The following is a 115343-nucleotide window of genomic DNA, read 5'->3' as shown; positions in this document are numbered from 1 at the left end:
CCGTGTTCGTCGTCATGACGGCCGTGTCCACCCCCCTGGCCCGGCGCCGGGCCAGGGCCGCCCGCGCCGCCGAGGAAGTCTGTACGCGGGACGACGTAAAGGTGTGACGGGTTCGGGCAGTCGGCCGCCTGGCACAATGGGCCGAGACCGAAACGAGGAGGAACCGGTGGCGACTGCGCCTGGCGAGATGAGTACCGCGCCAGTACGAGGACGATCCACCCGACAGCGGGCCGCCGTAGCGGCGGCGCTGGACGAGGTGGACGAGTTCCGCAGTGCCCAGGAACTCCACGACATGCTCAAGCACCGCGGTGATTCCGTGGGTCTGACCACCGTCTACCGCACCTTGCAGTCCCTCGCGGACGCGGGCGAGGTGGACGTGCTGCGCACCAGTGACGGCGAGTCCGTCTACCGGCGCTGCTCCACCGGGGACCACCACCACCACCTGGTCTGCCGCAAGTGCGGCAAGGCCGTCGAGGTGGAGGGTCCGGCGGTGGAGAAGTGGGCGGAGACCATCGCGGCGGAGCACGGCTTCGTGAACGTCGCCCACACGGTGGAGATCTTCGGCACCTGCGCGGACTGCGCGGCGGCCGCCGCCTAAGCGGTCTCAGAGACGCGTCAGGTTCCGGTCCAGGATGTTCCGGAGCCGGTCGATGTCGGCCGGATCGCGGACTCCCCGCTTGGGCAGGACCGTCATGCCGACCGACTGCTTGTCGGCGCTCAGCATGACGAACAACCCGTCCGTCTCCGTGTACGAGGGTTGCGCCGTCCAGCCGATGCTGGTCTCGGTGTCCGCGGTGGTCACCCGGACCCCGCTGTCGTCCACGGCGGCCCGTATCTCCCCCGTCTTCTCCAGCAGCCCAGCGTAGGCCCGCGCCTGGAGCCGGGGGAAGACCAGCGCCGTCACGGGAACGCTGAGGGCGCCCGCTGCCAGCCCGATCGAGACCGGCCGGACGCCGTCGCCCCACAGGGCGAACAGCACGCTCAGCGCCAGGAACGGCGCCGCGAGAGCCGTGTAGACCCACTTCCTGCGCCGCCCGGCCGGCGTCCTGCTGTTCCGCGCCAGAACCGCCTCGGTGAGATCCGCCGTCGTGGCCCGGTAGACGAGCCGTACGTTCGCGTCCACCGCCGGTACCCCGTTCGTGTCCATGACAGCGGATCCTAGTGGCGGCCCGGACTCAGCCGGTGGCGGCCTCCCCCTGGTTCGGGACGGCACCGCCGAAGCGGCGGTCGCGCTGGGCGTACTCGTAGCAGGCCTGCCACAGGTTGCGGCGGTCGAAGTCGGGCCACAGGACGTCCTGGAACACCATCTCGGCGTACGCGCTCTGCCAGAGCAGGTAGTTGGAGGTGCGCTGCTCGCCGCTCGGGCGCAGGAAGAGGTCCACGTCCGGCATGTCCGGGTAGTAGATGTACTTCGCGAAGGTCTTCTCGTTGACCTTCGACGGGTCCAGCTTCCCCGCCGCGACATCGCGCGCGATCGCCTGGGCCGCGTCCGCGATCTCGGCGCGGCCGCCGTAGTTGACGCAGAAGTAGAGGGTCATCGCGTCGTTGTCGACGGTCTGCTCCTGTGCGACCTGGAGCTCCTGGACGACCGACTTCCACATCTTCGGCATGCGGCCGACCCAGCGGATCCGGATACCCAGCTCGTTCATCTCGTCGCGGCGGCGCCGGATGACGTCGCGGTTGAAGTTCATGAGGAAGCGCACCTCGTCGGGCGAGCGCTTCCAGTTCTCCGTCGAGAAGGCGTACAGGGAGAGGTTCTTGACGCCCATCTCCAGGCAGCCCTTGAGCACGTCGAGTACGACGCCCTCGCCCACCTTGTGGCCCTCGGTGCGCGGCAGTCCGCGCTCCTTGGCCCAGCGGCCGTTGCCGTCCATGACGATCGCGACGTGGTTCGGGACGAGCTCGCCGGGGATCTTCGGCGGGCGCTCACCGGAGGGGTGCGGCTCGGGAACCTTGTACTCGCGGCGAGAGCGTCCCAGAATCCCGCGTCGTGCCATGTGCCCAGCTCCTATTTCTCGACGTACCGCAGCGAGCGTAGCCCGCGCTCCAGATGCCAGTGCAAGTAGGCCGAGACCAGCCCGCTGCCCTCCCGCACGTGACGCGCCTCGCACGCGTCGGCATGTCCCCAGTCGCCCGTCAGCAGGGCGCTGAGCAGGGCGATGGCCTCCGACGAGGGTACGACGCTGCCGGGGACGCGGCAGTCGCCGCATATGACTCCGCCCGCGGCGACGGAGAAGTGCCGGTTGGGGCCGTGGATCCCGCACTTCGCGCAGTCGTCGAAGCTGGGCGCGTAGCCGTTGACGGCGAGGGAGCGCAACAGGAAGGCGTCGAGGATGAGGTTGGGGGCGTGTTCGCCGCGCGAGAGGGTGCGCAGGGCGCCGACGAGCAGCAGGTACTGCTGTACGGCGGGCTCGCCCTCGTGGTCGGTGAACCGCTCGGCGGTCTCCAGCATCGCGGTGCCGGCGGTGTAGCGGGCGTAGTCGGTGGCGATGCCGTTGCCGTACGGAGCGATGATCTGGGTCTGCGTGCAGAGCGGGAGGCTGCGGCCGATCAGTTCGCCGCTGCGCGAGAAGAACTGCACGTCGGCGTGGGAGAAAGGTTCCAGCCCGGCGCCGAACTTGGACTTCGTCCGCCGGACGCCGCGGGCGACGGCCCGGACCCGGCCGTGGCCCCGGGTCAGGAGCGTGATGATGCGGTCCGCCTCACCCAGCTTCTGGGTGCGCAGCACGATGCCGTCGTCGCGGAACAGACTCATGGGCCCATTGTCCCGTACGCCACCGACAGGACCGCCTCCCCGAACGGCAGCGGGCTCCCGAACGGCAGCCGGGCTCCCGAACGGCAGCGTCCCCCGCCGGGCACGAGGCCCGGCGGGGGACACCCCTTGGGAGGATCAGGCGGTCGGTGCGGGGGCGGGCTCGCCCTCGCCCGACTGGGCCGGGACGGCTGCCGTGGACCCGCCGGCCGCCGCCGGGGAGGCGTCCGCAGGGGCGTCGGCCAGCAGGGAGTCGGCCAGCGGGGCGTCGGCCGGCGGGGCGTCGTGCGCACCGTCCTTGCCCAGACCGTTGAAGATCAGGTTCAGGACGATCGCGGCCGTGGCACCGAGCGTCACACCGCTGTTGAGGAGCGAGGAGAGGTCCGCGTCCATGTGGTCCTTGAAGAGCACCGGGACGGTGGCGGGGAGCAGCGCGAAGGCCAGGGAGACACCCACGATGAGCGCGTTCTTCTCCTCCTTGAGGTCGACCTTGGCCAGGGTCTGGATGCCCGCCAGGGCGACCATCGCGAACATCACGGTCGCGGCCCCGCCGAGCACTCCGTGCGGGACGGCGGCGACGATCGCGGCGGCCTTGGGGAGCAGGCCGAGCACGATCATGAAGACACCCGCGGCGACCACGACGAAGCGGCTCTTGACCTTGGTCATGCGGACCAGGCCGACGTTCTCCGCGAAGGCCACGTACGGGAAGGAGTTCAGGACACCGCCGAGGGCGGTCGCGGCGCCGTCGGCACGCAGGGCGCGGGCCACGGTCTCGCTGTCGATCTCCTTGCCGACGATGTCACCGACGGCGTAGGTGTCGCCGGTGGTCTCGACCATGGTGATCAGCATGACGATGAGCATCAGCACGATCGGGAACCACTCGAACTTCGGCGCACCGTAGTAGAACGGCGTGGTGATGCCGATCCAGTCCGAGTTGCTGACGTTGCCGAACTTGGCGTCGCCGAGCAGGAAGGCGACGGCGGTGCCGCCGACGAGGCCGAGCAGGATGGAGATGCTGTTGAGGAAGGGCCTGCCGAGCTTCATCAGGATGAGGATGAAGAGCATCGTGCCGCCGGCGTAGGCGAAGTGCTTCGGGTCACCGAAGTCGGGGCTGCCGAGGCCGCCCGCGGCGTCGTTCAGGCCGACCGGGATCAGCACGATGCCGAGGACGGTGATCACCGTGCCGGTGACGACCGGCGGGAAGAGCCGCATGATCACGCGGAAGGCCTTGGGAGGCAGCCAGGCGAAGGCGAAGGTGGCGATGCCGGCCGTGATGACCGCGCCGTAGATGACGAGGAGGCCCGCCGTCCCGCCGCCCGCTCCGAGACCTATGGCGATCATCGGGGACACCGCCGTGAAGGTGACGCCCTGGATCAGGGGCAGCCGCGCCCCGATCCTGCCGATGCCCCACGCCTGGATGATCGAGGCGATACCGCAGGTGAGGAGGTCGGCATTGATCAGGTAGACCAGCTGCTCGGCGGAGAGCCCGAGGGCGCCACCGACGATGATCGGAACGATCACCGCACCGGCGTAGAACGCGAGTACGTGCTGGAAGCCGTACAGCGCGAGCTTGGGGAGGGGGAGCACCTCGTCGACCGGGTGCGTGCTCTGCTTTCCGGTGGCGGAAAGCGGTGCGGCGACACGTGCCATCTCTGCCTTGCCCTTCAATGAGGTAGGTAACTGAGAGGAAGCTGGAGGAAGCTGGAGGAAGCTGGTTGTCCCTGGCCGAAGTGGGTCGTTAGCCCGTTGATCCGACAGGGAGATCAGTACGTCCACGCGAATCGAAGCTCCGCGGTGTTACCGGCGGCGTCTCCTCGTGTGACCGGAATTGAACGCCTGTGGGGCCGCTCACAGATATCGTCGACTTCTACAAAATGTTGACCGGGGGCGGTGCGGGATCTGGAGGTTCCTCCAGTGGTGGAGACCCCCGGCGTCGACTATGGCCAACGCTTCACAGAATGGCCGCTTCCCGCTGCGCGAACGCGAAGGCCGTATGCGATGACGTGCGGGTTCACACCTCACGAGCCGTTCGGCCACGCAAAGATGAAGCCCCCGCTCCGCCCGTCCACCTGGTGGAAACACTCCGTACGGATGACACGCCTCCGCGGTTCACGGCACGCGGAAGGATCTCCGGATCGGGGCCGCGAGGCCCGATCGTTACCTCGGAATGTGCGGTTTTCGCCCACACCGTGAGACGCGACCGCGGCCGCGCCCGAAAGCGCCGGCGCGGTCACGGCGAGGGGGCGGGGACCGGGGGTCGCGCGGGACCCCGTACGGGAGGGGGCGGACGGGACGGGACCGGCTCCGGGCCGCTACGGCGCCCGGACCGCCGACAGCAGCCGCGCGACCTCGTCCGCGTCCATCCGCAGCGCCGCGCCCACGGTGGCCAGCACCTCGCGCTCCGCGGGGATGTACGGGCCGTCGGCCAAAGCCACGCGCGCGCCCTGCAGCAGGATCGATTCGCGGCCCGGGCCGGCCAGGTGCGGGGCCAGCGGTTCCAGGACCTCGTGCAGTTCGATCGAGAGCGCGGCGCCGTAGCAGTCGGGGCCGTCGTAGAGCCCGAGCCTGCCCTCCTCGGCGGCCAGTCCCTCGACCAGGGACTCCAGCTGCTCCTCGGAGCAGTCCTGGAACCCGGCGGACCGTACGGCGCCCACGGCCGCCTCCAGCGCGCTGCGCGAGGCCGTCCCCCCGGCGGCCAGCACGGCCAGGGTCACGGTGTGCACGGCGTCGCGCAGCAGCGCGGAGAAACGGGTGGTGGTGAGGTGGTCCAGGACCTCGGTGCCGAAGCGCTCGCGGCAGCCCTGGCACTCGACGACGGGACCCGCCTGCCCGCGGGGCAGCAGCGGCACGCCCAGGACGGTGAACCGGCGGCGCCCCGTGCGCCGGCGGTAGTTGCGGTCGCCACCGCAGTCGGGGCAGAAGAACTCCCCGTCACCCACGGTGCTCCAGGTGGTGCGGATACCCCAGACCGTCAGCTTCCGGCCGTCCCCACCCCGAACTGGCAGCACGTCGCACCTCCGTAACCTTCCGGCAACATCGCCGGGTTGGCGTGATGTTAGCCACATCGGTGAGGATGCGTCAGCCGTGTGACAAGACAACATCGCCCGACCCCCGTACTTGGCCGATCTGCGCCCCTGCCCGAATTCGGCCCCGGACCCGGCCCCACCTGCGCGCCCGTCGCCCACGGCCGCCCCCCGGCTTCCCCGCCCTCGGCCGCATGAACGAGAAGTCCCGTCCGGTGACCGGGGCCGGAACGGCGGAACCCCGCCCCTCCGGGAGGAGGAGCGGGGTTCACGGACGAACGGTCAGCGGCCCGCGCGGTTGACGGCGGAGATGACCGCCTTCAGGGAGGCGCGGGTGGTGTTCGCGTCGATGCCGATGCCCCACAGGACGCGGCCGTCGATCGCGCACTCGATGTACGAGGCGGCGACGGCGGAGGCGCCCTCGCTCATCGTGTGCTCGGTGTAGTCCAGCAGGCGGGCGTCGATGCCGATGCCGGCCAGCGCGTCGAAGAAGGCCGAGATCGGACCGTTGCCGGTGCCGTCCAGCACCGCCTCGACGCCGTCCACGACCGCCTCGACGGTCAGCGTGTCGGTGCCGTCCTTGTCGGTGGCGGTCGAGCCGGAGCGCAGCTGGATCCGACCCCACGGGTTCTCGGGGTTGGGCAGGTACTCGTCCTGGAAGACGTTCCAGATCGCGGTCGGGGTGACCTCGCCGCCCTCGGAGTCGGTCTTGGCCTGGATGATCCGCGAGAACTCGATCTGCATGCGGCGCGGCAGGTCCAGCTTGTGGTCGTTCTTCAGGACGTACGCGATGCCGCCCTTGCCGGACTGCGAGTTGACCCGGATGACCGCCTCGTAGGAGCGGCCGACGTCCTTCGGGTCGATCGGCAGGTACGGGACGGCCCACTCGATGTCGTCGACGGTGACGCCCTTGGCGGCCGCGTCGGCCTCCATGGCGTCGAAGCCCTTCTTGATGGCGTCCTGATGGGAGCCGGAGAAGGCGGTGTAGACGAGGTCGCCCGCGTAGGGGTGGCGCGGGTGGACTTCCATCTGGTTGCAGTACTCGCTGGTGCGACGGATCTCGTCGATCTGCGAGAAGTCGATCTGCGGGTCGATGCCCTGGGAGAACAGGTTCATGCCCAGCGTGATCAGGTCGACGTTGCCGGTGCGCTCGCCCTGCCCGAACAGGCAGCCCTCGATGCGGTCGGCGCCGGCCATCAGGGCCAGCTCGGCGGCCGCCACGGCGGTGCCGCGGTCGTTGTGCGGGTGCACGGAGATGCAGATGTGCGCGCGGCGGGTCAGGTTGCGGGCCATCCACTCGAAGCGGTCCGCGTGGGTGGAGGGCGTCGAGCGCTCCACGGTGGCGGGCAGGTTCAGGATGATCTCGCGGCCCTCGGACGGCTGCCACACGTCACAGACGGCCTCGCAGACCTCCAGGGCGAAGTCCAGCTCGGTGTCGGTGAAGATCTCCGGGCTGTACTGGTAGCCGAAGACGGTGTCGGCGCCGAGCAGCTTGTCGGCGTACTCCATGACCAGGCGGGTGCCGTCGACGGCGATCTGCTTGATCTGCTCCTTGGAGCCGCGGAAGACGACCCGGCGGAAGGTGGGCGCGGTCGCGTTGTACAGGTGCACGGTGGCGCGCTTGGCGCCGACCAGGGACTCCACGGTCCGCTCGATCAGGTCCTCGCGGGCCTGGGTCAGTACGGAGATGGTCACGTCGTCCGGGATCGCGCCCTCTTCGATGATGGAGCGCACGAAGTTGAAGTCGGTCTCACCGGAGGACGGGAAGCCGACCTCGATCTCCTTGTAGCCCATGCGCACCAGCAGGTCGAACATCTCGCGCTTGCGGGCGGGGGTCATCGGGTCGATCAGCGACTGGTTGCCGTCGCGCAGGTCCGTGGACAGCCAGCGGGGCGCCTTGGTGACGCGGGCCTCGGGCCAGGTGCGGTCGGGGATGTCCACCTGCTCGTACGAGCCGTACTTGTGGATGGGCATCCCGGAGGGCTTCTGGGTGTGGGTCGCGTTCGTGATGGGCGTGGGGCGACCGACAAAAGTGTGCTGGCTCATGGCGTAGGGCTCCTCGCGTGTAGTTCGCTGGGACGGCCGACGGACGGTCGCAAAACCGCAACACCAAACTCCGCGGGGAGGGGGTCGGCCTACGACTACAGGCCCTCGCCGCGGCAGCTAAGGAGGAGCAGCCCGAAACGCATGATGGGCCGAGCCTAACCGAGCCGCCCCGTAATGCGGGACCTGTTTCAGTATGCAAGACCCGCAGGTCCGTTTTGCACCCTTTGTGAGCTAAGCCTCTTTACCTCTCGCCGGCCCGGCCCGATCTCCGGTGGATCCGTCAATGCGGCGCCAACGCTTTCAGACGAGCGAATGAATCATGGTCGCAGCTAGTGACAGTGACATCACGCACTGCCACATTGCCGGGCATGGATGCCTTCCTCACGCCCCGTCGCCCCGTCTTCTGCACCGTGGTGCCGCCGCACCTCCTGGACGAGATCGCCCGGTCCGGGGACCCCGCCCGGGCCGCCGCCGCGCGGCGGACCCTCGAACTGGACGCCTCCCACCGGGTGCGGCGCCTGATGGCGGTGCTCCCGCCCGCCGGGGGGACTCCGTCCGAGACCTCCGAGCGGACCGTCTACGACGCCGAGCACCGGACCCGGCTGCCCGGGAAGAAGGTCCGCGGCGAGGGCGAGGACGCCGGCCAGGACGCCAGCGTCAACCGCGCCTACGCCGGACTCGGAGCCACCTTCGAGCTCTTCTTCAAGGCCTTCGGCCGCCACTCCATCGACGATGCCGGCCTGCCGCTGGACGCCAGCGTCCACTACGACCGGTTGTACAACAACGCCTTCTGGGACGGCAGCCAGATGGTGTTCGGCGACGGCGACGGCGACCTCTTCCTCGACTTCACCGTGTCCGTGGACGTCATCGGACACGAGCTGGCCCACGGGGTCACCCAGCACACCGCAGACCTGGAGTACTACGGCCAGTCCGGCGCGCTCAACGAGTCCGTGTCCGACGTCTTCGGCTCCCTCATCAAGCAGTACACGCTGGACCAGACCGCCGGGGACGCCGACTGGCTGATCGGCGCCGGGCTCCTCGGCCCCTCCGTGGACAGCGGCTTCGCCCTGCGGTCGATGAAGGCGCCCGGCACGGCGTACGAGGACGACGAGCTGGGCAAGGACCCGCAGCCCGCCACGATGGACGACTACGTCCGCACCTCCCGCGACAACGGCGGGGTGCACATCAACTCCGGCATCCCCAACCACGCCTTCTACCTGGTGGCCACCGAGCTCGGCGGCAAGGCCTGGGAGCGGGCCGGGCGGATCTGGTACGACACCCTGACCGGCGGGGAGCTGGGCCCGAAGGCGGACTTCGCCCGGTTCGCCGCCCTGACGACCGCCGCGGCCGTCACCCGGTACGGCGACGGCGGCGCGGAGCACCAGGCCCTGCAGAAGGCGTGGTCGGCGGTCGGCCTGGGGTAGCGGGCGCGGGGTGGCGGGCGCGGGGTGGCGGGCGCGGGGTGGCGGGCGTGGGCCGACGGGCGCGGGGTAGAAGGGCCGTCATGCGGATTCAGGTGGTGCGGACGGGCGGTTTCGCGGGGATCGAGCGGCGCGGCGAGGTGGACACCTCCGGCCTGCCCGACGAGGAAGAGTGGCAGGACCTGGCGCGGCAGGCCCTGCGGCCCGGCCCGCCGGGGGATCCGGCGGACCGGATCCGGGACGGATTCTCGTACACGATCGCGATCGACGGGCGGACGGTGCTCTGCCAGGACCCCAACCTGTCGGACGCGCAGCGCTCGCTGATCTCGCGCGTCCTCAAAGAGGGTGCCTGACCAGCGCGAAGTTGCTTGGATGGCCGGATGATCACTTCTTCCGACTGCCTGCCCGAGCTCGAGCGCTACTACGACACCGCGCCCCGGGACGGTGGGGCGCGGGCCGAGGACTTCGGCCCGCTGACCCTGTTCGTCCAGGAGAGCGACGGCTGGCCGTACTACGCGCGGCCCGCACTCGGCGCCGCCTCCGCCGCTGGCGTGACGGTGGCCGACGTCGAGCGGGTGCTGGCCCGGCAGCGGGAGCTGAAGGTCCCCGAGGCCTTCGAGTGGGTGGCCGAAACCACCCCCTCCCTGCGCGCCGCCGCGGAGGCCGCCGGGCTGACCGTGCACGCGCATCCGCTGATGGTCCTCGACCCGGCGGCGGAACGGCTCCCCGCGCATCCGGACGTACGCGTACTCGGCGCGGCCGACCCGCTGCTGCGCCCGGCCGTGACGGTCCCGATGCTGGCCTTCGCCGCCCCCGGCACGGCGGTGGGCGCGGCGGGCCCGGCGGAGCTCGCGACCGCGGAGCGGGATCCGGCCTCCGAAGGCCGCCGGATCCGGGTCGCGGGAATGATCGAGTCGGGCCGCACCGCCCTGGCCGCGGCCGTGCGCGACGGCGCGGTCCTATGCTCCGGCCAGTACATCCCGGTCGGCGACATCGCCGAGGTGGTCGGCGTGGGCACCCTCCCGTCGGCCCGCCGCCAGGGCCTGGCCCTCGCGGTGACGGCCGCCCTGGTCGCCGACGCCCTGGAACGCGGAGCCCGCACGGTCTTCCTCTCGGCGGGCGACGAGGACGTGGCCCGCCTCTACGCCCGGCTCGGCTTCCGCCCCGTGGGCACGGCCCTGATCGCCGACCGGCCGCTGTGATCCGCCGGCTCCCGGGGCTGATCGTGCCGCCGGCGCTCGGCCACCCGGGGGCGCGGTCCCGCTGACCCCCGGGCGGTGGCGGGAGCACGGCCCGGGCGGCCTCTCGGACCCGCCGCCGCCTGACCGGGGGCGTCCCGCGCAATTCTGAGCCCGTTGTCTTGCGGGAACGGCAAGGGCGCTTGGCCTGGGCGGCGGTCCGGGCGGAGCATCGGAGGCACGGGCATCCGTACCCGTACCGACCGGAAAGAGGCCGAAATGGCGCACGCGCACGACCACGCCCCGCAGTCCCCCCACGCCCCGGGCTCCCCCGGGACCGACTTCGCGGGCGAGGAGTTCTGGGACTCCCGCTACCGCGAGAGCGACAGGATCTGGAGCGGCGACGCCAACGTCGTACTGGCCCGGGAGACCGCCCCGCTCGCTCCCGGCCGGGCCCTGGACCTCGGCTGCGGAGAGGGCGGCGACGCCGTGTGGCTCGCGCGGCAGGGCTGGTACGTCACCGGGACGGACATCTCCGGGGTCGCCCTGGAGCGGGCCGCGGCCCACGCCGCCGAGGCCGGGGTCGCGGACCGCACCGCCTGGGAGCGGCACGACCTCGCGGAATCCTTCCCGGCGGGCGAGTACGACCTGGTCTCCGCGTGCTTCCTGCACACCTTCGGAGAGTTCCCGCGCGACCGGATCCTGCGCCGGGCCGCCGCGGCCGTGGCCCCCGGCGGGATCCTGCTCGTCGTCGGCCACGCGGGCTGGGCGTCCTGGCAGGAGGACCGCCCGGAGGTGGACTTCCCGACCCCGGACGATGTCCTCGCCCAGCTGGAACTGGAGGCCGGAGCCTGGGAGGTCCTGCTGGCGGAGGAACACGTACGGGCCCAGAACCAGCCTGACGGCCGGCCCGGGACCCGTACGGACAACGCGGTGAAGGTGCGACGGCTCGCTCCTTGACGCGCCCCCCGCACCGGTCGGCCCTGGCGGGCCTTCCGGGCTTCGGGGCGCCGCGCCGGACCCCAACCGCCGAAGGGGCCTCGCCCGACGCGGACGGGACGGGCTAGAAGCCGAGCTTGCGCAGCTGCTTGGGGTCGCGCTGCCAGTCCTTGGCGACCTTCACGTGCAGGTCGAGGAAGACGGGGGTGCCGAGCAGCGCCTCGATGTGCTTGCGCGACTTCATCCCGACCTCCTTCAGACGGGCGCCCTTCGGGCCGATGATGATGCCCTTCTGGCTCGGCCGCTCGATGTAGAGGTTGGCGTGGATGTCCAGCAGCGGACGGTCCGCCGGGCGGTTCTCCCGGGGGATCATCTCCTCGACGACCACGGCGATGGAGTGCGGGAGCTCGTCTCGTACGCCTTCCAGCGCGGCCTCGCGGATCAGCTCCGCGACCATGACCATCTCGGGCTCGTCGGTGAGGTCGCCCTCCGGGTACAGCGGCGGGCTCTTCGGCAGCATCGGCGCGATCAGGTCCGCCAGCAGCTGGACCTGGGTGTCGCCGACCGCCGAGACGGGCACGATCTCGGCCCACTCGAAGCCCAGCTCCTCGGCGAGCTGGTGCACCGCGATGAGCTGCTCGCCCACCACCTTCGACTCGACGAGGTCGGTCTTGGTGATGATGGCGATCTTGGGGGTCTTCTTGATCCCCGCGAGCTCCTTGACGATGAACTTGTCGCCGGGGCCGAGCTTCTGGTCCGCGGGCAGGCAGAAGCCGATCACGTCGACCTCGGACCAGGTCGCGCGCACGACGTCGTTCAGCCGCTCGCCGAGCAGCGTGCGCGGCTTGTGGAGGCCGGGCGTGTCGACCAGGACGAGCTGGGCGTCGGGGCGGTGCACGATGCCGCGGACCGTGTGGCGGGTGGTCTGCGGCCGGTTGGAGGTGATCGCGACCTTGGTACCCACGAGCGCGTTGGTCAGGGTCGACTTCCCCGCGTTGGGACGGCCGACGAAGCATGCGAAGCCCGCACGGTGCGGGCTGGTGGTCTCGGGGGAACGATCGCTCATACGGGCCATTCTCCCCGATGCGGCTCCCAGCGCCGACCAGGCCGCCGCCACGAGGGCCAGAGCGGTCGCCAGCAGGCCGTTCAGGGCGGGGTGCGCGGCGTGTCCGGTGGCGGCCCGGGCGGCCGTGCCGTCGGCCCGGGCCACCACCGTGACCTCGGCCCATTCCAGGGCGGGCGGGTCCGCCCAGTGCGCGGTGAGCCGGACCCGCTGGCCGGGCAGCAGCTCGGCGGGCAGGCCGGTGAGGGGGCGGGAGAGGAGGCCCCGGCCGAGCGCCCCGGAGGCGGTCAGGGTGGCGCGGGGGCGCAGGGTGACGTTGCCGAGGTTGTGGAGCGTGTACGAGATCTCCGCGCCGGCGGCGCCGCGGCGGGCGGTGGCGGTGGCGGTGCGGAGGTCCTCGACGGCCAGGGCGGGGGCGGTGGGACCGGTGACCCGCAGGTAGAGGCGGGCCGCGACGGCCTGCTGAATCCCCAGCCCCTGTCCGGCCGTCCCCGTCGCCGTCGCCGCCGTGCCTGCCGGCCGGTCCTCCAGCGCGACGACGGCGCCGGGGTGGTCCCCGGGTTCGGCCCGGTCGGGGACGGTGAGGGTGAAGCCGACGTGGACCGCCGTCTTCGCCGGGACGGTGATCCGCTCCCGGGCCAGTGCCGTCCAGGCGCCCGTGGCGGTGCGCGGTTCCTCGGGCCCGCGCAGGGCGAAACCGCCGTCGCGGGCGGTGTTGTAGGCGTCGGCGGCGTAGAGGCGGAAGGTGCGGGGGCGGTCGGTGCGGTTGGCGATGGTGACGGAGTCGGTGACGGTCTGGCCGGGCGCGGCGGCGAGGTAGAAGTACGGGCGCTGCCCGAGCGTGTTGGCGGCGGGCAGGACGGACCACTGCCCGTTGTCGGCGGCCCTCGCCGTCCCGGCTCCGCCGAGCAGCCCGATCCCCGCCAGCACGACGGCAACCGCGAACCCGGCGAACGCCCGCAGCACCCGCAGCACCCGCACCGGCGATGCCGACGCCTGCGGCTGGGCCTGGGCGGCCGGGGCCGGGGCCGAGGCCGGGGCCGAGGCCGGGGCGGCGGTCGGGGCCGAGGCCGGGGCGGCGGTCGGGCGGTGGCGCGCAGTGGTGGGGCGCTCCCGGGAGGCTTCTCTCCCCGCCCCGCCCTTCCCCCGTTCCCCGGGGCTCCGCCCCGGACCCGTTGCCGCGTGCGGCGCCGGAGGGGCTGGAGCTGCCCGCACGCGCGAGCCGACGTCGGCCAAAACCCAGCCCCTCCGGCGTTTGAGGAGCGGGGTCTGGGGCGGAGCCCCAGGGTCTTTCAGCCCGTCCGGCGCTTCAGGACCGGGATCCGGGCCGGCCCGGGGAACGGGCGAAGGGCGGGTCGGGGAGACGACCCCGCGCACCGGCACGGACGCGGCGGGGAGGCCGAGGCCGGGGAGCCCGGGGCCAGCGCCAGGACCGGGGCCGGGGCCGGGGCCGGGGCCGGGGCCGGGGCCGGGGCCGGGGCCGGGGCCGGGGCCGGGGCCGGGGGTGGTCATGACAGCGTTAGGGTCAGCAGTGCCGTGTAGGCGCCCGGTGGGGTGTACGGGGGCACCTGGAGGGTGACGGCCGCGTCGATGGTGAAGGTGCCGCCGACGAGGGCGGCGTCACCGGTCGAGGCCAGGACCGCGCCGTCGGGCCCGACCGTGCCCGCGCTGCCCGGCGCACACGCGCTGGGGCTGCCGTGCGCGGCCGCGCACGTCGGGGTCCAGCTCAGGGAGGCGCCCGGGATGCGGAGCCCGCCGGAGCCCGTGAAATCGGTGACCTTGCCGATCAGGGACCACCCGGCCGGCCCGCCGCGGGCGTCCTTGACGGTGACGGTGCCGATCCGGCCGGCCGCCGCGCCGCCGTCCCCGTACGGGACCGCGGCCAGGGTCACGGCGTCGCCCTCCTGGGTCATGCCGAGCTCGCCCGGCTCCACGACCGCCGTGACCGTCTGGCTGCCCGGTGGCAGCGGAACGGCGACGATCACCGTGTACGCGGCCGGGCCGGAGCCCCGTTCCGGAGTCCAGGCGGCGCCCTCGTACGCGACGACGGCGGTGGTCGCCCGGTCCGTGACCGGCAGCTCCGCGAGGACCACGCCGAGCTCGTCGGCCTTGGCGGTGACCCGGTCGGCGGTCTCCGCCGCACCCGCCCGGCCCGCCACGGTGACGTCCGCACCGGGCACGAAGCCCGCTCCGGTGACCTTGACCTTGGCGCCCGGGCCGCCCGCGGCCGTGCCGAGCGCTACGGCGCGCACGTTGGCCGTCGGCAGCGGGCTCGCGGTGATCCGCTGCGCCACCGGGGCCCCGCCCGGGAGCGGCCCCGGCGCCGGCAGCGGCAGCGGCCCCGGAGACGACGAGGCCGGCGGGGACGGGACGGACGGGGACGGCACCGCCGGCGCGGAAGCCGACGCCGACGCCGACTCCGACACGGAAGGCTCCGCGCTCGGATCCGGTCCCGGCGCCGCGCCCCCGGCGACCGCGCACACGGTGTCGAGTTCGAGGAGGTGTCCGGTGTGCAGGGTGTAGCCGCCCGGGGCCAGGGTGATCTCGCCGGGAGCGGTGACGGTGAAGGTGCCCGTCATGGTGACGGCGGGCAGCGCCCCGCCCGCCTCGACGGGGTCATTGCGCTTGGCTCCGACGACCGTGACCTCGCCCTGCTGCGCGCCTGCGAGGACGATCCGCCCGGTCGGGGTGAGGACATCGCCGGGCAGCGCCACGGAGAGGGGGTTCACGGCGGGGGTCCGGGCCACCTGGTAGGTGACGGTGACGGTGTCGCCCACGCGCGGGGTCACGTCGTCCACGGTGACCCGGGCGGTGGTGGGCCCGTCGGCCGGCGGCAGTCCGGCTTCCTGGGGCGGCAGGCAGTGCGTCGGGAACTCGACCTGCCCGGAAGGCGTCTCCCCCTCCGCCGCCGCGGGCGTGCTCAGCGCGCCCCCGGTCGCCGCGGCCAGCACCGCCATGCCGACGGCCGCCGACCATCCTCTGTGCCGCGCCGATGTTCGCGCCGAAGTCCGCACTGACCGCCCCCTGGGATCCCGTACCCCGCCAGGGGGCCATTCACGAGCGGGTGGGGGGATAAGTCAATGCACGGACCCGGCAGGAACTGATGTCCCATCAGGAGATGGCAGGGTGCCGCCGAACGCGGAGCCCGGCGCGGCCGCCCTGAAGGTCCGCCGGTAGGCCGTCGGGCTCACGCCGAGCGCCGCCTGGACGTGCTTGCGCAGGGACTGCGCGGTCCCGAAGCCCGCCTCCCGGGCCACGTGTTCCATCGGCAGTTCGGTCTGCTCCAGCAGGGCCCGGGCGCGCTCCACGCGCTGCCCGGTGATCCATTCGCCCGGGCTGAGTCCCGATTCCTCGCGGAACCTGCGCGTGAAGGTCCGTACCGACATGGCCTCCTGCCGGGCCAGGTCGGTCAGCCGCAGCGGTTCGTGCAGCCGGTCCAGTACCCAGGCGCGGGCCGCGGTGGTGCTCGCCTGCTCCGGCTCGGGCACCGGGCGGTCGATGAACTGCGCCTGCCCGCCGTCGCGGTGCGGCGGTACGACGGTGTACCGGGCGGTCTGGTTGGCGACGGCCGCGCCGTGGTCGCGGCGCACGATGTGCAGGCACAGGTCGATCCCGGCGGCGACTCCGGCGGAGGTGAGCACGTCCCCGTCGTCGGTGTAGAGCACGTCCGGGTCGACCAGGACGGCCGGGAAGGTCTGCTGGAAGTGTCCGGCGGCGGACCAGTGGGTGGTGGCCCGGCGGCCGTCCAGGTATCCGGCGGCGGCGAGCACGTAACCGCCCGTGCAGATGGAGACGAGCCGGGTGCCGGGCCTGATGTGCGCGAGGGCGGCGGCCAGTTCGGGGGTGAGCCGGCCCTCCGAGTGGACCGGGCCCAGTTCGTAGGAGGCGGGGACGACCACGGTGTCGGCCGTGGCCAGCAGTTCGGGGCCGTGCTCGACGTGGATGTCGAAGTCGGCGTCGGTGAGCACCCGGCCGGGGGCGAGCCCGCAGGTGAGGATCTCGTACAGCGGCCGCCCGGTCGCGGGGTCCTTCGCCCGCCCGAAGATCCGGTGCGGGATCCCGAGCTCGAAGGGCAGCAGCCCGGCGAGGGCGAGTACGACAACACGGTGGACACGGTGCACGCGGGGCTCCATGGCCCGATCATATCGAAGCATGTCGGTCAGGCCACTGTCGTACGGACCCCGGGCGGCCGGAAACTGTCGTCGTGACGCAGACAGAACCGGGCCCCGGCCCCGCCTCCGGCCCCTCCCCCGCACCGCCGCCCACCTCCGGCATCGGCACCGGTGCCGATGCCGGCGCCATCGCCGACGCACCGCCGCCGCGGCCGCACCGCGTCCACCGCGCCTGGTTCGTCGCGGCCGTCACCTTCGTGACGATCATCGGCGCCGCCGGCTTCGCCTCGCTCCCCGGTCTGCTCATCGAGCCGCTGCACGAGAAGTTCGGCTGGTCGCGGGGCACGATCGGCCTCGCCGTCTCCGTGAACCTGGCGCTGTACGGGCTCACCGCCCCGTTCGCCGCCGCCCTGATGGACCGCTTCGGCATCCGCCGGGTGGTCGCGATCGCGCTGACCGTCATAGCCGGCGGCTCGATGGGCACGGTATGGATGACCGCCTCCTGGCAACTGATCCTCTACTGGGGCGTCCTGGTCGGGCTCGGCAGCGGCTCGATGGCCCTGGCATTCGCCGCGACGGTGACCAACCGCTGGTTCACCGCCCGGCGCGGCCTGGTCACCGGCATCCTGACCGCCGCCGGGGCCTCCGGCCAGCTGGTGTTCCTGCCGCTGCTGGCCTGGCTGGTCGAGAACCACGGCTGGCGCCCGGCGGCCGTCACCGTCTCGCTGGCGGCGCTGGCCGTCGTGCCCTTCGTCTGGCTGCTGCTGCGCGACCACCCGGCGGACATCGGGACCACCCCCTACGGGGGCCCGTACACGCCCAAGCCCGCGCCCGTCCCCGGCGCCGCCCGCCGCGCCGTGGGCGTCCTGCTCAAAGCGGCCCGGACCGGCCCCTTCTGGCTGCTGGCGGGCACCTTCGCGATCTGCGGGGCCTCCACCAACGGCCTGGTGAAGACCCACTTCGTGCCCGCGGCCCACGACCACGGCATGCCGGTGACGGCGGCGGCCGGACTGCTCGCCGTGATCGGCGTGTTCGACATCATCGGCACGGTGTTCTCCGGCTGGCTGACGGACCGCTTCGAATCGCGCCGCCTCCTGGCCGTGTACTACGCCCTGCGCGGGATCTCCCTGCTCTTCCTCCCGATGCTGCTGGCCCCGACCGTGCGCCCGCCGATGGTGTTCTTCATCGTCTTCTACGGCCTGGACTGGGTCGCGACGGTCCCGCCGACGATCGCGCTGTGCCGCGAGCACTACGGGGAGGACGGCGCCATCGTCTTCGGCTGGGTCCTGGCCTCGCACCAGCTCGGCGCCGCGGTGGTGGCCTTCCTCGGCGGCCTGGCCCGTGACGTCTTCGGCTCGTACGACCCCGTCTGGTACGCCTCGGGCGCCCTGTGCGCGGTGGCAGCCCTGATGGCGATGGTCATCCGCCGCCGGACCACGGCCGACGCCGTCGCCGCCTGACGGCCGCCCCGGTCCGGCCGCCAGGACGGGCCCGTGGACGTCACGGATGGGACGGCTCCGGCGGACGAGCCGGGATGGGGCGGCTCCGGCGGACGAGCCGGTACGGGCGGCGCAGGCCGCGGACGCGGCGGCCGTCTCGCGGCTGCCGGCCCCCGCCGGGTGGGCGGCCCGCTTCGGCCGCACCGAGACGGCGGAGTTCCTGCGCACCCGGGCCGCCGGGCCGGGCGGCGGCCCGGCGGCCTCGGCTCAGGCGCCGGCCGGGGTGCTCGACTTCAGGGTGCCGTCCGGGCCCGCCAGGAGGACCGGGGTGTCCGGGCCGCCGAGGTCGCGGACCGCCGCGCGGTCGGCGTCGGAGGGGGCCTCCGCGGCGCTGACGACGGCCGCCGCCTCCAGGGACTGGGCGCCGCTGGCCACGGCCATCGCGACGGCCGTCTGGAGCGCGCTCAGCTTCAGGGAGTCCAGCGCCACGGTTCCGGCGACGTACGTACGGCCGGTCTCGTCCCGGACCGCCGCCCCCTCGGGCACGCCGTTGCGGGCCCGGGCGCTGCGCGCCAACGTGATGATCTTGGTGTCTTCGGGGTCGATCCCGGTGCTGTCGGTCATAGCCCGAAGCATATGGAGCGCGTCTGCGGGGCCGCACGACGACCCCGCAGACGCGCTCTCCCCTCCACCCCCGGCGTCCCCCCGGGATCTTGGTGGCGCAGGGATAAAACTAAACGCTGCGTAAGCGGCGGCACGGCCCCGAAGGTCCCATGATCGATGACCTTGGACCCCTCCTGGATTCCGCTCCGGAGAACGCGGCGGGGGCTTGCCGACCGGGCCCCCTACGGCCGGTCGAGCCGCAGCCGCTCCGCCCTCGGCAGGCCCGCGACCACCAAGTCGTACGAGTCCTCGACCAGCTCCCGCACCAGCGCGTCGGGCAGGGCCCCCGGCCCGCCCGCGGTCACGGTGTTCCAGTGCCGCTTGTTCATGTGCCAGCCCGGCACGATCGCCTCGTGCTCCGCCCGCAGCGCCACCGCCTGCTCCGGGTCGCACTTGAGGTTGACCCTCAGCGGGTCGGCGTCCAGCGCGCTCAGCGCGAACACCTTCCCCAGCACCTTGAACACCGAGATCTCCGGGGTGAAGGGGAACTCCTCCACCGCCGCGTTGAACCCCAGGCAGAAGTCACGCAGCTCCGCCGGTGTCACTCCGTCTCCCCGCCCTGCTCCTCCACCGGAGCCACCGGCTCCACCAGCACGGTCACGATCTTGTTCCGCCGTCCCGCCGGGGACTCCGCCGTCAGCCTCAGCGGCCGCCCGTCGGGCAGGTCCACCACCGCCGAGGCGCCGGCGATCGGAACCCGGCCCAGTGCCTTGGCGAGCAGCCCGCCGACCGTCTCCACGTCCTCGTCGTCGAAGGAGTCGACCTTGAACAGTTCACCGAGATCCGTGATGTCGAGGCGCGCGGTGACCCGGTAGCGGTCCCCGCCCAGCTCCTCCACCGGCGGGAGTTCCCGGTCGTACTCGTCGGTGATCTCGCCGACGATCTCTTCCAGGATGTCCTCGATGGTGACGATGCCGGCGGTGCCGCCGTACTCGTCGATGACGACCGCCACGTGGTTGCGCACCGACTGCATCTCGCGCAGCAGGTCGCCCGCGTTCTTGGTGTCCGGCACGAACACCGCGGGCCTTATCGCGGTGGAGACGAGGTCGCTCTCCGCGTCCCGGCTGATGTGCGTCTTGCGGACCAGGTCCTTCAGGTACACGATGCCGACGATGTCGTCCTCGTTCTCCCCGGTCACCGGGATCCGCGAGAAGCCGGACCGCAGCGCGAGCGTGGTCGCCTGACGGACCGTCTTGTACCGCTCGATGCAGACCAGGTCGGTGCGCGGCACCATGACCTCGCGCACGAGGGTGTCGCCCAGCTCGAAGACCTGGTGCACCATGCGGCGCTCGTCGTCCTCGATCAGCGATTCCTTCTCCGCGAGGTCGACCATCGCGCGCAGCTCCGCCTCGGAGGCGAAGGGCCCCTTGCGGAAGCCCTTCCCGGGGGTGAGCGCGTTGCCGAGGAGGATCAGCAGTTGCGGGATCGGCCCCATGATCCGGGCGAGCGGTACGAGGACGTAGGAGGCCGCCGTCGCCGTGTTCAGCGGGTGCTGGCGGCCGATGGTGCGCGGGGACACGCCGACCGCCACGTACGACACGAGCACCATCACACCGATGGCCACGAGCAGCGCGGTCCAGTTCTCCCCGAACTCGGCGAGGCAGACGTACGTGACGAGCACGCCCGCCGCCATCTCGCAGGTGACCCGGACCAGCAGGGCGACATTGACGTAGCGGGTGGGGTCGCCCGCAACCTGCGCCAGCTTCGCGCTGCCGCGCCGGCCCTCCCGTACGGCCTGCTCGGCGCGGAAGGCCGAGATCCGGGCGATCCCGGACTCGGCGCACGCGGCGAACCAGGCCACCACGACCAGCAGGACGGCCCCGGTGATGAGCTGGAGATCACCGGTCATGAGACGGTCGGGGCGGGGGACGGGCCGGTCACGCCGTTCTCGTCGCGCCATCCGTCGACGATGGCCGCCTGGAGGCCGAACATCTCGGCCTTCTCGTCCGGCTCCTCGTGGTCGTACCCGAGCAGGTGCAGCACCCCGTGGACGGTCAGGAGCTGGAGCTCCTCGTCCATGGAGTGCCGCGTCGGCGCGTCCTCGCCCTGCTTCTTGGCGACCTCGGGGCAGAGCACGATGTCACCGAGGAGCCCCTGCGGGGGCTCCTCCTCGTCCTTCTTCGGCGGACGCAGCTCGTCCATCGGGAAGGACATGACGTCGGTGGGTCCGGGCAGGTCCATCCACTGGATGTGGAGCTGCTCCATCGCGTCCTCGTCGACGACGATGACGGAGAGCTCCGAGAGCGGGTGGATCCGCATCCGGGCGAGTGCGTAGCGGGCGATGTCGAGGATCGCCCGCTCGTCGACCTCGGTTCCGGACTCGTTGTTGACGTCGATCGACATGGTGCGCTGGTTTCTACTTCCGCTGGAAGCCGTTCCGCGACTGCTTCGCGTCCTGGCTGTCGTCGTACTTCTCGTACGCGTCGACGATACGGCCGACCAGCTTGTGCCGGACGACATCCTCGGACGTGAGCCGCGAGAAGGCGATGTCCGGCACCCCTTCGAGGATGTCCTGCACCTGCCGCAGACCGCTCTTGGCGCCACCCGGAAGGTCGACCTGGGTCACGTCACCGGTGACGACGATCTTCGAGTCGAACCCGAGCCGGGTCAGGAACATCTTCATCTGCTCGGGGGTGGTGTTCTGCGCCTCGTCGAGGACGACAAAAGCCTCATTAAGGGTCCTACCCCTCATGTAGGCCAGCGGCGCCACCTCGATCGTCCCCGCCGCCATCAGCCGCGGGATCGAGTCCGGGTCGATCATGTCGTGCAGGGCGTCGTAGAGCGGCCTCAGGTACGGGTCGATCTTGTCGAAGAGGGTGCCGGGGAGGAAGCCGAGGCGCTCGCCCGCCTCCACCGCAGGGCGGGTCAGGATGATCCGGCTGACCTGCTTGGACTGCAGGGCCTGGACCGCCTTGGCCATGGCGAGGTAGGTCTTGCCGGTACCGGCGGGGCCGATGCCGAAGACGATCGTGTGCTTGTCGATCGCGTCGACGTACCGCTTCTGGTTCAGGGTCTTGGGGCGGATGGTGCGGCCGCGGCTGGAGAGGATGTTCTGGGTGAGCACCTCGGCGGGCGTCTCGTCCGGGCCCCCGCCGTTGCCGCTCGACTTGAGCATGGCGATCGAGCGTTCCACGGCGTCCTCCGTCATCGGCTGCCCGGTGCGGAGCACCAGCATCATCTCGTCGAACAGGCGCTGGATCAGGGCGACTTCCGCCGTCGAGCCGATCGCGCTGACCTGATTGCCCCGAACATGGATGTCGGCCTTCGGGAAGGCCTTCTCGATCACGCGCAACAGGGCGTCGCCCGAGCCGAGGACGGACACCATCGGGTGGGTGGCCGGTACGGAGAAGTGGGCTCGCGCCTGCCCCGGCGCGGGGGTCTTTGCTGTCGGTGTCTGAGTCATGGGCCGGCACTGTGGCCTGCGCATACCTCCCACTGAGGGGCCGCGCCGATCGACGGCCACCGGACTTCCAAGCCTACGTCGCCGCCGCGGCATACCCGAGGGGTTTTACGGGGTCGCGTACGGGACCCCGCACGGGACCCGCCCGGGACGGCGTACGGGACGGCGTACGGGACGGCCCCAACCAGCCCCTCCGGCGCTTGAGGAGCGGGGGTCCGGGGGCCGGCTCCCGGGAACGGCGCCGCACCCGGCCGAACCGCCGGGGCCAGACCGCCCAAGGCAGGGGCGAGGGCGCCCGGAGCGCGGGCCTCCGGGAGCACCGGGCTTCCGGGGTCGGGGGCGCGGCCCTGCACGCCCCGTCCCCCGTTCCCCCGGCCGGCCAGGCCTACACCGAGTGCCGGAAGCCGATCGTCGGGACCGCCCTGCGCCGGCTGGCGGGCTCCGCGGCCCGCGGGACGAGGTCGTCCAGGAAGCCGTACCGCCCCCGCAGGGCCTCCGGGGCGGTGCGCCACCAGTGGGCCACCTCCGGCCAGCCGGGGGCCGACAGGGAGCCGCCGAACTCCTGCACCGACAGCGCGGCCGTCAGACCCGCGAAGGCGAGCCGGTCCGCGAGGGGCCACTCGGCGAGGGTGCCGGTGAGGAACCCCGCCACGTACACATCGCCCGCCCCGGTCGGATCCAGCGCGTCGACCGCGATCGCGGGGACCTCGGCAGTCTCCCCGGTCCGCCCGTCCACCGCGTACGAACCCTCGGAGCCCATCGTCACCACCGCGATCGGCACCTTCTCGGCCAGCGCCCGGGCCGCCGCGCGCGGGCAGTCGGTGCGCGTGTAGGCCATCGCCTCCCCCGCGTTGGGCAGGAAGGCCTCGCAGTGCTCCAGGTCGGCCAGCGCCCCCAGGTCCCACCGCCCGCTGTCGTCCCAGCCGACGTCGGCGAAGACCCGGGCCCCGCGCCGGGCCGCCTCGGCGACCCAGGCCACGCCGCCGCCCGGGCCGAGCGAGGCCACGGCCGCGCGGGCGCGGGGCGGGCACTGGGGGAACGGTCCGGGGCCCGCCGGGGGCGGGGCCTCGTGGCCGTGGGAGACCATCGTGCGCTCGCCCTCGTAGGCCATCGAGACGGTGACGGGGCTGTGCCAGCCGGGCACGGTCCGCGACATCGACAGGTCGATGCCCTCGCCCTGTTCGAGCGCGTCCCAGCAGTACTCCCCGTAGTGGTCGTCCCCGAAGGCGGCGGCCAGGGAGGTGCGCAGGCCGAGCCGGGCGAGGGCGGTGGCCATGTTGGCGACGCCGCCGGGGCTGGAACCCATGCCGCGCGCCCAGGACTCCGTGCCGCGCACGGGGGCCGAGTCGAGGCCGGTGAAGATGATGTCGAGGAAGACCGTGCCGGTCAGGAAGACGTCGCAGCCGGGTTCATGGGGGTCGCGCAGCGGACCGAGCGGGTCCACGGCGGAGTCGAGGCTGTCCCGGCTGCTGCGACTGGTCACGATGTACTCCCCGTTCGGTCGGTGCGCGTTCTGAGCTTGGCGGTTCGTTTCTTCAGCGGTTGCTCCTTCAACGGGCTTCCCGATCGGACTTCCTGATGGGATTCAACCCACGACCGCCGCCGGGCCCTCCCTCCCGGGCCGACCCGGAATACAGTGTGACGCAGATCACCGCCCGAACGCCCTTCTCGCAGGATCGGGCATTTTGATAGATATGAGCCCCGCGGTCTTGCGGAATCTCACGCTCCACCCGCACATCCTGGAACACCCGTGCCCGACCGCACCCCCGCGCCGCCCGCCGCCTGGCCGCTCGTCGCGCTCTTCACCTCTGGTTACGTCGCCCCGTACCTGCTGCCGACCATCGTCGGCCGGCTCGACGCGCACCTCCCGCTGAGCCCCGCGCAGGCCGGACTGATCGGCTCGGTCCTGCTGCTCGGCTCGGCCGCCGCCGGATTCACCCTCGCCTCCCGCATCCCGCGCCTCGGGCCGCGCCCGCCGGCCCGGCTCGGGCTGCTGCTCGCCGTCCTCGGGTACGGCACGGCCGCCGCCACCGCGCAACTGCCCCTCGTCATCGCGGGCGCCGTCCTCGGCGGCTTCGGCTCGGGCACGGCCACCGCCGTGGCCGCCTCCGGGATCGCGGCGCAGCGCGACCCGCACCGGACCTCCGCGCTGGGGCTGCTGTCGGTGTCGGCCACGGCCGGGGCCCTGTACCTGATCCTGCCCCGGCTCGGCGGCGGGCACGGGCTGCCGTTCGCTGCGATCGCCCTGGTCGCGCTGGTGTGCTGGCCGGCGACGGGCCGTCTGCCCGGGGCCGACCGCACGGAGACCGCGGACGCCACGGCCCTCGCCTCCCCCACCGACCCCACCGACCGCACCGACCGCACCGACCGCACCGACCCGGCCGTACGGGCCTCCGGGCCGCTCCCGTACCCGCGCGCCGGGGTGGTGCTCGCCGGGGCCCTGATGCTGTGGTCGCTGGCCCAGAACGCCCTGTGGGGCGTCAGCGGCCGCATCGGGGCGCAGCAGGCGGGCCTGTCCGAGGTCACCCTCGGCATCGTCTTCGCGGCCGCGCTCGGCGCCGGGCTGCTCGGGGTCACCGGCGCCTCCCTGCTCGGGTCCCGGCTCGGGCGGGCGGTCCCGGTGGGCGTGGGCACCGTGGTCATCGCCTGCTGCGTGGTGCTCGCCTCGCAGGCACGGGACCTGGGCGCCTTCGCCGCCGGGGAGATCCTGTGGAACGCGGTCTACCCCGTCGTGCTCTCCTACGCCATCGGCCTCGCCGCCGCCCTCGACCCGCGCGGGCGCTGGGCCGTCCTGGTCGGTTCCGCGTCCTCGCTGGGCGTGGCCTGCGGACCCGTCACCGGGAGCCTGCTCGCCGAGGCGGCGGGATTCCCCGGCATGGGCCTGGTCCTCGGGCTCCTGCTGCTGGCGGTGGCCGGGCCGATGGCCGGAGTCGCCCTGCACGTCGGCGGCCGCCCGCTGACCCCGGGCTCGGTGCGCCGGCGCGGCGGGGCCCCGGCGGCCGTGCTCGCCGCCGGAGCCGGGACGCCGGCCGGATCGGTGCCGCGGGTCGGCGCACAGGAGCTGGAGGTCGTGGAACTCCCCCAGCTCCGCCCCCGCCCGCTGCGCCTGCCGCCGCTCCGGGTGCTGCTGCCCTCCCCCGCGGCGACCCGCCGCGGCCGCGAACGCCCCCGCAGGCGCATCCGCACCGGGGTCTAGGCCGCCGCCGGGGCTGCCGCCGGCCGGGTGGGCCCTGGCGGGGCCCCTACGGGGCAGCCCTGCGGGGCGAGGTCCCCCACCCGCCCTTCCACCGTTCCCCGGGCTCCGCCCGGACCCCTGCCACGTGCGGCGCCGTTCACGGGGGCGGAGCCCCAGGGGGTCCGGGGCGCAGCCCCGGGGAACGGGCGAAGGGCGGGTAGGGGACAGCCCCGCAGGGCCCCCTCCGCGCCCCAGGAGTCCCCGCAACGGGGTTGCCGGGACAAGGAGTCGGCGAGACCGGAAGGTCCCGCACAGGCGGGCCCCCGGTCCGCACCGGGAGCACCCGCTACCCGGCCCGCTTCGGCACGGGTACCCGTACGAGGTCCGCGGCGATCGTCAGCTCGCCCTCGAACCCGGCCGCGCGGGCCTGCCGTTCGAACTCCGACGGGTCGGTGTAGCGCTGCGAGAAGTGCGTCAGCACGAGGTGCCGCACGCCGCCGTCCCGGGCCACCCGGGCGGCCTGTCCGGCGGTGAGGTGCCCGTGGTCGGTGGCCAGTCGGACGTCCTCGTCGAGGAAGGTCGACTCGATGACCAGCATGTCGCAGCCCGCCGCGAGCTCCTCGACGCCCTCGCAGAGCCGGGTGTCCATGACGAAGGCGAACCGCTGTCCGGCGCGCGCCTCGCTGACCTCGTCGAGCGTGACTCCGCCGAGTCTGCCCTCGCGCTGGATCCGCCCCACGTCCGGCCCCTTGATGCCGTGGAGCGCGAGCAGTTCGGGCCGCATCCGGCGCCCGTCGGGCTCGGTGACCCGGTAGCCGAAGGACTCCACCGGGTGCGAGAGCCGTACGGCGTCCAGGGTGTACGCGTCCCCGCGCGCCAGGACCCCGTCCCCGGCCACCGGCTCCTCCGCGAGTTGGACCGTCTCGCGGTAGGCCGTGGCGTACCGCAGCCGGTCGAAGAACTTCTGCCCGGAGGCCGGGTAGTGGGCGGTGACGGGGTGCGGGACCCGGTCCAGGTTGATCCGCTGGATGACCCCGGCGAGACCGAGGCTGTGGTCACCGTGGAAGTGGGTGACGCAGATCCGGTTGATGTCGTGCGCGGCCACCCCGGCGCGGAGCATCTGGCGCTGGGTGCCCTCGCCGGGATCGAAGAGGATGCCCTCGCCGTCCCAGCGCAGCAGGTAGCCGTTGTGGTTGCGGTGGCGGGTGGGCACCTGGCTGGCGGTGCCCAGCACCACGAATTCTCGTGCCGACACGGTTATCCCGGGGGCCATTCGAAGCCACGGCCGCCGAGGACGTGGGCGTGGGCGTGGAAGACGACCTGGCCGGCGCCGGCGCCGGTGTTGAAGACGAGCCGGTAGCCGCGGTCGGCGAGCCCCTCGTCCGCCGCGACCCGGCCGGCCTCGGTCAGGACGTCGGCGGCGATCCCGGGCTCCGCGGCCGCGAGGGAGGCGGCGTCGGGGTAGTGCGCCTTCGGGATGACGAGGACGTGGGTGGGCGCCTGCGGGTTGATGTCGCGGAAGGCGACGGTCGTGTCCGTCTCCCGGACGACCGTGGCGGGGATGGTTCCCGCGACGATCTTACAGAACAGGCAGTCGGCCTGCGGTTCCCCGGCCATGTGCTGAGCCCTTCGTGACGGGTGATCGATTCCGGCATCGTATCCACCACCGCCCACCGCCCACCGCCCACCGGACCCGTCAGGGCCGCTGGCCCGTCAGGCCCAACAGGCCGTCACGACCAGCGGGCCGTCACGACCAACAGGCCGTCACGACCAGCGGGCCGTCACGACCAACAGGCCGTCACGACCAGCGGGCCGTCACGACCAACAGGCCGTCACGACCAGCGCCCCGTCCGCGCCAGCAGCACCGCCGCCGCTGCCGTGCCCGCCGTGGAGGTGCGCAGCACCGAGGGGCCCAGCCGGTACGGGTGCGCCCCGGCCGCGGCGAAGGCGGCGAGCTCGTCCGGGGAGACCCCGCCCTCGGGTCCGACGACCAGGACGACGGAGCCGGCGGCCGGCAGTTCCGCGGTGGCCAGCGCGCCCGAGGGTGCGTCCCGGTCCTCGTGCAGGACCACCGCGAGGTCGGCCTCCGCCAGCAGCGCCGCCACCTGCTTGGTCGACAGCGCCTCCGCGACCTCGGGGAAGCGGACCCGGCGGGACTGCTTGCCGGACTCCCGGGCGGTGGCCCGCCACTTCGCGAGGGATTTGGCGCCCCGGTCGCCGCGCCACTGGGTGATGCAGCGCGAGGCCTGCCAGGGCACGATCGCGTCGACGCCGGTCTCCGTCATGGTCTCGACGGCGACCTCGCCCCGGTCCCCCTTGGGCAGTGCCTGGACGACGGTGATCCGGACGGCCGGCTCCGGCTCCTCGAAGACCCCGGACACGGAGACGACGAGGCGGTCCTTGCCCTCGGCGGCCTTCACGACGGCCTCGGCCCAGCCGCCCCGGCCGTCGGTCAGCACGAGGGCCTCGCCGGGGGCCAGCCGCTTCACGGAAACCGCGTGGCGGCCCTCGGAACCGTCCAGGACGAACTCCGGCCCCGCGGGAACCTTTTCGACCACGAACACCGGGGCGGTCATGACGCACTCCTCATCTGCATTGCCTTCAACGCGTCCTGTGCCGCGCCGAGTTCCGCCGCGAGCACCTCCACCAGTTCCCCGGCCGGCAGGGCCCGCGCCAGCCGGTGCCCCTGGCCCGCCCACAGGGCCATGCCCTGCGGGTCCCCGGCCGCGGCGGCGGCCTTGCGCAGCGGCGCGGTCAGGTGGTGGACCTGCGGGTACGCGGCGGGGGCGTACGGGCCGTGCTCGCGCATGAACCGGTTGACCAGTCCGCGGGCCGGCCGCCCCGAGAAGGCCCGGGTCAGCTCCGTGCGGACGAACAGCGGGTCGGTCAGGGCCTTCTTGTGCAGCGGGTGCGCGCCGGACTCCGGGCAGGCCAGGAAGGCCGTGCCGAGCTGCGCGGCCTCCGCGCCCGCGGCGAGCAGCGCGGCGATCTGCGAGCCGCGCATCAGGCCGCCCGCCGCGATGATCGGCAGGGCCACGGCCTCGCGCACCTGCGCGACGAGCGCGAGCAGACCGACTCCGGCGGTGCCGTCGCCCTGCGGGTCGTCGCGGTGGGTGCCCTGGTGGCCGCCCGCCTCCACGCCCTGGACGCACACGGCGTCGGCGCCGGCCGCCTGGGCGGCTCGGGCCTCCTCGACGGAGGTGACGGTGGCGATCGTGTACGTACCGACCTTGCGCAGGCAGGTGAAGGCCGCGGGCGAGGGCAGGCCGAAGGTGAACGAGACCACGGGTACCGGGTCTTCGATGAGAATGGCCAGTTTGGCGTCGTAGCCGTCGTCGCTGGTGCCGATGATGTCCTCGTCGGCGAGGGAGATCTCGTACCAGGACGCCTCGCTGGCGAGGTGCCCGCGGTAGACCTCCAGGGCGGCCGGGTCCGCGTGGGAGGTCTGCGGCAGGAAGAGGTTGACGCCGAAGGGGCGGCGGGTGAGCGCGCGCAGCCGCTTGATCTCCTGGTACATGCCGTCGGCGGTCTTGTACCCGCCGGCGAGGAAGCCCAGCCCGCCCGCTTCGCACACGGCGGCCGCGAGCGGCGGGCAGGACGCGCCGCCCGCCATGGGCGCCTGCACGATCGGGTACGCGAAGAGACCGTTCGGTGCGGAGGACATGAGCTGCATCGTGCCATGTCCCGCTCACGGGACCGAATCACCGCATTCGCCTGGCATAGTCCCCTTCACCGGGGTGCCCGAATACCGCCGCCGCCCCGCCGCCGCGCAGGCCGCGAGCCCGGTCCGGGGCATCCCCGGACCGGGCTCGCAGGCGTTCTCGTACACCGCCGGGACGCCGCCCTTACGGTGCTCCGCGCGCGGCTCAGCGCCCGTTGAAGGCGTCCTTCAGGCGGCTGAACAGGCCTTGCTGACCCGGCGCGAACTGGCCCATCGGCCGCTCCTCGCCCCGCAGCTTGGCCAGCTGGCGCAGCAGGTCCTCCTGCGCCGGGTCCAGCTTGCCGGGGGTGGTGACCTCGACGTGCACGATCAGGTCGCCGCGCCCGCCACCGCGCAGGTGGGTGACGCCGCGCCCGTGCAGCGGGATCGCCTGCCCGGACCCGGTGCCGGGCCGGATGTCGATCTCCTCCAGGCCGTCCAGCGTCTCCAGCGGGCACTTGGTGCCCAGGGCCGCCGCGGTCATCGGGATGGTGACCGTGCAGTGCAGGTCGTCCCCGCGCCGCTGGAAGGTCGGGTGCGGCAGCTCGTGGATCTCCACGTACAGGTCGCCGGCGGGGCCGCCGCCGGGGCCGACCTCGCCCTCGCCCGCGAGCTGGATCCGGGTGCCGTTCTCGACGCCGGCCGGGATCTTGACGGTGAGGCTGCGGCGGGAGCGGACCCGGCCGTCGCCCGCGCACTCGGGGCACGGGGTCGGGACCACGGTGCCGAAGCCCTGGCACTGCGGGCAGGGGCGCGAGGTCATGACCTGGCCCAGGAAGGACCGGGTGACCTGCGAGACCTCACCGCGGCCGCGGCACATGTCGCAGGTCTGCGCCGAGGTGCCGGGGGCGGCGCCCTCACCGGAGCAGGTGGTGCAGACGACGGCCGTGTCGACCTGGATGTCCTTGGTCGTGCCGAAGGCGGCCTCGTCCAGTTCCAGGTCGAGGCGGATCATGGCGTCCTGGCCCCGGCGGGTCCGCGAGCGCGGTCCGCGCTGCGAGGACTGGCCGAAGAAGGCGTCCATGATGTCGGAGAAGTTGCCGAAGCCACCCGCTCCGAAGCCGCCGGCCCCGCCGCCGCCCGAGGAGGACAGGGGGTCTCCGCCGAGGTCGAAGACCTGCTTCTTCTGCGGGTCCGAGAGGACCTCGTAGGCGGCGTTGATCTCCTTGAAACGCTCTTGCGTCTTGGGATCGGGGTTCACATCCGGGTGCAGCTCGCGTGCGAGCCGCCGGAAGGCCTTCTTGATCTCGTCCTGCGATGCGTCGCGGCGCACGCCGAGAACGGCGTAGTAGTCCGTGGCCACTTACGACTCCGCCAGGATCTGTCCGACGTAACGTGCCACTGCGCGTACCGCTCCCATCGTTCCGGGGTAGTCCATGCGGGTCGGTCCGACCACGCCGAGTTTGGCGACTGCTTCGCCGCCCGAACCGTAGCCGACCGAGACGACGGACGTGGAGTTCAGTCCCTCGTAGGCGTTCTCATGCCCGATCTTTACGGCCATTCCCGACTCACTGGCCTCGCCCAGCAGCTTGAGGAGCACGACCTGCTCCTCCAGCGCTTCGAGCACCGGCCTGATCGTCAGGGGAAAATCGTGTCCGAAGCGGGTGAGGTTGGCGGTGCCGCCGATCATCAGCCGCTCCTCCGCCTCCTCGACCAGCGTTTCGAGGAGGGTGTCGAGGACGGCCTTCACCGTCACCCGGTCCTCGCTCTCGAAGGACTCCGGAAGGTCCTTCACCAGCGGCGGCACGTCCGTGAACCGGCGGCCGACGACACGGCTGTTGAGGCGCGCCCGCAGGTCCGCGAGCGAGGTGTCCGCGAAGGGGGTCTGGCAGTCGACGAGCCGCTGCTCGACCCGGCCGGTGTCCGTGATGAGGACCAGCATCAGGCGGGCCGGGGCCAGCGAGAGCAGTTCCACGTGCCGGACGGTGGACCGGGTGAGCGAGGGGTACTGGACGACGGCGACCTGCCGGGTCAGCTGCGCGAGCAGCCGCACGGTACGGCCGACGACGTCGTCGAGGTCGACCGCCCCGTCGAGGAAGTTCTGGATGGCCCGGCGCTCGGGCGTCGACAGCGGTTTGACCCCCGCCAGCTTGTCGACGAAGAGGCGGTAGCCCTTGTCGGTGGGGATCCGGCCGGCGCTGGTGTGGGGCTGCGCGATGTAGCCCTCGTCCTCCAGCACGGCCATGTCGTTGCGCACGGTCGCGGGCGAGACGCCGAGCCGGTGCCGCTCGGTGAGCGCCTTGGAGCCGACCGGCTCCTCCGTCCCGACGTAGTCCTGGACGATGGCGCGCAGCACTTCGAGTCTGCGTTCGCTGAGCATCGCGCACACCTCCATCGTTTCCGTCGTTCGCGGCTTCGGCAGGCTCTGCCTGCTGGCACTCCGGGCGTTCGAGTGCCAGAGATCCCCCGGTCAGTGTACGGCGGGGTGGTACACCCCTAGCAAGGGCGGCCCGCCAAGGTAGCGTCGCGGCATGGACGTGCGTTGGGAAGAGGCGGGCTGGGAACGGCTCACCGAACGGGCCGGCCGCAAGCGCCTGCCGGTGTGGGATTGCACCGTGGGACTGGTGGTGGGCGAGGATTCGGCCCTTCTGATCGACCCCGGGTCCTCCCTGCGGGAAGGCGCGCTGGTGCGCGCCGAGGCGGAGCGGCTGGCGGGGCGGCGCGTGACCCATCTCGCATTCACACACGGACATTTCGACCACGTGTTGGGCGGGGCGGCCTTCGCCGGGGCGGAGGTCTACGGCCCGGTCGGGCTGGACGCCCTGCTCTCCGCGAGCCGGGAGGAGCTGCGGGCCGACGCGGTCCGGCACGGCCTCGCGGAGACGGAGGCGGCCGAGGCGGCGGACCTGCTGGTGCTCCCCCGGCACCTGGTGTCGGGCGAGTGGAACCTCGACCTGGGCGGGGTACAGGTCCTCCTGGCGAACGTGGGCCCGGGGCACACCCGGCACGATCTGGCCGCCTTCGTCCCCGGCGAGCGCGAGGTGGTCTTCTGCGGCGACCTCGTCGAGGAGTCGGGGGAGCCGCAGGCGGGCCCGGACGCGGCGCCCCGGCAGTGGCCCGCCGCACTGGACCGGCTCCTCGCCCTGGGCGGGGACGACGCTCTGTACGTACCGGGTCACGGAGCGGTGGTCGAGGCGGCCTTCGTGCGTGCCCAACGCGACACACTGGCGGCGCGTTTCGGCGTGTCGGACTCGTGAGGGGACCCGCTCTCCTACCCTCGGCCGGATGCGCGAGTACTCCCCCGACCTAACCCCGCAGTGGAAGCGCCCCAAGCCCGTCCCCGAGGTGCCGGCCGATCCGGACCTGGTGGTCGAAGTGGCGGGTACGGACTTCTGCGGCGCGGTGGTGGCCTGCGAGGCGGGCACGGTGACCCTGGAGGACCGCTTCGGCAAGCGCCGCGCGTTCCCCCTCGAGCCCCGCGGCTTCCTCCTGGACGGCGCCGTGGTGACCCTGACCCGCCCGGCCCGGGGGCCGGCCGCCCCGGCCCGTACCGCCTCGGGCTCCCTCGCCGTGCCCGGAGCCCGGGCGCGGGTGGCCCGGGCGGGCCGGATCTACGTGGAGGGCCGCCACGACGCCGAACTCGTCGAACGGGTCTGGGGCGACGACCTGCGGATCGAGGGCGTCGTGGTGGAGTACCTGGAGGGCATCGACGACCTCCCCTCCGTCGTGGCCGACTTCGCCCCCGCGGCCGACGCCCGGCTGGGCATCCTGGTCGACCACCTGGTCCCGGGCTCCAAGGAGTCCCGCATCGCCGCCGCGGTGACCTCCCCGCACGTCCTGATCGTGGGCCACCCGTACGTGGACGTCTGGCAGGCGGTGAAGCCCTCCGCCCTCGGCATCCGCGCCTGGCCGGTCATCCCGCCCGGCCAGGACTGGAAGACGGGCATCTGCCGCGCCCTGGGCTGGCCGGAGAACACCGGGGCCACCTGGCAGCACATCCTGTCGCGCGTGACCTCGTACAAGGACCTGGAGCCGACCCTGCTGGGCGCGGTGGAGCACTTGATCGACCACGTGACGGCACCCTCCAGCCCCGCCGGCGTTTGAGGCGCGGGGGTCCGGGGGCTGGCCCCCGGCAACGGCGCCGCACGCGGCAAGGGGGGTCCGGGTGGAGCCCGGGGAACGGTGGAAGGGCGGGTCGGGGAAGGCCCCGCAGGGCTCCCCCACCCCGGACGGGGCTAGTCGACCAGGTCGCGGACCACCGCGTCGGCCAGAAGGCGTCCACGCAGCGTCAGAACGGCCCGCCCGGCCGCGTACGGGCCCGCTTCGAGGAGACCGTCGGCCAGGGCGCGCCGCGAGGCGGTGAGACCCGCCGGCGCGAGCAGCGACAGCGGCACCCCGTCCACGAGCCGCAGCTCCAGCAGGATCCGCTCCACCCGCCGGTCCTCCTCCGAGAGGAGCTCCCGCCCGGCCCCGGGCGACCGCCCCTCCGCCAGCGCCGCCGCATACGCGCCCGGGTGCTTCACGTTCCACCACCGCACCCCGCCCACGTGCGAGTGCGCTCCGGGTCCGGCCCCCCACCAGTCGGCCCCGCGCCAGTACAGCTCGTTGTGCAGGCACCGCCCGGCCTCGGAGGTGGCCCAGTTCGAGACCTCGTACCAGGAGTACCCCGCCTCGGCCATCACCGCGTCGAGGATCAGGTACCGGTCCGCGTGGACGTCGTCGTCCGTCATCGGGACCTCGCCACGGCGAATCCGCCGCGCCAGCTGGGTGCCCTCCTCCACGATCAGCGCATAGGCGCTGATGTGATCGGGCCCGGCCCCCAGGGCCGCCGACAGCGACGCCCGCCAGTCCTCGTCCGACTCCCCCGGCGTCCCGTAGATCAGGTCCAGGTTCACGTGCTCGAAGCCCGCCGCCCGCGCCTCCGCGACGCAGGCCTCGGGCCGGCCGGGGGTGTGCGTACGGTCCAGCACCTTCAGGACGTGCTGCTTCGCGCTCTGCATGCCGAAGGAGATCCGGTTGAAGCCGCCCGCGCGCAACTCGGCCAGGTACTCCGGGTTCACCGACTCCGGATTGGCCTCGGTGGTGACCTCTGCGTCCTCGGCCAGCCCGAATTCCTCGCGGATCGCCGCGAGCATCCGTACGAGGTCGCCGGCGGGCAGCAGCGTGGGCGTGCCGCCGCCCACGAACACGGTCCGGACGGCCCGGGGGTCGTCCCCGAGCACCTTCCGCGCCAGCCTGACCTCGTCGATCAGGGTGTCGGCGTAGTTCTCCCGGGAGGCGAGCACACCGCCGGTGCCCCGCAGCTCGGTGGCCGTGTAGGTGTTGAAGTCGCAGTACCCGCAGCGCGTGGCGCAGTACGGGACGTGCAGGTAGAACCCGAGCGGCCGCTCGCCCGCGCCCGCCAAGGCGTGGAGCGGCAGGGAGCCGTCTTCGGGCATGGGTTCACCGTCGGGCAGTGCGGAAGGCATGCGCCCATTGTCCCGCACTGCCCCAAGGTCGTTTACGGTCTCTCGGCGTGCCCCGAACCGCGGCCCGGACCGTGCCCGAACCGCGGCCCCGGACCGCGACCCGGACCGCACTCCGGACCGCGCCCGGCGCTACGCCTCCCGGGACCCCTCGTACATCTCCTCGATGAGGTGCTTGAACTCGCGCTCGACGACCGGCCGCTTCAGCTTGAGGCTCGGGGTGAGGTCCCCGTGCTCCACGTCCAGGTCGCGCGGCAGGAGGCGGAACTTCTTGACCGTCTGCCAGCGCTGGAGGCCCTCGTTGAGGGTCTGGACGTAGGTCTCGATGAGCCGGTTCGTCTCGGGCGCGGCCAGGACCTGGGAGTACGTCTTGCCCTCCAGGCCGCTCTCGGCGGCCCAGACCAGGATCGAGGGCTCGTCGAGGGCGATGAGGGCGGAGCAGAAGTTCCGGTCGGCGCCGTGGACGACGATGCTGGAGACGTAGGGGCAGAGCGCCTTGAACTGTCCCTCGATCTCCGCCGGGGCGACGTACTTGCCGCCCGATGTCTTGATCAGGTCCTTCTTGCGGTCGGTGATGCGCAGGTAGCCGTCCGCGGAGAGCTCGCCGATGTCGCCCGTGTGCAGCCAGCCGTCGGCTTCCAGCACCTCGGCGGTCTTCTCGGGCTGCCCGTGGTAGCCCTGCATGATGCCGGGGCCGCGCAGCAGCACTTCGCCGTCGTCGGCGATGCGGACCTCGGTGCCGGGGAGCGGCTTGCCGACGGTGCCGGTGCGGTAGGCCTCGCCCGGGTTGACGAAGGAGGCGGCGCTGGACTCGGTGAGCCCGTAGCCCTCCAGGATGTGGATGCCCGCGCCGGAGAAGAAGTAGCCGATGTCGGGGGCGAGGGCGGAGGCGCCGGAGACGGCGGCGCGCAGGTTGCCGCCGAAGGCCTCGCGGAGCTTGGAGAAGACGAGCTTGTCGGCGACCTTGTGCTTGGCGGCGAGGCCCAGGGGGGCGCTCGCCCGGCCGGTGCGGCGGAAGTTGTCCTGGGTGACCTTGGCGTACTCGCGGGCCACGCCGACGGACCACTGGAAGATCTTGTACTTGGCCCCGCCGCCGGCCCGGGCCTTGGCCGCGACCCCGTTGTACACCTTCTCGAAGATGCGCGGGACGGCCGCCATGTAGGTCGGCTGGACGATCGGCAGGTTCTCGATGATCTTGTCGATGCGGCCGTCGACGGCGGTCACGTGGCCGACCTCGATCTGGCCGGAGGTCAGCACCTTGCCGAAGACGTGCGCGAGCGGCAGCCAGAGGTACTGGACGTCGTCCTTGGTGATCAGACCGGTGGCCACGGTGGCCTTGGCCATGTACGACCAGTTGTCGTGCGGCAGCCGCACGCCCTTGGGGCGGCCGGTGGTGCCCGAGGTGTAGATGAGGGTGGCGAGCTGGTCGGCGGTGATGGCCGCGATCCGCTCCTTGACCACCTCGGGGTGCTTGGCCAGGTACTCGCGGCCGCGCGCCTCCAGGTCGGCCAGCGAGAGCACCCAGCCCTCGGGGTCCCCGTCGGCCGCGACGGCGTCGGCGGCCTCCACGACCACGACGTGGGCCAGCTCGGGCAGGTCGGCGCGGCGCTCACGGGCCTTGGCCAGCTGCGCGCCGTCCTCGGCGATCAGGATCCGGCTCTCGGAGTCGGAGAGGATGTACGCCGACTCCTCCGCGTTCGTGGTCGGGTAGATGGTGGTCACGGCGCCGCCGGCGCACATCACGCCGAGGTCCGCGAGGATCCACTCGACCCGGGTGTTGGACGCCAGCGCGACGCGCTGCTCCGGCTGGATCCCGAGCTCCACGAGTCCGGCCGCGATGGCGAAAACCCGGTCGGCGGCCTGTCCCCAGCTGAGGGACTTCCAGTCGTCCGGGCCGCCCTTGCCGTCCGCGGCGGGGACCGGGTAGCGGTAGGCCTCGCCGTTCGGCGTGGCGGCGACACGCTCCAGGAAGAGGGTCGCCACGGTGGGCGGGCGGTTCTCGATCAAGGTCTGTGTGTCGCTCACGGACATCCTCCGGACCACGCGGCAGGGCATGTACAGGGCTTGTAACTGGCGAGTAACCAACGAGCAGTGATCAGACTAGGGGCCCTCCGCCTGGCGCGTAAGGGCCCCTGGGCCGCCGATTCATAACGAAGCGGGCCCCCGCGACCCCGCGACCCCGCGTTCCGCTCCGCGGCCGGATACGGAGCAGGCCCCCGCGCCGGAGCACGGGGGCCTGCTTCGCATCCGCTTCGTATCCGCTTCGTATCCGCTTCGAATCCGAAGACCGTCGCCGCGGCTACTTCTTCTTGCCGCCGGACTCGTCGCTGGAGAGGACGGCGATGAAGGCCTCCTGGGGGACCTCCACGGAGCCGACCATCTTCATGCGCTTCTTGCCTTCCTTCTGCTTCTCCAGCAGCTTCCGCTTACGGGAGATGTCACCGCCGTAGCACTTGGCGAGGACGTCCTTGCGGATGGCGCGGATGGTCTCGCGTGCGATGACGCGGGAGCCGACGGCCGCCTGGATCGGGATCTCGAAGGCCTGCCGCGGGATGAGCTCGCGCAGCTTGGCGACCAGGCGCACGCCGTAGGCGTAGGCGGCGTCCTTGTGGCAGACGGCGGAGAAGGCGTCGACCTTGTCGCCGTGCAGCAGGATGTCGACCTTGACCAGGCTGCCGGACTGCTCGCCGGTGGGCTCGTAGTCGAGGGAGGCGTAGCCGCGCGTCTTGGACTTCAGCTGGTCGAAGAAGTCGAAGACGATCTCCGCGAGCGGCAGCGTGTAACGGATCTCGACCCGGTCCTCGGAGAGGTAGTCCATCCCGAGGAGGGTGCCGCGGCGCTGCTGGCAGAGCTCCATGATCGCGCCGATGAACTCGGAGGGCGCGAGCAGGGTGGCCCGTACGACCGGCTCGAACACGTCCGAGATCTTGCCCTCGGGGAACTCGCTCGGGTTGGTGACGGAGACTTCCTTGCCGTCTTCCATGACGACGCGGTAGACCACGTTCGGCGCGGTGGCGATCAGGTCGAGGCCGAACTCGCGCTCCAGGCGCTCGCGCACCACGTCCAGGTGGAGCAGGCCGAGGAAGCCGACGCGGAAGCCGAAGCCCAGCGCCGCCGAGGTCTCCGGCTCGTAGACCAGCGCGGCGTCGTTGAGCTGGAGCTTGTCCAGGGCCTCGCGCAGGTCGGGGTAGTCCGAGCCGTCGAGCGGGTACAGGCCCGAGAAGACCATCGGGCGCGGGTCCTTGTAGCCGCCGAGGGCCTCGGTCGCGCCGTTGTGCAGGCTGGTGATGGTGTCACCGACCTTGGACTGACGGACGTCCTTCACGCCGGTGATGATGTAGCCCACCTCGCCGACGCCGATGCCGTCGGCCGGGGTCATCTCCGGGGAGGAGACGCCGATCTCCAGCAGCTCGTGCGTGGCGCCGGTCGACATCATCCGGATGCGCTCGCGCTTGTTGAGCTGGCCGTCGACCACACGCACGTACGTCACGACACCGCGGTACGAGTCGTACACGGAGTCGAAGATCATCGCGCGGGCCGGGGCGTCCTTGGGGCCGACCGGGGCCGGGACCGTGGCGACGATCTTGTCGAGCAGCACGTCCACGCCGAGACCGGTCTTCGCGGAGACGCGCAGGACGTCCTCCGGCTGGCAGCCGACGAGGTTCGCGAGCTCCTCGGCGAACTTCTCCGGCTGGGCGGCCGGCAGGTCGATCTTGTTCAGGACCGGGACGATCGCCAGGTCCTTCTCCATGGCCAGGTACAGGTTGGCCAGGGTCTGCGCCTCGATGCCCTGGGCCGCGTCCACCAGGAGGACCGTGCCCTCGCACGCCGCCAGGGAGCGCGAGACCTCGTAGGTGAAGTCGACGTGCCCGGGGGTGTCGATCATGTTGAGGATGTGGGTCTTGCCCTGGTCCTCGCCCGTGTTCGGCGCCCAGGGCAGCCGGACCGCCTGGGACTTGATCGTGATGCCGCGCTCACGCTCGATGTCCATGCGGTCGAGGTACTGGGCGCGCATCTGCCGCGAGTCCACCACACCGGTGAGCTGGAGCATCCGGTCGGCAAGGGTCGACTTGCCGTGGTCGATGTGCGCGATGATGCAGAAGTTGCGGATCAGCGCCGGGTCGGTACGGCTCGGCTCGGGCACGTGGCTGGGGATCGCGGGCACGCAGTGTCCTGATTCTCGGGTCGCAGTCGGAACGAAGTGTGGGCGTCGGTCTGCGCGAAACCAGATCTGGTCGGGTCTAGGCCATCTCTTTCGGATCTATACGCAGACTCCCATGGTCCCATGAACCGGAGAGTGCGCTCGGTTTGGGCCGGTCGAACGGCAGCTGGTAGCCTGAGCAGCTGTGTCTCGTGTGCCCTCTAGCTCTACGGGACGCAATCCGAAGATCAAATCTCTGAACCTGCAAAGGCTCTTTCGTGGCGAACATCAAGTCCCAGGTCAAGCGCAACAAGACGAACGAGAAGGCTCGCCTTCGCAACAAGGCCGTCAAGTCCTCGCTCAAGACCGCCATCCGCAAGGCCCGTGAGGCCGTCGTCGCCGGTGACGTCGAGAAGGCCACCGTGGCTTCCCGCGCCGCTTCCCGCGCGCTCGACAAGGCCGTCTCGAAGGGCGTCATCCACAAGAACGCCGCCGCCAACAAGAAGTCGGCGCTGGCGATCAAGGTTGCCTCCCTCCAGGGCTGAGCTCCTGATGTGATCGCCGGGCCGGGAACCAGCGGGCCCTCTCTCCCGCTCCCGACCGGCACTCCGCGCCGCACACGAAGCGTTCGCCACGCGGGTGCGGCGCAACCCCAGAAGTAACCGAAGGCCCCGATCGCCTCCCTTCCCCAGGGCAGCGACCGGGGCCTTCGGCATACCCGGGGGGCCCGCCCGGACCGCTGGGCCCCCCGCAACGCAGGCCCACACGAAGCCCCGACCCACACCGGCCCCCGCCCCGCACAAAGCCCCGGCCCACGGCGAGCCCCGCGCCGTACGAAGCCCCGGCCCACGGCGAGCCCCGCGCCGCACGAAGCCCCGGCCCACGCCAAACCCCGCGCCGCACGAAGCCCCGGCCCACGGCGAGCCCCGCGCCGCACGGAGCCCCGGCCCGCCAGAGCCGGGCCGCCCGAGGGCTCCAGAGGGCTCGGCCAGGGGCCTGGGCCCTCGGAATCCTCGGGCCCCGCGCAGGTCTCCCGACCTCCCGCCCTCCCGACCTCCCAACTTCGCAGCTTCCCGGCTCCCCGACCCCCCGGCTCCCCGGCTACGGAGAGCCGGGGGCGCTCGGCCGCTACGTCGCCACGGGCCCCTCACTCCGACCCCGGGGGCCCGAGGGCGCGGCGGGGTGGGCCGAGACCGCGGCCAGGACGGTGGCCGTGAGGATCTCCGGCGCCTCGGCAGGGGTCATCCGTCCGGCCTGGACCTCGGCGGCGGCCGCGTGGACCAGGCTGTAGACGACCGTGACCAGCCAGTCCGCGGACAGGTCCGCGCGCAGCTCACCGCTCTCCCGGCCCCGGCCGATCAGCCGGCGGACGGGGGCGAGGATCCGGTCGTGGCGCTCGCGCAACCGCTCGGGCGGCAGCGCCGCCGAGACGGCCGCGAACACCGCGGAGTGCCGGTCGAGGACCCGCCACGAACTGCGAATGAGCACCCCGAGGGCCTCCTCCACCCCACCCTCCCCGGCGGCGCCTCCCCCGGCCGCCGCATCCTCACCCCCGAGCGCCTCCAGTGTGGCCGCGGCCTCACCGACGGCCCGGTCCAGGGCGGCGTCGAGGAGGGCTTCCCGGGTCGGGAAGTGCGAGTAGAGCGTGACGCGGCTGACGCCGGCGGCGCGAGCGATCGCGGCCATGCTCGCCTGCGGGTCTGCGAGGAAACAGTCGAGGCCCGCGTCGACGATCGCGGCGGTGTTGCGCTCGGCGTCTGCGCGGCGGGGGCGGGGTGCGTCGGAGACCATGCCAACAAACTTAACACCACTGTTCACATTCCCCGGGCGGGCCTGCATACTCAATCCCTAACACCCATGTTAAGTTTAGGAGCGACTTCGCCATGCCCCCGCACGCCCCGCACGCGCACGACCGGAACCACGACGAGCACGCACACCCCCACCCGAGCACCCACCCGAGCCCGCACCCGACCCCCCACCCGAGCCACGGCCCACCGCCCCACCCGCGCCGCCGCCCCCTCCTCGCCCTCCTCTGCCTGGCCCAGTTCATGCTCATCGCCGACGTCACCGTCGTGAACGTCGCCCTCCCCGCCATCGGCGCCGACCTCTCCCTCACCGGCACCGGCCTGACCTGGATCGTCACGGCGTACACCCTGTTCTTCGGCGCCCTCCTGCTGGCCGGTGGCCGGCTCGCGGACCGGTTCGGTGCGGTGCGGACCTTCCTGACCGGGCTGGCCCTCTTCACCGCCGCCTCCGCGGCCTCCGGGCTCGCGGGGGACGCCGCCACTCTGATCGCGGCCCGCTCCGCACAGGGCGTCGGCGCGGCGCTGCTCTCGCCGGCCGCCCTGTCCCTGGTCACGACCCTGTTCCAGGGCCCGGCCCGGCACCGCGCCCTCGGCGCATGGGCGGCGATCGGCGGCACCGGCGCGGCCCTCGGGGTCCTGCTCGGCGGGATCCTCACCGACGGGCCCGGGTGGCGCTGGATCTTCTACCTCAACCTGCCCGTCGGCGCGGTCGCCCTCCTCGGAGTACCGCTCCTGCTCGGCCGCCCGCTCCCCGCCACGTCCGCCACGGCGGACCCCGCCCGCGCAAGCGCTCCGCTGAACGTGCCGGCGATCCTCCTGCCGACCCTGGCCGCGGGCGCACTCGTCTACGGCCTGACCGAACGCTCCTGGCTCCCCACCCTCGCCGCCCTGGCCGTACTGGCCCTCCTGATCGCGACGCAGCGCCGCTCCGCCAACCCCCTGATGCCCCCCGCCATGCCGGGCCGGCGCTCCCTCCTGGGCGGCAGCACGGTGATGCTGGGGGCGGCGGGCCTGCTCGTGACCGGGTTCTACCTGAGTTCCCTGCACATCCAGCAGTCCCTCGGGCGCAGCCCCCTGATCACCGGGCTGGCCTTCCTCCCGGCGGCGGTGGCAGCCACCGCGGGCGCGCACCTGGGCTCCCGGCTGCTCCCCCGCTTCGGCTGGCGCCCGGTCGGCGCGGCGGCGTTCACCGTGGCCGCCGCGGGCGCGGCCCTCACCTCCCTGGGCGGCCTCTGGTCGGGCCTGGTCCCCGGCTTCGCGCTGCTGGCCCTCGGACTCGGTGCGGCCTTCGTGTGCGCCACGACCTCGGCCCTGTCCGAAGTGGCCCCCGCCCACACGGGCCTGGCCTCCGGCCTGGTCGGCACCTCGCACGAACTGGGCGCGGCCATCGCCATCGCCGCCCTCGCCTCGGCCGACTTCACCACCCTGGCCTACCCGGCCACGGCCCTGGCCCTGGCCATCCCCTTGCTCCTCCCCAAGGGCCACCCCGACCCCAACTCCACCCAAGCCATGGCCCACTGACCCCCACCCCGGGGCCCCAACCAGGCCCGGCCCCGACAACCCCACCCAACACGGATGCAGGGCCTCATAGGCTCACCGGCGCAGGGACTCACGGGCGCAGGGCCTTACGGGCTGACGGGCCCACAGGCCCACAGGCCCAGCGTCCCGCTCCGGGGCCAGGCCGGGGCCTAGCCCCGCCGGGCCCGCGCCGCCCGGGCGACCGCGACGACCGCCTTCTCCAACGCGTACTCCGGGTCGTCACCCCCGCCCTTGACCCCCGCATCCGCGTCAGCCACCGCACGCAGCGCGTCCGCGACACCATCCGCAGACCATCCCCGCATCTGCTGCCGCACCCGGTCGATCTTCCACGGCGGCATGCCGAGGTCCCGCGCGAGGTCCCCGGGACGGGCCCCCCGCGGGGCCGAGGCCAGCTTCCCGATCGCCCGCACCGCCTGGGCCAGCGCGCTGGTGATCAGGACCGGAGCCACACCCGTGGACAGGGACCAGCGCAGGGCCTCCAGGGCCTCCGCGGCGCGCCCCTCCACCGCCCGGTCGGCGACGGTGAAGCTCGAAGCCTCGGCCCGCCCGGTGTAGTAGCGGCCGACCACGGCCTCGTCGATCGTTCCCTCGACGTCCGCGCACAACTGCGCCGCCGCGCTCGCCAGCTCCCGCAGGTCGCTGCCGATGGCGTCGACCAGCGTCTGGCAGGCCTCGGGCGTGGCCGAACGCCCCAGCGTCCGGAACTCCCCCCGCACGAAGGCCAGCCGGTCCGCCGGCTTCGTCATCTTCGGGCAGGCGATCTCGCGGGCACCCGCCTTCCGCGCCGCGTCCAGCAGGCCCTTGCCCTTGACGCCGCCCGCGTGCAGCAGGACGAGGGCGATCTCCTCGAACGGCGCTGCGAGGTACGCCTTGACCTCCTTGACCGTGTCGGCCGAGAGGTCCTGCGCATTGCGTACGACGAGCACCTTGCGCTCCGAGAAGAGCGAGGGGCTGGTCAACTCGGCCAGGGTGCCGGGCTGGAGCTGTTCGGAGGCGAGGTCACGCACGTCCGTGTCGGCATCGGCGGCTCGCGCCGCCGTCACGACCTCCCGCACGGCGCGGTCGAGCAGCAGGTCCTCCTGCCCCACCGCGAGGGTGATCGGGGCGAGCGGATCGTCGGTGGAATTCTTCCTGGTGGCCATCGCCCCCAGCATCCCACGCCGCACTGACAGACCCTCGCGGCCCGACCTTCCGGGCCCCCTGCCACCACCCCCTCCGCCATGGCCGAGAATGTCCGGGTGAACGTGCGACATGTACTGGTCCTGCCCGACCGCGACGCCGCCGAGGAGGTGGCGCGGGAGGTGGCAGACCGTTTCGGCCTCCCGGAGGAACCGCAGCTGGTCCGCGACGCCCTCGCCGGCGAGGACGACGCCGAGGACGCCCAGTGGCTGGTGGTCGTCGAGGACCCGCGCGAACGGCTGGCCGCCACGGACCTGGACGAACTCGCCGCCGAATACGACGGCTGGCTCGAAGCCCCGTAACCGTCGGCCAGGCAATGCCCTCGCGCTGCTGCCCCCGGCTACGACTACGGCGCCTACGAGCAGCAGCGGCGTGCGGCACCTCGCCTACCATTCCACCAACACCTACCGGAAGTCGGTGGCGAGCATTGTGGCGTCCCACCCCAACGCGATCTCCTACGCGTTCCGCACGTGACGGAGCCGTGCGCGTCCTCGTCCTTGTGGTGAGCGTGCTCTGTGCCGCGCTGCTCTCCGGATGCGGCGGCCGTGACCGGGCCGGCGACGGAGCCGGCCTCGCGGATCAGGACCGTTTCCTCCGGGAGTACGTGCGCGTGCTCAACGACTCCGACCAGGACGGCCTGGCCCGGCTGCTCGATGCCCATCCGGCGGGCGCTCAGGACGCGAAGGCCCGGATCGCCGCCTACGGCGGGAAGGGCTGGGACGTCAGCTGGAGCCGCGCGTCGGAGTTCAGCGGCGTGTGGAGGGTCACGCTCAGCGGCACGGCCGGTACGGACCGGGCGCCCGTCCGGGTGACCGAGACGGTGACCTGGGAGAACGAGCACTGGGTGATGGCCCCGCTGAACGGAGTCGTGCCCACACCCTCCAACGCGGCGGACACGACACCACCCGGCAGCTGACCGCGCCCCCTCGGCACCTGGTGTTCCCCGCCGCGGTGGTCCGCGCATCCGGCGGATGTGCGGACCACCGCGGCACAGCGGGCGCCGGCCCCCGCGTGCGGCCGGCGGACCCCGCCCGGTCAGGCCTTGTGGACGATCTGTACGTCCAGGGTCACTTCCACGTTCGCACCGATCGCCGCGATCCCGTGTGCCAGCACCGACTGCCAGTTCAGCGTGAAGTCCTCGCGGTTGAGTTCGGCCGTCGCCCGGCAGACCGCCCTCGGCTCGCCCTCCAGGCCGGTGCCCAGCCCCAGGTACTGGGTGTCCAGGGTGACGGACCGGCTGACCCCGTGGAGGGTGAGGGCGCCCGCCACGGACCAGCGGCTGCCGCTGCGGTGGATGAACCGCTCGCTGTAGAACTCCACCGTCGGGTGGCGGGCCGCGTCCAGGAAGTCCGCGGAGCGCAGGTGGTCGTCCCGCATCCGCAGCCCCGTGTCGATGCTCGCCGCGTCGATGATCACGCGCATGGAGGAGTCCTCCATGCGGTCGGCTATCCGTACCGCGCCGGCGAAGGTGTTGAACCGGCCGTTGATCCGGGCCAAGCCGATGTGCCGGGCCGAGAACCCGATCGAGGAATGCCCCGGATCGAGCTCCCAGTGGCCGGGCTGCGGCAGCAGCGGCGGGTCCACCGGGTCCAGGACGATCTCCCCGGTGCCGGGCTGCGCCGGGTCCCCCACCAGCGTCGCCCCGTGGAAGGGCGCGTACCCCTCGGCCGTGACGGCCAGCCGGTACTCGCCCGCCGGCACGGCCGCCGTGAAACCGCCGTACGGGTCGGTCTCCCCGCTGACGATCCGCCGGCCGATCGGGTCGGTCACCTCGACCTTGGCCTGCCGGACGGGCTGGTGGACCGTGTCGAGCACCCGGCAGCTGAGCAGCCGCGCGGTGTGAGGAAGCGTCAATGTCGCGGATGTCTGGGGACTGGCGCTTCCCGCCGTCTCCATCCCCCGTCTGCGACTGAACATGGTTTATGCACCCCCGTGCTGTGTGGGCTTGGACCGCTCTGGCGAAAACGCATTCGATCATGCTGTCGGGTTGCGGGCAAACGCAGCGGTCACTCCTGGTATGCCCGGGACGGCACCGTCGGCGAATGGCCGGGAACGCCCGCAGTCGCGGGCCGCTGCCGGTGACGGCGACCGAACCGTCCTCGTCCGTGCGCAGCACGGCCGCGCCCAGCTCCCGCAGCCGGGCGAGCGTACCCGCCGCGGGATGCCCGTACCTGTTCCCGGCGCCCACCGGGACGATCGCGAGGCGCGGCCGGATCCGCTCGTGCAGTCCGGGATCCTGATGGGCGCTGCCGTGGTGGGAGACCTTCAGGACGTCGACGGGCCCCAGTTCCGGATGGTTCCTCAGCAAGGCCTGCTGGGAGGCCGGTTCGAGGTCGCCCAGCAGGAGGATGGTCAGGCCCGCGCCGCGCACCAGCAGGGCCACGCTCGCGTCATTGGGACCCTCGGGGAAGGCGTCTCCGGCCGGCCACAGCACCTGCCACTCCAGCGGCCCGGCCCGGCGCCGCTCCCCCTCCACGGCGCGGACGAGGGGGACCCCCGCTGCGGCCGCCGTCCGCCGTACGAACGCGGCCTGCCCGGGCGGTTCTTCCAGTCCGGTGACTTGCACCACACCCACCGAGCGGCCCTTGAACACCCCCGCCAACCCGCCCACGTGGTCGGCGTGAAAGTGCGTCAGCAGGATCAGCGGCACCCGGCTCACGCCCAGCTCCCTCAGACACGCGTCCACCGGTCCCGGCTCGGGGCCCGCGTCCACCACCACGGCCGTACCCGGGCCGACCGCGAGTACGGCGGCGTCCCCCTGGCCCACCGCGCACTGGGTGTAGATCCAGTCGGGCGGTGGCCAGCCCTTGACCGTACGAATGACCAGTGGCGGCCTGAGTACGGCGAGGATCAGCAGCACGGCCAGGGCGGAGGCGAGCCATCGTCCACGGCGGACCCGCCTGCCGAGCACCACTGCCGCGAAGGTGGCCGCGGCGAGCAGCAGCCCTCCGCCCACCCCGCCGGGCCAGCCCAGCTCCGCCCCGGGCAGCGCCGCCCCGCCCCGGGCCACGGCGGCGATCCACCCGGCGGGCACGCCCGCGCACCAGGCGAGCACCTCGGCCACGGGCCGGCACACCGGGGCCGCGGCCAGCGCGGCGAAGCCCAGGATCGTCGCGGGTCCCGCCGCCAGCTCCGCCAGCAGGTTGCAGGGGACCGCCACCAGGCTCACCCGGGCCGACAGCACCGCCACGACCGGCGCGCACACCGCCTGGGCCGCCGCCGCGGCCGCCAGCGCCTCGGCCGGGCGGGGCCGCATCCCGCGCCGCCGCAGGGCCTCGCTCCACCGGGGAGCCAGCGTCAGCAGGGCCCCGGTGGCCAGGACGGAGAGGAGGAAGCCGTAGCTCCGGGACAGCCAGGGGTCGTAGAGCACCAGGAGCAGGACGGCGGCGGCCAGCGCCGGGATCAGGGACCTGCGCCGCCCGGTGGCGATGGCCAGCAGGGTGACCGAGCCGCAGGCCGCCGCCCGCAGCACGCTGGGCTCCGGCCGGCACACCACCACGAAGGCCAGGGTCAGCGCCACCCCGCACAGGGCCGTCGCCCGCAGCGAGAGCCCCAGGCGCGGGGCGAGCCCGCCGCGCTCGGCCTGCTGCGCGCGGGCCGGGGCTCCGATGAGCAGGAAGAGCACCACGGTCAGGTTGGAGCCGGAGACGGCCAGCAGGTGCAGCAGATCGGTGGCGCGGAACGCGTCGTGCAGATCGGGCTCCACCCGGGAGGTGTCCCCGACCACCAGCCCGGGCAGCAGGGCCCTGGCGTCCGGGGCCAGCCCGTCGGTGACCTCGCGCAGCCCGGCCCGCAGCCGCCCGGCGATCCGCTGCACGGCGTCCGGCCCGCCGGTCACCCGGGGCGGGGCGTCCCCGGCCGGACGGAGCAGGGCGACGGCCCGCTCCCCGTCCCGCGCCGGAGCCAGCCGGGCCACGACCGCGACCCGTGTCGAGGGCTGCAGCCGGGCCCACCCCGGATGCACCGCCAGCACCCGCACCGGGGTCGAGAGCCGGGTCCGGGCACCATCGGGCCCGGTCACCCGGGTCACCACGGCGTCGAGCAGCACCACCGGTGGACCGCTCCCGGTCCGGGCCGTCCGCGGATCGGAGCCCACGGTGAGATCAGCCAGCACCCGCGCATGCTCCCGGGCCAGCTCCGGGACCGGCCCGGCCCGCGCCTCGGCCCGCTGGAGCCCCGCCACCCCGGCTCCGGCGGCCGCGCACAGCAGGACCGCGGCCAGGGCCGTCCGGAACGGTGCGGAGCGCCTCCGGCCCGCCAGTATCAGCAGCCCGGCCGCACCCACCCCCAGCCCCGCCATGACGGCGCTCCGTCCGACGGGCATCCCGAGGCCCACGGCGGCCGCCCCCCACACGGCCACAGCCGGCCCCACCAACCGCACATCCACCGGCCCCGCGTCCCCCGCCCCCGCGTTCCCCGCCCCCTGCTCCCGCCCCTCCGAACCCCCCTCACCTACCCCGGCCGGACCCGGCGCCACAGGCCCCCGCCCGCCCGGACCCCGCGCCGGCCCGCCGCGCCGGCTCACGGACGCACCAGCTCGCGCAGGTCGGCGAATCGGCGCTCACCGATCCCGTTGACCTGGCGGAGGTCCTCCACGGAGCGGAACCCCCCGCGCACCGTGCGGAAGTCCACGATGTGCTGCGCGAGGACCGGGCCCACCCCCGGCAGGCCGTCCAGTTGCTCGGCCGTGGCCGTGCCGAGGCTCAGCGGTCCGGAGGCGGGGCCTCCCCGGCCCGTCGGCGGCGGTGGGGCCGGAGCTCCCACCAGAACCTGTTCGCCGTCCATCAGGACCCGGGCCCGGTTCAGGCCGGTGGTGTCCGTCCCGGGCCGCACTCCCCCGGCGGCGGCCAAGGCGTCCTCCACGCGCGAACCCGGCGGCAGCTTGCGCACCCCGGGGTCACGGACCTTTCCGCTGACGTCCACCAGGATGGGACCGGCCCCGGGGCCCGCCCGCGCAGTGGTCGGGGCCGGAAGGGCGGCAGCCGCGGGTGCCACCACGGCGGGTGCGGTCACCGGCCGTGGCCGGGCCGCCCCGTACTGCTGCACGGCGAACCCGACGGCCACGATGAGCACCACCGAGACGGCCGCCACCGTGCGCGGCTCCACCCCGCAGCGGGTTTGGAGCCACAAGGGCAGCCGCTCCCGCAGCGCGAGCCCCCGTAAAGCCCGGCCGGGCGCCTCCCGCCCTTCGGGCGCGACCTCCGCCTCACCCGGGGCAGGCGCCTCGGGCCGGACCACCGGATAGGACCTGACCAGCGGATCCGGACGGGTCGGAGCCTCCGGCCCGGCCACCACCCCGACGGATCGGCGGACCTGCGGCGCCGCCTGGGCCGGCGCCTCCCCGGCCGGTGCCTCCCCGGCCGGCGCCTCCCCGGCCGGCGGCGGAGCGCCCGGAGGGCGACCCGCTCCGAGCAGTGCCTCGGCCCGGCGGCGCACCACCGCGGGATCGGGTCGGCCGGGTCGCTGTCCGCGGCGGTGCCGCAGACGGCTGTCGGAGAGACGGGGACGGCCGGGGCCACTGGTGGCGCCGACGGGACCTGACGTGCGCGTACGAAGAGTCATGCCACGACGGTAGGACCCATCGCCGACACGCGTTCGGAAGCTTCAATTCCGGTGGATGGAGGCCTGGTTGTGGATATCTCCGCCACTCGATCCGGTGATCAGCGCGGGGAGACGACCGCCGCCAGCAGCCCCGGTCCGGTATGTGCCCCGATCACCGCACCGACCTCGCTGACGTGCAGCTCGACCAGCCCGGGGATGCGCTCACGAAGCCTCTGCGCCAGTTTCTCCGCGCGTTCCGGGGCCGCGAGATGGTGCACGGCCACGTCGACGGGACCGGAGCCGGCGCGCTCGACGGCCAGCTCCTCCAGGCGGGCTATGGCCTTCGAGGCCGTACGCACCTTCTCCAGCATCTCGATCCGCCCGCCGTCCAGCGTCAGCAGCGGTTTGACCGCGAGCGCCGAACCGAGGAGGGCCTGCGCGGCCCCGATGCGGCCGCCGCGGCGGAGGTAGTCGAGGGTGTCGACGTAGAAGTACGCGGACATGCCGGCGGCCCGCTTCTCGGCGGCGGCGACGGCTTCGTCGAGGGAACCCCCTGCTTCGGACACCTCCGCCGCGGCCAGGGCACAGAAACCCAGGGCCATGGCGACCATGCCGGTGTCGACGACGCGGACGGGCACCGGGGCGGTCTTCGCGGCGAGAACGGCGGCGTCGTAGGTGCCGGAGAACTCCGCCGACAGGTGCAGGCTGACGATGGCCGTCGCGCCGGCCTCCACGGCGGCCCGATAGGCCCGGACGAAGTCCTCGGGGCTGGGGCGGGACGTGGTGACCGAGCGGCGCTTCTGCAGGGCCAGAGCGAGGCTCCTGGCCGAGATCTCGGTGCCCTCTTCCAGGGCCTCGTCGCCGAGGACCACGGTCAGCGGGACGGAGATGATTCCGTGCCGCGCCATGGCCGGTTGGGGCAGGTAGGCCGTGGAATCCGTGACGATCGCGACATGGCGGGACATGAGGCGGAGGTTACCGGCAGTGGAGGTGTTCCGGCAGCCCGGGTCCACCGGCGGGCCTCCGGCGGCGGCTTCGGGTGGGTCCGGGTGGGCCTGGGGTGGTGGGCCCACCTGGGCCCGGGGCGGTGGGTCCGGGGCGGGCCGCCCCCGGGCTTTGGCGGCGGGGTCCGGCCCTTCGGGGCTGGGTCCCTACCCGCCCTCCCACCGTTCCCCGGGCGCTGCCCGGACCCGGTCCTCGAACGCCGGACCGGCTGGAGCGGGGTACCGGGCTGCGCCCGGCCACCTGGGAGTCCGCCCCGGACCCCGCTCAGGTCGTCGCCTCCGGGCGGCGGGTCTTCTGCCAGGGGTACTGGGAGGTCGGGGTGGGCTCCGTGAGGGCCGCGGGCTCGGGGGTGTTCCATGTCGGAGTCGTCGGAGCAGAAGTAGAAGTAGGAGTAGGAGCAGTGCCAGGCGCGGGAGTCGAGTGGGGGAAGGCGTCGGACGGGGCGCGGGACCAGTCCCTCAGAGCGCCCGACTCGATGTCGATCTGGTCCGACAGGTACGAGAGGTCGTCCTCCGCGAAGCGCCGCGCGCGGTCGCGCGCCGCCCAGCGCAGCGAGTCCGATGCCTGCGTGATCTGCGCCGTGCGCTCCCGCAGGTCCGGCAGGACCGCCGCGATCCGCTGCCGGTCGGGCTCCGCCTCAAGGCGCTTCAGTTCGTCGTCGAGTTCGTGCCCGTGCGCGCTCAGCCGCTCGAACAGCCCGATCGACTCCTTGAGCGAGGCGTCCGTCTGGACCCCCTGGTACAGCGCCTGCTGCGTCGCCCGCATCGAGTTCCGCAGGTCCAGCCGCAACGTGGCCAGCGCGCCGGGGACACCGATCTGGCCGAAACTGCGGGCCTTCAAGGTGGTGTCCTCCACCGTGCGGCGGGCCTGGCTGATGGTCCGGTCCACCCCGCGCGCGGCGGCCTTGACCACCTTCGTCGTCACGTAGGCGCCGAGCCCCAGGAAGGCGAACAGCAGCACTAGGGCCACGATGATAAAAGCCTCCATGAGGGTCCCTTCCCCAGCCGTTTACGTCCCTTCCACCGTAAACGCCACGGGCAGGCCGCGGGTTCCAATCGAACCCCCAACCTGCCCGTACGGGAATACCCCTAGACGCGTCAGACGGAAGCGTCGGACCTACCCGTCAGACGGAAACATCAGACCTTCGCGTCAGACGACGATGTTCACCAGCTTCGGCGCGCGCACGATCACCTTGCGGATCTCCGCCCCGCCCAGCGCCGCCACGACCGCCTCGTCGCCCAGCGCCAGCTGCTCCAGCTCGGCGTCGGAGATCGCCGGAGACACCTCCAGGCGGGCCTTGACCTTGCCCTTGATCTGGACGACGCAGGTGACGCTCTCGTCCACGACGTACGCCGGGTCCGCGACCGGGAAGTCCTGGTGGACGACCGACTCGCCGTGGCCCAGGCGCTGCCACAGCTCCTCGGCGATGTGCGGCGCCAGCGGGGCCACCAGCAGCACCAGCCGCTCCGCGACCGAGCGCTCCAGCGGCCGGCCCGCCTTCGTCAGGGTGTTGTTCAGCTCGGTGATCTTCGCGATGGCGGTGTTGAACCGCAGTCCCGTCATATCGCCGCCGACCCCGTCGATCGCCTTGTGCAGCGCGCGCAGGGTGGCCTCGTCCGGCTCCGCGTCGACGACCGTCACCGCGCCCGTCTCCTCGTCCACCACGTTGCGCCACAGGCGCTGCAGCAGCCGGTACTGGCCGACGACGGCACGGGTGTCCCAGGGACGCGAGACGTCCAGCGGGCCCATCGCCATCTCGTACAGGCGCAGGGTGTCCGCGCCGTACTCCTCGCAGATCTCGTCGGGCGTGACGGCGTTCTTCAGGGACTTGCCCATCTTGCCGTGCTCACGCTTGACCGGCTCGCCCTGGTAGAAGTAGCCGCCGTCCCGCTCCTCGACCTCGGCCGCCGGGACGTACACACCGCGCGAGTCGGTGTACGCGTACGCCTGGATCATGCCCTGGTTGAACAGCTTGTGGAACGGCTCCACCGAGGAGACGTGCCCCAGGTCGAACAGCACCTTGGACCAGAAGCGCGCGTACAGCAGGTGCAGCACCGCGTGCTCGGCGCCGCCCACGTACAGGTCGACGCCGCCGTGCGGCTGGCCCTCGCGCGGGCCCATCCAGTACTGCTCGATCGCCGGGTCGACCAGCGCCTCGGAGTTGTTCGGGTCCAGGTAGCGCAGCTCGTACCAGCAGGAGCCGGCCCAGTTCGGCATGGTGTTGGTCTCGCGCCGGAACGCGCGCACCCCGCGCCCGTCGCCCAGGTCCAGCTCGACGTTGACCCACTGCTGGTTGCGCGACAGCGGGGTCTCCGGCTGGGAGGCCGCGTCGTCGGGCTCGAAGGTGCGCGGAGAGTAGTCCTCGACCTCCGGCAGCTCCAGCGGCAGCATCGACTCGGGCAGCGGGTAGGCGACGCCGTCCTCGTCGTAGACGATCGGGAAGGGCTCGCCCCAGTAGCGCTGGCGGCTGAACAGCCAGTCGCGCAGCCGGAAGTTGACGGTCCCCTCGCCGATGCCGCGCCCGGTCAGCCAGTCGGTGATCGCGGCCTTGGCCTCGACCACGCCCAGGCCGTCCAGCGTGATGCCCTCGCCCGTGGAGTTGACGATCGTGCCGTCGTACGAGGAGAACGCGTCCTCCCACTCCAGCGGGTCGGCGTCGCGGTCGTCCGTGGGCTGGACGACGCAGCGCATCGGCAGCTCGAAGGCGCGCGCGAACTCGAAGTCACGGCTGTCGTGCGCCGGGACGGCCATGATCGCGCCGGTGCCGTAGCCCATCAGCACGTAGTCCGCGATGAAGACCGGGACCAGGTCGCCGCTGACCGGGTTGGTCGCGTACGCGCCGGTGAAGACACCGGTCTTGTCCTTGGCCTCGGCCTGCCGCTCGACGTCCGACTTCGCGGCGGCCTGCTTGCGGTACGAGTCCACGGCCTCGGCCGGGGTCGCGTTGCCGCCGGTCCACAGCTGGTGGGTGCCCTCGGGCCATTCGGCCGGGACGATCTTCCCGACCAGTTCGTGCTCGGGGGCCAGCACCATGTAGGTGGCGCCGAACAGCGTGTCGGGGCGGGTGGTGAACACGGTGATGGCGTCACCGTCCCCGACGGCGAAGTCCACGCGCGCGCCCTCGCTGCGGCCGATCCAGTTGCGCTGCTGCAGCTTGATGGCCTCGGGCCAGTCCAGCGCGTCCAGGTCGTCGATCAGGCGGTCGGCGTAGGCCGTGATCCGCATGTTCCACTGGCTCAGCTTGGACTTGAAGACGGGGAAGTTGCCGCGCTCGGACCGGCCGTCGGCGGTGACTTCCTCGTTGGCCAGTACGGTGCCCAGCCCGGGGCACCAGTTGACCGGCGCGTCCGAGGCGTACGCCAGCCGGTACCCGTTCAGTACGTCGGCGCGCTCGCCCGCGCTCAGCGCGGCCCAGGAGGCTCCGCCGGGCAGCTCGCGGGAGCCGTCCTCGAAGGAGGCCACCAGCTCGGCGATGGGCCGGGCCTTCGCGGCGTCCGCGTCGTACCAGGAGTTGTAGATCTGCAGGAAGATCCACTGGGTCCACTTGTAGTAGTCCGGGTCGATCGTCGCGAAGGACCGGCGCTTGTCGTGGCCCAGGCCCAGCCGGCGCAGCTGGACCTTCATGTTCTCGATGTTCGCCTCGGTCGACACGCGCGGGTGCGTACCGGTCTGCACGGCGTACTGCTCGGCCGGCAGGCCGAAGGCGTCGAAGCCCAGGGTGTGCAGGACGTTGTGGCCGGTCATCCGCTGGTGACGGGCGAAGACGTCGGTGGCGATGTACCCGAGCGGGTGGCCGACGTGCAGGCCCGCGCCCGAGGGGTACGGGAACATGTCCATGATGAACTTCTTGGGGCGCGCCACCACGGCCGCGGCCTGAGACTCGGTACCGGCCAGGTCACCGGTCGGGTTCGGGGCCTCGTACGTACCCTGCGCGTCCCATACGTCCTGCCAGCGTGCCTCGATGTCGGCGGCCATGGCAGCCGTGTAACGGTGCGCCTCGGCCGCCTCGGGGGCCGGGGTGTTCGTCTCGCTCATGATTCCTGAAGCTCCATCGATCGTCTCTGCCGTCTCTGCTGCCCAAACGAAAAAACCCCTCGCACAGGAGGGGGCGCCGCGCCGGGGCCGACCGCTTCGTGGGGTCGGAACTGTTCAGCGCGGCTCGGTAAGCAGAAGGCGTACGGCACGCATGGCGTCAGGGTACCGCAGTGGCCCCCAGCGGTGCTCGGCCCTTCCGGCCGGTGGACGCACGACGAGAAGCGGGCCACCGTTTCCGGTGGCCCGCTTCTTCACTGTGGAGCTATGGAGAATTGAACTCCAGACCTCCTGCATGCCATGCAGGCGCTCTACCAACTGAGCTATAGCCCCTTGTCTTGCCTGCCGCTTCGTGGCCCGTTTCCGGTTCCCCTTGGCGACATCCCAAACATTACACGGTGATGGCCCTGCTCCAAAAATCGGTTTCCGCGAGCCCCGGGCCATGTCCGCTTCGTGGCAGTTCGTCACATGGCCCGACTCCCGGCTACCGACGCGTCGCAGGTCCCCGCGTCACGCACGGGCGAACTGGTAGAACCGCTTCAGCGTGCAGTGCTCGTCGAGCAGTCGCCCGTAGATCGGCTCACCCTCCAGCTCGCGGTACGTCTCGATCGGGTCGCCTTTTATGATCAGCGCCCGCGCGCATTCCTCGCACCAGTACTGGTAGTCGGGGTTGACCGGCTCCATGTCCCGCACGATCGGCGTTCCGTTGTTGCACCAGTCGCACCGCCGCCGGTGTGCACCCATCCGTCAGCGACTCCCTCCCGCGTCGGGCCGTCGTCGTCCCCCTCCGGCCGTCCGATTCTGCCATGCCGGTGCCCGCTCGGGCAGCTGTGGACAAAAGCAAAGATCCCGCCCCCTGTTGGGGACGGGATCTTCATTGTGGAGCTATGGAGAATTGAACTCCAGACCTCCTGCATGCCATGCAGGCGCTCTACCAACTGAGCTATAGCCCCGCTCTCCGCCGCGCTCCCCCCGTTTCCGGTGTTCTGCGCTGCGAACAAGAAGAACTCTAGCCTGTGACCAGCCGGAAAGTGAAATCCGGGTGGGAGCCGCTCCGGGGGCGGGCTCAGTCGTCGTCGCCGAGCACCGGTTCGGGCAGCGTGCCGGCGTTGTGTTCCATCAGCCGCCAGCCGCGCGCGCCCTCGCCCAGCACGGACCAGCAGCAGTTGGAGAGCCCGCCCAGGCCCTCCCAGTAGTACGAGTCCAGGCCCAGCAGGCGGCCGATCGTCGTACGGATGGTGCCGCCGTGGCTGACCACCACGAGCGTGCCGCCCGGGGGCAGTCGGTCGGCGTGCGCCAGCACCACCGGCGCGGCCCGGTCGGCGACCTCGGTCTCCAGCTCGCCGCCACCACGGCGGACCGCCTCGCCGCGCTTCCACGCCGCGTACTGGTCGCCGTACTTGTCCAGGATCTCGTCGTGCGTGAGGCCCTGCCATTCGCCGGCGTACGTCTCGCGCAGCGCCTCGTCGTGCGTCACCGCCAGACCCGTGACGGCCGCCAGCTCGGCAGCCGTGGCGGCGGCGCGCATCAGGTCAGAGGCGACGATGGCGTCGGGCTTCAGCGAAGCGAGCAGCCTGGCGGCACGGCGCGCCTGCGCCACACCGGCCTCGGTCAGCTCGATGTCCGTGGAGCCCTGGAAGCGGCGCTCCAGGTTCCACGAGGTCTGGCCGTGCCGCCACAGGACGATCTTGCGGCTGGTACGGCTGTTACCGCTGGTTGTTCCGCCACCGGTTGTTCCGCCACCGGTCGTGCCGTCACCGGTCGTGCCGTCGTGGGTCGCGCTCAGAACAGATCACCGTCCAGTTCGTCGTCGCCCTGCGCGGCGCGCAGCGCGGCGTGCTCCTCGGCCTTGCCCTTGGTGAGCTTGGCGTCCTCGGGGAGGTCGATCTCGGGGCAGTCCTTCCACAGGCGCTCCAGCGCGTAGAAGACGCGCTCCTCGCTGTGCTGCACGTGGACGACGATGTCGATGTAGTCGAGCAGGATCCAGCGGGCGTCGCGGTCGCCTTCGCGGCGCACCGGCTTGGCGCCCAGCTCCTTCAGGAGCTTCTCCTCGATCTCGTCGACGATCGACTTGACCTGGCGGTCGTTGGGCGCCGAAGCGAGCAGGAAGGCGTCGGTGATCGACAGCACGTCGCTGACGTCGTACGCGATGATGTCGTGCGCGAGCCGGTCGGCCGCGGCCTGGGCGGCGGCGGTGATGAGCTCGATGGAGCGGTCCGTGGCGGTCACTGGCCATGCTTTCGGGTTGGCGGGCAGATCCTTACAAGGGTCTCATGTACCGCCGACACCGCCCGCGCGCAGCGTGCCGCGCGGGCGGAGCCGTACCCGACGGGCCCCGCCGCGGTGGGCGGCAGCAGGCCTCGGGAGGGGTCAGGACGGTTTGTAATCCTTGCCCAGCGTCACCACGATGTCCGCGTTCACCGCGTTCTCGGCCTTCTTCACGGCCGTCTCGGGCAGTCCCAGCGTCTTGGCGACCTCGATCGCCTTGTCCCGCTGCGCGTCGTCCTGGTACGTGATCTGCGACGCGGGCACCGTCTTGTCGGCCTTGCCGCCGTCCACCAGGGTGTAGCCGCCGTTGAGCAGGGCCGCCTTCGCCGCCGTGTTCGTCTTGCCGTCGCCGGTCGCGTCCTTCAGGCCGACCCGCGGCAGGGCCCCGGGCTGGGCCTCGGTGACGGAGCCGCCGAGGACCTCCTTGACGACCTTCTTGTTGGCGTCGTCCGTGAGGCCGCCGTCCGGCTTCACCCCGAGCAGGTCGGTGCGGTACGCGCCCACCTTGGCGTGCTCGCCGAGCTTGGCGAGCAGGGCGCCCAGCGTCTGCGCGTTCAGCGCCGGGTCCAGGATCTGCCCGGTGGTCTCCACCGTCATCGCCGCGGCCTTCGGATCGCTCGGCACCTTGCGCAGCAGGCCCAGCAGGACCTTGCCGAGCCGGTCCAGCTGCTTGGCCTCCGGCTCGCCCGGCGCCCGGTACGTGGCGTACGCGACGGCCATCGCCCCGCTGAGGCTCTGCTTCGGGCCCTTGCCGACGGCGGGCACCTTCGCCGCGTCGTCCGCCGGGACGGCCACGTCGGTGTCGACCTCGATGCCGCTGACCAGGTCGACGAAGGTCTCCAGGAAGGGGGTGTCCAGGCGCCAGGTGCCGCCGATGCGGGTGCCGAAGACCGAGTCGAGGGATTCCCGTACGCCCAGGCCCCCGTCCGCGACGGCCTTGCCCAGCTGGGCGGTGGTGCCGTCGTCCTTGGAGACGTTCAGGGTGTTCGGCACCAGGACGGTGGCGCCCTGCTTGGTGGTCACGTTGTCGACGAGCAGCGCCGTGGAGGTGCCGCCCTTCCGGGTGTTGTGCAGGTGCACGACGATCATGTCGCGCTTCTGCGGACCCGAGGCGGTCGCGCCGTTCGACGCCTTGCCGGGGGCCTCCAGGAACGGCAGCTTGCCCGCGTACCAGAGGTAGCCGAGGCCGGCGACGACGAAGAGGGCCAGCACGACGATCAGCGCCACCACCCGGTTGCGGCCGCGTCGGCGGGCTTCCTCGCGGCGCTCGGTCCGGCTCTCCGTGAAGGCGAGCCAGTCGATGACGTCCTCGGACTCCTCGTCCTCCTGGTCGATGAAGGCGAACTGCTCGGTGCGGTACGAGGGCCCCTGCTCCTGCCCCTGCTCCTGCCCCTGTTCCTGCGCGCCCGGCCCCCCGGCCCGGCGCGGCTCCGGGACCTGCGCGGCGGCGGGACGGAACTCCGGCTCGGGCACGGGGGCCCGCAGGGGCGCCTGCGCCGGGGCCTCGGGGGCGGCCTGCTGCGGGATCCACTGCTGGGTGGCCTGGGTGTCGTACTGCGGGACACCCTGGGTGTCGTACCCGTACTGCGGGGCCTGGGAGGCCTGCGGATACTGCTGCTGGGACTGCTGGGACTGCTGCGACTGCTGCGGCGGGTAGTACTGCTGGGGCTGCTGCCCGCCGTACCCCTGGTAGTCGTAGCCGTAGCCCTGCTCGTACTGCTGCTGCGATTGCTGCTGCTGCGATTGCTGCTGATAGGGGGGCGCCGGGTCGGGGGCGGGCTGCGCGGGCACCCGGCCGTACACCGGCCGCCCGTACACGTCGTAGCCGACGAGCTGCTGCTCCTGGCCGGCATACGGGTCGTACGGCTCGTGTCGGTCGTTCACCGCGGGGCCCCTCTCTCCGGAAGCTCAGGCTCCCCGGTACAGCTCACGCTTGTCGATGTAGCGGACCACGCCGTCGGGCACGAGGTACCAGACAGGATCCCCCTTGGCCACGCGTGCACGGCAGTCCGTGGACGAAATGGCCAGCGCCGGCACCTCCACGAGGGAGACGCCTCCCTCGGGCAGGCCGTCGTCGGTGAGCACGTGGCCCGGCCGGGTGACGCCGATGAAGTGCGCGAGGGCGAAGAGCTCCTCGGCGTTCCGCCAGGTCAGGATCTGCGCGAGGGCGTCGGCGCCGGTGATGAAGAAGAGGTCGGCGTCGTCGTTGAGGGCGCTCAGGTCCCTCAGGGTATCGATCGTGTAAGTCGGGCCGCCGCGGTCGATGTCGATGCGGCTCACCGAGAACTGCGGGTTCGAGGCGGTCGCGATGACCGTCATCAGATACCGGTCCTCGGCGGACGACACGGCGCGCTGCGACTTCTGCCACGGCTCGCCGGTCGGTACGAACATCACCTCGTCGAGGTGGAACAGCGCGGCCACCTCACTGGCGGCCACCAGGTGTCCGTGGTGGATCGGGTCGAATGTCCCGCCCATCACGCCGAGCCTGCGCTTGACCGGGCCGGTAGGCATTTCCTGCTCTCCCATGAGCGCAGAGCCTACTGGCCCGGTGGCGCGGCAGGGACCCGCCTACGGGCTCGTACTCGGCGCAGCGAGTACGCCGAGCCTTCGGAGGTTCAGCGGTCCCGGTTCAGGCGCGTGGTGACCCACAGCATCAGCAGCAGGATGCCGAAGGCGGCGCCACCGGTCAGGTACGGGTTCAGGCTGTCGTGGTTGCCGCCGTGCTTCTCGGCTCCCTCGGAGGCGAGGACGACCAGGTTGTGGGCGGTGGAGGCGAGGCTCATCAGGCAGGTACCTATCGAGTCGGGGAGCGGGCGGAGATTTCGCTCACATCGTATGCGGGGGCCTGGGGCACGCTCACGTCGACTCAGGCGTTGGAGAGGATAGACGGGCGGGCGGCCGCACACATCGACGGGGAGGGCGCTATGACAGGGACGGGATTCGAAAAGGCACCGGCGCGGGACCGTAAGAGGTTCCCCGGTATTTCCTCACGGGCGTACGAGCATCCGGCGGACCGGTCCGCGCTCGTGGCCCTGCGCAAACTGACCGGCTTCGACACGGTCTTCAAGGCACTGAGCGGGCTGCTGCCCGAGCGCAGTCTGCGACTGCTCTTCCTGTCGGACTCCGTCCGGGTGGGCGAGACGCAGTTCCCGCACCTGCACACGATGCTCCTGGACGCCTGTTACATCCTGGACCTGGAGAAGGTCCCGCAGATGTACGTGCAGCAGGACCCGAAGCCCAATGCCATGTGCATCGGGCTGGACGAGCCGATCATCGTGGTGACCACGGGCCTCGTCGAGCTGCTCGACGAGGAGGAGATGCGGGCGGTGGTGGGCCACGAGGTGGGCCACGCCCTGTCGGGGCACGCCGTGTACCGCACGATCCTGCTGTTCCTGACGACCCTGGCGCTCAAAGTCGCCTGGATCCCGCTGGGCAATGTGGCGATCATGGGGATCGTGACGGCGCTGCGGGAGTGGTTCCGCAAGTCGGAGCTGTCCGCGGACCGGGCGGGGCTGCTGGTGGGGCAGGACGTGCACGCCTCGATGCGCGGGCTGATGAAGCTGGCGGGCGGCAACCACCTCCACGAGATGAATGTCGACGCCTTCCTCGCCCAGGCCGAGGAGTACGAGCAGGGCGGCGACCTGCGCGACTCCGTGCTGAAGATCCTCAACCTGCTGCCCCGGACGCACCCCTTCACGACGGTGCGGGCGGCCGAGCTGAAGAAGTGGTCGCAGAACCGGGACCACCAGCGGATCCTGGACGGCCACTACCCGCGGCGCGAGGACGACAAGGACACCTCGGTGACCGACTCCTTCCGGCAGTCCGCCTCGCACTACGCCGACACGGTGCGCACGAGCAAGGACCCGCTGATGAAGCTGGTCGGCGACATCGCCGGCGGTACGGCGGACCTGGGCGGGAAGCTGCGGGACCGGTTCACGGGCGCCGCGGGCGGCGCTTCGGGCTCGGGCGGCAGCAGCAGCAGCAGCAGCAGCGGCAGCAGCGAGGACCGGGGCACGGGCAAGGACACCGGCAAGGGCGGGGCTACGGAGCAGGGCTGACGCCCTCCCCCGGGGTGGCCGCCGGTGTTGCCGTCGGCGCGAGCACCCCGCACAGCCCGGCCGTGCGGCGCGGACTGCCACTGGCGTACGGGTCGGTCGCGGCCGGCCCGGTGGTGGTCGGCCCGGCGCCGGCCGTCAGCGGGCGGAAGCCTCCGGCCGGGTCGGCGGAGCAGGCCTGCGGGCCCGCCATCACGTAGGCCGAGACGAGCTCCGCCCGCCGGGCCGTGAGGTCGTCGCGGTCGAAGCGCAGCCGCAGCTCGCGGCGGACGGTGAAGAGCGAGGCCCCGTCGGCCGCGGCCGGCTGGCCGGTGGCGGGGCGCACGGCGTAGACGAAGGTGTGGTCGGAGGTCACCTCCAGCGCGTTCGGGGCGGCCTCCGCGGCGGCGAGGACCCCGCTGACCCGGACCCGGGTGTCGGCCACCACAGCGGTGGCCGGGTCGAAGCGGACCAGCCAGCCGGTGACGGCGTGCCGCCCGTTGCCGGACGGCGCCAGCATGCTCTGGTCGAACTGCGCCAGCTGGTCGGGGTCGAGCAGGACGCGCACCGGCCGGGAGGCCTCGCCCGAGAGCACGTCGGGGTCCAGAGAGGACTGCACCAGGTAGTCCTTGGCGATGGTGAGCGCGGTCTGGACCTGCTCCTCGCTGAAGTGGCGGGTACGGCGCACGCCGGGGAAGGTGATCCCGGCCGCCCCGACGCGGTACTGCGCCGCCGGACTGTGCGCGTACAGGTCGGCGGGCCGGCCGCCCGGCACGGGCTCGGAGGGCGCGAGCGGGACGACGGTGCCGCTCATCGCCGCAGCCGGGTCCCCGGCGGGCGGCACGTAGGGGTTGCGCAGCCCCATGTAGACGGCGCCGGCGAGCGCCAGGGCGATGCACAGCACGATGATCCGGCCCTGCCGGGCCGCCCCGCCGGAGCCGCTCCGGGATCCCGGATGGCCTGCGCCGCTCGACCAGATCGAGCGGCTCCGTACGGCGCGGGCGTGTTCGCCCATGCGCTCCTGCGCGGAGAACTCCTGGAGCCGGGCGGCCCTGACGAAGTCCTCGTCGAACACCACCGACCGGTACTCGTCGGCCCGGAACTCGTCGTCGGCCCCGCCGGCCCCCTCGGGGGTGCCGTTCGGCGGATCTCCTGGCATGGCCATCGCTTCTCCCCGCTGTCCCCGCTCCAGAGAAGCCCCCGCTCCGGCGAATGGGGAGCGGGGTCGTACCTTCAGGGTTGGCGGCTGACGCGGTCCATAAACGCTCCGGCGCCGGCGACTTCGCCCATCGGAGTGCTGGCGGGGGCCGGAGCCTGCTCCGTGTCGCTCGCCGCGCTGCGGTACACGGCGCTGAAGGCGAGTGCGATCATGCCGAGGCCCATCACGAAGGCGAGCACCCACGCGACCGGGCGCAGCCATGGGGAGCGGCCGCGGTAGGGGCGCAGGCTGCCTCCGTAGGCGCCGTACGGGCCCTCCGGCGAGGCGACTCCGTGGCCGTGCTCCCAGCCGGAGTCCTCGGAGTGGTAGCCGTCGGCGCCGCCGTAGGCGTACGCGTCGTAGTCCTCGTCGCCCGTCCAGCCGCCGGCGAAGGCCGCGCGGGCGGCCTCGGCCGCCTCGGCGCGCGCCCGCTCGCCGGCCCGCTGGCGCTCTGCGGCGCTCGGTTCACGGATCTCGGCGTTCCGGACGAAGTCCTCGTCGAACACCACGGAGGCGAAGTCCTTGTCCGCGCCTCCGCGGTCGTCGTCGGGCTCCCCGTCGTCCGGGAACGGTTTGCCCCCCACGTCGTCCGGCACGAGACCAGCGTAGACCTGAGGGGCACCTTTGGGCAGGGTGTAGGCCGAAATCCGGCCACACCGTGTTCAGGGGCCGACTACCGTACGTGACCGTCGCCGGTGACGATGTACTTGGTCGAGGTGAGCTCGGGAAGCCCCATCGGGCCCCGGGCGTGCAGCTTCTGCGTGGAGATGCCGATCTCCGCGCCGAAGCCGAACTGACCACCGTCCGTGAAGCGGGTGGACGCGTTCACGGCGACCGTGGTCGAGTCGACCAGCTGGGTGAAGAGGCGCGCGGCGGCCTGCGAGGTGGTGACGATCGCCTCGGTGTGGCCGGAGGTCCAGCGGCGGATGTGGGCGACGGCGTCGTCGAGGGAATCGACGACGCCCGCGGCGATGTCGTAGGAGAGGTACTCGGCGGCCCAGTCCTCGTCGGTGGCGGCCAGCGCGGTGACCGTGGAGTCCTCGGCGTAGGCGAGCACCCGCTCGTCGCCGTGGACGGTCACTCCGGCGTCGGCGAGCGCGTCCAGGGCGAGGGGCAGGAAGGCGTCGGCGATGTCCCGGTGGACGAGGAGGGTCTCCGCGGAGTTGCAGACGGAGGGGCGCTGGGCCTTGGAGTTGACGAGGATGTCCACGGCCATGGCCAGGTCCGCCTGGGCGTCCACGTACACGTGGCAGTTGCCGGTACCGGTCTCGATGACCGGGACGATGGATTCCTCGACCACGGTCTTGATGAGCGAGGCGCCGCCGCGCGGGATGAGGACGTCGACGAGGCCGCGGGCGCGCATCAGCTCGCGGACGGAGTCGCGGGACTCGCCCGGTACGAGCTGGACGGCGTCGGCGGGGAGGCCGGCCGACGCGACGGCGTCGCGCAGGATGCCGACGAGGGCGGTGTTGGAGGCGTAGGCCGAGGAGGAGCCGCGCAGGAGGACCGCGTTGCCGGACTTCAGGCAGAGGGCGGCGGCGTCGACGGTGACGTTGGGGCGGGCCTCGTAGATGATGCCGACGACGCCGAGCGGGACGCGGATCTGGCGGAGGTCGATGCCGTTGGGGAGCGTCGAGCCGCGGACGACCTCGCCGACGGGGTCGGGCAGGGCCGCGACGTCGCGGACGTCGGAGGCGATGGCCGCGATGCGGTCGGGGGTGAGGGTGAGGCGGTCGATGACCGTCTCGCTGGTCCCGGCGGCGGCCGCCTTCGCCGTGTCGACGGCGTTGGCCTCGACGATCTCGGCCGTACGGGCCTCCAGCGCGTCCGCGATGGCCAGCAGGGCCTTGTCCTTGGCGGACCGCGGGAGCGGGGCGATGGCCGCGGCGGCGGTCCGGGCGGCTCGCGCGGTGGCGATCACGGGCGAGGTCGTGGCATCGAGCGAGGTCATGCCGCCAGGGTAATCCCCGCCCGCCCCTGGACCGATGGGCTTCCACCCCGCGAGACGGCACCCCCCTTTGACGCGCCGCTCGCGCGGTGCGGCCCCTTGGGGGCCTCACCGGCCTCACCGGCCTCACCGGCCTCACCGCGCGAGCGGCGCGTCTAATAGGGGTGCACGCCCACGGGGTGGGCCGGGGGTGGGCCGTAGCCTTCGGCCACGCGTTGGTGGTAGGTGGCGCGGTCGATGACTTCGAGGCCGACGATCTCCCAGGGCGGAAGCTTCGCCGAGGACCGGTGTTCTCCCCAGAGCCGCAGCGCCACGGCCGCCGCGTCGTGGAGGTCGCGGGCTTCCTCCCAGTAGCGGATCTCAGCGTGGTCGTCGGCGTAGCGACTGGTCAGCAGGAAGGGGTGGTCATGGGCCAGCTGCTCCAGCCCGCGGCGTACGTCGCACAGTGGCGCGGGCTTTCCGGAGACGCTCAGGGTGATGTGCCAGAGACGCGAGGCGTCCTGGTCCTCCCCGCTCCCGCCGACGTCACCGTCCCCGGTGCCGACGCTGGTCAGCGCTCGTCTCACCAGCCGCCTCCTTGTCTGCGCTACGCGTGTCCGCCCCTCACAGTTGACCAGTCCTCGGCCCACCGCGCGGCGGTTTTACGTAAACCTCAGCCCTGCAGCAGGACCAGATCGTCGCGGTGGACGACCTCCCGCTCGTACTCGGGTCCGAGTTCCCGGGCGAGCTCGCGCGTGGAGCGGCCGAGGAGCTGCGGGAGCTCCTTGGCGTCGAAGTTGACGAGGCCGCGCGCCACCGCCCGGCCGTCGGCCGCGCGCAGTTCCACGGGGTCCCCGGCGACGAAGTCGCCCTCGACCGCGGCGATCCCGGCGGGCAGCAGCGAGCTGCCGCGTTCGGTCACGGCGCGGACGGCGCCGTCGTCCAGGACGAGGTGTCCCTGCGGGGTCGAAGCGTGCTGGAGCCAGAGCAGCCGGTCCGTGGAGCGGCGTCCGGTGGAGTGGAAGAGGGTGCCGGTCGCCCGCCCGGCCAGGGCGTCCGCGGCCTGGCTGGCCGAGGTCAGGACGACCGGGATGCCGGCCGCCGCGGCGATGCGCGCCGCCTCGACCTTGGTGGCCATGCCGCCGGTGCCGACGCCCGCCTTGCCGACGCTGCCGATGGTGACGTGGGCGATGTCCCCGGGGCCGTGCACCTCGTCGATGCGGCTGGTGCCGCGCTGGGACGGGTCCCCGTCATAGAGGCCGTCGACGTCCGAGAGCAGGACGAGGAGGTCGGCGCGGACCAGGTGGGCCACGAGTGCGGCGAGGCGGTCGTTGTCGCCGAAGCGGATCTCGTCGGTGGCGACGGTGTCGTTCTCGTTGACGACGGGCAGCGCCCCCATGGCCAGGAGCTGGTCCAGGGTCCGGTAGGCGTTGCGGTAGTGCGCGCGCCGGCTCGTGTCGTCGGTGGTCAGGAGCACCTGGCCGACGCGTACGCCGTACCGGGCGAAGGAGGCCGTGTAGCGGGCGACGAGGAGGCCCTGGCCCACGCTCGCGGCAGCCTGCTGGCGGGCCAGGTCGGTGGGGCGGCGGCGCAGGCCGAGCGGGGAGAGTCCGGCGGCGATGGCTCCGCTGGAGACCAGGACGATCTCCTTCTCGCCGCCGCTGCGCGCCTTGGCCAGTACGTCGACCAGCGCGTCCACCCGGTCGGCGTCGAGTCCGCCGGCCGCCGTGGTCAGGGAGGAGGAGCCGACCTTGACCACGATCCTGCGCGCGTCGAGCACACCCTGCCTAGCCGCTGACACTTCTGTCCCCTGACCCTTGACCCGCCTTGTGAACCTGCCCGCTCAATCTACGGGGTGCCCGGGCCGGGACGCCCGCCGGTTTCAGACCGTGGACGCGCTGTGGGTCTGCTCCGCGTCCCCGGCCGCCCCGGCCGTCCCCGGAATGAGGATCTTGCGGGAGAGGACGAAGGTGAAGGGGATGGCCACGACGGCCGCGACGAGCGGCGCGATCTTGGTGTTCATGCCCGCCCAGGTCACCAGCGCGTACAGGCCCGCGGACTGGATCACGTAGTTCGTGATGTTGGTCAGCGGGAAGAGCAGGAACTTCTTCCAGGTCGGCCGGGTCCTGTAGGTGAAGTACGTGTTCATGAAGAACGAGCCGACCATCGCCAGCACGAAGGCGAGGGAGTAGGCGGCGAAGTACGGCATCCACGGGTGCAGGAGCAGGTAGAGGAGGAAGAAGGTCCCGGTGTTGACCCCGCCCACCAGGCCGAACCGGATGAGCTGGCCCAGCTTGGCCTTCCGGTCGGCGGCGGGCTGCCCGCTCGGCTGGGCGTCGGGCTGCCCGCTGAGCTGCCCCGGCCGGCCGTTCGTCGTGCGCGACATCAGTTGCTTCGCTCCGCGACCACGGCCTGGGCCGCGGGCCGCAGCGCGTCCCGGGCGTCCCGGGCCTCCGTGGGGCCGGCCGTCCGGTCGGCGCCGTGCGCCTCCTTGACCAGGAAGTGCGGCCTGCGCTTGGTCTCGTAGTAGATGCGGCCGATGTACTCGCCGATCAGACCCAGCATGATCATCTGAACGCCGCCCAGGCCCGCGATGAGCGCGACGATCGTGACGTAACCCGGGGACTCCACCCCGTTGGTCATCGCCATGACGGCGATGAACAGGGCGTAGAGCACCGTGAGGGCCACCAGCGACACGCCCGACCAGATGCCGATGCGCAGCGGCCGGTTGTTGAAGGAGATGAGCCCGTCCATGCCGTAGTTCAGCAGGGCGCCGAACTTCCACTTCGTCTCGCCGGCCTCGCGCTGCGCGTTGCGGTAGTCGAAGTGGACCGTGTCGAAACCGATCCAGGAGAAGAGGCCCTTGGAGAAGCGGTTGTACTCGGGCAGCGACAGCAGCGCGTCCACGGCCGGGCGGGACAGCAGCCGGAAGTCGCCGACGCCGTCGGTGAGCTCCACGTCGACCCAGCGGTTGATGCCCCGGTAGTAGAGGCGGCTCAGCGCCGTGCGGACCTTCTTGTCCCCTTCGCGGGTGCGGCGGGCGATGATCTGGTCGTGACCCAGCCGGTAGTAGTCGAGCATGGTGGCGATGAGCTCCGGCGGGTGCTGGAGGTCCGCGTCCATGATGACCACGGCGTCGCCGGTCGCCTCGCGCAGGCCGGCGAGCATGCCCGCCTCCTTGCCGAAGTTGCGGCTGAAGGAGACGTAGCGGGTCTGGTCGGTGTACTGCGCCGCGATCTTGCGGAGTTTGCCGAGGGTGCCGTCACGGCTACCGTCGTCGACGTAGCACACCTCGTACTCGACGGGCAGCGCGTCCAGGACCTTGCGAATCTCCGTGTCGAAGCTGTCGATGACGGCTTCTTCGTTGTAGCAAGGGACTACTACAGACAGCTTCATGAACACTTCCTGCGGTCCGAACGGGTGATTTACGGCGACCGGACCTGCCACTCACCTCTTCGTTAGAAGTATGCACGGCGGTGGCCGCCCTGCTGGGCACGAGTGCGGCACAGGGTAGCTTTGACGGGATAAACGCAATGAAACAGAGGGATCGAGGTGCACGTGCCTGACGTCTCCGTGGTCGTCATCGTCTACAACGACGCAGAGCGTCTCCCGGCAGCCGTCCAGTCGGTTTTGGACCAGACCCTGCACGGGGTCGAGGTCGTGATCGTGGACGACTGCAGCAAGGACGGGTCCTACGCGGTCGCCCAGAAGCTCGAATCCGCGCATCCGGGGAGGGTGCGCGCCTTCCGGCTGCCGGAGAACAGCGGGGGCTGCGGCGCTCCGCGCAATCACGGCATCCAACAAGCCACCGGCACCTACGTCATGTTCCTGGACAGCGACGACGTGCTGGAACGCAATGCCTGCCGCAACATGCTGGACGCCGCCGTGCGGACCGGGTCCGACCTGGTCTCCGGCATGTGCGTCCGGGTCCACCTCGACAGCCGTTCGGGCAAGACCACCGAGTGGTACCCGTGGATCTACGCGCGCACCCGCACGCTGGAATCGATCACCGAGTACCCGGACCTGCTGGTCTACGACACCCTCTCCACGAACAAGTGCTACCGGCGCGCGTTCCTGCTGGAGCAGGGCCTGGAGTTCCCGGTCGGCATCCACTACGAGGACCTGCTCTTCTCCGCGCAGGCCTACGTCGCCGCCCGCCGCATCACGCTCATCCCGAACCACGTCTACTACTGGAACGTGCTCGAGAGCGCCTCGGCGAAGTCGATCAGCAACCGGCGCCACGAGATCGAGAACTTCGTCCACCGGATGGAGATCCACCGCCGCGTCGACGAACTGCTGGCGTCCAAGGGCCACGCGGAGATCAAGTCCGCGAAGGACGCCAAGTTCCTCAAGCACGACCTGGTGCTCCACCTGCGCGACCTGCCGCTGCTCGATGACGCCTACCGCCAGGAGTTCGCCCGGCTCGCCAACGGTTACCTGGCAGGCATCGACCCGGCGGCGTACGACAACGTCAGCAACCTCCAGGCCATCTGCGCCTACCTGCTCGGCAAGGAGGACTGGGACAACCTCCTGCCCGCCGCCGACGCCATGACCAACCACGGCCGGCTCACGTCCCCGCTCGCCGAGCGCGACGGGCGCGTCTACTGGTGCGACCGGCACATCGACGGTCCCGACGCGGACGAGGCCCGCCGGATACTGGACGTCACCAACCAGTCCTACGCCGGTGCGCCGCTCGCCTCCCTCGCGCTGGGCAACCGCCTCACCGCGTACGAGGACGACGGCCGCGGCACGGTCACCCTGTCGGGCGCCATCGTGAATCCGCTGGGCCGGATCCGACCCGACGCGGCGCTGAAGGCCACGCTGGAGTTCCGCGCCCGCCGGCAGATCGGCGTCCGCTCGTTCAGCTTCCCGGTGGCCACCGTGCGACACGCCGGGGACACGATCGAGTGGAACACCACGGCCGACATCCGCGGCACCGTCCGCCCGCTCGGCATCATCGACGCGGTCTGGGACGTCCGCCTGAAGCTGACGGTCGGCAAGGACCGGCTCACCACCCGCGTCTCCGTCGGCGAGGTCGACCTGGAGAAGGCGGCCCGGCTGCGCGTGCGCCCGAGGCTGACCCGGCTGGTCTCCGACCGCTTCGAGCCGGAGATGACCAAGAAGGGCAACCTCTCCTACGTCCTGACCGCCGAGGGCGCCGCCGCCGTGCGCACCCAGGCGCTGATCGACGGCGCGATGCACGGCAAGGCCGCCGGCGTGGTCAAGCGGAGCCTGCGCAAGGCCCTGCGGGCCCGCCGCAACCTCGGCTCGGGCGAGCAGAAGGTGAAGGTCTACCACGAGGTCTTCTCGAAGCTGCCCATCAAGAAGGGAACGGTCGTCTTCGAGAGCCACATGGGCAAGCAGTACAGCGACAGCCCGAAGGCGATCTACGAGGAGCTGGTGCGCTCCGGCGCGCAGTTCGAGGCGATCTGGTCGCACGCGGGCGGCAAGCCCACCGGCTTCCCCAAGGAGGCCACCCTGGTGCGGCGCTGGAGCTGGGCCTACCTGCGGGCGCTGGCGCAGGCCGAGTACTGGGTGGACAACCAGGGCTTCCCGCTGGCGCTGGCCAAGCGCCCGGGGACCACGTACATCCAGACCTGGCACGGCTCGGCCCTCAAGCGGATGGGCTTCCACGAGCCCCGCACCAAGGCGCAGGACCAGGCCGGGCAGGCGCGCTTCCAGGAGGCCGTCGACCGCTTCGACCACTTCCTGATCCGCTCCGAGCACGACGCCCGCACCCTCGCCAAGGGCTTCCGGCTGCGTGACGAGGTGCTGCTGCGCACGGGCTACCCGCGCAACGACGCCCTGGTCGCGGCCCACCGCTCCGAGGCGCAGAGCGGCGAGCGGGTCCGCGGCGCCCTGGCCGGCGAGTTCGGGATCGACCCGGAGAAGAAGGTGCTGCTGTACGCGCCGACCTTCCGGGCGAGCGCGGACGGCACGGTGGAGGGCTTCGAGTTCCCCTTCGACGTGGAGGAGTTCGCCGACCGGCTCGGTGACCGCTTCACGCTGCTGGTGCGCACCCACTACCTCAACAGCGTGACGCTGCCGCCGTCGGTCGCGGGCCGGGTGATCGACGTGTCCAAGCACCACGACATCACTCCGCTGCTGGCGCTCGCGGACGGGCTGATCACGGACTACTCGTCCGTGATGTTCGACTACGCGGTGCTGGACCGGCCGATGCTGTTCTTCGCGTACGACTACGAGAAGTACGCGAACGACATCCGCGGCACGTACTTCGACCTCAAGGAGAAGGCCCCGGGCCCGGTGGTCGCCACGGCGGACGAGCTGCTGCAGGCGCTCGCCGCCTTCGACGAGGCGGACGCCAAGTACGCCGAGGCGCGCCAGCGTTTCCTCGCCGAGTTCGGCGAGTACGACCGCGGGGACGCGGCCCGGCAGATCGTCGAGAAGTTCTTCACCAGGAGCGGCAAGTGAGCCAGCAGACTTCCACCGCCCCGCAGACCGCGGCGACCCCGGACGGAGCCGCCGGCGGTCGTGACATCTTCCTCGTCTCCAACAGCGTGGACGAACTCGGTGGCGTGACCACCTGGTCGCACCAGATGGCCCGGCTGTTCACCGAGCGCGGGCACCGGGTCCACATCGTCGGCATCACCCCCGTCGACGAGGAGATCCGCCAGCAGCTCCCGGCGAACCTCCCCTACGCGGTGACCACGCTGTACGACGCCCGTCCGCCGGCGGCCCGCAGCCTGCACGGAATCAAGGGCCGGCTCAACGCGCCCGAACGGCGCCGCCAGGCGGCCCGCCGGGCGAAGATGCAGGCCAAGGCGGACCAGCTGGGCGAGCTGCTGCGCGCGGCCCGCCCCGGCGCCGTGGTGATCGTCACCCAGATCTGGGCGATGGAGTGGGTGGCCCTCGCCGACACCAAGCAGTGCACGGTGATCGGCATGAGCCACGAGTCCTTCGAGGCGAGCAACAAGTCCTCCAGGGGCCAGCGGGTCCGCCGGTACTACCGGGAGGTCGACCGCATGCTCGTGCTGACCCCCGAGGACTCGGACCTCTGGATCCGCTCGGGCATGGAGAACGTCTCCAGCATGCCGAACCCGCTGCCGTTCATGCCCGCCTCCCCCGCCCCGCGCACCGAGAAGGTCGTGGCGAGCGTCGGCCGCCTCGCCTTCGAGAAGGGCATGGACCTGCTGCTCGACGCGTGGGCCGACGCCTCCCCGCACCACCCCGACTGGGTCCTGCGGATCTACGGGGCCGGCCTGGAGGAGGCGACCTTGCGGGCGCACGCCACCGGGCTCGGCCTGGACGACTCCGTGGAGTGGATGGGCAGCACCAGCGATGTCCTGGGCGCCCTGAACGGAGCCTCGGTCTTCGCCCAGGCCTCGCGCGCCGAGGGCTTCCCGATCACGCTGCTGGAGGCCATGGCCGCCGGTGTGCCGGTGGCCGCCTTCGACTGCGCGCCGGGTGTCCGGGAGATCGTGACGCACGGCGAGGACGGACTGCTGGCCCGGCTCGGCAACACCATAGAGCTGGCCGGACAGCTGGAACGGCTGATGGCCGACCGCGAACTGCGCGACCGGCTCGGCGACGCCGCCTTCCACAACGTGCAGCGGTACTCCAGCGTCGAGATCACCGACCGGTGGGAAGAACTGTTCTCCTTCCTGGAGCGCTGAGCCCGCCGGCCCTCCGCACGAAGAAGCCGCCCGCCCCGGAATCGACCGGGGCGGGCGGCTTCGTACGTACGGCCTGCCTCAGGCCTTGCGGTGGGCCTCCCAGCCCTCCCAGGCCGAGGTGATCATCTCGCGCACGTCGTGGCGTGCCTTCCAGCCCAGCTCCGACGAGATCCGGTCGGCGGAGGCGACGACCTTCGCCGGGTCGCCGGCGCGGCGCGGGGAGACCACGGGCGCGTAGGCGGGATCGGTGTGCCCGGTGGCCTCGTTCACCAGCTCGACCATCTCGCGGACGGAAACGCCCTCGCCGCGGCCGATGTTGACGGTGAGGTCCCGGTACTCGCCCTGCGCGCCCCATTCGACGAGCTTGCGGGCCGCCACCACGTGGGCCTCCGCGAGGTCGGCGACGTGGATGTAGTCGCGGATGCAGGTGCCGTCCGGGGTCGCGTAGTCGTCGCCGAAGATCCGGGCCCCCTCGCCCTTGCCGAACCGCTCGAAGATCATCGGGACCAGGTTGAACACCCCGGTGTCGGCCAGCTCGGGAGCCGCGGCGCCCGCCACGTTGAAGTAGCGCAGGCAGGCCGTGGAGATGCCGTGGGCCTGACCGGCGGCGCGGACCAGCCATTCACCCGCCAGCTTCGTCTCGCCGTACGGGCTCAGCGGCAGGCACGGGGTGTCCTCGGTGACGAGGTCCACGTCCGGCATCCCGTACACGGAAGCGGAGGAGGAGAAGAGGAAGTTGCGCACGCCCGCGGCGGCCACGGCCTGGAGCAGGACGGTGAGGCCGCCCACGTTCTCCTCGTAGTAGTGCAGCGGCTTCTGCACCGACTCGCCGACCTGCTTCTTGCCCGCCAGGTGGACCACGCCGGTGATCCGGTGCCGGGCGAAGGTCTCGTCGAGGAGCTGCCGGTCGAGCACGGATCCGACCACCAGCGGGACACCCTCCGGGACGCGGTCGGCGTTGCCGGTGGAGAGGTCGTCCAGAACCACGACCTCCTCACCCGCAAGCAGCATCGCGCGGACGACGTGCGCCCCGATGTAACCGGCACCACCAGTGATCAGAAACGTCATGCGTGTCTCCCTAGTTCTCGTATCTGCTCTAGCCGCGGACTATCCTCGCCCGGTTGAACCGGTGGCGGGCCAGGCTCACGACACCCGCGGCACCGGGCGCGAGCCGCAGCGCCAGGGATCCCCCGGTGGTGCGGTACGGCTGCGCCAACAGCACACCGTACCGGCTGCTGGGCAGCACCCGGCGGTGCAGCAGGCGGCGCAGGGGGCGCGGGGAGGTGAGCACGGAGCTCCCGTCCGCGCACTCCACGCTCAGTTTCACGTCCCACGCCTGCAGGCCCCGCCGGCCCTCGCCCCGCCCGAGGCTCGCCAGCGTGGTGAGCCGGAAGGGCAGCTCCGCGGTCCACCCCTCGCCGTCCGCGGCGGGGACGAGCGCCACCGGCTCGGCGACCAGCAGCTCGCCCAGGTCTCCCCGGGGCTGGAAACGCAGCTGCACGGTGCGGGGGCCGGCCGCGGCGAGCCGCCCGTACAGGTCGTGCACCCGGATCCGGAGCCCGGCGAAGCCGCTCGGCTCGGCGTCGATGGTGACGGGCAGCTCCGCCGTCCGCAGCTTGTCGAGCCCGTCCAGCTCCACGGGCAGCGTGTCGCTCCAGACCGGCTCCCCGGAGGGGCCGGTCGCGTACGGGGGCAGCAGGCGGGGCGGGTCTGCGGCGAAACGGGTCAGCCGCCGCAGGTCGGCAGCGGCGGGCGGCGCCTCGGTGGCGCGCAGCACGCGGACGATCCAGCGGGCGTGCGCCCCGGCGGCCTCGATGTCGGCGTCGGAGAACCCGGCGACGTAGTCACGGGTCAGCGTCCACCAGGCGGCCTGGTATTCGGGGTCCTGGCCGAGCTCGCGCAGGTACATGCGCAGGTCGTACTCCAGGAACTTGACCTGGCAGGCCCGGCCCAGCTCGGGCGAGGAAGCGGTCATGAGCCCGGAGGCCACCCGGTGGGCCTCCACACGGGCACGCCAGTTCCCGACGTCCTTGCGGTCCAGGGAGATGGAGACCTGGGCGGCGTTGCGGCGCACGTGCCACACGTAGACGAGGTCGCCGATCACCGCGATGCGGGGCCGGGCCGCCAGTACGCGGGCGGTGAACACGAAGTCCTCGTAGATGAACCGGCCGTCCGGGAAACGGATCCCGTACATGTCCAGGAAGGCCCGCTCGTACAGCTTGTTGACGCAGAGCGTGTCGCGGACCAGCTCCGGCCGGTCCGCGGGGCGCTCGATGACCTCGCCAGGCGTGTACAGGCCGGGCACCCAGGGCACGTCGCGGCTCTCGGGCAGTTCACGGCGGACGCAGGAGCCGACGGTGACCGGCGACCGGTGCTCCCCGGCCGCACGCACCAGGGCGTCGATGGCCCCGGGGGGCAGGACGTCGTCGCTGTCCAGGAACATGACGTACGGGGCGGTCGCGACCGCGATGCCGTCGTTGCGGGGGGTGCCGCAGCCCCCGCTGTTCTCCGTGCGGTGCACGACCTTCACGCGGGGGTGGCGGGCCGCCAGCTCGTCCAGCACCTGGGCGGTGCCGTCGCACGACGCATCGTTGACCGCGATGACCTCGGCGACGACCGGACCCTGGGCGAGAGCCGAGGAAACGGCATGACCGACGAGCTCGGCATCGTTGTACGCGATCACGACGACGGCGACTGTGGGGGAATGGGTGCTCGTCACTCGTGGATCCTAGGCCACCTGGGTAAACGTCACCTTAAGACGGGTCACCCGAACGGGGGATAAACGGAATCCTGTGACGAGCCTGTGACGGCGGCCGGAGGACCGGCCGCCGCCATCGATCACGGCCCGGTCAGAAGGGACGGAACTCGTCGTACTCCTTCTGCGCGGAATCCCGCTCGGCTTCCTTCTCCTTGCGGCGCGTGGTCGCCGGACGCGGCGCCTCCAGACGGTGGTCCTCACCGCGGCGGCCCAGCATCTCGGCGCCGGCCATCATCGTCGGCTCCCAGTCGAAGACGACCGCGTTCTCGTCGGAACCGATGGCGACGCCGTCACCCGCACGGGCACCGGCCTTCTTCAGCGCCGCCTCGACGCCGAGGCGGTTGAGGCGGTCGGCGAGGTAGCCGACGGCCTCGTCGATGTTGAAGTCGGTCTGGCGGACCCAGCGCTCCGGCTTCTCGCCGCGCACGCGGTACACGTCCTCCGCCTCGTCGTAGGCGATGGTGAAGCCCGAGTCGTCCACGGCCTTCGGGCGGATGACGATGCGGGTCGCCTCCTGCTTCGGCGTACGGGCGCGGAACTTCGCGATGACCTCGGCGAGGAAGTAGGACAGCTCCTTGAGACCCGTACGGGAGACCGCGGAGACCTCGAAGACCTTGTAGCCGCGGGCCTCGAGGTCCGGGCGGACGATGTCGGCGAGGTCCTGGCCGTCGGGGATGTCGACCTTGTTGAGGACGACGAGGCGCGGACGCTTCTCCAGGCCGCCGCCGTAGAGCTTCAGCTCCTCCTCGATGGCGTCGAGGTCGGCGAGCGGGTCGCGGTCGGACTCGAGGGTGGCGGTGTCCAGGACGTGCACGAGGATCGAGCAGCGCTCTACGTGGCGCAGGAACTCCAGGCCGAGGCCCTTGCCCTGGCTGGCGCCCGGGATGAGGCCCGGGACGTCGGCGATCGTGTAGACCGTCGAGCCGGCCGTGACGACGCCCAGGTTCGGGACGAGGGTGGTGAAGGGGTAGTCGGCGATCTTCGGCTTGGCCGCGGAGAGCACCGAGATCAGCGAGGACTTGCCGGCGCTCGGGAAGCCGACCAGCGCCACGTCGGCGACGGTCTTGAGCTCCAGGATGACGTCGCCGCCGGTGCCGGGTACGCCGAGGAGCGCGAAGCCGGGCGCCTTGCGGCGGGCGGAGGAGAGCGCCGCGTTGCCGAGGCCGCCGCGGCCGCCCTCGGCGGCCACGTAGGTGGTGCCCTGGCCGACGAGGTCGGCGAGGACGTTGCCCTCCTTGTCGAGGACGACGGTGCCGTCCGGCACCGGCAGGATCATGTCCTCGCCGTCCTTGCCGGAACGGTTGTCGCCCGCGCCGGGCTTGCCGTTGGTGGCCTTGCGGTGGGGGCTGTGGTGGTACTCGAGCAGGGTGGTGATCGACTGCTCCACCACCAGGATGACGTCGCCGCCACGGCCGCCGTTGCCGCCATCGGGGCCGCCGAGCGGCTTGAACTTCTCCCGGTGAACGGAGGCGCAGCCGTGGCCCCCGTTACCCGCGGCGACGTGCAGCTCGACGCGGTCCACGAAGGTGGTCATGGTTGTTCCTCCAGATACAGCGGGAATATCCCGGAAAGCCCGGGGGGTAGGCCTTGCTACCCATTAAACGTGTCTATGTGACAACGCGCCGAGGGCGGACCTCTCTTCCCGGCTCGCGCCGGGAAGAGTTGAGATCCGCCCTCGGGATGCTTCGGACTACCGATTCAGCAGGAGCTGAATCAGGCAGCCGGAACGATGTTGACGACCTTGCGGCCACGGTGCGTGCCGAACTCGACCGAACCGGCCTGCAGCGCGAACAGCGTGTCGTCGCCACCACGACCGACACCCGAACCCGGGTGGAAGTGGGTGCCGCGCTGGCGGACGAGGATCTCACCAGCGGAAACGACCTGACCGCCGAAGCGCTTCACGCCGAGCCGCTGAGCGTTGGAATCGCGCCCGTTCCGGGTGGACGATGCGCCCTTCTTGTGTGCCATGTCTCAGTCCCTCTTACTTCGCAGCCGCGGGGATACCGGTGACCTTGATCGCCGTGTACTGCTGGCGGTGACCCTGGCGACGGCGGTAGCCGGTCTTGTTCTTGTACCGAAGGATGTCGATCTTGGCACCCTTGTGGTGGTCCACGATCTCGGCCTGGACCTTGATGCCGGCCAGGACCCACGGGTCGCTGGTCACGGCTTCGCCGTCGACAACGAGCAGGGTCGAGAGCTCGACCGTGTCGCCAACCTTGGCAGTGGGAATCTTGTCAACTTCAACGATGTCGCCGACAGCAACCTTGTGCTGGCGACCACCGCTGCGCACGATGGCGTACACGCGGATCTCTCTCTCACTCGAGTTCGGGAACCCCTGAAGCCAGCCGGCCCCGCGTCAACCGCAGGCCGGCCTCCCCCGATCCAGCCGCGAGGCGGTCCGGGAGGTGAGGTGCTCAGTGGATTGGCGTGTGCATAGACACGCCAGCGACCTAGGTTACGGGGCCCGGTCGGAGGGGTCAAACCGGGGTCCCGCGGGGCCCCGGAGACGGGCACCGGGCACGCGACGAGGCGGGCAGCGAGGGCCGTACGGAGCCGCTGGCACCCCGCACGGCTCCCGCCGGCCGATCCGGGCGTCCCCGGGGTCCGCCGTCGCCCTTCAGGGCCGGGAGCACGTCCCTGCGGCCCTGAAGGCCAAAGCCCCCGCCCGGCACCAGGGGTGCCGGGCGGGGGCCGGTGGAGCGGGATCAGCGGATCAGCGGGACCCTCGGATCAGCCTTCGGTCGGAGCCGAGACGGAGGGCAGCGTCTGCTGCTCGGCCGCCGCGGTCTTCTTCGTCGCCCGCTTCGCGACCGTCTTCTTCGCGGCCGTCTTGGCGGTCGTCGTCTTCTTGGCCGCCGTCTTCTTCACGGCCGCCGCCTTCTTGGCCGGGGCCTTCTTCGCCGCGGTCGTGGCCGTCTTCTTGGCGGCCGCCTTGCGGACCGCCTTCTTGGCGGGAGCCGCCGGGGCGGCCTCCTCCACGACGGTCTCGGCCTCGGCCTCGGCCGGGGTCTCGGCCAGGGTCTCGGCCGGCGCCTCGACGACCAGTACGGCCGCCTCCGCGCCCGCCGGGGAACCGGCCGGAGCGGTGGCCTTGCGGGTGGCACGGCGACGCGGACGGGCCGGCGCGGCCTCGGCGATCTCCGCCGGGGTCTCGACGACGACCGGTGCGGCCTCGACGACCACCTCGGGCTCGGGCTCCGGCTCGGCCACGGGGGCCTCGGCCACCGGCTCCGGGGCCTGGACCGCCTCGGCCGGGGCGCCCGCCGGAGCGGTCGCCTTACGCGTGGCACGGCGGCGGGTGCGGCCCTTGGGGGCCTCCTCCACGACCGGCTCCGCGACGACCGCCTCGGCGATCTCGGGCTCCGGCGCCTCGGCGACCTCGACGAGTTCCACCTCGGCCTCGACCACCGGCTCGGGCTCGGCCGCGGGAGCCGCAGCCGCCGGGGCACGGTCCGTAGCCGCACCGCGCGGGGCGCCCGCCGGGGCGGTGGCCTTGCGGGTGGCGCGACGGCGGTTGCGGCGTCCGCTCACTCCGGCAGCGGCCTCGGCCTCGGCCGGGCTGCTGTAGAGCTCCTCGTCGGCGACGAAGGAGGGCTCGGGCAGTGCGACGGGAGCGGCGACCTCGGCAGCCAGCTCCGCCTCGGTCTCGATCTCGTAGTCATCGCCCTCGGTCTCCACGACCTCGGTCTCGTGGTCGTGCTCGTGCTCGTGCCCGGCGCCCTGGCCACCGCGGCGCTTGGAGCGCTTGCCGTTGCCACCGCCGCCGACCACGGTCGGGGTCTCCATGTGCACGATGACGCCACGGCCGTTGCAGTGGACGCAGGTCTCGGAGAAGGACTCCAGCAGACCCTGGCCCACCCGCTTGCGGGTCATCTGGACCAGACCCAGCGAGGTCACCTCGGCGACCTGGTGCTTGGTGCGGTCACGGCCCAGGCACTCCAGCATGCGCCGCAGGACCAGGTCGCGGTTGGACTCCAGGACCATGTCGATGAAGTCGATGACCACGATGCCGCCGAGGTCGCGCAGCCGCAGCTGACGCACGATCTCCTCGGCCGCCTCCAGGTTGTTCCTGGTGACGGTCTCCTCGAGGTTGCCGCCCTGACCGGTGAACTTGCCGGTGTTGACGTCGATGACGATCATCGCTTCGGTCTTGTCGATCACGAGGGAACCGCCCGAGGGCAGCCACACCTTGCGGTCGAGCGCCTTGGCGAGCTGCTCGTCGATCCGGTACGTCGCGAAGACGTCCACCTCGGAGGTCCAGCGCTTCAGCCGGTCGGCCAGGTCCGGGGCCACGTGGTTCACGTAGCCGTGGATGGTCTCCCAGGCGGTGTCACCGCTGACGATGACCTTGGTGAAGTCCTCGTTGAAGATGTCGCGCACGACGCGGACGGTCATGTCCGGCTCGCCGTACAGGAGGCTCGGGGAAGAGGTCGAGATCTGCTTCGACTTCTTCTGGATGTCCTCCCACTGGGCCTGCAGGCGCTCGACGTCGCGACGCAGCTCGTCCTCGCTCGCACCCTCGGCGGCGGTGCGCACGATGACGCCCGCGTCCTCGGGGACGATCTTCTTGAGGATGGTCTTCAGGCGCGCGCGCTCCGTGTCGGGCAGCTTGCGGCTGATGCCGGTCATCGAGCCCTCGGGCACGTAGACCAGGTAGCGGCCGGGCAGCGAGACCTGGCTGGTCAGGCGGGCGCCCTTGTGGCCGATCGGGTCCTTGGTGACCTGCACCAGGACCGACTGGCCGGACTTGAGGGCGGCCTCGATGCGGCGCGGCCCGTTGGCCATGCCGAGCGCCTCGAAGTTGACCTCACCGGCGTACAGGACCGCGTTGCGGCCCTTGCCGATGTCGATGAAGGCGGCCTCCATGGACGGCAGCACGTTCTGGACCTTGCCCAGGTAGACGTTGCCGACGTACGAGGTGGCTTCTTCCTTGTTGACGTAGTGCTCGACGAGCACGTTGTCCTCGAGGACGCCGATCTGGGTGCGCTCGCCCGACTGGCGGACGACCATGACGCGCTCGACGGCCTCGCGGCGGGCCAGGAACTCGGCCTCGGTGATGATCGGGACGCGGCGGCGGCCCTGCTCGCGGCCCTCGCGGCGGCGCTGCTTCTTGGCCTCCAGGCGGGTCGAGCCCTTGATGGACTGGACCTCGTCGGAGGAGGTGGAGCCGGCGGCGGACTCGGAGCGCTCGCGCGCCGGGCGCGGCTCGCGGACCTTGACGACCGTGCGCACACCGTCGTCCTCGGCCGCGTCGGCGTCCGTGCCACCGTCACCGCTGCGACGGCGACGACGCCGGCGACGACGGCTGGAGCTGGAGCCGAGGGCTCCGTTGTCCTCGTCGTCCTCGGCCTCTTCCTCATCGGCCTCCTCCGCGGACTCGGCCTCGGCCTCTTCCTCGGCGGACTCCTCGAGGTCGGCGGCCTCACCGCGACGGCGGCGACGGCCACCGCGGCGACGGCGGCGCGACGGGCGGTCGCCCGACTCGTCGGTCTCGTCCTCGTAGAGCTCGGCGGACTCGGTCTCGGCCTCTTCCTCCACCAGCTCTACGTCGGCCAGCGTGACCGGGCCGGACGGCGCGGCGGCGGCCGGGGCCGGGGCCACGGGCGCGGCGGTCTCGGCCGCGGCGCCGCGGCCACGGCGGCGGCGACGGCCGGCCGGCTGCGGGGCCGGAGCGGCCTCGACCTCGGCCTCGGCTTCGACGAGGTCGAGCTCCTCCTCCTCGACCTCCTCGGCCGGGGCGGCGGCAGCGGCGGCCGCGGCCATCATGGCCGCGGTCTCCGGGGTCTGGAACATCGGCTCGGCGAACACCGGGGCCTGGAACACGGCGACGGCGGGACGGCCGGCGCGGCGGCCGCGGGCCGGGGCCTCGGCGGCGGGGGCCTCGGCGGCCGGAGCCACGGGCTGCGCGGCGGCGGCCGGGGCGGTGGTGGAACGGGTGGCGCGGCGGCGGCCGCCGCGCTTCGGGGAGTCCACGGCGTCGGCCACGGTGACGGTGGCCTTGGCGGGGGCGGCGGCCGGAGCCTCGGCCACGACGGGCTCGGGGGCGACGGCGGCTTCGGCGGCGGGCGCCTCGGGGGCGGTCACGGCGCGGGTCGCACGGCGACGGGCACGCGGCGCGGGAGCAGCGGCCTCCTCGGCGACCGGAGCGGCCTGGGCCGCCACGGGAGCCTCGACGACCGGGGCGGCAACCACGGCTTCGGCGGCGGGCGCCTCAGGGGCGGTCACGGCGCGGGTGGCACGGCGACGGGCACGCGGCGCGGGAGCAGCCGACTCCTCGGCGACCGGAGCGGCCTGGGCCGCCACCGGGGCCTCGACCACGGCTTCGGCGGCGGGCGTCTCGGGGGCGGCCACGGCGCGGGTGGCACGGCGACGGGCACGCGGCGCGGGAGCGGCCGGCTCCTCGGCGACGGGAGCGACCGGAGCCGCCGGAGCCGCCACGACGGGCTCGGTGACCTCGGCGGCGGGTGCCTCGGGAGCGGTCGACGCACGGGTGGCACGGCGACGGGCACGCGGTGCGGGAGCGGCCGGCTCCTCGGCGGCGGGAGCGGCCGGAGCGGCCTGAGCTGCCGGAGCCACCACGGGGGCCTCGGCCACGGGTTCGGCGGCGGGCGCCTCGGGGGCGGCCACGGCGCGGGTGGCACGGCGACGGGTACGGGCCGGGGCGGCGGCCGGGGCGGCCTCCTCGGCGGGAACCGCTGCCACCACGGGCGCGGGAGCGGTCTCGGCGGCGGCTACCGCGCCGCCGGGCGGGCCCGCCGGGCGGGACGCGGCACGCCGGCGCCTGCGCGGCGGCAGGTTGTCGCTCGGGCTGCCACTGTCTGCGGCGTTGTTGGCGGAGCTGTTGTCATTTTCGTTGTTGAGCATGCGGGGTTTCTCCCGTCACGCTCCCGGGCGCCGCGGCTGACTTCCGGTCCGGCACGGCTCCGCGTAATGGGCGCGGAGCCGGCCTCCGGGGCGCGTTCGCCACACGGGAGCTCAGTTCAATGGCCGCCGGTTCCGTACGTGTAGTCCGTACGGCCTGGCGGAAGTCTTCAAGTCTTCAGGTCTGTCTGTGCGCGGCCCGACCCAGGTGGCTCCCGAGTCCCAGGGCTGCGCGACGACGACGATCCCTACGCGGCGGGACCTTCCGGCGCCTTCGCGTCGGCCGATACGGCCGCCGTGGGTGGGGCGGTCGTGACAGCCTCGCGGTCGGGCGCGAGCGGGTCGGTCACCGTGCCGGACTCCTCGTCGAAGAGCCCCTGCGCCAGCCTGGTCACCGCAGCGGGGACCGGCGGCGTTAGGTCGGCCACAGCTCGGAGACCGGACAGGACGTCGTCGGGTCGAACGGCAGGTGTCAAATGCCGAACAACCAGCCGCAGTATCGCACAAGCATGGTCCAGGGGCCTATCAGCCTCTGCGGTCACCGTAACGGGAACCACTTCCAGACCGACCACGGCGCCCCGCGTGTCGAAGGTCCGCATGCCGTTCTTGGTGCGGCGCTGGACCTCCACGGTCTCGGCCGCGAGGAAGGCCTCGACCGCCTTCTCCGCGTCGCCGGGCTCCACGCCGTCCAGGCGCAGCTCCCACACGGAGGCCGTCAGCCGGTCGGCGAGACCGGAGGTGCGCGCCTCCACGGCGTCGATGATGTCGAGGCCGACCGGCATCGACTCGTCGAGCAGCTCGCGCAGGACCGCGGGGTCGCGGGGCTCGGCGAGGGCGATCTCCAGGTATTCGGCCTCGCTGCCGGTCCCGGTCGGGGCGGCGTTCGCGTACGAGACGCGCGGGTGCGGGGTGAAGCCCGCCGAGTAGGCCATGGGTACCTCGGAGCGGCGCAATGCCCGCTCGAAGGCACGCTGGAAGTCCCGGTGGCTGGTGAACCGGAGGCGGCCGCGCTTGGTGTAACGCAGGCGGATGCGCTGCACTACCGGTGCGGGAGGCGGGCCTTCGGGCTGTCGCTTGCCCAGTGGTTCATCTCCTTGTGCGGGGCTCCGCGGCTCGCGCGTCGCCCTGAGGTCTGTGGGGCCTGCAGACCACGCCGTGCCGTGCCCACCGGCTCACCCCTGCTTATTTCTGCAAGGAGATCTCGGGGGCGGGCGCGTCGCCTGCGGCTCTGTTACTACCCAGAGTACGCGCCTGTGACCTCGCTGGTTCCCGGGGCGGCCCTCCGAACAGCGCCCGCCGTACGTCGGCCCGCGCCTCGCGCACCGCGAGGCGGGAGGCCCGCCACACCTCGCCGATCGCACGGCCGACGGGAGCGATCGCCTGCCGGTGCAGCGCCCGGGCCGTGCGACGGCCGACGTCCCACCCGGCGCGCAGGACGTTCCCGGCGGGGGTGACCACATGCCGGCGCAGCCACCCGGCGGGTCGCACGACAGCCCACCGCCACAACCACACCAGCCCGCGCCCCAGCGCCCGGCTCACCCTCCCCGCGAGGTGCCAGGCCCCGACGAGCAGCTGCCAGAGCGGCACGAGCAGGTACGCCCACACCGCCCGCCCGGCCGGCGCCAGCAGGTACCGCCACACCCCCACCACCACGGGCCGTACGAGATACCGCCACAGCGCGACCCAAGGCCAGACGAACAGGGCCTTGCCCAGCCAGGCCGCGCCGACCACGAACCCACGGGCCAGCCACCGCAGTCCGTGCCCGACGGGGGCCAGGACGTACCGGTACAGCGCGCCGGCCGGCAGCAGGAGCAGGTACCGGACCGCGCCCACGAGCAGCCAGGCGATGCCCCGGCCGACGGGCAGCAGCCCGTACTCCCAGACCGGGACCAGCAGGTACCGCCAGAGCCCCACACCCGCCGGCCGCAGCAGATACGCGTAAACGGCCTGCCCCACCGGGAGCATGACGTACCGCCAGAGACCCACCCAGGGCCAGTGGAAGACCACCTTGAACAGGGCCCCGATCAGCCACCCGGTCCCCCGCAGCACCGGCAGCACGGCCCGCTCCCAGAACCACCGCAATCCCTGCCCCAGCGGACCGAGGACGCTCCGGTTCAGCATCCGCGCGAAGGCGACGAGCAGATCCCAGGCCACCCGCAGGGGCAGCACGACCAGCACCGCCACGATCTTCACGGGAATCCGCACGACCCCCACCAGGCAGCCGTCCCCCTGCGACGCCGGCAGCGCCTTTTCCTGTTCCATAGCGCTAAGGACACACCACGGCCCCGGACCGTTGCGCCGAAGGGCCGTCCGTCAGTCGATGGATCCCGGCTCGGCGAGCCACTGGGCACTGAGCTCAGTGGCTCCCGCAATCGTGTCGAAGTCACGGTCGTAGTGCAGCACCGTGAGTCCGTGTGCCCGCGCAGTCACGGCAACCAGCAGATCGATCCCGCTGGCAGAACGATGGGCGCCCCTGTACACCAAGGTCTCTTGCAGGTCCAGGATCTGTTGCCAGCCGTCTTCGGGTACGGGCCGCCACCCGAACAGGTCCCGCAACTGGCTCTTTGTCCGCTTGTAGTCCTGCACCGAGCGCGCCGAGAAGAGCATCTCGAACTCGGTCGGCTCGCACAGCGAGATGCGTCCGGCCTTGAGGGTCTCGACCCAGTCGTCACGGACCCCCGGACGAAGAATCCGGCCTGCCGCGGATTTATCGATCAAGAAGTGTTGCCGCGCGACCATCAGTGCCAGGCCTCGTCTTCGAAGCCCGGCTCGGTGAGCGCGTCGAACGCACCCTCATCGGCGAGCGCGATGAGCTGCACCAGCGCACGTTCACGACGCAACCGTGCTCCTATTTCCTCCAGCGCCGCGTTGACCGTGTCCTTCTTCGTGGTGGTCCCGAGGGCTTCCATCGCGAGTGCGAGGGCTTCCTCGTTGATGTCGATCACGGTCTTGGCCATAGGGGCCACCTCCTGGCAGCAGGGCCCGGAGTATTCCTCCGGGCACCCTTCAAGGATATCCGCAGGCGTCAACCGCAGGAACGATAATCCGGCGGTCGAATGAATATGCCCCCCACCGTTCCCGGTGGAGGGCATAGACAGGGGGGCCGGCCGGCCTCAGCCGCAGGTCACTTCACGACCGACAGCGGCAGCAGCTTCTTGCCCGTCGGGCCGATCTGGATCTCCGTCGAGAGCTGAGGACACACGCCACAGTCAAAGCAAGGCGTCCAGCGGCAGTCCTCGACCTCGGTTTCGTCGAGGGCGTCCTGCCAGTCCTCCCAGAGCCAGTCCTTGTCCAGGCCGGAGTCGAGGTGGTCCCAGGGCAGGACCTCCTCGTAGGTGCGCTCGCGGGTCGTGTACCAGGCCACGTCCACGCCGTGGGCGGGGAGGGTCTTCTCCGCCGCCTGCATCCAGCGGTCGTAGCTGAAGTGCTCGCGCCAGCCGTCGAAGCGGCCGCCCGACTCGTAGACCGCGCGGATGACGTCGCCGATGCGGCGGTCGCCGCGGGACAGGAGGCCCTCGACGATGCCCGGCTTGCCGTCGTGGTAGCGGAAGCCGATGGAGCGGCCGTACTTCTTGTCGCCGCGGAGCTTGTCGCGGAGCTTGCCGAGGCGGGCGTCCGTCTCCTCGGCCGACAGCTGCGGGGCCCACTGGAAGGGGGTGTGCGGCTTGGGGACGAAGCCGCCGATCGAGACGGTGCAGCGGATGTCGTTCTGGCCGGAGACCTCGCGGCCCTTGGCGATGACGTTGACCGCCATGTCGCCGATCTGGAGGACGTCCTCGTCGGTCTCGGTCGGCAGGCCGACCATGAAGTACAGCTTCACCTGGCGCCAGCCGTTGCCGTACGCGGTGGCGACCGTACGGATCAGGTCCTCTTCCGAGACCATTTTGTTGATGACCTTGCGCATGCGCTCGGAGCCGCCCTCGGGGGCGAAGGTCAGACCGGAGCGGCGGCCGTTGCGGGTCAGCTCGTTGGCCAGGTCCACGTTGAAGGCGTCCACGCGGGTCGACGGGAGGGACAGGCCCACCTTGTCGTCCGTGTAGCGGTCGGCCAGGCCCTTGGCGATGTCCGCGATCTCGGTGTGGTCCGCCGAGGAGAGGGACAGGAGGCCGACCTCCTCGAAGCCCGTGGCCTTCAGCCCGCGCTCCACCATCTCGCCGATGCCGGTGATGCTTCGCTCCCGCACGGGGCGCGTGATCATGCCGGCCTGGCAGAAGCGGCAGCCGCGGGTGCAGCCGCGGAAGATCTCCACGGACATCCGCTCGTGGACGGTCTCGGCGAGCGGGACCAGGGGCTGCTTGGGGTAGGGCCACTCGTCGAGGTCCATGACGGTGTGCTTGCTGACCCGCCACGGCACGCCGGAGCGGTTGGGGACCACGCGGCCGATGCGGCCGTCCGGCAGGTACTCGACGTCGTAGAAGCCCGGCACGTAGACGCCGCCGGTCTTCGCGAGGCGCAGGAGCACCTCTTCACGTCCGCCCGGGCGGCCTTCGGCCTTCCACGTGCGGATGATCTCGGTCATGTCGAGGACGGCCTGCTCGCCGTCGCCGATGACCGCGCAGTCGATGAACTCCGCGATCGGCTCGGGGTTGAAGGCCGCGTGGCCGCCCGCGAGCACGATGGGGTGGTCGACCGTACGGTTCTTGGCCTCCAGCGGGATGCCCGCGAGGTCCAGCGCCGTCAGCATGTTGGTGTAGCCGAGCTCGGTGGAGAAGGAGAGCCCGAAGACGTCGAACGCCGAGACGGGACGGTGGCTGTCCACGGTGAACTGCGGCACCTTGTGCTCGCGCATCAGTGCTTCGAGGTCCGGCCACACGCTGTAGGTGCGCTCCGCGAGCACGCCCTCGCGCTCGTTCAGCACCTCGTACAGGATCATGACGCCCTGGTTGGGGAGCCCGACCTCGTACGCGTCCGGGTACATCAGCGCCCAGCGGACGTCGGCGCTCTCCCACGGCTTGACCGTGGAGTTGAGCTCACCGCCGACGTACTGGATCGGCTTCTGGACGTGCGGAAGCAGGGCCTCAAGCTGAGGGAAGACCGATTCGGTCATCACGCGACTTTCGTGAAGCGGGCAGGGGGCGACTCTCAAGCGTACCCCGGGGCCCGGAGCACCCCCGCCCGCAAGATCAGCCGCGCAGCGCCGCCGCCGGGCCCGCGGTCGCCGCCCACACCTCGGGCAGCTCCCGTTCGCGGCGCTCGGCCAGTGCCTCCTCGCGGGCGTAGAGCAGGCCCCAGGTGAAGGCCGACTCCCCCGCTCCGGCCGCCTGGACGCCGAGTCCGCGCAGGGCTTCGCGGGCGACGACCCCGTCCTGGTGGTCGCCGAGCAGGCTCTGGACCGCCTTCACGGCCCGGGCCAGCTTGCGCGCGGGTTTGCCGAGGGCCGGGGCCGCTGCCTCGGCCGCGTACCGGGCGCGCTTCGCGGCCTTGCGCGCCTCGTGCAGGGCCAGGTCACGGTCCTCGCCGGGGTTCATGGACAGGGCGCCCCCGATCCGGCCGGCGAGGCGTTCGTAATCCGCGAGGACCGCCGCGGGCAGGGCGGACTCGGCGGGCCGGGCGGCGGCCTTCAGCAGCGGCGGGTCGGCCAGCAGGGCGTCGAGGGCGTTCAGCAGGGCCACGTGGCGCCCGCTGTCGAGGGCGGCCAGCGCCGCGCGGCGCGAGCCGGTGCGCCGGGCGACGTTCCAGATCTTCAGGCGGCCGCGGACCGGGCCGAGCACCAGGGTGCGCGGGAGTTCGTCGAGCCGGGTCTGGATCCGCTCCAGCAGGACTTCCTGGTCGCGGTCGACGCCCAGTTCGGCGGCGAGCCAGCGCAGCTCCTCGCCGATCGGGCCGGTCTCGGCGGGGTCCAGGATCCGGCGGTAGGTCTTGAAGGCGCTGCGCAGGCGCCGGGTGGCGACCCGCATCTGGTGGACGGAGTCGGGCAGCCCGCGGCGTACGGCGGGGTCCTGGGCGATGAGGGTGTCGCGCTGTTCGCGCAGGTACGCGAGCACGTGCGCGCCCACCGTGTCCGCGGCCGGCCCGGCTTCGGTGCCGGTCGTACGGGCCGGGGGTTCCCCGCCGGTCTCGGTCAGTGCCCGGGCGAGCTTGGAGGGGGCGTCGCTGACCCGGAGTCCGGCCTTGCGGAAGGTCTTCTCCACGGCGTCGAGCAGCGCCGGGTCGGCGCCGTCGGCGAGCTCGACCTCCACCTCGGTCCAGGCGGCGGTGGCGTCCGCGCGCTCGGCCCGTACGGCGTCCGTGGACAGTTCCGCGAGGAGGGCGCCGTCGGCGTCGAGGAGGTGGCTGAGCTTGCGCGAGGACAGGAGCCTGACCTGTGGTTCCAGCGGGGCGTCGCGGACGCGGGAGCGCAGCAGGGCGGTCAGGGCGTCGGGGACGGTGTCGCCGAGGGGGGCGGTGATCTCGTCGCGCACGCCGGGGGCGACGGGCAGTTTGAGGTGCCAGCCGGCGTCCTTGCCGCCGGTGCGGCGGCGCAGGGTGAGCCCGTCGGCGGCGAGCCGCTGGTCGGGGGTGTCGTAGTAGACGGCGTCGAGCTCGGCCGTGCCCTGGTCGGTCACGGCCGCGATGGCGTCCGTGCCCGTCAGGTCGGGTACGCCGCGCCGTCCGGCCTTGGTGGTCCTGAACTCGAATTTGCGCTCGATCTCGCGCTTCGTGGCCGCCATGCTTCGAACGTAGTCCTGAACGGAACGCGGCGCGAAGGAAAACGGCGGGTGCGGCGGAAAACCGGCCCGCCAACCGACGGATCAAGCCGACGGACCAAGCCGACGGACCAAGCCGGGCGGGCCGAGCCGCCTCGGCCCGCCATCAGCCGCCAGCCGCCAGCGGCCAGCGGCCAGCCGTCAAGCCGACATCGGCCGCTGCACCCTGATCGACTGGAGCAGCCCGATGGCCACCCATACGGCGAACATCGAGGATCCTCCGTAGGACACGAACGGCAGCGGCAGTCCGGCCACGGGCATGATCCCGAGGGTCATGCCGATGTTCTCGAAGGACTGGAAGGCGAACCAGGCGATGATCCCGGCGCACACGATCGTGCCGTAGAGCTCGGTCGTCTCGCGGGCGATCACGCAGGCGCGCCACAGGATGACGCCGAGGAGCACCAGGATCAGACCGGCTCCGACGAAGCCCAGCTCCTCCCCCGCCACCGTGAAGACGAAGTCGGTCTGCTGCTCCGGCACGAACTGGCCGGTGGTCTGCGAGCCCTTGAAGAGCCCGGAGCCGGTCAGTCCGCCGGAGCCGATGGCGATGCGCGCCTGGTTGGTGTTGTAGCCGACGCCGGCCGGGTCGAGCTCGGGGTTGGCGAAGGCGGCGAAGCGGTTGATCTGGTACTCGTCGAGGACGCCGAGCTGCCAGATCAGGATGGCCCCGCCGGCGCCCGAGCCGAGCAGGCCCAGCACCCAGCGGTTGGAGGCGCCGGAGGCCAGCAGGACGCCGAGCACGATGACGACCATGACCATGACGGAGCCGAGGTCGGGCATCAGCATGATGATGCCCATGGGGAAGGCGGCCAGGCAGAGCGCCTTGACGACGGTGCGGTGGTCGGGGTGGGCGAGGTCTCCCGCGTCCACCCGGGTGGCGAGCAGCATCGCCATGACCAGGATGATCGTGATCTTGACGAACTCGGATGGCTGGAGCGAGAAGCCGCCGCCGACCACGATCCAGGCGTGGGCTCCGTTGATGGTGGCGCCGAGCGGGGTGAGCACGGCGAGGATCAGGACCACGGAGAGCCCGTAGAGGATCGGTACGGCGCCGCGCAGGGTGCGGTGGCCGAGCCAGATGGTGCCGATCATCAGCACCAGGCCGATGCCGGTGTTCATGGCGTGCCGGAAGAGGAAGTAGTACGGGTCCCCGTTGTTCAGCGAGGTCCTGTTGCGGGTCGCCGACCACACCAGCAGGGCGCCGATGAGGGAGAGGGCGAGCGCCGAGAGGAGTATCGGCCAGTCGAGCCGGCGCACGACGGAGTCGCGGGCGGTGAGCTTGGCCATCGCTCCCCGCTGCTCCGGCGCGTACCGGGCCACGGAGAATTTGTTGGCGGTCTGCATGTCGGTCCTCGGTACTCAGTCGTGCTGCGCGGGGCGCTGGGCTTGCGGGCCGGCCAGCGCGGGCGGCGCCAGTTCTTCCGGGGACGGGGGTACGTACGGCCGGATCTCGGGGGAATCGATGCCCCCGTCGGGGCGGATCTTGGGCAGCTTCTTCTCCGGTCCCGGCAGAAGAGCCTTCTTCAGGTCCTGGTTGCCCGCCATGTCCAGGCCGTAGATGGCGTTGTAGATGTTGCGGACGGCGGGGCCTGAGGCTCCGGAACCGGTGCCTCCCTGGGAGATGGTCATGACGATGGTGAAGTCGTCGGTGTAGGTCGCCAGCCAGGAGGTGGTCTGTTTGCCGTAGACCTGGGCGGTGCCGGTCTTGGCCCGCATCGGGATCTTGTCGAGCGGCCAGCCGCCGAAGCGCCAGGCGGCGGTGCCGCCGGGCTCGACGACCATGCGCAGGCCCTTGTCGAGGTCCTTGACGGTCTTGGCGTCGATCGGCAGCCTGCCGTGCGACTTCGGCTTGATCATCTGGACGTGCTTGCCGTCGGCGCTGATCACGGCCTTGCCGACCGTGGGGTCGAAGAGGGTGCCGCCGTTGCTGATGGCGGAGTAGGCGGTGGCCATCTGGATGGGGGTGACGAGGACGTCGCCCTGGCCGATGGCGAAGTTGATGCTGTCGAACGCCTTGAGCTGGTTGCCTTCGAGGCAGCTCTCGTAGGCGATCTGCTCGACGTAGGTGCCGCCCTTCTTGCCCTGCTTGCACCAGGAGTCCTTGTTGGCCGCCCAGAAGCCCTTCTTCCAGCCCCGGTCGGGGATGCGGCCGGTGACCTCGTTCGGCAGGTCGATCCCGGTCTCGGAGCCGAGGCCGAACTCGCGGGCGGTCCGGTAGAACCAGTCGTGGGCGTCCTTCTTGGGCTTGAGGCCGCCGTCGCGCTGCCACTCCTTGTGGCCGAGGGCGTAGAAGACGGTGTTGCAGGAGAACTTGAGGGCCTCGCCGAGGGTGATGGGGCCGTGCCCCTTGGACTCGAAGTTCGCGAAGCTGCGGTTGCCCATGCTGTAGGAGGCGCTGCAGTTGTACTTCTCGTCGAAGGCGTACCCGGCCCGGACGGCCGCGCTGGCGGACACCACCTTGAAGATGGAGCCCGCGGGGGCCTGGCCCTGGATCGCCCGGTTGAGCAGCGGGTAGTTGGAGCCCTCGCTGGTGAGGCTCGCGTAATCCTTGGCGGCGATCCCGCCGACCCAGGCGTTGGGGTCGTAGTCGGGCTGGGAGGCCATCGCGACGACCCGGCCGGTCTTGGTCTCCATGACGACGACGGCGCCCGAGTCGGCCTCGTACTTGCGGCCGGTGATCTTGTCGGTCTCCTGGCGGACCGTCTTCATGGCCTGCTGGAGCTCGTACTCGGCGACGGACTGGACCCGGGCGTCGATGCTGGTGACGAGGGTGGATCCGGGCACGCCCGCGTCGGACTCGGTCTGGTGCATGACCCGGCCGAGGTTGTCCACCTCGTACGAGGTGACCATCGCCTTGCCGCGCAGGTACTTGTCGTACGTGCGCTCGATCCCGGAGCGGCCGACCTGGTCGGAGCGCAGGTGCGGCGAGTCGGTGTCCTTGGCCTTCTGGATCTCGTCGTCGGTGACGGGCGAGAGGTAGCCGAGCACCTGCGAGGTACGGGCCCCGCCGGGGGCCGGGTAGCGGCGGACGGCGACGGGCTCGGCGGTGACGCCGGGGAACTCCTCGGGGCGTTCGCGCAGCTGCAGCGCCTGCTGCGTGGTGGCGTCGAGGGTGATCGGGATCGGCTGGTACGGGGAGCCGTTCCAGCAGGGCGCGGGGGTCTGGGAGTCACAGAGGCGCACCTTCTCCATGACCTCCTTGGGGGTCATGTCCAGGACGCCGGCGAGACGGGTCATGACGGCCTGGCCGCGGTCCTTCATCTTCATCAGCGCCGTGCGGCTGGTGGAGACGACGAGCCGGGTCTCGTTGTCGGCGAGCGCGACGCCCCGGGCGTCGAGGATCGTCCCGCGCACTGCGGGCTGGACGACCCGCTGGACGTGGTTGCTCTTCGCCTCGTGGTAGTACTCCGCGCCGTTGCGGATCTGGAGGTACCAGAGCCGGCCGCCGAGGGTGAGGAACATCGAGCAGACGAGGACCTGGATGATCACGAGCCGGATCTGCACCCGGGACGTACGGCCGGTCTCCGCGGTGTTGGTCACGTGGACTCCTCCCTCACAGCTTCTTGACGCTCTTCACACCCTTGATTCCCTTGACTCCCTTTATCCGGCCGGCCCGGTTGGCCCGGCTGCGGGCGGTCTTCATGCGCAGGCCGCCGCGCTGGCTGCCGATCCGCAGTCCGGTGCCGCCGGCCAGCCAGCCGGAGGCGACGTCCTTGCCCGCGGGCGGGCCGCCGTTGGCCTCGACGGCCATCGGGTCGTTCTCCGCGCGGCGGGCCAGGGCCATGATGAACGGCACGGTGAAGGGGGCGAGCAGCAGGTCGTACAGGACCGCGGTGAAGAGCAGCCCGGTCAGCCCCACGTGGCGGGCGGCGGTGTCGCCGACCAGCGCGCCGACGCCCGCGTAGAGCAGGGTGGAGACGAAGGCGGCGCCGACGACGGTGAGCATCGGGCCCCAGGCGGAGCGGAACCGCCCGGTGTCGGGGCGGACCAGGCCGGCGACGTAGCCGATGACGCACAGCACGAGGGCGTAGCGGCCGGCGGCGTGGTCGGCGGGCGGTGCCAGGTCGGTGAGGAGGCCCGCCGCGAAGCCGATGAGGGCGCCGCTGACGCACCCGTACACGAGTGCGAGGGCGACGACGGTGAGCAGGACCAGGTCGGGGACGGCTCCGGGGAGCTGGAGGCGGCCCAGGATGGAGACCTGGACGACCAGGGCGACCACGACGAGCGTGCCCGAGAGCAGGATCCGGTTGAAACGCATGATGATCGGCTCCTAGTCGTCGGCCGGCTTGCCGGACGCGGACGCGCCGGGCGACGGGGTGACCGTGACGGTGACCGTCGGGGTGGGCTTGGGCGCTTCGGGCTTGGGCGGCAGGACCGCGTCGCGCGGGTCCTGGCGCGGGGGCATGACCACGACGCCGACGATGTCCAGGCGGGAGAACCCGACGAAGGGGCGGACCCAGACGGTCCGCGTCAGGTCGCCGCGCGAGGGGTCGACCTTGATCACCTCGCCGATCGGGACACCGGGCACGAAGGGCTTGTTGCCGCGCGAGCCGAAGGTGACGAGCCGGTCGCCGGTGTTGATCTTGGCCTTGCCGTTGAGCATCTGCACGGAGAGCTCCCGGTCGCCCTGACCGGTGGCGAAGCCGAGTTCGCCGGTCTTCTCCAGGCGGGTGCCGACGGTGAAGTCGGGGTCGTTGGCGAGGACCACGGTGGCGGTGTCGGGGCCGACGGTGGCGACGCGGCCGACGAGTCCGTCCCCGTTGAGGACGGTCATGTCGCGCTCGATGCCGTCCTTGCTGCCCGCGTCGATGGTCACGGTCCAGGAGAAGCCCTGGGCCGCCCCTATGGCGATGACCTCGGCACCCTTGATGCCGTACTGGCCCGCGCCCGCCCGCTTGAGCATCTCGTCGAGCTCGCGGATCCGGCTGCGGGTCCGGTCGTCGCTGCCCAGCTTGGCCTTGAGGGCGGCGTTCTCGCGCTCCAGCGTCGCGATGCGGTTGTGCCGCTCGCCGGAGTCCCGTACCGCCCCTATGGCGTTGGCGACCGGGTCGACCCCTTGAGCCACGCCCTTCTCGACCGGCCCGAAGACCGCTGCGGCGGCCTGTCGGGCACCGTCGACCGGAGACTCCTCACCCGTCCTGATGTCCACCGTGATCAAAGCGAACGCGATGGCGATCAGAAGCACCAGGAGCAGCCGGCTTTCTCGTGTGTCCCTCACGTGCGGCGGCCGTGCCTTCCTCGTAGATAGCTGTGCGGCGAAGCCGCTCCAGTGGAGCCGGTGCTTGCACCGGGCTGTGCGGCGAAGCCGCTCCAGTGGAGCCGGGGCTCGCACCGGGCCTTGCCTGTATATCAACGATCCGCCGCACGGGCCCGGTAGCACCCGTACGGCGGATCATTTGTGTTCCACCGTCGATCGGCGGGCCGGATCAGCGCCGCGGCTGGGCGTCCAGCACCTGCTGGAGCGCCTCGAACTCCTCTACGCACTTGCCGGATCCGAGGGCCACGGAGTCGAGCGGGTCCTCGGCGATGTGGATCGGCATGCCCGTCTCGCGGCGCAGCCGTTCGTCGAGGCCGCGGAGCAGGGCGCCGCCTCCGGTCAGGACGATGCCGCGGTCCATGATGTCGCCGGAGAGCTCCGGCGGGCACTTGTCGAGGGTCGTCTTGACCGCGTCGACGATCGCGTTGACCGGCTCCTCGATCGCCTTGCGCACCTCGGCGGCCGAGATCACGACGGTCTTGGGCAGGCCCGAGACGAGGTCGCGGCCGCGGATCTCGGTGTGCTCGTCCTTGTCGAGGTCGTAGGCCGACCCGATGGTGATCTTGATCTGCTCGGCGGTGCGCTCACCGAGGAGGAGCGAGTACTCCTTCTTGATGTGCTGGATGATCGCGTTGTCGAGCTCGTCGCCGGCCACCCGGATGGACTGTGCCGTGACGATTCCGCCGAGGGAGATGACGGCCACCTCGGTGGTGCCGCCACCGATGTCCACGACCATGTTGCCGGTGGCCTCGTGGACGGGCAGGCCCGCGCCGATGGCGGCGGCCATCGGCTCTTCGATGATGTGCACCTGGCGGGCACCGGCCTGCGTGGACGCCTCGATGACGGCGCGGCGCTCCACTCCCGTGATGCCGGAGGGCACGCAGACCACGACGCGCGGACGGGCCAGGTAGCGGCGCTTGTGGATCTTGAGGATGAAGTACCGGAGCATCCGCTCGGTGATCTCGAAGTCGGCGATGACGCCGTCCTTGAGGGGCCGCACGGCGACGATGTTGCCGGGCGTGCGCCCGATCATCTTCTTGGCTTCGGAGCCGACCGCCAGGATGCCACCGGTGTTCGTGTTGATGGCGACCACGGACGGCTCGTTCAGGACGATTCCCCGGCCCCTCACGTACACCAGCGTGTTGGCGGTCCCGAGGTCGATCGCCATGTCACGGCCGATGAACGACATGTTGTTCCCCTTGTTCCCCATGAGGAGCGTCTGGCCTTCCAGTTGATAGCGGCTGCTGTCAGGTCGGCGAGGTGGGTGTGTGGGTGGAGGCCCCATCGTAGTGCCGCAAGTACGGCCTCCGCGCGACGGGACTCCGGCAAGCCCGCCGGAACGGATACCCGCCCCCTTAGTGGTGACGTCGTGTCCTGTCGATGCGTTCCCGAATGTGCCCGGTAATACCGGAGGGCGACCGAAATTACTTCGGTCGCCCCAGGTCATGAGCGCTATTCGGCTGATGTTGCGTCAGAAAAGAGTGATCACAGCGCCGGGAAGAACAGCTTCAGTTCCCGCTCCGCGGACTCCTCGGAGTCCGAGGCGTGGATCAGGTTCTCCCGGGTGACGGTACCGAAGTCACCCCGGATGGAGCCGGGCGCGGCGGCAATCGGGTCAGTGGGTCCGGCCAACTGGCGGACACCCTCGATCACGCGCTCCCCTTCGACGACCAGGGCCACGACCGGGCCACTGGCCATGAAGCCCATGAGCGGCTCGTAGAAGGGCTTGCCCTTGTGCTCGCCGTAGTGCGCCTCCAGGGTCTCCTGGTCCAGCGTGCGCAGCTCCAGCGCGGGAATGGTCCAGCCGGCCTTCCGCTCGATGCGGCCGACGATCTCGCCGATCAGACCGCGACGGACCGCGTCGGGCTTGAGGAGGACGAGCGTGCGCTGGGTCATATGGGTAACTCCTTGCGGCATACGGGTGCGGTCCGACGAGGCTACAGGGGGCGGGGCGCGCCCTACGCCTCGGTCGGGGCGGTGGTCTGGGCCTCCGCCTGGGCGGCCCAGCGGGCCTTGATCACGTCGATGCGGCGGCCGTAGCGGATCGAGCACCACCACAGGCCGGCGAACACCACGCCCAGGATGAACATCATCGGCACGACGAAGCCGCTCAGCACCAGCCCGATCTGCAGGGCCCAGCCGATCTGGACGGCCCCGGGGCGCGAGAGCATCCCGCACAGCAGGACCGACAGCAGCATCGCGATCCCGCAGACCGTCCAGACCGTGACCTGGCTCAGATCGCCCTTCATCGCGACCAGCCCCGCGAAGCCGATCACGAAGAACTCGGCGATCAGCGTCGAAGCACACAGCGTGCGCATCCCTCAGCCCCTCTTCAGCAGCAGGCGGGCCTCGCCCACCGTGATGACGGACCCGGTCACCAGGACCCCGGCCCCTCCGTACTCCGCCTCTTCCTCCGCCAGCGTGATCGCCGCCTCCAGGGCGTCGTCCAGCCGCGGCTCCACCTGCACGCGCTCGGCGCCGAAGACCTCGACCGCGATGGCGGCCAGTTCGTCGGCGGAGGTCGCGCGGTGGCTGGTGTTCTCCGTGATGACGACCTCGGCGAAGATCGGCTCGAAGGCTTCGAGGATCCCGCGCGCGTCCTTGCCCTCGCTCGCACCCACGACCCCGACCAGCCGGCTGAAGCCGAAGGCCTCGGTCACCGCCTCCGCGGTGACCTGCGCACCGGCCGGGTTGTGCGCCGCGTCCAGGACCACCGTGGGGCTGCGCCGCACGACCTCCATGCGGCCGGGCGAGGTCACCGAAGCGAAGGCCTTGCGCACGGTCTCCACGTCCAGGACCCGCGCGTGGTCGGCGCCGATCCCGAAGAACGCCTCGACCGCCGCCAGCGCCACCGCCGCGTTGTGCGCCATGTGGGCGCCGTACAGCGGCAGGAAGATCCCGTCGTACTCGCCGCCCAGGCCGCGCAGCGTCAGCTGCTGCCCGCCCACCGCGACCTCGCGGGTGACGACGCCGAACTCCATGCCCGCGCGGGCCACGGTCGCGTCGACCTCCACGGCCTTCTTCAGCAGCACCTGCGCCGCGTCCACCGGCTGCTGTGCCAGGATCACGGTGGCGCCCTGCTTGATGATGCCGCCCTTCTCCTGCGCGATCTCGCCGGTGGTGGAGCCGAGCCGGTCCGTGTGGTCCAGGCTGATCGGGGTGACCACGGCGACCGCGCCGTCGATGACGTTGGTGGCGTCCCAGGTGCCGCCCATGCCCACCTCGATCACGGCCGCGTCCACGGGCGCGTCCGCGAAGGCCGCGTAGGCCATGCCGGTGAGGACCTCGAAGAACGAGAGCCGGATCTCTTCGGCCGCGTCCACCATGTCCACGTACGGCTTGATGTCCTCGTAGGCCTCGATGAACCGCTCGGCGCTGATCGGAGCCCCGTCCAGGCTGATCCGCTCGGTGATCGACTCCACGTGCGGGCTGGTGTAGCGCCCGGTGCGCAGCTCGAAGGCGTTCAGCAGCGCCTCGATCATGCGGGAGGTGCTCGTCTTGCCGTTGGTGCCGGTGACGTGGATGGCGGGGTACGCGCGCTGCGGCTCGCCCAGTAGGTCCATCAGCGAGGCGATGCGCGTGACGGACGGCTCCAGCTTGGTCTCGCCCCAGCGGCCGGCCAGCTCCTGCTCCACCTCCCGCAGCGCTTTGGCCACCTCGGGGTCGGCGGGCTCTTCGGGTACCTGGTCGCCCTGGAGCGGACCGGCCTGCGTGCGCAGGGTGCGGCTGCCCGCCTCGATCACCGCCAGGTCGGGGTCGCGGTCGGACTCTTCCGCCACGATCTTGTCGAAGGCGTCGAAGCTGTCATCGTGGCTCTCGGGCTGCTGCTCACTCACGGGACCCAGTCTACGGACGAGGGGCGCAGGGACTTTCGGCCCGGTCGCATCGGGACCTTCGGCTGCCGGTGCGACCTGATCGTTATGCAAGCCTTGCGGGCAGGAGATTGGGGAATAAATGCCGCAGGCCAGCACGAACAAGACAGGTTCCAGCCGCGACATAGGCATCGACCTGGGAACTGCCAACACCCTCGTCTACGCACGGGGGCACGGCATCGTCCTCAATGAGCCGTCCGTGGTGGCCGTCAAGGCGGGCACCACCACCGCACTGGCCGTGGGGACCGAGGCCAAGGAGACCATCGGCCGCACTCCCGGCTCCATCACCGCGATCCGCCCCCTCAAGGACGGCGTGATCTGCGACTACGAGGCCGCCGAGGAGATGATCCGGCACTTCGTCCGCAAGGCCGTACCCGGCCGCCGGGTGCGCACCCGCATGGTGATCTGCGTACCGTCCGGGGTCACCCCGGTGGAGCGGCGGGCCATCATCCACGCCTCCGCCCGGGCCGGCGCCAAGACCGTGCACCTGATCGAGGAACCCATGGCCGCGGCGATCGGCGCCGGGCTCCCGGTGTCCGAACCGCGCGGCTCGATGGTCGTCGACATCGGCGGCGGCACCTCCGAGGTCGCCGTCATCTCGCTGGGCGGCATCGTCACCGCGCGGTCGCTCCGGGTCGCCGGCGACCGGATGGACGCCGCCATCACCGACTACGTCCGCAAGGAGCACTCCCTGCTCATCGGCGACCGCACCGCCGAGGACGTCAAGATCGCCATCGGCTCGGCCTGGCCGGTGCCGGACCGGCCCGAGCTGGAGACCGCCACCTTCACGGTGCGGGGGCGCGAGAAGGTCGGCGGCATGCCCCAGACGCTCGCGCTCGACGCGCGCGACGTGCGCGCCGCCCTGGACGAGCCGGTCGAGGCGATCATCGCGGCCGTCCGCACCACCCTGGAGGAGTGCCCGCCCGAACTGTCCGGCGACGTCATGGAGCACGGCATCGTCCTGACCGGCGGCGGCGCACTGCTGCCCGGCCTGGACCTGCGGATGGCCTCCTCGACCGGGATCCCGGTCTTCGTCGCGGACGACCCGCTGGATTGCGTGGCCCTGGGATCGGGCCGCTGCGTGGAGGACATGGACGCGCTCAGCAGCCTGCTGGCCCCGGCGCGGGCCTAGGCCGGCTTGGTCTTCGCCGTCGCCGCGGGCTCAGCCCTTCGGGAGGGTCGCGAGGACCTCGTACGCGTCCCGCGTGCGCGTCGCCGTCAGGGTGCCGCCCAGGCTGCGCACGCGCTCGGACATGCTCGCGGTGCCCGAGCCCGCCGAGACGGGGGCCCGGGTCGGGTTGCGCTCCGCCAGCCCGTTGCGGACGGCGATCCGCAGCTGCGGGCCGTCCGCGGCGATGGACACCTCGATGGTTTCCCCGCGGGCGTGCTTGGCGGCGTTGGTCAGGCATTCCTGCACCACCCGGTAGACCGCCGCCTGGCGCAGCGGCGACAGCCCGTGCACGGCCGGATCCAGGTCGAGGCGTACGGGCGAACCCGCGCGCCCGCTCTCCTCCGCGAGCGCCGCCAGCCCGTCCACCCCCGGGGTCGCCGCCCGTTCCCCGCGCTGCACGATGATCTCGTTCAGCACGAGGTGGGCCCGGCGGGCGGTGTCGGCGAGTTCCTCGAAGTCCTTCGCGTACGCCGTCTCGCGCGAGCGCATCGACAGCACCTCGGAGCGGACCGTCAGCAGGGTCAGCTCGCGCCCGACGAAGTCGTGGACGTCGCGGGCGACGGAGGTCCGCTCCTGCTGGACCGCCTGGAGCACGGCGGACTCGGCGCGCCGGGTGTCGAGCTCGCGCACGAGGTCGTGCCGGTAGGCGGCGATGCCCACGGCCGAGGCGAGGACCCCGATGGGCACGACGAGGCTGAGGAAGGAGCTGAGGGTCTCGGCCCGCGGCTCGGGCCAGCCGGGCAGGCTGAACACCCCCAGCGCGAAGGCCACGTACCCGAGGGTGGCCAGGATGCCGGCGCGGCGCCCCCGGTAGCGGCCGACGGAGTACAGGGCGAACTGGACCAGGGTGAGCTCGTGCAGCCAGCCGATGAAGAGCAGCGCGGTGAGGTACGAGACCCAGGGCGCCTGGCGGCGCACCAGGAGGGTGAGGCAGCCGGCGGCGAGCACCAGGGCGGCGCGGGGGCCGTTCAGGGAGTTGTCGGCGGCGGCCAGACCCGGCAGGTCGAGGGCCATCAGGGCGAAGCAACTGATTGCCGTGAGCACGTCCATCGCCCGGGCGGACCCGCTCCAGCTCTCACTGAACCGGCGGCCGACGGCCATGGCCCGGTGGAATGCGCGGACGGCGGGCTTCACGTGCATGCCCCCCATCATCCGGGGTCCGCGCCGGGGATCAGTGTCCCGGACGCCCGCCATGACGTGATATACGGCACTTCGGACAGATCCGGACATGGCCGGATGGCCCTGCCGCCGGGCACCCCCTCTTTCGTAGCGTCGAAGGAATGACCCCGCGAACGCCCCAACCGACGAGCAGCCGGACGAGCCCCTCCCGGGCGCTCCCGCTGCTCCTGCTCATCGGCGGCCTCATCGGCGCCCTGGCCTCCGGCGTCCTCACCTACGACCGGATCCGCACCCTGGAGGATCCGCTCTTCACCCCGGGCTGCAACGTCAGCGCCGTGCTCAGCTGCGGCGACGTGATGACCACCTGGCAGGGCAACCTGCTCGGCTTCCCCAACATGCTGCTCGGCCTCGCCGGCTTCGCGGCCCTCGCCGCACTGGGCACGGCCCTGGTCGCCGGAGCGCTGTTCCCCCGGTGGCTGTGGCGCGGGCTGTGGGCCGGGATCGCGGCCGGGTTCGCCTTCACCGTGTGGCTGATCAGCCAGTGCCTGTACGTGATCGGGGCCCTGTGCCCGTGGTGCATGGTCGTCTGGGCCGTGATGATCCCGCTGTTCTGGTACGTCACCCGCCACCTGGCCCCGGCCGGGTCCCGGCTGCGGGCACTCCCCCACTGGGTCGTGCCGCTGGCCGCGTACGGCGTCGTGGCGGCGCTCATCCTGACGAAGTTCGGCACCCGGCTGCTGTGACGCCCGTCCCCTCGCGGGGAACAGATACGGCGAAGGCCCCCACGTCGACCGACGGCGTGGGGGCCTTCGCTTGTGTACTCGACCGGGCTATCAGCCCGCGGGAAGGGCCTCCAGCTGGGCCTTCAGGCGGGCGATGTCGCCCTCCGCCTTGGACAGCCGGCCCTTGATCTTGTCGACGACGTTGTCCGGGGCCTTGGCGATGAACGCCTCGTTCCCGAGCTTCGCCTCGGCCTGCTGCTTCTCCTTCTCGGCGGCGGCCAGGTCCTTGCTCAGCCGCTTGCGCTCCGCCGGGATGTCGATGGTGCCCGACAGGTCGAGCGCGACGGTGGCGCCGGCGACCGGGAGGGTCGCGGTGGCGCTGAAGTCGTCGCCCTCAGGCTGGAGGCGCAGCACCTGGCGGATGGCGGCCTCGTGGGCGGCCAGCGTGGTGGCGGACAGGTCCAGGCGGGCCGGGACCTTCTGCTTGTCGTCGAGACCCTGCTCCTTGCGGAACCGGCGGACCTCGCGGACCAGGGTCTGGATGCCCTCGATCTCGGCCTCGGCGCCGGCGTCACGGAAACCGCTGTCCTTGGGCCAGTCGGCGATCACGAGGGACTCGCCGCCGGTCAGCGTGGTCCACAGGGTCTCGGTGACGAAGGGGACCACCGGGTGCAGCAGGCGCAGCATGACGTCGAGGACCTCGCCGAGGACCCGGGCGGAGGCCTTGGCCGGCTCGCCGCCCGCGAAGAAGGTCGTCTTCGACAGCTCGACGTACCAGTCGAAGACCTCGTCCCACGCGAAGTGGTAGAGCGCCTCGCTGAGCTTGGAGAACTGGTAGTCCTCGTAGAAGGCGTCGGCCTGCGCGACCGTCTCGTTGAGCCGGGACAGGATCCAGCGGTCGGTCGCCGACATTTCCTCGACCGAGGGCAGGTCGCCCTCGATCGTGGCGCCGTTCATCATCGCGAAGCGGGTGGCGTTCCAGATCTTGTTGGCGAACTTGCTGGAGGCCTGGACCCAGTCCTCGCCGATCGGGACGTCGACACCCGGGTTGGCGCCGCGCGCCAGGGTGAAGCGGACCGCGTCGGAGCCGTACTTGTCCATCCAGTCCAGCGGGTTGACCGCGTTGCCGAAGGACTTCGACATCTTCTTGCCGCGCTCGTCGCGGACCATGCCGTGCAGGGCGATGGTGTGGAACGGCGGGGTGCCGTCCATCGCGTACAGGCCGAACATCATCATCCGGGCGACCCAGAAGAAGAGGATGTCGTAACCGGTGACCAGGACGGCGTTCGGGTAGAACTTCGCCAGGCTGTCGGTCCGCTGCGGCCAGCCGAGCGTGGAGAACGGCCACAGGCCGGAGGAGAACCAGGTGTCCAGGACGTCCGTGTCCTGGGTCCAGCCCTCGCCGGTCGGCGGCTGCTCGTCGGGGCCGACGCAGACGATCTCGCCGTTCGGGCCGTACCAGACGGGGATGCGGTGGCCCCACCACAGCTGGCGCGAGATGCACCAGTCGTGGAGGTTGTCGACCCAGTCGAAGTAGCGCTTCTCCATCTCCTGCGGGTGGATCTTGACCTGGCCGTCGCGGACCGCGTCGCCGGCGGCCTTGGCGAGCGGGCCGACCTTGACCCACCACTGGAGCGAGAGGCGCGGCTCGATGGTGGTCTTGCAGCGCGAGCAGTGGCCGACGGAGTGCGTGTACGGACGCTTCTCGGCGACGATCCGGCCCTCGGCGCGCAGCGCGGCGACGATGGCGGAACGGGCCTCCAGCCGGTCCAGACCCTGGAAGGGGCCGTGGACGGTGATGACGGCGTGCTCGTCCATGACGGCGAGGTTGGGCAGGCCGTGGCGCTGACCGATCTCGAAGTCGTTGGGGTCGTGCGCCGGGGTCACCTTGACGGCGCCGGTGCCGAACTCCGGGTCGACGTGCTCGTCGGCGACGACCGGGATGCGGCGGCCGGTGAGCGGCAGCTCGATCTCGGTGCCGACTAGGTGCTTGTAGCGCTCGTCCTCGGGGTGGACGGCGACGGCCGTGTCACCCAGCATCGTCTCGGCGCGGGTCGTCGCGACGACGATGGAGGCGTCGCCCTCCCCGTACCGGATGGAGACGAGCTCGCCCTCGTCGTCCTGGTACTCGACCTCGATGTCGGAGATCGCGGTGAGGCAGCGGGGGCACCAGTTGATGATGCGCTCGGCGCGGTAGATCAGCTCGTCGTCGTAGAGCTTCTTGAAGATGGTCTGGACGGCCTCGGACAGGCCCTCGTCCATGGTGAAGCGCTCGCGCGACCAGTCGACGCCGTCGCCGAGGCGGCGCATCTGGCCGGAGATCTGCCCGCCGGACTCGCCCTTCCACTGCCAGACGCGCTCGACGAAGGCCTCGCGGCCCAGGTCGTGGCGGGACTTGCCCTCCTTGGCGAGCTCGCGCTCGACGACGTTCTGGGTGGCGATGCCCGCGTGGTCCATGCCGGGCTGCCAGAGCGTCTCGTAGCCCTGCATGCGCTTGCGGCGGGTGATGGCGTCGATCAGCGTGTGCTCGAAGGCGTGCCCCAGGTGGAGGCTTCCGGTGACGTTCGGCGGCGGGATGACGATGGCGAAGGGAGGCTTGTCGCTCTTCTCGTCCGCCTCGAAGTACCCACGCTCTACCCAGCGCTCGTAGAGCTTCCCCTCTACATCGGCCGGCGCGTAGGAGGTCGGCAGTTCGGAGTAGGGGCTGCTGGGTGTCTGCGTGTTCTCGGTCACGAGCCACAGTTTAGGGCCGTAACGGTCCGGTCATGAAACCGGGTTTCCGGGGGCCCGGGGCCTTTTGCCGCCCCGGCTTCCGCCAGGATGTGTGGGACGCATAAACGACCTCATGGGGGGACGCGGGATGAGCTACAACCAGCCGGGACCGTACGGAGGCCAGCAGCCGCAGCAGCCGGGGCCCTACGGACAGCAGCCGCAGCAGCCGCAGCAGCCGAACCCGTACGGCGGCCAGCAGCCCGGCCCCTACGGCCAGCAGCCCGGCTACGGCTACCCGCAGCAAGCCCCCCAGGGAGTCCCCCAGCAGGGCTACCCGCAGCAGCAGCCCGGCTTCCCCCAGCAGCCCCCGTACGGCGGCTACCCGCAGCAGCCTCCGTACGGCGGGGTGCCCCCGCAGCAGCCCCCGAAGAAGTCCAAGGCCGGCGTGATCATCGCCGTGGTCCTGGCGGTGGCCGTGATCGGCGGCGGCGCGTTCTACTTCCTGGGCTCGGGCGCCGGAAGCGGTGACGTCTCCGCCTCCACCAAGGGCTACAAGATCGTCCCGCCTGCGACGGTGAACGACTTCAAGAAGGGCGACGCGGCCGGCTCGAGCAAGATGGACGACGAGCAGAAGAAGCGGACCGAAGGGATCGGGATCAAGAACCCGACCAAGGTCGGCCAGGACTACGCGATCTCCGACCCGGCCAAGCCGCTGGAGACCAAGTCCCTCAGCTTCTCCGGGTTCTACGGCGAGATCGCGGACCCCGCGAAGACCCTCGACGCCTCGTTCGCGATGTTCAAGGCCTCCAGCATGGACGAGAAGAACAAGGACTCCGACGTCCAGTTCCTCGGCTCCCCGGAGACCTTCAAGCCGGCCGGGTTCAGCGGCGCGCTGATGAAGTGCCAGGAGATGAAAATGGTCTCCAAGAAGCCCTCCACGAACCCGCTGGAGCCCAAGGAAATCACGGTCCCGGTCTGCGTCTGGACCGACTACAGCACCATGGGCCTGACGATGGCCATCGACGTCAGCAAGGTCATGACCGGCGGCAAGGGCTACACCCTGGCCCAGACCGCCGAGCTGCACGCGAAGCTCTACAACACGGCGCGCACCAAGATGTGAGGTGAGGCCGCCGCATCAGGCGGCCCGGAGGGCGCTGTCACCGCGCCGCGACAGCGCCTTCCCCTGTGCACCACCGGGCTCACGCCGGACGCGAGGCCTGGTAGCACGCTTCCTGGATGTGCCCCGGGTTCTTCACCCCTGCCAGCACCAGCATGCCCTGGCACTCGGGCCGGGCCGTGGCGGAAGAGAGGCCCCTCGCCGCACCCCGGTCGCACGCGGAAATCACCTGGGACCCCACGCGGTAGCGCATGTTGTGCATGTAGTTGGTGCAGTCACCGGACGTGGCGTGCGCGGGCGCCGCCACCAGGACGGGCAGTACGCCCGCCATCACCGCCGCCGCCAGAATCCCGACCGTCCGCCGCAACTTGACCATGGATCACTCCCCACTCACGTGCATGGGTGTCGGACAGTAGTGGATCACTCAGCCCTTCCCGGGGTCCGCGGGGATCGCACCTTTGACCGACCGTGCACCCCCTGCGGCCGGCCTCGGGCATGAGGAAGGGGCGCCACCCGCTACGGGTGGCGCCCCTTCCTCATGTCTGCTGCCTGCCGGCTACGCCGACTTCTCGTGCGGGCCCTGGTCCTTCGGGACGATCCGCGGGACCAGCGTCGGGTTGACGTTGGAGCGGACCACGTCCGAGGTGATGACCACGCGGGCCACGTCCTTGCGGGACGGCACCTCGTACATCACCGACATCAGGACCTCTTCCATGATGGCGCGCAGGCCGCGCGCGCCGGTCTGGCGGAGGATCGCCTGGTCGGCGATGGCCTCGAGGGCCTCGCGCTCGAAGTCCAGCTCGACGCCGTCGAGTTCGAACAGCCGCTGGTACTGCTTCACCAGGGCGTTGCGCGGCTCGATGAGGATCTGGAGCAGGGCCTCGCGGTCCAGGTTGTGGACCGAGGTGATGACGGGGAGACGGCCGATGAACTCGGGGATCATCCCGAACTTCACCAGGTCCTCCGGCATGACCTCCTGGAACTGGTTGCTCGCCTCGATCTCGCGCTTCGAGCGGATGGTCGCCCCGAAGCCGATGCCCTTGGCGCCGGCGCGGGACTCGATGATCCGCTCCAGGCCGGAGAAGGCGCCGCCCACGATGAACAGCACGTTCGTCGTGTCGATCTGGATGAACTCCTGGTGCGGGTGCTTGCGGCCGCCCTGCGGCGGTACCGAAGCGGTCGTGCCTTCCAGGATCTTCAGGAGGGCCTGCTGCACGCCCTCGCCGCTCACGTCGCGCGTGATCGACGGGTTCTCGCTCTTGCGGGCGACCTTGTCGATCTCGTCGATGTAGATGATCCCGGTTTCGGCCTTCTTGACGTCGTAGTCGGCCGCCTGGATCAGCTTGAGCAGGATGTTCTCGACGTCCTCGCCGACGTACCCGGCCTCCGTGAGCGCCGTCGCGTCCGCGATGGCGAACGGAACGTTGAGCATCCGGGCGAGCGTCTGGGCCAGCAGCGTCTTGCCCGAGCCCGTGGGGCCGAGCAGGAGGATGTTGGACTTCGCGAGTTCGATCGCGTCGTCACGGCCCGTCCCGCCGCCGTTCTCGCCGGCCTGGACGCGCTTGTAGTGGTTGTACACCGCGACGGAGAGCGCCTTCTTCGCCGGCTCCTGGCCGACGACGTAGCTCTCCAGGAACTCATAGATCTCACGAGGCTTGGGGAGTTCCTCCCACCTGACCTCGGAGGTCTCGGCGAGCTCCTCTTCGATGATCTCGTTGCAGAGGTCGATGCACTCGTCGCAGATGTACACACCGGGTCCCGCGATGAGCTTCTTCACCTGCTTCTGGCTCTTTCCGCAGAACGAGCACTTGAGCAGGTCGCCGCCGTCACCGATGCGTGCCACGAGGTGCTTCCCCTTCGCCTGGGAGACGCCTGGTTCAGCGCTCCTGGTGCCTCATATCCGACGGTACCTTGCCGGGGGCCCCGTACGGGGCCCCCTTGACGTGGTTCACATCGCCGAATCCGGCGATGTGTCCGCGTCAACTGGCGGCAAGGATCAGTTCGAAGTCTTACGGGTCGCGACGACCTGGTCGATCAGGCCGTACGCCAGCGCGTCCTGGGCCGTGAGGATCTTGTCGCGCTCGATGTCGTCGCGGATCTTCTCGATCGGGGTCGAGGAGTGCGTGGCCAGCATGTTCTCCAGCTGGTCGCGCATGCGCAGGATCTCGTTGGCCGCGATCTCCAGGTCGGAGAGCTGCTCACGGCCGGTGCCGCCCGAGGGCTGGTGGATCAGCACGCGGGCGTTCGGCAGCGCCATGCGCTTGCCGGGCGCACCGGCGGCGAGCAGGACCGCGGCGGCGGAGGCCGCCTGGCCCATGCAGACCGTCGAGATGTCCGGCTTCACGAACTGCATCGTGTCGTAGATCGCCGTCAGCGCGGTGAAGGAGCCGCCGGGGCTGTTGATGTACAGGTAGATGTCGCGGTCCGGGTCCATCGACTCCAGGCACAGGAGCTGCGCCATGACGTCGTTGGCGGAGGCGTCGTCGATCTGCACGCCGAGGAAGATGATGCGCTCCTCGAAGAGCTTCGCGTACGGGTCGTACTCGCGGACGCCCTGCGAGGTGCGCTCCACGAAGCGCGGGATGACGTAGCGGTTGTCCACCGGCGCGCCGGTGTAGAGGCCGCTCGCGGGAGAGAGGTTGTTCATGTGCATCTGGGTGTTCACCGTCCTGGTGGCGTTCTGCGGGCTGAGGCTTGCCTGGTGCGGGCTGGCGCGGGGATCCCCGTACGGGATCCCGTGCGCCGGGGCCGGGATCAGGCCCCGGTGCCGCCGCCGCCCGGGACCAGCGACGCGGCGGAGATGATCTCGTCGATCAGGCCGTAGGCCTTGGCCTCTTCCGCCGTGTACCAGCGGTCGCGGTCGCCGTCGCGGATGATCGTCTCCACGGTCTGGCCGGAGTGGTGCGCGGTGATCTCAGCCATGCGCTGCTTCGTGCGCAGCAGGTACTGGGCCTGGATCTTGATGTCCGAGGCGGTGCCACCGATGCCGGCGGAGCCCTGGTGCATCAGGATGTCGGTGTTCGGGAGGGCGAAGCGCTTGCCCGGGGTACCGCCGGTGAGCAGGAACTGGCCCATGGAGGCCGCCATGCCCATACCGATGGTGACCACGTCGTTCGGGATGTACTGCATGGTGTCGTAGACCGCCATGCCCGCCGTCACCGAGCCACCGGGGCTGTTGATGTACAGGTAGATGTCCTTGTCCGGCTCGGCGGCCAGGAGCAGGAGCTGCGCGGTGATCTTGTTGGCGATGTCGTCGTCGACCTGCTGGCCGAGGAAGATGATGCGCTCGCCGAGCAGCCGGTTGTAGACATGGTCGCCGAGGCCGCCACCGATGGACGGCTCACCCGCGGCGTAAGGCTTCAGATTCGTCACGTATCCACCTGCTCGTCTCCGACGGCCATGTGCCGTCTCAGCGTCTCGTTCTGGGGCGCGGACCTGCCGTGCGGACGATGTCCACCGGCGTCGGGTACTCCCGTGCCCTCGTATTCATGGACCCTAACGCGCAGCTACGACAACGCCATCCCGCTTCCCGAACTGTTCGCTCGGAGCGCAAGGTCAGGACCCCGTCACGGAGGGCCTTCGGGAAGGCGTGGGTAAGGCATGGGGAAGGCGCGGGGGAGGCCGCCCGGAGTCCATCCCGTGGGGAAGGCCGAAGGGCCCGGACGCGATGGCGTACGGGCCCTCCGGGCCGTGCTCTGGTACTGCTCAGCGGGGGTGAGCCCGGGTGTTACTTGGCCTCGTCGGCCGCGATCTCACCGTCGGCCTCGACGACGTTCTCGACGGTCTCGGCGGCCGTCTCCAGCTCGTCCTCGTCGTCGGAGAGGTCGACGACCTCACCGTTGGTGTCGGTGACCTTGGCGGCCTCGACGACGGCCGCGAGGGCCTTGCCGCGGGCGACCTCGCCGACGAGCATCGGAACCTGGCCACCCTCGACGACGGCCTGGGCGAACTGGTCGGGGGACATGCCGGAGGAGGCGGCGCGACGCATGAGGTGCTCGGTGAGCTCCTCCTGGTTCACGTTCAGCTTCTCCTTGTTGACCAGCTCGTCGAGGACGAACTGGGTCTTGATGCCCTTGATCGCCTGCTCGGCGGTCTCGGCGTCGAACTCCTCGACCGTCTTGCCCTGGATCTCCAGGTACTTCTCGATGGTGAGGCCCATCTGTCCGAGCTGGTGGTGCTCGAGGTTGTGCTTGCGGGTCTGGACCTCGTCCGCGAGGAGCTTCTCGGGGATCGGGACCTCGACGAGCTCCAGCAGCTTCTCCAGGACGCGCTCCTGGGCCTGCGTGGCCTGGTCGTACTGCTTCATGTTCTCGAGGCGCTTGCGGCTGTCGGCCTTGAGCTCGTCCAGGGTGTCGAACTCGCTCGCCATGCCGGCGAACTCGTCGTCCAGCTCCGGCAGCTCACGGGCGGAGACCTTGGTGACCTTGACGGTGACCTCGGCGTCCTTGCCCTCGGCGGAGCCGCCCTTCAGCTGGGAGGTGAAGGTGGTCTCGCCACCGGCCTCCAGGCCCTTGACGGCCTCGTCGATGCCTTCGAGAAGCTCACCGGAGCCGATGGTGTAGGAGACGTCCTGGGCGACACCGTCCTCCAGCACCTCGCCGTCGACCTTGGCCTCGAGGTCGATGGTGACGACGTCGCCGTCCTCGGCCGCGCGCTCGACGTCCTTGGTGGACGCGAAGCGGCCGCGCAGCTGCTCGACCGACTTCTCGGCGTCCTCGTCCGAGACCTCGACGGCGTCCACGGTGACCTCGATGCCGGAGTAGTCCGGGATCTCGATCGCGGGACGGATGTCGACCTCGGCGGTGAAGGCCAGCAGTTCGCCGTCCTTCAGCTCCGTGACGTCGACGTCGGGCTGGCCCAGCGGGTTCAGGTCGGCCTCGTTGACGGCCTCGGTGTAGAACTTCGGGAGGGCGTCGTTGACGGCCTCCTCCAGCACCGCACCGCGGCCGAAGCGCTGGTCGATGACGCGGGCCGGGATCTTGCCCTTGCGGAAGCCCTTCACCGTGACCTGCTGGTTGATCTTCTTGTAGGCCGCGTCGAGGCTGTCCTTGAGCTCCTCGAAGGGCACCTCAACAGTGAGCCGAACCCGAGTCGGGTTCAGGGTCTCCACGGCGCTCTTCACGGTTCGGTCTCCTTGTGGCTGACTGCTGGGGGTCTCCGCTCATCGCCGCGGTCTAGCGGTTCTCAGCGGATCGGGCCCGGTACATCAGACACACGGGCACGCAGCTTGCATAGTAGCCGCAAGCGGCAATCAGCCCACAACGCGATCATCGACGCGGTCTCGTAGAGGGGGATCGCGCGATCCTCCTGCTGGTCGGGGTGGCCGGATTCGAACCGACGACCTTCCGCTCCCAAAGCGGACGCGCTACCAAGCTGCGCCACACCCCGTCGGTGCGACACGTAGGGTACATGCCCGAAGACCCTCCGCCGTGCGGAGTTTCGGCGATTGCGCCACGACAGAGCGGACACGACTGCCCGCGAACGCGAAATGCGGTGTGCGATCCCCCGCAGGAACCCGCTAGGATGCTCTTCGTGCCGCGGTCCCCGGACCTGCGACGCGCATGCTGCGGGTGTAGCTCAATGGTAGAGCACTAGTCTTCCAAACTAGCTACGCGGGTTCGATTCCCGTCACCCGCTCAGAGACGCAAAGGGCCAGGTCAGAGGATGTTTCCTCGACCTGGCCCTTCGTCGTTCCCGGGGGCTGGGCCTGGCGGAGAGTGGTGAAGCTGAGACCTGCGGGCCGCTCGCGTCTTAGAGTCCCGTTGGGAGGCCGGATGGCAGGCAAGAGTGACTGGAAGAACCACCCGCGTTGGCACCTGGTGCTCTTGGCCTGGCTGCTGATCTTCTCGATCACGGAGGAAGATCCGGTCATGCGCGTCTTGCTGGCCGTCGCCGTCCTCATGGGGGCGGCTCGCTACGGGCGTGAGTCCGTGAGGTGGCGGGCCGACAGCAGCCCGGCACGGGCGACACCGCCACCACCGCCACCCCCACCGACACAGCGGTCCGAGGGGTATCTGTAGGGCAGCGTCGCCTCTTCGGCTGCGAGGGTTCGGTTGCTGTCAGCCGTTTCGGGCGCCCTGGTGAGCGGCGGCTCAGGGGTCGATCTTTCCGATCGTGGAGGCGACGGAGTTCAGGAAGTTGTTGACGTCCGGGGCGATGGAGCTGGACGCGAGGAAGAAGCCGAAGAGGACCGCGACGATCGCGGGGCCGGCCTTGAGGTTGCCTCCGCGGACGAGCACCACGAGGATGATCGCCAACAGGACTACCACTGATAGCGAAATGGCCACTTCTGATCACACCTTCGGTCGTCCCCTGGTCGGCCCGGGATGCGGACGCGCGCACCCCCACATGGTCCATCTTCCCACCAACGTGCCCTGGCTATCCGTCTCGTGACGAAGAGACGGTGACGCTTTTGCGTCAGGGGGTGGGGAGGCCCAGGAGTGAGCGGACATAGGCGTACTTCACGGACAGTCTGTCGCGGGTGGGGGCGTCGAGGACCGCGAGGCGGGCGGGGTCCGCGTTGTGGGCCAGGTCGGCTTCCTTGACCAGGAGCGCGCCGGGGGTGGCGAGGATGCGGGCCGTGTACGCCTCGACCGGTTCGCCGGGGCGTTTGGTGACGGCCAGAACCATGTCCTTGACGGACTGCGGGAGTTCGGCCGATTCCAGCCAGGCCGGGGTGAGGGCTTCATCCTCGATCGCGTCGTGGAGCCAGGCCGCCGCCTGCTGGTCGGCGGTGCCGCCGCGGGCGCGTACGCCCTCGGCGACGGCGGCGAGGTGTTCCGCGTAGGGGCGGCCGGCCTTGTCGGTCTGGCCCTCGTGCGCGGCGCGGGCGAGGGCCTCGACCTCGACGAGGGTGAGTGGGCCGTGTGTCATCCGAGCTCCTTCGCCGCCGTGTGGAGTGCCTGCGCGATCCGGCGTACGTCTGCCTGTGTGGTGCGCCAGTTGGAGAACGCGGCGCGCAGGGCGGGGGTTCCCGCGTACGTCGTGGGGGTGACGAAGACCTCGGGTCCGGCCGCTTCGCGCAGCGCCGTGAGGCGGGCCGGGGTGGGGGAACGGGTGAGGGTGAAGCAGACGACGTTCAGGCGGACCGGGGCCAGGACCGTGAAGTACGGTTCCTGGGTGAGGGATTCGCCGAGTGAGCGGGCGCAGGCGATGTCCCGTTCGACGATCTCGCGGTGGCCCTCGCGGCCGTAGGCGCGCAGGGTGAACCAGGCGGCGAGGGCGCGCAGCCGGTGGGAGTTCTCCGGGGTCAGGTGGACCAGGTCGGGTTCTTCGGAGAGGGGGCCGAGGTAGGTGGCGGCGTTCTGGAAGACGCGGGCCTGGAGGTCGCGGCGGCGGGTGAACTGGACGGCGCTGTCGTAGGGGACGTTGAGCCACTTGTGCAGGTCGACGCAGATCGAGTCGGAGGCGTCGAGGCCGGCGGTGAGGTGGGCGTGGGCCGGAGAGAGCGCGGCGAACGCGCCGAAGGCGGCGTCCGTGTGCAGCCAGAAGTCGTGGCGTTCGCGGAGGGCGGCGATGGCCCGCAGGTCGTCGAAGTCCACGGTGTTGACGGTGCCGGCGTTGGCGACGACCACGGCGGGCCGGCCGGGCGTGTCGGCGAGGGCGCGGTCCAGGGCGGCCGGGTCGACGGCCTCGCGGCCGGGGAGGGTGGGGACGGGGACGAGGGAGCTACGGCCCAGGCCGAGGACGGAGAGGGCCTTGGCGATGGAGGAGTGCGGGGCGCCGGAGAGGACGCGGACCCGGCCGAGCGCGGCCGCGCCGTCCTCGGCCGGGGAGACGCCGAGGCGTTCACCGAGCCACTCGCGGGCGATGGCCAGGCCGGTGGTGTTGGACATGGTGGCGCCGCTGACGAAGGTGCCGGTGTGGGCGGCGGAGAGGTGGAAGAGGTCGCGGAGCCAGGTGATGGTTTCGCGTTCGAGGTCCTGGCCTCCGCCGTCCAGGGCGGAGTTGGAGTTCTGGTCGTGGGCCGCGGTGAGCCAGTCGCCCGCGAGGGCGGCGGGGGTGGCGCCGCCGGTGACGAAGCCGAGGTAGCGGGGGCCGGCGGAGGCCGACAGCCGTGGGGCCCAGCGCTCCGCGAAGGCCGCGAGGGCGGCTTCGGTGCCGGAGCCGTGCTCGGGGAGCCGCGGGGTCGGCTCCGCCGGGTGCGCCGGGTGCGCCGGCGGTCCGGGTACGACGGGACGCGCGTCCAGTGCTGCGAGGGTCGCGGCCGCGGCGTCGCGGGTGGCGTCGAGAATCTCGGGGAGGCGGGCCAGGTCGGCGGCGAGGGTGCAGTCCATGGGGGCACGGTAGAGGGCCGCCGGGCCACGGTGGACCGGCCAATCGGAGGTGAGTGGCCCGGGGGCGGTTTCGGCGCGTGCTGGTCGGCGTACGGCCCCTCAGGTTCGGCCGAGGCGCAGGGCGCGCCGGGCCGGGAGGGCCGCGGCCGCCGGGGTGAGGGTGACGGCGGCTGCCGCGAAGGAGCCGTGGACCAGGGGCGGGACGTACGGGGCCGTGCCCGTCGTCGCCTTCGTCGGGGGTGTCGGGGTGGCCAGGGCTGTCGCCGAACCCAGGCCCACCGCCGGACGGAGTCCGGCGCAGCGGCGCGAAGCCGGGGTGGCGGCGCGAAGCCGGCGCAGCCGCGCGAAACCGGGGAGGCCGCGCGAAGCCGGCGCAGCCGCGCGAAACCGGGGCGGCCAGGGCTGTCGCCGAGCCCAGGCCCACGGCCGCGCGAAGCCGGGGCGGCCGCGCGAAGCCGGGGCGGCCGCGCGAAGCCGGGGCGGCCCGCTGGGGCCTGTCGTCACACTCCCGCCGTCGCCCGAAGGGCGGTCGCGCGGCGTCCGGTGCGTGCTCTCGGCGGGCCGGGCGGAAGACCGCGTACTGGGCACCTGCCCGGCCTTCCGCCCGGTGCGGCGAGAGCACGTGCCGGGGCGTTCAGTGGGGCGCGCGGCGGATCAGGAGGAGGGCTCTGTCGTCGTTGACGTCCTTGGCCACCTTTTCGATCAGGTGCCAGGTCGCGCCCTCCCAGCCCGCGCCGACGTAGCGGTCGGCCTCGCCGGTGAGGCGGTCGATGCCCTCGCTGAGGTCGCGGTCGGCCGTTTCGACGAGGCCGTCGGTGAAGAGCATCAGGACGTCTCCGGGGCGGAGGTTGCCGCGGGCGGGGGTGAACTCGGCGCCGTCGTAGACGCCGAGGAGCGGGCCCTCGCCGGTCTTCTCCTGCCAGCGGCCGGTGCCGGCGGAGAGCTGGAGGGCGGGCAGGTGGCCGGCGGAGAGGAGTTCGTAGTCGCCGGTCTCCAGGTCCAGGACGAGGTGGATGGAGGTGGCGAAGCCCTCGTCCCAGTCCTGGCGGAGCAGGTAGCCGTTGGCGGCCGGCAGGAAGCCGTGCGGGGGCAGGGCTCCCAGGAGGCCTCCGAAGGCGCCCGAGAGGAGGAGCGCGCGGGAGCCCGCTTCCATGCCCTTGCCCGAGACGTCGGTGAGGACGATCTCCAGGGTGCGGCCGCCGTTGGTGCGGGCGGCGACGACGAAGTCGCCGGAGAAGGACTGGCCGCCCGCCGGGCGCAGGGCCATCTCCCGGTGCCAGCCGCGCGGCAGGGTGGGCAGTTTGCTCTGGACCCGGATGCGTTCGCGCAGGTCGAAGAGCATGGTGCCGCCGCGCCGCCAGGGCACGCCCACGCGGCTGCGGAACTGGGCGATGACCAGGCCGAAGAAGCCGCAGGCCGCGACGACGAGGACGGTGCCGGGGGTGACCCGTGCCGGGCCCTGGGTGTAGGGGCCGAGGACGAGGGCCTCGACGATCAGTGCGGCCGCGGAGGCCGCGTAGAGGGCGAGCAAGCTGGCGGGGCGGAGGAGGAGCCCTCCCGCCACGATCGGCAGGACGAGCGCGGCCGGCGAGAACCAGACGGGCAGCATCAGCGTGCCGCAGGCGATGGCCGGGATGGTCAGGAGCAGGCCGCCGAAGGCCAGCCAGTCGGAGGCGTCGCCGCGGAAGTAGTCGACGGCGGATTTGCGCAGCGCCGTGCGCGCCCGGTGCCACATCATGCGGGACCGGGCCAGGAGGGACTCCACGTGTGCTCCGGCCATTGCTTCGGGACCCTATCCATCCTGGCTGTGCGCGCGCAGGGGTACCCCCGGAGATGGGCCCATCGGCAACCGAAAAGAGATCGACCGGGACGGATTGCCCTGATAGGGATGGCCGTATGGCTCTTGAGACGCGCGTATTGCAGTCGGACGAGTGGGACGTCTGGTACGACCAGCTGGAACTGGCGTTCGGCGGAATGCCCGAAACCCCCGAGGAACGGGAGCTCTACCGGTCGCTGACGGAGACGGAGCGCTCCCTCGGCGTCTGGGACGGCGGGACCTGCGTGGCCACGGCGGGGGCCTTCTCCTTCCGGCTGTCGGTCCCGGGCGGGGCGCTCGTCCCGGCGGCCGGGGTCACGATGGTGGGCGTCTCCCCCACCCACCGCAGGCAGGGCGTGCTCAGCTCCCTGATGCGCCGCCAGCTGGACGACGTCCGGGCGGGTGGTGAACCGATCGCCGTGCTGACGGCCTCGGAACCGGTCATCTACGGGCGCTTCGGCTACGGCACCGCCGCGTACTCGATGTCCGTGGAGATCGACAAGACCCGCGTACGGCTCTCCGTGCCGCCGGGCACCGACGAGGTGCGGCTGCGGCTGGTCGATCCGCGCAAGGCCCTGGCCGACTGCGAGCGGGTGTACGCGGCCCTGCTCGCGGGCCGTCCCGGGATGCCGGCCCGGCAGCCGGGCTGGGAGCTTCAGGCGCTGCTCGACCCGGAGTCGACCAGGAACGGCGCCTCTCCCCTGAGGTGCGTGGTCGCGGAGCGGGCGGACGGCGAGGTGGTCGGGTACGCCCGCTACCGGGTCAAGCCCGAGTGGGACCTGACCGGTTCGGACGGCCGGGTGGACGTGGCGGACCTCGACGCACTCGACCCGGCGGCGTACGCGGCGCTGTGGCGTTACGTGTTCTCCATCGACCTGACCTGGACCGTACGGGCCCTCAAGCGGCCGGCGGACGATGCCGTACTGCACCTGGTCACCGATGTGCGGCGGACGCGGGCGCGGCTGCGCGACTCCCTGCACGTACGGCTCGTGGACCTGCCGGCGGCGCTCACCGCGCGGGCCTACGGGGCTCCGCTGGACGTGGTCCTGGAGGTCGGGGACGCCTTCTGCCCGTGGAACGCGGGGCGCTGGCGGCTGACCGCCGGCGCGGACGGGGCAGCTACGTGCACCCGGACGGAGGACCCGGCCGACCTGGAGCTGTCGGTACGGGAGCTGGGCGCGGCCTACCTGGGCGGGGTCACCCTGCACTCGCTCGCCGCGGCGGGCCTGGTGCGCGAGGCGCGGCCGCGCGCCCTGGCCCGTACCTCCCGCGCCTTCGCGGGAGACGTGGCCCCCTGGCTGCCGCACGGGTTCTAGGGGCCAATACATCTAGGGCCTGCAACCGGTCCGCCTAGCGGGACTGGCACCCCGGGCACCAGAAGAGGTTGCGGGCGGCGAGACCGGCGGTGCGGATCTCGCCCCCGCAGATGTGGCAGGGCAGGTTCGCCCTCCGGTAGACGTACACCTCGCCGCCGTGGTCGTCCACCCTCGGCGGGCGGCCCATGGCCTCGGGCAGGTGCTCGTCGCGCACGGTGTCGATGCGGTTGTTGCGCACGCCCTCGCGCATGAGCAGGACCAGGTCGGCCCAGATCGCGTCCCACTCGCGGCGGGTCAGGTCCTTGCCCGCGCGGTAGGGGTCGATGCCGTGCCGGAAGAGGACCTCGGCGCGGTAGACGTTGCCGACGCCCGAGACGACCTTCTGGTCCATGAGCAGGGCGGCCACGGTGGTGCGGGAGCGGGAGATCCGGACCCAGGCACGGTCGGGATCGTCGGTGGGGCGCAGCGGGTCCGGGCCGAGCCGGTCGTGTATCGCCTTCTTCTCGCCCTCGCCGATGAGCGCGCACGCGGTGGGGCCGCGCAGGTCGGCGTAATGGTCCTCGTTCAGCAGCCGGAGCCGGACCGTGTCCGCGGCGGGCGGGGCCGGGGCGGGGCCGAAGCCGAGCTTGCCGAAGAGGCCGAGGTGGATGTGGATCCAGGCGTCGCCGAGTTCGAGGAACAGGTGCTTGCCGTGCGCCTCGGCGGATTCCAGCTCGCGGCCGTCGAGCAGGGCCGCGCTCTCGGCGAACCGGCCCTGCGGACTGCTCACCCGGACCGGCCGGGCGGCGAAGCGCTCGGTGTGGTCCTGGGCGAGGCGGTGGATCGTATGCCCCTCGGGCACGGCGGCACTCCTCGGAGACGAAAGACCGGGAAGATCGGAGACGAAAAAACCGGGAAAAGAAAAACCGGCCGCGGGGCCCCCCGGGGGGGCCCGGGGCGGGGGGGGGGGGGCCCCGCGGGGGGGGGGGCGGGGGGGGGGGGGGCGCGCCGGGGGGCTGGTCGGCGGAGCGCCCGTCGCGCCGCGGGGGGGGGGGCGCCGCC

At 71.9% G+C, this 115343-nt stretch carries 98 protein-coding genes, 4 tRNA genes and 2 pseudogenes (1 of these 104 running past the window's edge); 22 read left to right on the top strand and 82 right to left on the bottom strand.

Going from position 1 to position 115343, the window contains the following annotated elements; genetic code table 11:
* Together ACIQV3_RS16255 and ACIQV3_RS16250 are read left to right on the top strand one after the other, a co-directional pair.
* Positions 1-107: the end of a metal ABC transporter permease gene (locus tag ACIQV3_RS16255; RefSeq protein WP_403713034.1), read on the top strand. Its footprint begins 760 nt before the window's first position; 107 of the gene's 867 nt are visible here — the last part of the coding sequence; its start codon lies off the left edge, out of view; its stop codon occupies positions 105-107.
* A 59-nt stretch (positions 108-166) separates the two neighbouring features.
* Positions 167-598, top strand: a complete 432-nt coding sequence (locus ACIQV3_RS16250; RefSeq protein WP_403713033.1) for a Fur family transcriptional regulator — start codon at positions 167-169, stop codon at positions 596-598.
* A 6-nt stretch (positions 599-604) separates the two neighbouring features.
* Here ACIQV3_RS16250 and ACIQV3_RS16245 read toward each other — a convergent pair whose 3' ends face one another.
* The 6 genes from ACIQV3_RS16245 to leuA all read right to left on the bottom strand — a co-directional run bounded on the left by ACIQV3_RS16245 (position 605) and on the right by leuA (position 7821).
* Positions 605-1147 (bottom strand): YcxB family protein, encoded by a 543-nt coding sequence (locus ACIQV3_RS16245; RefSeq protein ID WP_403713032.1) that lies wholly within the window; start codon positions 1145-1147, stop codon positions 605-607.
* A gap of 28 nt (positions 1148-1175) precedes the next feature.
* The gene (locus tag ACIQV3_RS16240; protein WP_403713031.1) at positions 1176-1997 is read right to left on the bottom strand and encodes an isoprenyl transferase; all 822 of its coding nucleotides are present in this window, start codon (positions 1995-1997) and stop codon (positions 1176-1178) included.
* Positions 1998-2008: 11 nt separating this feature from the next.
* A complete protein-coding gene (gene recO / locus ACIQV3_RS16235) occupies positions 2009-2755 on the bottom strand; it encodes a DNA repair protein RecO (RefSeq protein WP_403713030.1) in 747 nt (248 codons plus the stop codon).
* A gap of 135 nt (positions 2756-2890) precedes the next feature.
* Positions 2891-4402 (bottom strand): nucleobase:cation symporter-2 family protein, encoded by a 1512-nt coding sequence (locus ACIQV3_RS16230; RefSeq protein WP_403713029.1) that lies wholly within the window; start codon positions 4400-4402, stop codon positions 2891-2893.
* Positions 4403-5064: 662 nt separating this feature from the next.
* On the bottom strand, positions 5065-5760 hold the full coding sequence (locus tag ACIQV3_RS16225; RefSeq protein WP_403713028.1) for a TerB family tellurite resistance protein: 696 nt from the start codon (positions 5758-5760) through the stop codon (positions 5065-5067).
* A gap of 297 nt (positions 5761-6057) precedes the next feature.
* Entirely contained in the window at positions 6058-7821 is a 1764-nt protein-coding gene (gene leuA, locus ACIQV3_RS16220; protein ID WP_403713027.1) for a 2-isopropylmalate synthase, read from the bottom strand.
* Between the two features lie 368 nt (positions 7822-8189).
* Here leuA and ACIQV3_RS16215 point away from each other — a divergent pair, with 368 nt between their 5' ends.
* The 4 genes from ACIQV3_RS16215 (at position 8190) to ACIQV3_RS16200 (ending at position 11380) form a co-directional block, all read left to right on the top strand.
* Positions 8190-9245 (top strand): M4 family metallopeptidase, encoded by a 1056-nt coding sequence (locus ACIQV3_RS16215; RefSeq protein WP_403713026.1) that lies wholly within the window; start codon positions 8190-8192, stop codon positions 9243-9245.
* Between the two features lie 80 nt (positions 9246-9325).
* Positions 9326-9595, top strand: a complete 270-nt coding sequence (locus ACIQV3_RS16210) for a protealysin inhibitor emfourin (protein WP_403713025.1) — start codon at positions 9326-9328, stop codon at positions 9593-9595.
* Positions 9596-9622: 27 nt separating this feature from the next.
* A complete protein-coding gene (locus tag ACIQV3_RS16205; protein WP_403713024.1) occupies positions 9623-10444 on the top strand; it encodes a GNAT family N-acetyltransferase in 822 nt (273 codons plus the stop codon).
* Positions 10445-10699: 255 nt separating this feature from the next.
* Positions 10700-11380: a class I SAM-dependent methyltransferase gene (locus ACIQV3_RS16200; protein ID WP_403713023.1), complete on the top strand. Its 681-nt coding sequence runs from the start codon at positions 10700-10702 to the stop codon at positions 11378-11380.
* A 103-nt stretch (positions 11381-11483) separates the two neighbouring features.
* Here the strand turns inward: ACIQV3_RS16200 and era are convergent, their stop codons facing one another.
* From era to ACIQV3_RS16180, 4 genes and pseudogenes are all read right to left on the bottom strand, one after another.
* The gene (era, locus tag ACIQV3_RS16195; RefSeq protein ID WP_374213701.1) at positions 11484-12434 is read right to left on the bottom strand and encodes a GTPase Era; all 951 of its coding nucleotides are present in this window, start codon (positions 12432-12434) and stop codon (positions 11484-11486) included.
* Positions 12435-12971: 537 nt separating this feature from the next.
* A pseudogene (locus ACIQV3_RS16190) lies at positions 12972-13934 on the bottom strand (WxL protein peptidoglycan domain-containing protein); the annotation flags it as partial.
* Positions 13931-15379, bottom strand: coding sequence for a beta-xylosidase (locus ACIQV3_RS16185; RefSeq protein WP_403713022.1), 1449 nt, complete (start codon positions 15377-15379; stop codon positions 13931-13933). The pseudogene ACIQV3_RS16190 and the gene ACIQV3_RS16185, both read right to left, overlap by 4 nt.
* 120 nt (positions 15380-15499) lie before the next feature.
* Entirely contained in the window at positions 15500-16555 is a 1056-nt protein-coding gene (locus ACIQV3_RS16180) for a GlxA family transcriptional regulator (RefSeq protein WP_403713021.1), read from the bottom strand.
* Positions 16556-16626: 71 nt separating this feature from the next.
* Between ACIQV3_RS16180 and ACIQV3_RS16175 the strand changes: the two genes are divergently transcribed.
* Positions 16627-17994 carry an MFS transporter gene (locus ACIQV3_RS16175; RefSeq protein WP_403713020.1) on the top strand — a complete coding sequence of 456 codons (1368 nt, stop codon included), beginning with the start codon at positions 16627-16629 and terminating at the stop codon, positions 17992-17994.
* 246 nt (positions 17995-18240) lie between these two features.
* On the opposite strand, the gene ACIQV3_RS16170 is transcribed toward ACIQV3_RS16175, so the two are convergent.
* From ACIQV3_RS16170 to ACIQV3_RS16145, 6 genes are all read right to left on the bottom strand, one after another.
* Positions 18241-18597, bottom strand: coding sequence for a cytidine deaminase (locus ACIQV3_RS16170; RefSeq protein ID WP_403713019.1), 357 nt, complete (start codon positions 18595-18597; stop codon positions 18241-18243).
* A 221-nt stretch (positions 18598-18818) separates the two neighbouring features.
* A complete protein-coding gene (locus ACIQV3_RS16165; RefSeq protein WP_403713018.1) occupies positions 18819-19181 on the bottom strand; it encodes an MmcQ/YjbR family DNA-binding protein in 363 nt (120 codons plus the stop codon).
* Positions 19178-20485: a hemolysin family protein gene (locus tag ACIQV3_RS16160; protein ID WP_403713017.1), complete on the bottom strand. Its 1308-nt coding sequence runs from the start codon at positions 20483-20485 to the stop codon at positions 19178-19180. Before ACIQV3_RS16160 ends, ACIQV3_RS16165 begins: the two co-directional genes overlap by 4 nt.
* On the bottom strand, positions 20482-20979 hold the full coding sequence (gene ybeY / locus ACIQV3_RS16155) for an rRNA maturation RNase YbeY (RefSeq protein WP_403713015.1): 498 nt from the start codon (positions 20977-20979) through the stop codon (positions 20482-20484). Before ybeY ends, ACIQV3_RS16160 begins: the two co-directional genes overlap by 4 nt.
* 13 nt (positions 20980-20992) lie before the next feature.
* Positions 20993-22039, bottom strand: a complete 1047-nt coding sequence (locus ACIQV3_RS16150) for a PhoH family protein (protein ID WP_403713014.1) — start codon at positions 22037-22039, stop codon at positions 20993-20995.
* Positions 22040-22421: 382 nt separating this feature from the next.
* Entirely contained in the window at positions 22422-23522 is a 1101-nt protein-coding gene (locus ACIQV3_RS16145; RefSeq protein WP_403713156.1) for a carbohydrate kinase family protein, read from the bottom strand.
* Between the two features lie 264 nt (positions 23523-23786).
* On the opposite strand from ACIQV3_RS16145, the gene ACIQV3_RS16140 reads away from it, so the two are divergent.
* The gene (locus tag ACIQV3_RS16140; protein ID WP_403713013.1) at positions 23787-25232 is read left to right on the top strand and encodes an MFS transporter; all 1446 of its coding nucleotides are present in this window, start codon (positions 23787-23789) and stop codon (positions 25230-25232) included.
* Positions 25233-25557: 325 nt separating this feature from the next.
* On the opposite strand, the gene ACIQV3_RS16135 is transcribed toward ACIQV3_RS16140, so the two are convergent.
* The 6 genes from ACIQV3_RS16135 to hrcA form a co-directional block, all read right to left on the bottom strand.
* Positions 25558-26466 (bottom strand): ribonuclease Z, encoded by a 909-nt coding sequence (locus ACIQV3_RS16135; RefSeq protein WP_403713012.1) that lies wholly within the window; start codon positions 26464-26466, stop codon positions 25558-25560.
* A gap of 2 nt (positions 26467-26468) precedes the next feature.
* A complete protein-coding gene (locus tag ACIQV3_RS16130; protein ID WP_403713011.1) occupies positions 26469-26828 on the bottom strand; it encodes a histidine triad nucleotide-binding protein in 360 nt (119 codons plus the stop codon).
* A gap of 215 nt (positions 26829-27043) precedes the next feature.
* A complete protein-coding gene (locus tag ACIQV3_RS16125; protein WP_403713010.1) occupies positions 27044-27787 on the bottom strand; it encodes a 16S rRNA (uracil(1498)-N(3))-methyltransferase in 744 nt (247 codons plus the stop codon).
* Positions 27784-28875, bottom strand: a complete 1092-nt coding sequence (locus ACIQV3_RS16120) for a nitronate monooxygenase (RefSeq protein WP_403713009.1) — start codon at positions 28873-28875, stop codon at positions 27784-27786. Before ACIQV3_RS16120 ends, ACIQV3_RS16125 begins: the two co-directional genes overlap by 4 nt.
* Before the next feature lie 202 nt (positions 28876-29077).
* On the bottom strand, positions 29078-30214 hold the full coding sequence (gene dnaJ, locus ACIQV3_RS16115; RefSeq protein WP_250739430.1) for a molecular chaperone DnaJ: 1137 nt from the start codon (positions 30212-30214) through the stop codon (positions 29078-29080).
* A complete protein-coding gene (hrcA, locus tag ACIQV3_RS16110) occupies positions 30215-31231 on the bottom strand; it encodes a heat-inducible transcriptional repressor HrcA (protein ID WP_403713008.1) in 1017 nt (338 codons plus the stop codon). It lies immediately after the preceding gene.
* A gap of 151 nt (positions 31232-31382) precedes the next feature.
* Between hrcA and ACIQV3_RS16105 the strand changes: the two genes are divergently transcribed.
* Together ACIQV3_RS16105 and ACIQV3_RS16100 are read left to right on the top strand one after the other, a co-directional pair.
* The gene (locus ACIQV3_RS16105) at positions 31383-32108 is read left to right on the top strand and encodes an MBL fold metallo-hydrolase (RefSeq protein ID WP_403713007.1); all 726 of its coding nucleotides are present in this window, start codon (positions 31383-31385) and stop codon (positions 32106-32108) included.
* A 28-nt stretch (positions 32109-32136) separates the two neighbouring features.
* Entirely contained in the window at positions 32137-32955 is an 819-nt protein-coding gene (locus ACIQV3_RS16100) for a DUF3097 domain-containing protein (RefSeq protein WP_403713006.1), read from the top strand.
* A 131-nt stretch (positions 32956-33086) separates the two neighbouring features.
* Here ACIQV3_RS16100 and hemW read toward each other — a convergent pair whose 3' ends face one another.
* The 3 genes from hemW to lepA all read right to left on the bottom strand — a co-directional run bounded on the left by hemW (position 33087) and on the right by lepA (position 38481).
* Entirely contained in the window at positions 33087-34319 is a 1233-nt protein-coding gene (gene hemW, locus ACIQV3_RS16095) for a radical SAM family heme chaperone HemW (RefSeq protein ID WP_403713005.1), read from the bottom strand.
* Positions 34320-34448: 129 nt separating this feature from the next.
* Entirely contained in the window at positions 34449-36341 is a 1893-nt protein-coding gene (locus ACIQV3_RS16090) for an AMP-dependent synthetase/ligase (RefSeq protein WP_403713004.1), read from the bottom strand.
* Positions 36342-36615: 274 nt separating this feature from the next.
* Positions 36616-38481, bottom strand: a complete 1866-nt coding sequence (gene lepA / locus ACIQV3_RS16085; RefSeq protein ID WP_327252708.1) for a translation elongation factor 4 — start codon at positions 38479-38481, stop codon at positions 36616-36618.
* 254 nt (positions 38482-38735) lie between these two features.
* Between lepA and rpsT the strand changes: the two genes are divergently transcribed.
* A complete protein-coding gene (gene rpsT / locus ACIQV3_RS16080; RefSeq protein ID WP_243334768.1) occupies positions 38736-39002 on the top strand; it encodes a 30S ribosomal protein S20 in 267 nt (88 codons plus the stop codon).
* 583 nt (positions 39003-39585) lie between these two features.
* On the opposite strand, the gene ACIQV3_RS16075 is transcribed toward rpsT, so the two are convergent.
* Positions 39586-40248, bottom strand: coding sequence for a TetR/AcrR family transcriptional regulator (locus tag ACIQV3_RS16075; RefSeq protein WP_403713003.1), 663 nt, complete (start codon positions 40246-40248; stop codon positions 39586-39588).
* A gap of 92 nt (positions 40249-40340) precedes the next feature.
* Here ACIQV3_RS16075 and ACIQV3_RS16070 point away from each other — a divergent pair, with 92 nt between their 5' ends.
* The gene (locus ACIQV3_RS16070; RefSeq protein WP_403713002.1) at positions 40341-41783 is read left to right on the top strand and encodes an MFS transporter; all 1443 of its coding nucleotides are present in this window, start codon (positions 40341-40343) and stop codon (positions 41781-41783) included.
* A gap of 167 nt (positions 41784-41950) precedes the next feature.
* Here ACIQV3_RS16070 and holA read toward each other — a convergent pair whose 3' ends face one another.
* Complete coding sequence (gene holA / locus ACIQV3_RS16065) at positions 41951-42943, bottom strand: DNA polymerase III subunit delta (protein ID WP_403713001.1); 993 nt, start codon at positions 42941-42943, stop codon at positions 41951-41953.
* Positions 42944-43021: 78 nt separating this feature from the next.
* Here holA and ACIQV3_RS16060 point away from each other — a divergent pair, with 78 nt between their 5' ends.
* Both ACIQV3_RS16060 and ACIQV3_RS16055 read left to right on the top strand, forming a co-directional pair.
* Positions 43022-43282, top strand: a complete 261-nt coding sequence (locus tag ACIQV3_RS16060; RefSeq protein ID WP_403713000.1) for a hypothetical protein — start codon at positions 43022-43024, stop codon at positions 43280-43282.
* A gap of 179 nt (positions 43283-43461) precedes the next feature.
* Entirely contained in the window at positions 43462-43896 is a 435-nt protein-coding gene (locus ACIQV3_RS16055) for a hypothetical protein (RefSeq protein ID WP_403712999.1), read from the top strand.
* 119 nt (positions 43897-44015) lie between these two features.
* Here the strand turns inward: ACIQV3_RS16055 and ACIQV3_RS16050 are convergent, their stop codons facing one another.
* From ACIQV3_RS16050 to ACIQV3_RS15985, 14 genes and pseudogenes are all read right to left on the bottom strand, one after another.
* Entirely contained in the window at positions 44016-44897 is an 882-nt protein-coding gene (locus tag ACIQV3_RS16050) for a YceI family protein (RefSeq protein WP_403712998.1), read from the bottom strand.
* Positions 44898-45033: 136 nt separating this feature from the next.
* Positions 45034-47304 (bottom strand): annotated as a pseudogene (locus tag ACIQV3_RS16045) (ComEC/Rec2 family competence protein); the annotation flags it as partial.
* A 197-nt stretch (positions 47305-47501) separates the two neighbouring features.
* Positions 47502-48542: a helix-hairpin-helix domain-containing protein gene (locus tag ACIQV3_RS16040; RefSeq protein ID WP_403712997.1), complete on the bottom strand. Its 1041-nt coding sequence runs from the start codon at positions 48540-48542 to the stop codon at positions 47502-47504.
* Between the two features lie 98 nt (positions 48543-48640).
* Positions 48641-49486, bottom strand: a complete 846-nt coding sequence (locus ACIQV3_RS16035) for a DegV family protein (protein WP_403712995.1) — start codon at positions 49484-49486, stop codon at positions 48641-48643.
* Between the two features lie 304 nt (positions 49487-49790).
* Positions 49791-50513, bottom strand: coding sequence for a hypothetical protein (locus tag ACIQV3_RS16030; protein ID WP_403712994.1), 723 nt, complete (start codon positions 50511-50513; stop codon positions 49791-49793).
* 162 nt (positions 50514-50675) lie between these two features.
* Complete coding sequence (gene leuS / locus ACIQV3_RS16025) at positions 50676-53561, bottom strand: leucine--tRNA ligase (RefSeq protein WP_403712993.1); 2886 nt, start codon at positions 53559-53561, stop codon at positions 50676-50678.
* A gap of 257 nt (positions 53562-53818) precedes the next feature.
* Positions 53819-53891, bottom strand: a tRNA-Ala gene (locus ACIQV3_RS16020).
* A gap of 177 nt (positions 53892-54068) precedes the next feature.
* On the bottom strand, positions 54069-54302 hold the full coding sequence (locus tag ACIQV3_RS16015; RefSeq protein ID WP_007264019.1) for a hypothetical protein: 234 nt from the start codon (positions 54300-54302) through the stop codon (positions 54069-54071).
* 136 nt (positions 54303-54438) lie between these two features.
* Positions 54439-54511: transfer RNA gene (locus ACIQV3_RS16010), tRNA-Ala, on the bottom strand.
* Between the two features lie 113 nt (positions 54512-54624).
* Positions 54625-55245, bottom strand: a complete 621-nt coding sequence (locus ACIQV3_RS16005) for a histidine phosphatase family protein (RefSeq protein WP_403713155.1) — start codon at positions 55243-55245, stop codon at positions 54625-54627.
* Positions 55246-55340: 95 nt separating this feature from the next.
* Positions 55341-55787 (bottom strand): ribosome silencing factor, encoded by a 447-nt coding sequence (gene rsfS / locus ACIQV3_RS16000; RefSeq protein WP_250739445.1) that lies wholly within the window; start codon positions 55785-55787, stop codon positions 55341-55343.
* Positions 55788-55928: 141 nt separating this feature from the next.
* On the bottom strand, positions 55929-57710 hold the full coding sequence (locus ACIQV3_RS15995; RefSeq protein ID WP_403712992.1) for a LytR C-terminal domain-containing protein: 1782 nt from the start codon (positions 57708-57710) through the stop codon (positions 55929-55931).
* 24 nt (positions 57711-57734) lie between these two features.
* On the bottom strand, positions 57735-58352 hold the full coding sequence (gene nadD / locus ACIQV3_RS15990) for a nicotinate-nucleotide adenylyltransferase (RefSeq protein ID WP_243334788.1): 618 nt from the start codon (positions 58350-58352) through the stop codon (positions 57735-57737).
* 89 nt (positions 58353-58441) lie between these two features.
* The gene (locus ACIQV3_RS15985) at positions 58442-58609 is read right to left on the bottom strand and encodes a hypothetical protein (protein ID WP_327252716.1); all 168 of its coding nucleotides are present in this window, start codon (positions 58607-58609) and stop codon (positions 58442-58444) included.
* 141 nt (positions 58610-58750) lie between these two features.
* Between ACIQV3_RS15985 and ACIQV3_RS15980 the strand changes: the two genes are divergently transcribed.
* Positions 58751-59884, top strand: coding sequence for a M48 family metallopeptidase (locus ACIQV3_RS15980; RefSeq protein ID WP_403712991.1), 1134 nt, complete (start codon positions 58751-58753; stop codon positions 59882-59884).
* On the opposite strand, the gene ACIQV3_RS15975 is transcribed toward ACIQV3_RS15980, so the two are convergent.
* From ACIQV3_RS15975 to ACIQV3_RS15945, 7 genes are all read right to left on the bottom strand, one after another.
* Positions 59868-61025 (bottom strand): hypothetical protein, encoded by a 1158-nt coding sequence (locus ACIQV3_RS15975; protein WP_403712990.1) that lies wholly within the window; start codon positions 61023-61025, stop codon positions 59868-59870. The genes ACIQV3_RS15980 and ACIQV3_RS15975 overlap by 17 nt on opposite strands.
* Positions 61026-61093: 68 nt before the next feature.
* The gene (locus ACIQV3_RS15970) at positions 61094-61654 is read right to left on the bottom strand and encodes a hypothetical protein (RefSeq protein ID WP_403712989.1); all 561 of its coding nucleotides are present in this window, start codon (positions 61652-61654) and stop codon (positions 61094-61096) included.
* Positions 61655-61731: 77 nt separating this feature from the next.
* Positions 61732-63009: a glutamate-5-semialdehyde dehydrogenase gene (locus tag ACIQV3_RS15965; RefSeq protein WP_403712988.1), complete on the bottom strand. Its 1278-nt coding sequence runs from the start codon at positions 63007-63009 to the stop codon at positions 61732-61734.
* 152 nt (positions 63010-63161) lie between these two features.
* Entirely contained in the window at positions 63162-63560 is a 399-nt protein-coding gene (locus tag ACIQV3_RS15960; protein WP_327309446.1) for a hypothetical protein, read from the bottom strand.
* Positions 63561-63658: 98 nt separating this feature from the next.
* Positions 63659-64786, bottom strand: a complete 1128-nt coding sequence (gene proB / locus ACIQV3_RS15955; protein ID WP_403712987.1) for a glutamate 5-kinase — start codon at positions 64784-64786, stop codon at positions 63659-63661.
* Positions 64787-64867: 81 nt separating this feature from the next.
* The gene (locus tag ACIQV3_RS15950) at positions 64868-65371 is read right to left on the bottom strand and encodes a GtrA family protein (protein WP_403712986.1); all 504 of its coding nucleotides are present in this window, start codon (positions 65369-65371) and stop codon (positions 64868-64870) included.
* Entirely contained in the window at positions 65371-66381 is a 1011-nt protein-coding gene (locus tag ACIQV3_RS15945; RefSeq protein ID WP_403712985.1) for a glycosyltransferase family 2 protein, read from the bottom strand. The genes ACIQV3_RS15950 and ACIQV3_RS15945 overlap by 1 nt, the downstream gene beginning before the upstream one ends.
* A gap of 156 nt (positions 66382-66537) precedes the next feature.
* Here ACIQV3_RS15945 and ACIQV3_RS15940 point away from each other — a divergent pair, with 156 nt between their 5' ends.
* Complete coding sequence (locus ACIQV3_RS15940; protein WP_403712984.1) at positions 66538-69417, top strand: CDP-glycerol glycerophosphotransferase family protein; 2880 nt, start codon at positions 66538-66540, stop codon at positions 69415-69417.
* A complete protein-coding gene (locus ACIQV3_RS15935; RefSeq protein ID WP_403712983.1) occupies positions 69414-70619 on the top strand; it encodes a glycosyltransferase in 1206 nt (401 codons plus the stop codon). Before ACIQV3_RS15940 ends, ACIQV3_RS15935 begins: the two co-directional genes overlap by 4 nt.
* A gap of 78 nt (positions 70620-70697) precedes the next feature.
* Here ACIQV3_RS15935 and galE read toward each other — a convergent pair whose 3' ends face one another.
* The 20 genes from galE to ACIQV3_RS15835 all read right to left on the bottom strand — a co-directional run bounded on the left by galE (position 70698) and on the right by ACIQV3_RS15835 (position 96017).
* Positions 70698-71687, bottom strand: a complete 990-nt coding sequence (galE, locus tag ACIQV3_RS15930; RefSeq protein WP_403712982.1) for a UDP-glucose 4-epimerase GalE — start codon at positions 71685-71687, stop codon at positions 70698-70700.
* 28 nt (positions 71688-71715) lie between these two features.
* Positions 71716-73338, bottom strand: a complete 1623-nt coding sequence (locus ACIQV3_RS15925; RefSeq protein ID WP_403712981.1) for a glycosyltransferase family 2 protein — start codon at positions 73336-73338, stop codon at positions 71716-71718.
* Positions 73339-73468: 130 nt separating this feature from the next.
* On the bottom strand, positions 73469-74911 hold the full coding sequence (obgE, locus tag ACIQV3_RS15920; RefSeq protein WP_403712979.1) for a GTPase ObgE: 1443 nt from the start codon (positions 74909-74911) through the stop codon (positions 73469-73471).
* 179 nt (positions 74912-75090) lie between these two features.
* Entirely contained in the window at positions 75091-75345 is a 255-nt protein-coding gene (rpmA, locus tag ACIQV3_RS15915; RefSeq protein WP_030013081.1) for a 50S ribosomal protein L27, read from the bottom strand.
* Between the two features lie 13 nt (positions 75346-75358).
* Complete coding sequence (rplU, locus tag ACIQV3_RS15910) at positions 75359-75679, bottom strand: 50S ribosomal protein L21 (protein ID WP_214950890.1); 321 nt, start codon at positions 75677-75679, stop codon at positions 75359-75361.
* A 428-nt stretch (positions 75680-76107) separates the two neighbouring features.
* On the bottom strand, positions 76108-80241 hold the full coding sequence (locus tag ACIQV3_RS15905; protein WP_403712978.1) for a ribonuclease E/G: 4134 nt from the start codon (positions 80239-80241) through the stop codon (positions 76108-76110).
* Between the two features lie 245 nt (positions 80242-80486).
* A complete protein-coding gene (locus tag ACIQV3_RS15900) occupies positions 80487-81278 on the bottom strand; it encodes a TIGR03936 family radical SAM-associated protein (RefSeq protein ID WP_403712977.1) in 792 nt (263 codons plus the stop codon).
* A 142-nt stretch (positions 81279-81420) separates the two neighbouring features.
* Complete coding sequence (locus ACIQV3_RS15895) at positions 81421-82500, bottom strand: hypothetical protein (RefSeq protein ID WP_403712976.1); 1080 nt, start codon at positions 82498-82500, stop codon at positions 81421-81423.
* Positions 82501-82551: 51 nt separating this feature from the next.
* Positions 82552-82977, bottom strand: a complete 426-nt coding sequence (locus ACIQV3_RS15890; protein ID WP_403712975.1) for a PIN domain nuclease — start codon at positions 82975-82977, stop codon at positions 82552-82554.
* Entirely contained in the window at positions 82977-83195 is a 219-nt protein-coding gene (locus ACIQV3_RS15885) for a type II toxin-antitoxin system VapB family antitoxin (protein WP_327252733.1), read from the bottom strand. Before ACIQV3_RS15885 ends, ACIQV3_RS15890 begins: the two co-directional genes overlap by 1 nt.
* 167 nt (positions 83196-83362) lie before the next feature.
* Complete coding sequence (locus tag ACIQV3_RS15880; protein ID WP_403712974.1) at positions 83363-85288, bottom strand: TIGR03960 family B12-binding radical SAM protein; 1926 nt, start codon at positions 85286-85288, stop codon at positions 83363-83365.
* A 73-nt stretch (positions 85289-85361) separates the two neighbouring features.
* The gene (locus ACIQV3_RS15875; protein WP_403712973.1) at positions 85362-86888 is read right to left on the bottom strand and encodes a CHAD domain-containing protein; all 1527 of its coding nucleotides are present in this window, start codon (positions 86886-86888) and stop codon (positions 85362-85364) included.
* A gap of 177 nt (positions 86889-87065) precedes the next feature.
* The gene (rodA, locus tag ACIQV3_RS15870) at positions 87066-88268 is read right to left on the bottom strand and encodes a rod shape-determining protein RodA (protein ID WP_403712972.1); all 1203 of its coding nucleotides are present in this window, start codon (positions 88266-88268) and stop codon (positions 87066-87068) included.
* Positions 88269-88283: 15 nt separating this feature from the next.
* Positions 88284-90464, bottom strand: a complete 2181-nt coding sequence (gene mrdA, locus ACIQV3_RS15865; protein ID WP_403712971.1) for a penicillin-binding protein 2 — start codon at positions 90462-90464, stop codon at positions 88284-88286.
* A gap of 13 nt (positions 90465-90477) precedes the next feature.
* Positions 90478-91182 carry a rod shape-determining protein MreD gene (gene mreD / locus ACIQV3_RS15860; RefSeq protein ID WP_403712970.1) on the bottom strand — a complete coding sequence of 235 codons (705 nt, stop codon included), beginning with the start codon at positions 91180-91182 and terminating at the stop codon, positions 90478-90480.
* Positions 91183-91194: 12 nt separating this feature from the next.
* Positions 91195-92142 carry a rod shape-determining protein MreC gene (gene mreC / locus ACIQV3_RS15855; RefSeq protein ID WP_403712969.1) on the bottom strand — a complete coding sequence of 316 codons (948 nt, stop codon included), beginning with the start codon at positions 92140-92142 and terminating at the stop codon, positions 91195-91197.
* Positions 92143-92350: 208 nt separating this feature from the next.
* On the bottom strand, positions 92351-93370 hold the full coding sequence (locus ACIQV3_RS15850) for a rod shape-determining protein (RefSeq protein WP_069923827.1): 1020 nt from the start codon (positions 93368-93370) through the stop codon (positions 92351-92353).
* 296 nt (positions 93371-93666) lie between these two features.
* Positions 93667-94077 (bottom strand): nucleoside-diphosphate kinase, encoded by a 411-nt coding sequence (gene ndk / locus ACIQV3_RS15845; RefSeq protein WP_327306765.1) that lies wholly within the window; start codon positions 94075-94077, stop codon positions 93667-93669.
* A 62-nt stretch (positions 94078-94139) separates the two neighbouring features.
* Positions 94140-94499, bottom strand: coding sequence for a DUF4233 domain-containing protein (locus ACIQV3_RS15840; protein WP_403712968.1), 360 nt, complete (start codon positions 94497-94499; stop codon positions 94140-94142).
* 3 nt (positions 94500-94502) lie between these two features.
* On the bottom strand, positions 94503-96017 hold the full coding sequence (locus tag ACIQV3_RS15835; protein WP_403712967.1) for a bifunctional folylpolyglutamate synthase/dihydrofolate synthase: 1515 nt from the start codon (positions 96015-96017) through the stop codon (positions 94503-94505).
* A 118-nt stretch (positions 96018-96135) separates the two neighbouring features.
* On the opposite strand from ACIQV3_RS15835, the gene ACIQV3_RS15830 reads away from it, so the two are divergent.
* A complete protein-coding gene (locus ACIQV3_RS15830) occupies positions 96136-97185 on the top strand; it encodes a rod shape-determining protein (RefSeq protein WP_403712966.1) in 1050 nt (349 codons plus the stop codon).
* Positions 97186-97215: 30 nt separating this feature from the next.
* On the opposite strand, the gene ACIQV3_RS15825 is transcribed toward ACIQV3_RS15830, so the two are convergent.
* On the bottom strand, positions 97216-98364 hold the full coding sequence (locus ACIQV3_RS15825) for a sensor histidine kinase (protein ID WP_403712965.1): 1149 nt from the start codon (positions 98362-98364) through the stop codon (positions 97216-97218).
* A gap of 140 nt (positions 98365-98504) precedes the next feature.
* On the opposite strand from ACIQV3_RS15825, the gene ACIQV3_RS15820 reads away from it, so the two are divergent.
* Positions 98505-99086 carry a vitamin K epoxide reductase family protein gene (locus ACIQV3_RS15820; RefSeq protein ID WP_403712964.1) on the top strand — a complete coding sequence of 194 codons (582 nt, stop codon included), beginning with the start codon at positions 98505-98507 and terminating at the stop codon, positions 99084-99086.
* Between the two features lie 90 nt (positions 99087-99176).
* On the opposite strand, the gene ACIQV3_RS15815 is transcribed toward ACIQV3_RS15820, so the two are convergent.
* Entirely contained in the window at positions 99177-101798 is a 2622-nt protein-coding gene (locus ACIQV3_RS15815) for a valine--tRNA ligase (RefSeq protein ID WP_403712963.1), read from the bottom strand.
* A gap of 127 nt (positions 101799-101925) precedes the next feature.
* Between ACIQV3_RS15815 and ACIQV3_RS15810 the strand changes: the two genes are divergently transcribed.
* The gene (locus ACIQV3_RS15810; protein WP_403712962.1) at positions 101926-102897 is read left to right on the top strand and encodes a hypothetical protein; all 972 of its coding nucleotides are present in this window, start codon (positions 101926-101928) and stop codon (positions 102895-102897) included.
* 79 nt (positions 102898-102976) lie between these two features.
* Here the strand turns inward: ACIQV3_RS15810 and ACIQV3_RS15805 are convergent, their stop codons facing one another.
* The 6 genes from ACIQV3_RS15805 to ACIQV3_RS15780 all read right to left on the bottom strand — a co-directional run bounded on the left by ACIQV3_RS15805 (position 102977) and on the right by ACIQV3_RS15780 (position 108282).
* The gene (locus ACIQV3_RS15805; RefSeq protein WP_403712961.1) at positions 102977-103270 is read right to left on the bottom strand and encodes a hypothetical protein; all 294 of its coding nucleotides are present in this window, start codon (positions 103268-103270) and stop codon (positions 102977-102979) included.
* 180 nt (positions 103271-103450) lie between these two features.
* Complete coding sequence (gene clpX, locus ACIQV3_RS15800; protein WP_250739478.1) at positions 103451-104737, bottom strand: ATP-dependent Clp protease ATP-binding subunit ClpX; 1287 nt, start codon at positions 104735-104737, stop codon at positions 103451-103453.
* Positions 104738-104890: 153 nt separating this feature from the next.
* The gene (locus ACIQV3_RS15795) at positions 104891-105541 is read right to left on the bottom strand and encodes an ATP-dependent Clp protease proteolytic subunit (RefSeq protein WP_327252748.1); all 651 of its coding nucleotides are present in this window, start codon (positions 105539-105541) and stop codon (positions 104891-104893) included.
* Positions 105542-105648: 107 nt separating this feature from the next.
* The gene (locus ACIQV3_RS15790) at positions 105649-106266 is read right to left on the bottom strand and encodes an ATP-dependent Clp protease proteolytic subunit (protein WP_327252749.1); all 618 of its coding nucleotides are present in this window, start codon (positions 106264-106266) and stop codon (positions 105649-105651) included.
* A 355-nt stretch (positions 106267-106621) separates the two neighbouring features.
* A complete protein-coding gene (tig, locus tag ACIQV3_RS15785; RefSeq protein ID WP_403712960.1) occupies positions 106622-108016 on the bottom strand; it encodes a trigger factor in 1395 nt (464 codons plus the stop codon).
* A gap of 189 nt (positions 108017-108205) precedes the next feature.
* Positions 108206-108282: transfer RNA gene (locus ACIQV3_RS15780), tRNA-Pro, on the bottom strand.
* Positions 108283-108460: 178 nt separating this feature from the next.
* On the opposite strand from ACIQV3_RS15780, the gene ACIQV3_RS15775 reads away from it, so the two are divergent.
* Positions 108461-108531 (top strand) — tRNA-Gly (locus tag ACIQV3_RS15775).
* 455 nt (positions 108532-108986) lie between these two features.
* On the opposite strand, the gene ACIQV3_RS15770 is transcribed toward ACIQV3_RS15775, so the two are convergent.
* The 5 genes from ACIQV3_RS15770 to ACIQV3_RS15750 all read right to left on the bottom strand — a co-directional run bounded on the left by ACIQV3_RS15770 (position 108987) and on the right by ACIQV3_RS15750 (position 112950).
* Complete coding sequence (locus ACIQV3_RS15770) at positions 108987-109181, bottom strand: hypothetical protein (protein WP_403712959.1); 195 nt, start codon at positions 109179-109181, stop codon at positions 108987-108989.
* 130 nt (positions 109182-109311) lie between these two features.
* The gene (locus tag ACIQV3_RS15765; RefSeq protein ID WP_403712958.1) at positions 109312-109767 is read right to left on the bottom strand and encodes an HD domain-containing protein; all 456 of its coding nucleotides are present in this window, start codon (positions 109765-109767) and stop codon (positions 109312-109314) included.
* The gene (locus ACIQV3_RS15760) at positions 109764-111170 is read right to left on the bottom strand and encodes a pyridoxal phosphate-dependent decarboxylase family protein (protein WP_403712957.1); all 1407 of its coding nucleotides are present in this window, start codon (positions 111168-111170) and stop codon (positions 109764-109766) included. Before ACIQV3_RS15760 ends, ACIQV3_RS15765 begins: the two co-directional genes overlap by 4 nt.
* Before the next feature lie 99 nt (positions 111171-111269).
* Positions 111270-111449, bottom strand: a complete 180-nt coding sequence (locus ACIQV3_RS15755; protein WP_403712956.1) for a hypothetical protein — start codon at positions 111447-111449, stop codon at positions 111270-111272.
* A gap of 355 nt (positions 111450-111804) precedes the next feature.
* Positions 111805-112950 (bottom strand): PP2C family protein-serine/threonine phosphatase, encoded by a 1146-nt coding sequence (locus tag ACIQV3_RS15750; protein ID WP_403712955.1) that lies wholly within the window; start codon positions 112948-112950, stop codon positions 111805-111807.
* A gap of 116 nt (positions 112951-113066) precedes the next feature.
* Here ACIQV3_RS15750 and ACIQV3_RS15745 point away from each other — a divergent pair, with 116 nt between their 5' ends.
* Positions 113067-114302, top strand: a complete 1236-nt coding sequence (locus ACIQV3_RS15745; RefSeq protein ID WP_403712954.1) for a GNAT family N-acetyltransferase — start codon at positions 113067-113069, stop codon at positions 114300-114302.
* Between the two features lie 34 nt (positions 114303-114336).
* Here the strand turns inward: ACIQV3_RS15745 and ACIQV3_RS15740 are convergent, their stop codons facing one another.
* Positions 114337-115143 carry an Fpg/Nei family DNA glycosylase gene (locus tag ACIQV3_RS15740; RefSeq protein WP_403712953.1) on the bottom strand — a complete coding sequence of 269 codons (807 nt, stop codon included), beginning with the start codon at positions 115141-115143 and terminating at the stop codon, positions 114337-114339.
* Between the last annotated feature and the right edge of the window lie 200 nt (positions 115144-115343).

This window comes from Streptomyces sp. NPDC099050, from assembly GCF_044759865.1.
Classification (GTDB): Bacteria; Actinomycetota; Actinomycetes; order Streptomycetales; family Streptomycetaceae; genus Streptomyces.
Note: the sequence above shows the minus strand (reverse complement) of the source record. Positions and strands in the feature narration are given on the sequence as shown.

Excerpts from the sequence above, each read along its gene's own strand:
- era (WP_374213701.1), bottom strand. The coding sequence starts at position 12,434 with ATGGCCCGTATGAGCGATCGTTCCCCCGAGACCACCAGCCCGCACCGT.
- ACIQV3_RS15820 (WP_403712964.1), top strand. The coding sequence starts at position 98,505 with ATGACCCCGCGAACGCCCCAACCGACGAGCAGCCGGACGAGCCCCTCC.
- nadD (WP_243334788.1), bottom strand. The coding sequence starts at position 58,352 with ATGGGAGAGCAGGAAATGCCTACCGGCCCGGTCAAGCGCAGGCTCGGC.
- ACIQV3_RS15850 (WP_069923827.1), bottom strand. The coding sequence starts at position 93,370 with ATGTCGTTCATCGGCCGTGACATGGCGATCGACCTCGGGACCGCCAAC.
- ACIQV3_RS15760 (WP_403712957.1), bottom strand. The coding sequence starts at position 111,170 with ATGGACTGCACCCTCGCCGCCGACCTGGCCCGCCTCCCCGAGATTCTC.
- ACIQV3_RS16035 (WP_403712995.1), bottom strand. The coding sequence starts at position 49,486 with ATGTCCCGCCATGTCGCGATCGTCACGGATTCCACGGCCTACCTGCCC.
- leuS (WP_403712993.1), bottom strand. The coding sequence starts at position 53,561 with ATGAGCGAGACGAACACCCCGGCCCCCGAGGCGGCCGAGGCGCACCGT.
- ACIQV3_RS16100 (WP_403713006.1), top strand. The coding sequence starts at position 32,137 with ATGCGCGAGTACTCCCCCGACCTAACCCCGCAGTGGAAGCGCCCCAAG.
- ACIQV3_RS16215 (WP_403713026.1), top strand. The coding sequence starts at position 8,190 with ATGGATGCCTTCCTCACGCCCCGTCGCCCCGTCTTCTGCACCGTGGTG.
- ACIQV3_RS16120 (WP_403713009.1), bottom strand. The coding sequence starts at position 28,875 with ATGTCCTCCGCACCGAACGGTCTCTTCGCGTACCCGATCGTGCAGGCG.
- ndk (WP_327306765.1), bottom strand. The coding sequence starts at position 94,077 with ATGACCCAGCGCACGCTCGTCCTCCTCAAGCCCGACGCGGTCCGTCGC.
- ACIQV3_RS15830 (WP_403712966.1), top strand. The coding sequence starts at position 96,136 with ATGCCGCAGGCCAGCACGAACAAGACAGGTTCCAGCCGCGACATAGGC.
- ACIQV3_RS16170 (WP_403713019.1), bottom strand. The coding sequence starts at position 18,597 with ATGACCGACAGCACCGGGATCGACCCCGAAGACACCAAGATCATCACG.
- ACIQV3_RS16130 (WP_403713011.1), bottom strand. The coding sequence starts at position 26,828 with ATGGCCGGGGAACCGCAGGCCGACTGCCTGTTCTGTAAGATCGTCGCG.
- ACIQV3_RS16210 (WP_403713025.1), top strand. The coding sequence starts at position 9,326 with ATGCGGATTCAGGTGGTGCGGACGGGCGGTTTCGCGGGGATCGAGCGG.
- ACIQV3_RS16075 (WP_403713003.1), bottom strand. The coding sequence starts at position 40,248 with ATGGTCTCCGACGCACCCCGCCCCCGCCGCGCAGACGCCGAGCGCAAC.
- leuA (WP_403713027.1), bottom strand. The coding sequence starts at position 7,821 with ATGAGCCAGCACACTTTTGTCGGTCGCCCCACGCCCATCACGAACGCG.
- ACIQV3_RS16200 (WP_403713023.1), top strand. The coding sequence starts at position 10,700 with ATGGCGCACGCGCACGACCACGCCCCGCAGTCCCCCCACGCCCCGGGC.
- ACIQV3_RS16125 (WP_403713010.1), bottom strand. The coding sequence starts at position 27,787 with ATGACCGCCCCGGTGTTCGTGGTCGAAAAGGTTCCCGCGGGGCCGGAG.
- recO (WP_403713030.1), bottom strand. The coding sequence starts at position 2,755 with ATGAGTCTGTTCCGCGACGACGGCATCGTGCTGCGCACCCAGAAGCTG.
- ACIQV3_RS15975 (WP_403712990.1), bottom strand. The coding sequence starts at position 61,025 with ATGGCCATGCCAGGAGATCCGCCGAACGGCACCCCCGAGGGGGCCGGC.
- ACIQV3_RS15905 (WP_403712978.1), bottom strand. The coding sequence starts at position 80,241 with ATGCTCAACAACGAAAATGACAACAGCTCCGCCAACAACGCCGCAGAC.
- ACIQV3_RS15950 (WP_403712986.1), bottom strand. The coding sequence starts at position 65,371 with ATGTCGCGCACGACGAACGGCCGGCCGGGGCAGCTCAGCGGGCAGCCC.
- ACIQV3_RS15765 (WP_403712958.1), bottom strand. The coding sequence starts at position 109,767 with ATGACACACGGCCCACTCACCCTCGTCGAGGTCGAGGCCCTCGCCCGC.
- ACIQV3_RS16030 (WP_403712994.1), bottom strand. The coding sequence starts at position 50,513 with ATGGAGGCTTTTATCATCGTGGCCCTAGTGCTGCTGTTCGCCTTCCTG.
- galE (WP_403712982.1), bottom strand. The coding sequence starts at position 71,687 with ATGACGTTTCTGATCACTGGTGGTGCCGGTTACATCGGGGCGCACGTC.
- ACIQV3_RS15945 (WP_403712985.1), bottom strand. The coding sequence starts at position 66,381 with ATGAAGCTGTCTGTAGTAGTCCCTTGCTACAACGAAGAAGCCGTCATC.
- ACIQV3_RS16015 (WP_007264019.1), bottom strand. The coding sequence starts at position 54,302 with ATGGGTGCACACCGGCGGCGGTGCGACTGGTGCAACAACGGAACGCCG.
- rpmA (WP_030013081.1), bottom strand. The coding sequence starts at position 75,345 with ATGGCACACAAGAAGGGCGCATCGTCCACCCGGAACGGGCGCGATTCC.
- ACIQV3_RS15840 (WP_403712968.1), bottom strand. The coding sequence starts at position 94,499 with ATGCGCACGCTGTGTGCTTCGACGCTGATCGCCGAGTTCTTCGTGATC.
- ACIQV3_RS15825 (WP_403712965.1), bottom strand. The coding sequence starts at position 98,364 with ATGCACGTGAAGCCCGCCGTCCGCGCATTCCACCGGGCCATGGCCGTC.
- ybeY (WP_403713015.1), bottom strand. The coding sequence starts at position 20,979 with ATGTCGATCGACGTCAACAACGAGTCCGGAACCGAGGTCGACGAGCGG.
- ACIQV3_RS15985 (WP_327252716.1), bottom strand. The coding sequence starts at position 58,609 with ATGAGCCTCGCCTCCACCGCCCACAACCTGGTCGTCCTCGCCTCCGAG.
- ACIQV3_RS16040 (WP_403712997.1), bottom strand. The coding sequence starts at position 48,542 with ATGACTCTTCGTACGCGCACGTCAGGTCCCGTCGGCGCCACCAGTGGC.
- ACIQV3_RS16105 (WP_403713007.1), top strand. The coding sequence starts at position 31,383 with ATGGACGTGCGTTGGGAAGAGGCGGGCTGGGAACGGCTCACCGAACGG.
- ACIQV3_RS15980 (WP_403712991.1), top strand. The coding sequence starts at position 58,751 with ATGACAGGGACGGGATTCGAAAAGGCACCGGCGCGGGACCGTAAGAGG.
- ACIQV3_RS15885 (WP_327252733.1), bottom strand. The coding sequence starts at position 83,195 with ATGGCCAAGACCGTGATCGACATCAACGAGGAAGCCCTCGCACTCGCG.
- ACIQV3_RS16150 (WP_403713014.1), bottom strand. The coding sequence starts at position 22,039 with ATGACTCAGACACCGACAGCAAAGACCCCCGCGCCGGGGCAGGCGCGA.
- mreD (WP_403712970.1), bottom strand. The coding sequence starts at position 91,182 with ATGCGTTTCAACCGGATCCTGCTCTCGGGCACGCTCGTCGTGGTCGCC.
- ACIQV3_RS16060 (WP_403713000.1), top strand. The coding sequence starts at position 43,022 with ATGGCCGAGAATGTCCGGGTGAACGTGCGACATGTACTGGTCCTGCCC.
- ACIQV3_RS15895 (WP_403712976.1), bottom strand. The coding sequence starts at position 82,500 with ATGGAACAGGAAAAGGCGCTGCCGGCGTCGCAGGGGGACGGCTGCCTG.
- ACIQV3_RS16185 (WP_403713022.1), bottom strand. The coding sequence starts at position 15,379 with ATGGCGGTGCTGGCCGCGGCGACCGGGGGCGCGCTGAGCACGCCCGCG.
- ACIQV3_RS15810 (WP_403712962.1), top strand. The coding sequence starts at position 101,926 with ATGAGCTACAACCAGCCGGGACCGTACGGAGGCCAGCAGCCGCAGCAG.
- ACIQV3_RS16240 (WP_403713031.1), bottom strand. The coding sequence starts at position 1,997 with ATGGCACGACGCGGGATTCTGGGACGCTCTCGCCGCGAGTACAAGGTT.
- ACIQV3_RS16180 (WP_403713021.1), bottom strand. The coding sequence starts at position 16,555 with ATGGAGCCCCGCGTGCACCGTGTCCACCGTGTTGTCGTACTCGCCCTC.
- ACIQV3_RS16230 (WP_403713029.1), bottom strand. The coding sequence starts at position 4,402 with ATGGCACGTGTCGCCGCACCGCTTTCCGCCACCGGAAAGCAGAGCACG.
- ACIQV3_RS16070 (WP_403713002.1), top strand. The coding sequence starts at position 40,341 with ATGCCCCCGCACGCCCCGCACGCGCACGACCGGAACCACGACGAGCAC.
- ACIQV3_RS15750 (WP_403712955.1), bottom strand. The coding sequence starts at position 112,950 with ATGGCCGGAGCACACGTGGAGTCCCTCCTGGCCCGGTCCCGCATGATG.
- ACIQV3_RS16160 (WP_403713017.1), bottom strand. The coding sequence starts at position 20,485 with ATGACCGGTGATCTCCAGCTCATCACCGGGGCCGTCCTGCTGGTCGTG.
- hemW (WP_403713005.1), bottom strand. The coding sequence starts at position 34,319 with ATGCCTTCCGCACTGCCCGACGGTGAACCCATGCCCGAAGACGGCTCC.
- ACIQV3_RS15875 (WP_403712973.1), bottom strand. The coding sequence starts at position 86,888 with ATGGCGGCCACGAAGCGCGAGATCGAGCGCAAATTCGAGTTCAGGACC.
- ACIQV3_RS15965 (WP_403712988.1), bottom strand. The coding sequence starts at position 63,009 with ATGACCTCGCTCGATGCCACGACCTCGCCCGTGATCGCCACCGCGCGA.
- obgE (WP_403712979.1), bottom strand. The coding sequence starts at position 74,911 with ATGACCACCTTCGTGGACCGCGTCGAGCTGCACGTCGCCGCGGGTAAC.
- ACIQV3_RS15805 (WP_403712961.1), bottom strand. The coding sequence starts at position 103,270 with ATGGTCAAGTTGCGGCGGACGGTCGGGATTCTGGCGGCGGCGGTGATG.
- holA (WP_403713001.1), bottom strand. The coding sequence starts at position 42,943 with ATGGCCACCAGGAAGAATTCCACCGACGATCCGCTCGCCCCGATCACC.
- rodA (WP_403712972.1), bottom strand. The coding sequence starts at position 88,268 with ATGCAGACCGCCAACAAATTCTCCGTGGCCCGGTACGCGCCGGAGCAG.
- ACIQV3_RS15745 (WP_403712954.1), top strand. The coding sequence starts at position 113,067 with ATGGCTCTTGAGACGCGCGTATTGCAGTCGGACGAGTGGGACGTCTGG.
- ACIQV3_RS15890 (WP_403712975.1), bottom strand. The coding sequence starts at position 82,977 with ATGGTCGCGCGGCAACACTTCTTGATCGATAAATCCGCGGCAGGCCGG.
- ACIQV3_RS16050 (WP_403712998.1), bottom strand. The coding sequence starts at position 44,897 with ATGTTCAGTCGCAGACGGGGGATGGAGACGGCGGGAAGCGCCAGTCCC.
- ACIQV3_RS15795 (WP_327252748.1), bottom strand. The coding sequence starts at position 105,541 with ATGAACAACCTCTCTCCCGCGAGCGGCCTCTACACCGGCGCGCCGGTG.
- ACIQV3_RS16245 (WP_403713032.1), bottom strand. The coding sequence starts at position 1,147 with ATGGACACGAACGGGGTACCGGCGGTGGACGCGAACGTACGGCTCGTC.
- ACIQV3_RS16205 (WP_403713024.1), top strand. The coding sequence starts at position 9,623 with ATGATCACTTCTTCCGACTGCCTGCCCGAGCTCGAGCGCTACTACGAC.
- hrcA (WP_403713008.1), bottom strand. The coding sequence starts at position 31,231 with ATGCTCAGCGAACGCAGACTCGAAGTGCTGCGCGCCATCGTCCAGGAC.